The sequence below is a fragment of the Candidatus Synechococcus calcipolaris G9 genome (assembly GCF_029582805.1).
Taxonomy (GTDB): Bacteria; Cyanobacteriota; Cyanobacteriia; order Thermosynechococcales; family Thermosynechococcaceae; genus Synechococcus_F; species Synechococcus_F calcipolaris.
On the sequence record NZ_JAKKUT010000001.1, the window covers coordinates 1 to 113,643 of the forward strand.

Consider the following 113,643-nt stretch of genomic DNA (forward strand, 5'->3'; position numbering starts at 1 on the left):
GGTGAGCCATCGTTAGCATCCCTTAGTTTTTTGTTGTAGAAGTCTTCAAGCTCTCGCTGTCTGGCTTGCCTTTGGCGAGATATATCCTCTAGCTTGCCAACCTCATCAATCAAAACAGGGACGGCAAGGGCCGGCCCTAGCAATTTTCCCAAACCACCTAACCCGCTTGGTGGCTTGGGCAGTTTGGGTAATTTGGGGATTTTAGGGAGTGGGATTTTAGGGGATGTTGGGGCCGGAGTCTGAGGGGTCAGGGGGCCAGGATGGGGCTTAGGGCTGTAGGGTGGCCGGGGGGGCTGGCCTGGGCCATTGCCAAGGTCAACTAGGGGACGGTTAGCGGCCTCTTGGATCTGTCTCTGCCGTAATGCTTCCTTGTAGGCTTCCGCTTCCGGTACTAGATGGGGGGGAATCAATTAACCACACCTAGTTTGATGTGTAGCTAGTTGGTAATGCTGTAGCTGACAATTCGCCCACCCCATTACTCCAAATTTTTCCCTGACCACGCCAACCAGCAACCAAGGGGAGATATAGGACAATGGCAAGCCGCTCTGGGTTGGTTGATTGGTTCTCAAAGAAAACGGATTGTACGTTAGCACTGCGGGCCGCTTGACCTGGAGCTACCACGATAGTAGCTGATGGGTTAACCTCAGCTAGGGCTGAAGCTGCCCATGCTGCCAATTCTTCAAGGGTGTTCACATTGCTAGGAATATTTGCGGTGCTAAAAGCTGTCATTTTCGACAATCCTTAAAGGTTGGATACTGTCAGATTAGACCGCCGTTAAAGCCATGACAATTAACGTATTTTAGATAGAATACGATGGGATAGAAAAACCTAGAACCTTTACAGGAACTAGGTTTAGCGTGTGCAACTAAAAGGAGATTATCTTAGGCATTCGTATTATAAATCAATGAATTACTAATTACTAATGAAAATTCTACGATCTGGACAAGCTGAACCGTTAAACCCTGAAACTTTTTTAAGGCTTTATCAGGAATTGAAACCGCCCCATAATTTTATTTTAGGGGTGACTTGGTACTGTGCTGAACGGGTTGGGGCCGTTTGCCAACTACGGCGGGCCAATGTTTACGATCGCAAGGGGAAACCCCTAGATGCTGTGGTAATTCCCGGGGCCAGTAGAAAGGATCGGTGTACCAGGGAAGTATCAGTTACCCCTAAACTGCGAAAATTATTAATCCAGATTCCTAAATCTGATTCAGAGTGGCTCTTTCCAAGCCAGTTAAACCCTAAGAAACATATTCATCCTGATTGCTATAAGGCCGCGCTCTCTAGGGCCTGCAAACGATTGGGCCTAGTGGGCTACTCTAGCCATTCTGCTAGACGTGGGGCCATCACTCATTTAGCGCGTTCTGGAATATCTGTTAGGGTCATTCAGCAAATATCGGGACATAAATCCTTGGCCAGTGTCCAGCGGTATATTGACTTTGATTCGATAGAAGTTAGGGGAGGCCTAGAGCTTCTATAGGGTCTTGCCTATATATTTGCTCCTGGTCTTGCCATCCTGTTTCCAGAATCCATACCAGTATGGGCCATGGGGGCATCGTTTACAGCCTGATTTTCCGCAGTATACCCCTTTTAGTTGGTAGGTCATGGTGGGGCCTGCCATTGGGTTCTTATCTAACCCGTTTTCCGTGGTTGGGGATGAATCGGTTAGATAAGATGCCTTAGAGCTTTCTAAGGCATCCGCTTTACGTTTAGGTTTTGCGGCTTCCAGGGGTTGAGGAGTATTTAGGGAATCGGCGATCGGTGCCATGGAATTATTTAGGTCTTGCCGATCGCTGGACTGATTGCGATCGCCGCCGGCCTGGTTGCGATCGCTTTGTAAGGCATCTTCAATGGTTAATTGCCGTGGATCATCCCAATGATCAGGACTCATGGCCTAGCACCTGGGCTTGGCTGTCAATCGGTTGGGGGCCAAAGTCATCGGGAAGTTGATCAATGGTTATATCAAGGGCCTTGCATAGGTTTTTAACTTGCCTTGGGGATAATTGCGGCTTTAGTTGGTAGGTCATGGTGGGGCCTGCCATTGGGTTCTTATCTAACCCGTTTTCCGTGGTTGGGGATGAATCGGTTAGATAAGATGCCTTAGAGCTTTCTAAGGCATCCGCTTTACGTTTAGGTTTTGCGGCTTCCAGGGGTTGAGGAGTATTTAGGGAATCGGCGATCGGTGCCATGGAATTATTTAGGTCTTGCCGATCGCTGGACTGATTGCGATCGCCGCCGGCCTGGTTGCGATCGCTTTGAAGGTAAAAGTCAAAAGTTAATTGCCGTGGATCATCCCAATGATCATCCATTTATCTGATGGATCCGCTTGATATTCTCTAGAGCCTCTACCAATTCAGCTAGAGAGCAGTTTAGAAGATGGCAAAGCTTCTGCATTTCAGAAGGGGTAAGCGTAGGCTCTGTTTTTCCGCGTTCCCAATCTGAGATAGTTGCTTGCCTAACTCCCAGTAGCTCTGCAAGTTGTACCTGACTCAATCCAACGTTTTGCCGCAACATTTTTAGAGTTAGTAAATCTTCATTTCCCATTATACGCTTGACCGGATAAGAGAGTTAGGCTAGAGTGCTGATATACGCTTGAGCGTATAGAGCTTTGAAAACAGAACAAGCGATCGCCGGTTGGCAATCGCTCAGGGAGTTTTCATCTTTTTTTCACCCTAACGCGATCGCGGCTAAGAACCGGCGATCGCTAATTCCCCCATGCCTAACTTTATATTTCTGCCCAGAATTCAAACAACGTTCAACCTTGAACACTTAGTAAGGATTGAGTGGATAGATTCTGAGATTCAGATTGTACGTTTAGACTTTGTGGACGGCGATCCCCTGTTTATCGAAATGGCAGAGGCCCTAGAGCTTGAGAAATGGATCGAGGAATACTTTCCAGTGTTTTCGGTCAGGGCCGTAAATCCTCCACAAGATAACCCAGATGATTTTTAATCCGCCTGGAGTCACTGTCTTTTTTTTTCACCGTATCGCGATCGCGGCTAAGAACTGACGATCGCTCTAACTGCCATGAATGATTTTGTAGACATCCCAACTTTTTTTAAGGTGGGAAACCACTGGGTTAACTTACAAGCGATTGACTGTATTACTGAATTTCAGGCCGAAGGCAAAGCAATGATTTTTGTTTTGCAGATCGGGGAGTCACGGATCCAAGTTTCAGGTGCGGGGGCGATCAGACTGCGAGCCATCCTAGCGTTTCTGGATGACATCACAGATCGCGCGATCGTTCGTCTAGCCTGCCCTAATTTTCCTAATGAACAGGAATCAACTAGCTCAGATTGGGATGCCGCCGTTGACACAGCCAGCCAGTACGAAACCCTAAACAAGGCTGATTACTTCACTTTCTAGATCAATCCGCCTGATGAGTTCCCTTGAAGCCAGGGAACGAAATTGCCCCTATCCATTGGGGCGATCGCGGATCGGCTTCCATCACCGACCGCCAGGGTAATCACCTAAAGGCTGATGATTTTGGCATGATATTGGCCCCGTTGCCTTTTCATTATCTCGGTCACGGTCTTAGGCCACCCTGCCCTTGTGGCCTTCAAGTAGATTTGGGAATCTTTGGGACAATCACGGGCCGATGCTTGGGGAACTGATGGAACGTCCCTAGCTAGAGTTAATCCACCATGATCAAAATGATGGGTATCGACATAAGCCGATGCCGCGCTTCAGTTTGCCTTATCAACGAATTGCCAGATGAACCGCTTGATTGGTTCAGGCAGAATAGAGATAAAATCATTGACATTTACCCCAACCGTGAGGGCATAGAACAGTTACTCAATTTAGGGCCTACCCATGTAGCCTTAGAGCCTACGGGTATTCACTACAGCAAGATTTGGGTAAATTATTTATCCCAGATGGGTGCGGAAATCCTATGGGTAGGGCATAGCCAACTATGCAGTACCCGAAAGTCATTTAGGTTATCTGGCAAGAATGATCATGCCGATGCCCTTGCCTTAGCTTGCTATGGGTTGCAGAAGTTGGATAAGCCTAAATGGTTTCTCAATTTTGACCTATACAGCGAAGCGTATAAATTGCGGCAAGTTTGCCTAGAAATTAACCACCTGGAACGGCGATCAGTGCCGATCATGAATCGGATCAGACAACAGTTAAGCCATGAATGGCCCGAAATGGCACAATCCCGATCTAGGGGCCCGCTATGGTTCTGGATTGCTGGGGAACCGGCCAAGAGCAAACGTACAGAAACTATCTACACAAGGGACTTGGCCCATTCTATAGGGATGGGATTAAGTGACTTTACCCGCTTCCAGGCTATGCAATGGGTAGAAATTGAGAAACGGCTTAATCGCCTGGATGCTGAGTTAGTAGAACTGCTAAAAAATCCCGATTACATCCTGTATCGGCAAGCCATGGGGCCGTTTAATTTTAGTCTCAGGATTGAGAGCATTCTACTGGCTCACATCTATCCCTTTGAAAATTTCCTTAATGCCGATGGTTCAGAAATCATTGAATGGGTTAAAGGTAGCAAGGGACAGCGTTCTAAGCGTAATCGTAGCCAGAAGGCCTTTAAGCTGTTCATTGGAATTGGCAAGGTTGAAAAATCCAGCGGTGAATCAACGGAGTGGGTAAAGGGAGGCTCTAAGCTGTGTCGTTCTGCCCTATGGCAATATATCCATACCATGATTGAAATCCGATCACATCGCCCTAAGAATGCCATCGGTGAAGAATTGGGGGCCTTGTGTGATGAGTTGAAATCGTACCGACTGCATGGGCGTGAGATACAGGCTAGGCTTTATTGCAGAACCGCTAACCTACTTTACAAAGCCGTGCTATCAACCTTGAGAAAATAAATTCTATTCCCTTAGATTGAAACCACTAGGGTCTAGTGGTTTTTTTGTGTCTGAACTTGACGGGATCATTTAACGGTATAAGTAGATAATGATACTTGGTCGTTGATCCCAGCGAGGAACCTATGGGATTTGTTGATTTAGCGATCGCTGATTTGGCGGCGGATTATGCTGTACCCGTAGAGCAGGTCTGTCAACTGTGCGATCGCCTAGGAATTTCCTATCGCAGTCCCCAAACTCGCCTAGCCCTAGAGGATGCTAAAGCCATTATCTTAATTTTGGTGGAATCATCCCCATCCAGGACTCAGGATCATGACCCGGTAAACACAAGACCGCAATCTTAACATCCGCATTTTGGGAGAACTATGCTGAAACAATGCTTTTGGCTAGCGGTTACTCTGATCCTGTGTACATGGCAATTGTTCACGGGAACCGCTATGGCCGCCGAATTAACCGCCGATGTCCTCACTGTACCCCTTGATAGCCAAGGAGCAACAGTCACCCTAAGCAAAGATCAATACGACGAAGGCAAACGCTTATTTGTCTATGCCTGTGCCACCTGTCATGTGGGTGGGGTTACCAAAACCAATCCCAGCTTAGACTTGGCAACGGAAACCCTGGCCCTAGCCAATCCACCCCGGGATAATATTTCTGGTTTGGTGGACTATATGAAAGATCCCACTACCTATGATGGTGAAACCTCCATTGCTGAAGTCCATCCCAGTTTACGCAGTGCGGATATTTTCCCGAAAATGCGTAACTTAACGGAAAAAGATTTGGTGGCGATCGCCGGTCATATCCTGGTGGAACCCAAAATCCTGGGCGACAAATGGGGTGGTGGTAAAATTTACTACTAGGTTTAGGTTTCGTAATTTCAGGATACTTTCTCCATGACCCTGGCCCATTGGCGGCGGCCGGTTCACACCGGCCCATTTTTGTTTATCCCATTTTTGTTGGGCTTGGTACTGCTTGTGACAGTTTTGTGGGCAGTCATTCCCAGTTCACCCGCCCAAGCAGAAGGTATTGATGGTTATGTCCTGCGCTACCTCAATGCCGCCGAGCCAGTTTCCTTACCCTTAAATCCTTCGGGCGATCGGCGTGAGTTTAGCCCCGAAGACCTCACGAGGGGAAAACATTTGTTTGAGGAAAACTGTAAGAACTGCCATGTGGGGGGAGCCACCCTGCCCAATCCCTTGATTTCTCTTTCATTGAAAGACTTACAAGGGGCAACGCCTCCCCGGGATACCATTACCAGTCTCGTCGCCTACCAACGCTTACCCATGTCCTACGATGGCACGGAGGAAAGCTATTGGTGTCGGGAAGTCCCAGAGACATGGTTGACCACCGCCCAATTGGAAGACTTGGCCGCATTTATTCTACGAGCAGCCGAGAAAGCACCGGGTTGGGGAATCGAAACCTTCCAAGACAGTGCCCCCCAGTGAGGAAGTTTTGCTACACTTGCCGTTGGTAGTCCCGATTCCTAGACTTCCAGAAACTCACATCCCATTCAACCTTTACCCTGAACTATTGCCGAGGAGAACTCCCTTGAAACGACTATTGACATTTATCTGTTTAGCTGCCCTGACCCTCCTATTTATGGGCAATCAACCCGCCTTTGCCGCTGATATTGCCAGTGGTTCCAAGGTGTTTAGTGCCAACTGTGCCGCTTGCCACATGGGGGGCGGAAATGTGGTTATGGCCAATAAAACCCTCAAGAAAGAATCCCTGGAACAATTTGGCATGAACTCTGAAGATGCGATTATTTACCAAGTTCAACATGGTAAAAATGCCATGCCGGCCTTTGCTGGTCGTCTGACCGATGCCCAAATTGAAGATGTGGCAGCCTACGTTCTCGATCAAGCTGCCAAGGGCTGGGCGGGCTAACCCCATCTGGCCATGGGCCATAAAAATTGACCTAGAAAATTGATCTAGAAAAAGATTGACCCCTCACCGGAGGGGTTTTTTTGCCTGTATCGAAGGATAAACTCGTCCAATGATAAAATCATGGCATTCTAGTGAGGATATCCATGGCTGAGTCTTCCCTTGCCCTGTCACCTCCCTGGTTGGTTCTTGAACCCTTGGTGATCCAGTGGTTGCAGGAGGATATGGGCCGGGGCGATCGCACCACCGCGGCCTTAGATTTAGGCGATCGCCGGGGTCGGGCAACATTAACGGTTAAGCAAGCGGGTGTGGTCGCCGGTTTACCCATTGCCGCCAAAGTTTTTCAGCTATTGGATGCCACAGCCCAGATGGTGGTACATTTTCCCGATGGAACTGACTGTTCAGCGGGGGCGATCGCCGCCGAAATAGAGGCCTCCCTAGAGGCGATTTTGTTGGGGGAACGGGTGGCTCTAAATGTGATCATGGCCCTCAGTGGCATTGCCAGCCTGACCCGCACCTATGCCCAGGAAATTGCTGATTTGGCAACCCAGCTAGTGGATACCCGCAAAACCACCCCTGGATTTCGCCTCCTGGAAAAGTATGCCACGGCCCTAGGGGGTGCCAGAAATCATCGTTTTGGCCTAGATGATGCCGTAATGATTAAGGATAATCACATCCTTGCCGCCGGAAGCCTGACTAGGGCGGTACAGCGGGTTCGCCGTTCCATTCCCTTGACCCACACCGTTGAGGTGGAAACCGAGACCCTCGATCAGGTCAAAGAAGCCCTAGGGGCAGGGGTCAACATTATTATGCTGGATAATATGCCCATTGAGCGGATAAACGCCGCCGTTGAACTAATTCGCCGCCACTCCACCGCCATTAAAATTGAGGCCTCCGGCAATATTACCCTAGAAACCCTGCGAACGGTGGCCCTGACGGGGGTGGACTATATTTCTACCAGTGGTACAATTACCCGCGCTCCATGGCTAGATTGGAGTTTGACCGTTGTCCCCCTTGAAGAGCTAGAGCAAAGCCAATGACCGCACGTGATGCCCATAAAAAAGCCCATAAAAAAGCAAAGGCCCTCAAGCCCCAGAGTCGCCGTCCTGCCAAGGATCTGTGCAGTGAGTGTGGTCTGTGTGACACCTACTATATCCACTATGTGAAAGAGGCCTGTGCCTTTCTAAATCAACAGTTTGATGCCCTAGAAACCCAAACCCATGGGCGATCGCGGCAGGTTGAGAATTGGGATGACTGTTATTTTGGCGTACATAATCAGATGATGGCAGCCCGGAAAATCGACCCCATTGCCGGGGCCCAATGGACGGGAATTGTCAGTGCGATCGCCATTGAAATGCTCGAAAAAGGCTTAGTAGAAGGGGTTGTCTGTGTCCAAAACACCCCGGACGATCGCTTCCAACCCATGCCCGTAATTGCCCGCAGTCGGGAAGAAATTTTAGCCGCCCGCGTCAATAAACCCACCCTATCCCCCAATCTTTCGGTGCTAGAGCAGATTGAACAGTCCGGTCTTCGCCGTCTTTTAGTCATTGGGGTGGGCTGTCAAATTCAGGCATTGCGGGCCGTCGAAGCTAAATTGGGCCTGGAAAAACTCTATGTTCTGGGGACTCCCTGTGTGGACAATGTAACCCGGGCCGGTCTGCAAAAGTTTTTAGATACCACCAGCCGATCGCCGGACACCGTGGTTCACTATGAATTTATGCAGGATTTCCGGGTTCACTTTAAGCACGAAGATGGCTCCGAGGAAACCGTTCCCTTTTTTGGCCTGAAAACCAATCAACTCAAGGACGTGTTTGCCCCCTCCTGCATGAGTTGTTTTGATTATGTCAATGGCCTGGCAGACCTAGTGGTGGGATATATGGGGGCTCCCTTTGGTTGGCAGTGGATTGTGGTTCGCAATGGGCGGGGCCAGGAGATGCTGGATTTGGTTCAGGATCAATTGGAGACCCAGCCTGTCATGGCCCGGGGCGATCGCCACAATGCCGTTCAACAGAGTATCCCTGCCTACGACAAGGGAGTCACCCTACCCATGTGGGCCGCAAAACTCATGGGCATTGTCATTGAAAAGGTGGGGCCCAAGGGGCTAGAGTATGCCCGCTTTTCCATTGATTCCCACTTTACCCGCAACTATCTTTATGTCAAGCGGAACTATCCCCAGAAGCTAGGGGATCACGTGCCCGAATTTGCCCAGAAAATTGTGGATCAGTATCAATTGCCAGACTAGGTGGCGAGAAGAAAACATTGATCATCTGAATACGATTGCCCCCGAACTGTGGGAGGATAGGCCCTGAAGTTCAAATTTTCGAGAAAAGTTTATTTGAGCCTTGTCAATGGGGGCGTTACAATTGTTAACTTTCTTATAGACTGTACATTCTTATATTTTCTCCATAGTATAGACACATGACAATTTCTCGCGACCAAGTTGACCGCATTGTATCCAATCAGCATCAAGACCCCTTTGAAGTTTTAGGGTGCCATACCATTCAAGAAAATGGGCGATCGGTCTGGGTGGTTCGAGCCTATTTACCCAAGGCCGATCGGGCAAGCGTTCTTTGTCCAGAGGAGCGGCAAGAATATCCCATGGAGTCGGTGCATCATCCCCATTTTTTTGAATGCACCATTCCCACCGCTACCCTGAGCAACTATCAATTAAAAATCTATGAGAATGGCCATGAACGGGTCAGTTATGATCCCTATGCCTTTCGTTCCTCTAAACTAACGGACTTTGATATTCATCTATTTGCGGAGGGGAATCACCATCGGATTTATGAAAAATTAGGGGCGCATCTACTCCGGGTAGACGGCATTAAAGGGGTTTATTTTGCCGTGTGGGCCCCCAATGCCCGGAATGTTTCGGTCTTAGGCGATTTTAATAACTGGGATGGCCGCCAGCATCAGATGGCCCGCCGTGGCAATGGAATTTGGGAATTATTTATTCCTGGGCTGGACATCGGTGCATCCTATAAGTATGAAATTAAAAACCATGCGGGTCACATCTACGAAAAGTCTGATCCCTACGGCTTTCAGCAGGAACCTCGGCCCAAAACCGCCTCAATTGTGGCGGATCTCAATGCCTATGCCTGGCAGGATCAGGGCTGGATGGAGCAACGGCGTAGTACGGATCCCTTGACCCAACCCATTGCTGTCTATGAGGTGCATTTAGGTTCCTGGATGCACGCCTCCATGGATGAACCGTCGGTCTTGGCCGATGGAACCACTGAGCCACCCGTTCAGGTTGCGGATCTCAAACCCTGGGCCCGGTTCCTCACCTATCGGGAACTGGCGGCTAAACTAATTCCCTACGTTAAAGAGTTAGGCTATACCCACATTGAACTGTTACCTGTGGCAGAGCATCCCTTTGACGGCTCCTGGGGCTATCAAGTCACGGGTTATTTTGCGCCCACATCTCGCTTTGGCAGTCCTGAAGATTTTATGTACTTTGTGGATCAATGCCATCAAAATGGTATTGGTGTTTTGGTGGATTGGGTTCCTGGGCATTTTCCCAAGGATGGCCATGGGTTAGCCTTTTTTGATGGTACCCATCTCTACGAACATTCCGACCCCCGCAAGGGTGAGCATAAGGAATGGGGCACCCTAGTTTTTAATTACAATCGCCATGAAGTCCGTAATTTTCTAGTTTCCAATGCCCTATTTTGGTTTGATAAGTACCACATTGACGGCATCCGTGTCGATGCGGTGGCATCCATGCTCTACCTGGACTATTGCCGCGAAGAAGGAGAATGGCTGCCCAATGAGTACGGCGGTCGGGAAAACCTGGAAGCAGCAGATTTTCTCCGCCAGGTAAATCAGGTTATTTTTAGTTACTTTCCTGGCATTCTCTCTATTGCCGAGGAATCTACCTCGTGGCCAATGGTCTCCTGGCCCACCTATACCGGTGGCCTGGGCTTTAACCTGAAGTGGAATATGGGGTGGATGCACGATATGCTGGATTATTTCAGCATGGATCCCTGGTTCCGCCAGTTCCATCAAAATAACATCACGTTCAGTATGTGGTATCACCACAGCGAAAACTTCATGCTGGCCCTATCCCATGATGAGGTCGTCCACGGCAAAAGTAATATTATTGGCAAAATGCCCGGCGATCGCTGGCAACAGTTTGCAAATCTCCGTTGCTTGTTTACCTATATGTATACCCACCCCGGCAAAAAGACGATGTTTATGGGGATGGAGTTTGGCCAGTGGAGTGAGTGGAATGTCTGGGGGGATTTAGAATGGCATCTCCTTCAGTACGAACCTCACCAACAAACGAAGCAATTCTTCAGTGACCTTAATACTCTCTATCGCCAAGAACCAACTCTCTACAGCCAAGATTTTGGACAGGATGGGTTTGAGTGGATTGACTGTAGCGATAATCGCCATAGTGTAGTTGCCTTTATTCGCTGGGATAAAGAGTTCAAAGACTTTGCCATTGTTGTTTGCAATTTTACGCCCCAGCCCCATAGCCATTACCGCATTGGCGTGCCAGAACATGGTTTCTATACAGAACTCTTTAATAGTGATGCCCGCGAGTATGGAGGGAGCAATATGGGCAACCTAGGGGGTAAATGGGCCGATGAATGGGCCTATCACCATCGCCGCTATTCCCTAGATCTGTGTTTGCCCCCCCTAGCCACCCTTGTATTCAAGCTGGATCGCCAGAAAACAGTTACCACCCCTAGTCTGACGGATGGTGACTAACAGCTTAGGCTCACGATCGCCCCGGGATCAAGCCACTACTGAGGCGTTTAATCGCATTGCCAGCCACATCTCGGTAGCGCAGTTCACCGCAGAGAACCTGACCCATGCGGCGGGTGGCGGCCGGCCGCTTTACCCCTAAACGATAGCTCACCCCGGGAATCCGGTAAAAGACCCCTGCGAGGCGTTGGGCCCAAACCATGTCCGTGCCCCATTCATTGTTCATTTCAGCGGTGTAGGCTTCTAGGGCATTGATGTCGCCACCAAGGGCCCGGTCAATGGCGATCGCCCCCTGCATCCCACTGTAAATGGCGGGTCGAATTCCTTCGGCGGAAAAGGGATCCACCAGGGATGCCGCTTCTCCTGCTAAGAGAGCGTTTTGGCTATGGAGGGGGTGTTGACCATCCCACAGGCAAAGGGGATGATCGTACTGACGGCATTGCTCCGGTGCTAACTTAAACCGTTGGGCGTAGTCGGCCAGGGTTTTCTCAAAATTGTGGGTATCGCCACCGCGAAAAGTGCCCATACCAATGGAGTAGCCATCGGCCTTGGGAAAATTCCAGATGTAGCCATTTTTGGTCATGCCAAATTCAAAATGAATATGTTGGTCGTGGCCGAGGGGGGGTTGTGCTTCGAGGGCCGCCGCACTGCGACGTTTGGGTTCCCTAAGACCTAACCATTGGGCCATCATGCCCTTGGCTCCATCGGCCCCAATCAAATACTGGGCCTCCAGGGGTTCCTGTGGGGTCTGAACCCGCCAGCGATCGCCCAGCCATTCAATGGCAGTTACACTGGTTTGGTCTTGAAGGGTGGCTCCTTGGGCTTGGGCCTGTTGAACCAGAAAATGATCAAAGACATCCCGGCGCACGAGCCAAATAGGTTCCGGGGTTTCCAGTTCCACCTCTACGGCATCATCAAATTTCCAGGTGTAGCGAAGGGTTCGCAGTTTCAGGGAAATGGCCGGGCTAAAGTCAAAGTCAAACCACGGGGCGATCGCCGGTGAAACACCACCGCCACAGGGCTTATAGCGGGGGAAGACTTCCTTTTCTAGAATTAAGACCGATCGCCCCCGTTTGGCTAAATGATAGGCCGCTGCGCCGCCGGCAGGGCCAGCACCGACAATAATGCAATCATACATAGTTACCCCTCAACACTCCTCACACGAGATCATCAACTATTAAGCCCCCATTTAAGCACAGTTCAAATCGTTTCCCATAATCGGCGGCGTTGCGGCCCCCTCAGGCGATCGTGGGCATCCTGAAGCAGTCGGGGAATTTCTAAGTTACTGGGGCAACGGGGTAAACAATCGCCACATTCGGTACAGGTATGGGCGGGTTGTCCAGGAAACCAATGACCGGCTTGGCCAAACATCCGATAGCGATATTCACCAAACTCTTGCATATCGTAGGCCAGGGTCAGATTCCGCAACCGCAGCACTTCGGGAATATGAATGTCCTCTGGGCAGGGTAAGCAGGCATAGCATTGCTCACAGCGATCGCCCTGGGGTAGGGCCTGAAAGACCCGATCTAAACGATCTAAAATCTCCTTTTCGATCGCCGTTAGGGGGCCATCTTCATCGGCGATTCCTAGGGGGAAATCCACTTCTGCCACCGTCGCCGGGCCAAAACTAAGGGTCGCGATCGCCGGTTGACTCAGGAGCCAACGATAGGCCCAATGGAGCGGTGATAGGGGCTGGCAGAGTTGATCTAGTTTTTCTGGGGGGCGATAGAGTCGGCCGCCTTTATCCGCAGGGGAAATAATAAAAATTCCCAGATCCTTTTCCCTTGCGCGGGCGATCGCTGGGGCATTCCGCTGAAAAAAATAGGTGTAGTGCAAATTAACAAAGCTAAAGAGGGGATTCTCCATGGCCGCCAAAATAACCTCTAGGGGCCCGTGGCTGGAAAAGCCAATGTGGGCCACTTTACCGCTGGCCAGCACCGCCTCTAGGGCCCCCTGTCCCCCCTGGTCTAACCACCCTAAATGTTCGGGTTGATTCAAACCATGGAGGGCCAAACATTCCAAATGATCTCGACCTAACCGCCCTAAGGATTGATCCACCTGCTGCATAATATCCTCACAGGTTCCCTTGGGTAAAACCTTGGTGGTGATATAGAGGGGGTCGGAGACGGGCAGGTTTTTCAGGGACTGGCCTAAATAGGCTTCACTGGGGCCGTAGGCGGGGGCCGTTTCTAGGTGATTTACCCCCAGGGCGATCGCCCGCTGCACCACCCCCTCTGCTTCCATGGCACTGCCTAAGTACCGCATCGTCCCCAGGGAGAAGACGGAGAGATTTAAGTTCGTTCGACCAAAGCGACGGTAGCGCATGGCCCTAGATTCTAGCTCGTGGACGAATCCTCAATGCCCCGCCCCTGTTGGCTAAAGTCCTCCGGTCGAATACTATCCAAAAACTCGCGAAAGGCTTGACGCTCTTCTTCATCCGCATCCCGATCCACCGGAATGGAGGCATCGGCAACCACCGACTCCATCACCCAAATGGGGCAATCACATCGCAGGGCCAGGGCAATGGCATCACTGGGGCGGGCATCCACCTCCTTAACCGTTTCCCCTTGGCGTAACGACAAAATAGCATAGTAAGTATTATCTTGCAGGGAATGAATAACAATTCGTTCTAGGAGGACATCACAGGTTTTTAGAATATTCCCCAGCAGATCATGGGTGAGGGGGCGGGGAACGCGATGATTTTCTAGGGCCATCAAAATGGCACGGGCTTCATTATCGCCAATCCAAATAGGTAGGGCCCGCCGCCCCGTACCATCTTTTAACAAGACGATGGGAGTTTTCCGATTAGAGGCATCGAGGGCGATCCCGGCAACTGTCATTTCAATCATGGCCAGATCTCATAGACGCGCAGAGCGAACATTAGAGAACACTATTCCCTATTATCTACCAAGTTTCACGCCTTAGGGGAAGGGGGCGATCTCATTCACTCTATATCTCTCTAATATCCTTGCCTAGGATAGACAGTCCCCTAGCCATGGCCGTCTCCTAGAGTTGGGGAACGGTAAGGAACGGGGTATATTATTCCTCAGCCCAGGTTTCAAGTTGAGCGTTAGGTAGCCTTAGATAAGGAGGGGGAGCATGGTTCGTCGCAGTCGCCGGGGAATGCAATTCTGGCAAGAGTTTCGAGATTTTGCCCTCAAGGGAAACATCATGGATCTGGCGATCGCCGTGGTGATTGGTGGTGCCTTTGGTCGCATTGTCAATTCCCTGGTGGAAGACTTAGTGATGCCCCTGATTAACCCCCTCATTCCTGGGGGAGACTGGCGTACCCTTGAACTGGGGCCAGGCGTTAAGATTGGCAATTTCCTCGGTAGTGTCTTGGATTTTCTAGTGATTGCCCTCGCCCTCTTTCTGGCCATTCGCTTCATCTTACGCAAGGGCCCTGCCAACCCACCCCCCGCCCCCACCCGAGAATGCCCCTACTGTCTGGAAGTCTTACCCATCCAAGCCAGTCGTTGCCGCGCCTGTACCTCCGAACTACCACCTGTTGAAGTCCCCTAATTTTTCAGCCCTAATTTCTCAGATAGGCCTGGTACAATACGAGTTTTATCCTAGTTTTTGGACTCACCTTGAACCTCATTCCCTTAAATCTCACTCCTCTAACTCACTGGCTGAAATGGGGCCCACTGCGCTGGGTTTGCTTTACCCTTTTGGGTCTAAGCCTCACCCTCCTACCCGGCTGTTTTACTCCCCCGGCCCCCGGCGGCCCGGAAATTGAATTTTGGACAATGCAACTTCAGCCCAAGTTTACGGACTATTTCAATCAACTGATCCAGGAATTTGAAGCTGATCACGAGGGAGTCCGCATTCGTTGGGTGGACGTGCCCTGGACGGCCATGCAAAGTCGAATCCTCACGTCCATCTCCGCAGGAACAGCCCCGGATGTGGTGAACCTCAACCCGGATTTTGCCTCCCAATTGGCGGCCCGCAACGCCTGGCTAGATTTAGATGAAAAAATTCCCCCAGAGGTCAAGGAGCAGTATTTACCCAATATTTGGGCCGCCACCACGGTGGATGGTCAAAGTTTTGGCATTCCCTGGTATCTAACCTCGCGGATTACCATATACAATCAAGAGCTTTTAGACCAAGCAGGTATCCCCCGTCCCCCCCAGACCTTTGCCGAACTCGCGGAGATCGCTCCGGCAGTCAAACAAGCCACGGGCAAATATGCCTTCTTTATTACCATGGTTCCAGAGGACTCCGCTGAATTAATGGAATCCATGGTACAGATGGGCGTGGAACTTGTAGACGATCAGGGGAAGGCAGCCTTTAATACTCCGGCGGGCAAGGCGGCCTTTCAGTATTGGTTAGACCTATATCGCCAGGGGTTGATTCCGCCCCAAGTCCTAACGGAAGGTCATCGCCAAGGCATTGAACTCTATCAATCGGGGCAAAGTGCCGTCCTCATGTCCAGTCCAGAATTTTTGAATACTGTTGCCATCAACTCTCCTGACATTGCCCAAGTGTCTAGCGTATCCACTCAACTCACGGGGGATACGGGCAAGAAAAATGTGGCCGTGATGAATTTGGTGATTCCCCGCAGTACGGATCAACCGGATCTAGCGGTAGAGTTTGCCCTCTTTGTTACAAACAATACCAATCAACTGGCCTTTGCCAAAGCAGCGAATGTTCTCCCCTCGACAATCGCCGCCCTAGGGGATCCCTTTTTCCAGGAGAGTAACGCCGATGCCAGCCCCAGCGATCGGGCCCGAGCCGTCAGTGCCAGTCAAATGACCCAAGCAGAAGTCCTGATCCCACCCGTGGCTGATGTAAAGCAATTACAGCGAACCCTCTATGAAAACCTGCAAGCGGTACTCCTAGAGCGGAAAACCATTGATCAGGCCCTCACGGATGCCGAGGAAACCTGGAACCAGCGACAGGCATCACGCAACGCTAATCAATGATGATCGGCATGGGCACGCTGCATTAAATAGCTACTAATGGAAATAATTAAGACCGCTGCCCCCACCAAGAGTAAATCTTCACTGGACTCGACTTTCACACTCAACATTTGCTTGAAAAAGGTGATGACCAATGCCATCACAATCGCCTTGAGTAATTTATCCTTGAGGCGATCGAGGGATTGGGATTCTAAAAGGGGTTGATTACTATCATCATTGGCAGCAATGTCGATTTTGGAAATGAATAGCTCATAAATACCCAGAGCAAAAATCAATAGAATAATTGCAATGATATAAATATCAATACCTGTAATAATATAACCCAGGGTTTTTGTATAGGTCTCAGGGACATTGGGGTTAACTATTTGGTGGATAATTCCCCGGACAATCTCCTCACTGCCAACGATGATTAATGTCACCACACTAATCAAACTAAAGGCCACTGGGATAATGACTAAAAGGCGAAAATACCAGAGAAAGGATTCAACAAATAACTCTAATCGCGCCACTCGTTTAGCCATATTAATTTAACTTCTCCTGAAGTTGGGCAAAACTGCGCCGGGGGCGTTTCTTCCAGGGAACGGTGAGTAAACCTTCCTGGGAGCGTCCACTGGTTTTCTTCACCCCTTTGACTGATTTCTGGTGGGCAAAAATTCGCAGACCATTTAATTCTGCCAGCAGCGTTGCCCCATTACTAATTAAAACGGCAACGACCGGATGCATACTCAGGAAAATTCCCGCCAAAACAACGCTGACATTGGGAATCACCACCAGGGCAATGTTTTGATTAATGATCTGCATGACCTCTTTACTCAGGGCGATCGCCTGGAGAATACCCTGAAGATCATTTTGCATTAATAAAATATCCGCCGTTTGCCGGGCCACATCACTGCCTTCACTCAGGGAGATGGAAATATCTGCATGGGCTAGGGCCGCTGAATCATTTAACCCCTCGCCGACAAAGGCCACCACCTGCTTCCCTTTATCTCGCAATTGTTGAATAATTTCCGCCTTCTCCTCCGGTAAAACATTGGTATAAATATTACCGAGGCGGAAACCCGCACTGTAGGCTACCGCATTGGCAACCTCATGGTGATCCCCTGTCACCATATAGCAGTCAATTCTTTGTTTTTTCAATGCAGAAATCAACGCCGCGGCCTCTGGTCGCAGAGGATTACTATAGGAAACAATGGCCACTAATTCTTGATTACAGGAAACGTACACCAAGGAGCGATTCCACAGCACCCCCTCATGGGAGCGTAGATCATCTATGTTGGCCTCAATCCCAGCGGCTTGAATAAATTCCAGGGTTCCCACCCGAATCTCCTGATCGGCGATCTTGGCGATCACCCCCCGCCCCGGCTCATAATCCCAATCGGTATAGTCTCCGGGGGACACTCCCTTCTCTTGGGCATAGTCCAGAATTGCAATGCCAAAGGGATGGTTGACGTGCTGCTCTACGGTGGCTAACCAGTATAAAAGTGTTTCCTCCGTCAAATCTTCTTGCAGGATTTGCAGACCAGAAATCGTTCCTCGCACTTCCGTCAGGGTACCGGTTTTATCAAAGACAATGGCATCCAATCGGGAGAGGAGTTCCAAGGCCCGACCATTGCGAATATACACTCCGAGTTGGGGGGCATGACTCAGGGCAGCAAGGATAGCCGTGGGCACGGTAATACCAATCCCCGAACCAAAATCAAGCTGGAGGGGAGCAATGGAGCGATGGGCATCCCGGGTGAGAGCAAAGACGACGGCGGAAACCCCCATGGCGGGCAAAATAGCTTTATTAGAAATCTCTTCGGCATAATTTTCAATGCGGGTATCTAGATGGGGAGCCTGCTTGGCCAAAAATAGGACTTGGGCTACCTTGGTTTGATTCCCCACCCGTTCAGCCCGAATACAAATTTGGCCCTTGGCCACCACCGTCGAGGCAAAAACCTCTCCATCGGGTTCACAGGGGAGCAACTCTCCTTCACCCGTTAGGAATTGCTGATTAATCAAGGCTGTTCCCCAAACAATCCGCCCATCCACAGGAATCGCTGCCCCCGTGGACACAATCACGTAATCCCCCGGTTGCATATCCCGAATGGTAACCTGTTGCTTTTGCCCCTGCCGCTCAATCCAGTAGGTGCGGGTCAGGTCAAAGGGATCAAAGACCTGTTTCTCGCCCACTTGGGCGGTCATATCCCGCATGGATCCTCCCCAGGTATTCATGGTCGAGGCAAGGGCCGGGGCCATAAATTCCCCTTGGAGGGCATGGAGAATCGTCCAGAGGGATTCCAGGTGGGTCACGTTGAGGGGTTCTTTATGCTCAATGCTCTCTAGAGCTTCCCGAAAGGTGGGTAAGGCCGCCCAAAGAACCAGACCAGTAATCACGACGGGGTAAAAGGGAATGGTGGGAGGTAAGAGGGCAATAATTCCCAGGACGGCTACAGGAATGGCCATGCGGCTGAGAAAGTAGTCCGTGTTCCAGGGGGAGTACACCTGTTTGTCAACGGGCAAGCATCGGGGGGGAGGTAGGTCGGGATCATTGGCCCGCTGAGCGATCGCCAGGATTAGATCTAGGTGGTTGGTATCAGGTTCATATTCAACGACCACCGAGGATGCCGCCACATTAATGCGGATCTGCTGAATCGGGTCTTCGCCGACCAATAAATATTGCAACTGACGAAGATAGGTTTCATTGTGACGCAACTGGGGGATCCGCAGGCGAACCCGGCCAGGTAGGGTGTGAACCACTTCACAGGTGATCGCATCGGCGGAGGTTGAACCGAGGGCAGTGGTAGGAGAAATGGAGTTAGGGGTTGCCATGGCGGGGAACGGGGATGGAACAATGATCCTGATGAACAGGACTGGGTTTAGTATGGATCAAATCTTCGACATTTTGCTGAATTGTCACACAAATGCTATCTAAGGGTAAATCATTGGCATCTTGGCCAAAGGGATTTTCGATTTCCAGGCCAATTTCTTCCACCCCAAACAAGGTAAAGGCGATCAGACTCACAACTGGGCCGGTATACCACGCGAGGTCATGCACCATTTGAAAGGGGAGGAGGAGGCAGTAGAGCAGGAGCAGTTGACGCAAATGAATCGCGTAGGCGAGGGGAATGGGGGTTTTGACAATTCGTTCACAGCCACCCAAATAATCCACTAAAAAAACAAGTAGTTCATCCATATAGGTGAGTTGGTAGAGGGGAAGGTGGCCTTTGCGATACTCACTATGGAGATAATTTTCAATCCAGTAGGCAATCCGTAGGGGAGGATTTTGTACCGTCACCAGTTCGTTGTACTGGATAGGGCTGATTAGCGTGGCCAGTTCGTCCAAGGATTCATTACGCAAATGCTGTTTTGTGGCAATGGCGTAGGCTACGACTAAACGGACGGTGTCAATTTTTCGTTGATGATCGCCGTCCTCTTCTTCTTCAATAGCTACCCAGATCAGGCGGGTCAAGCTGCGGGAGGTGTTGATCAGTTGGCCCCAAAGTTTACGGCCTTCCCAGAAATGTTCATAGCCTGTATTGGTGCGGAGAACCAGCAGTAACCCCAAAACGACACTGGGAATAATACTACCCAACACTGGCCAACTTACGCTGACGACATGAAGATGAATCGCACTCACCAAAACCCCAAAAAGCCCACAAAAAATGACTTGGGGCAAAATGGCAGGAATCACTGAGCCTCGATACTGCAGGGCCAGATATAGCCAGCGGGGCCGTTCCAAGAGTCGTTTGGCAACTCCCGATTTGGGGCGACGGCTCTGAAGCTGCTTCAGTTGGGGTGGGGGATCGGGGGTGGGGTGGGGAATCCATGGTGTTAGAGGGGTCGCTCTTGCCGTAAAAGCAATCCTAGACGGACAGCCCCAATTCCAAGGACAGGGGCACCAAACCAGTAGAGTAAGGCTAACCCAAATTGCGATCGCTCTGCCATATTTATTACTTCCAAACTATAGCTGGAAAAAGTAGTATAGGCCCCAAGAAAGCCGGTCATCACCAGCAGTTGAATATCCGGTGAAAATCGCAGGGAAACCACTATCCCCATACAAAAGCAGCCCGTGACATCAATAAAGAGGGTGCCAAAGGGAAAGGTCTGTCCCAACCAATTTTGAAACAGAAGTTCCAGATAGTAGCGAGCTAAGCCACCGGGAATGGCTCCCAGACTAATGGCGATCGCCGACCGTAGGGGCCGATGCCAACGGGACGGAGCAGGTAGCAATGACATGGGTTAATTTAAGGATTTAGCTAGGGATCAAGTTGATCATGGTATTCCCGGGACTGAAGTAAGACCGATTCTACCCCTTCGCTTTGAACTTGGCGAATAAAATTAATTTTTGCATCCTCTAGCCAGGCAATGAGTAAATCTTGAATGGCCTGACCCACATGCTCCTGCTGCATTTCTCGACTAAAGGAATGTCCAAAGTTTTGCACTAATTGATTGACCAAAAGACTGCCCTGGCGTTGGGCCTCCGTATCTAAAAGTGGAGGTAGGGTTTGGCTCTTATCTAGCATCTGGAAAAAGCGGGCGGTAATATCCCTGGCCAATTGATCGCGCCACTGGTGGGGGAGATCTTGAAAACCAGGAATCTCCATTAAGTAACGGTAGGGGGGCGTTTTCAGCATTGTTTGTTCAATACTAAAGGCGACGAGGGATTCGATATCTGGTCGCAGTTGGGGGAGTACCTTATAGGTAGTGATCTGTAAAACCAAGCTGGCTAATTGGGCCAATTCATCCACCTCATCCTCGGAGGCGATCGCCGCAGTCGTCACCAGAGAAGGTTTCCGTCGCCGAGGCAACCATCGAGCCACCTGGCCCCGCCGCACTGCTCCCTGGAGTTGGCTTAAAACCTGCAAAACCACCACTTCGCTCACATCTTCGGCAATGGCCGCCACAAAACTTTCTGAACTCTGCTCCCGGATGCGTTTCAGGCTAATCAGTTGGGCCTGGTCTAAGCGAATGGCCACGGGTACAATTCGTAGCCACACCCAGGTGGGGGCCAACCACCAAAAAGGAAAAAAGAGGACGATGTCGTACCAACGCACAACAATGGCATCCAGCCAGCGACTACTGCGATTTCGGCGTTGTAACCAATAAGTACGGCCCAAAAACTCGATAAAAAATAACAGACTAAAGGGAATATCGAGTACTCCCACCCGGTTAATAAATTGACCGTCCTCACCAATGGCCCGCCAATAGTTGGTTTGGATCAAGGGGGAAATGGTGGACTGAAACCAAGCCAGATTGGTTTGCCAATCCGCTTCATTCATATATTCGGGCCCCCAAAAGGCATTGAAGGACTCACGGGCAGAGGCTTCCCGGCCAGTTGTGCCAAATACTTGGTCCCGCATTAAGTTTTTAATCCGCTCCAGAGTACCGGTCTTTTCTGCCAACAAAAACGGATTGGTGTCAATCATCTCACTGCTGTGATCGCGCAGGTCTTCGAGGAGGGCGGCAGTTGCCTCTGAATTGACCCCCTGCTGTTGAATCGTTGTTTCTAGCTGATCCACGATCTCCAGGTAAGCGGCGGTCTCCCGGTGGGGTTCAATGCCCTTCATGGGGTCGTACAGGGGGGTGATGTCCACGGGTAAGGGAATGACGATAGTGCGCTGGGTTAGGGGTAAGGGAATATGGCCGAGGAGCCAAAAATTGCGAAAGGGCACATAGGTTAAGTCAAAGAGCATCACCAGTAAATTGGCACTGGCTATGATCGCCATTAGTCGCTCATAGCGACGATTAAGAAGTTTATCTAGCATTTCTCTGACTCAAAGAATCACCAGTCCAACCATAGCCGTCCGTTGAGTCCTGCGTCTATACTGGTTGAGGCAAGCCATTTGGACTGTTTCTCTAGCCATTGCCGCGATCGCCGAATTCAAAAGGCTAAAATCGCTAAAATAATGATCCATAAATCGGTGATCATTAATTCGTGATCATTTATTACCCCATCTGTCGGTTGGATTCCTATGCCGTTTGAGATCAATCAGGGACTTGGCAAACATAACTCCCAAAAGGACTTCTACGCTGTCTTAGGCGTTCCCATGAAGGCAAACGCTAATGAAATACGCCGACGATACCTGAAAATCGCCAAAAACCTCCACCCTGATAGCCGCGATGAAGATTCCGGCAAAAAAGTCGCCAGTGACTTGCTCTCAAAATTTGTGAATCCCGCCTATGAAGCCCTCTCCCAGGAAAAGGAGCGGGAGGAATACGACATTATTTTGCGTCTCTTGAAGGAGCAGTTAACTAATCACCGAGTCGCTCCGGAACCAACCAGTGAGGCGGCCAAAGCCCTGCTCACCCATCCTGATATTGAAGCAGGATATCAACAGGCCCTCGCCGAGATTGCCCAGAAACAGTATCAAAATCTGGATGATATTCTCACTCTGACCGCAGAAATCAGTGAACTTAATTTAGTCTATTTACTGCGGCGTGATGGCGGCCAAGTTCCCGCATCTCCGTCCCCACGAGTTTCGCCACCAACCGTTGCTCCTCCCCGCCCTGGAACATCCTCTAGCAGTTCTACCCCAGCGGCAAATAGTGGTTCCCAGGCAAGTGCGCCGCCCACCCCCGAACCGGCCCCAGCAGCAAAAAGCGATAGCTATGTTGATAAGTACTATCGTCGGGCTGAAGAATTTCTCGCTAAAAATAACTATACAGAGGCGATTAAAGAACTTCGGGATGCCCTGAATATCAATGGCAAAAGTAGTCGTTGCCACGCCCTTTTAGGGAAAGTTTATCTCCAGCAGGGAACCCTGACCATGGCTAAGGTGCATTTTAATCAGGCCCTTAAGATTAATCCCCAGGAGGCGATCGCCATTGAGGGGATGGCAACCATGGCCAAGCATGAAAAACGGGCGGCCCAACAAAAAGCAAAATCAAACCCGCCGGAAAAAGCCAAGGGAGGATTTTTTGGTTTATTTGGGAAAAAATAAATAAACGTTATGGTCTATCAACCTGCCACTGGCGCAAGGGATCTGCTGCCCCTAGATGTTGCCCGTCAACGCTGGTTAGAACAACGATTGGAACAGGTTTTCCATCGCTGGGGCTACCAAGAGATTATTACGCCGACCATTGAAAAAATTGAGACTCTGATTGCTGGAGGGGCCCTAGAGTCCGATACCTTGATTCATTTACGCCATGGGGATGGGGAATCCCTAGGGTTGCGGCCGGAACTAACGGCTTCCATTGCCCGGGCTGCGGTGACGCGGATGGCCGGTGTTACCTTCCCCCAAAGACTCTACTACAAGGCGAATGTGTTTCGGCGATCGCCCCTCCAGGGGATGAGTGCCCAACGTTTAACCCAGCAACAGGAATTTTTCCAGACCGGCGCGGAATTAATTGGTGGGGGAGGACTGGCCGCCGATGCGGAAATCCTCCTCATTGTCCAAGACTGTCTCCATAACCTTGGTCTATCTCCCTGTTACTTACTCTTGGGGGATGGGGGCCTCACCCAGATGCTTTTAGGGGAGTTTCCCCCGGAATGGCGGGGATTGATTCGCCAGAACCTTGCCCGTTTAGATCGGGTGGCTCTAGAGAGTTTACCGGCGACGCTGCGGAATCGGGCCTTAGATCTTTTTGATCTGCGGGGGGCGGCCACCGATGTCTGCGATCGCCTGGAAGACTGGCCCCTCTCTACTCCGGCCCAAGAGCGATTACAGCAATTAAAGAGCCTAATCGACTTGATTGGCAGCAGCGATCATCCCTTGCCCCTGACCCTGGATCTGAGTTTGATCCAATCCTTTGACTATTACACCGGTATTGTGTTTGATGTGATGGCGCAAACTGAGACCGAACTAAAAGTTGTGGCCCAAGGTGGGCGATACGATCAGTTATTGGGAACATACCACCCGGAAGGACAATCGACCCCTGGGATTGGTTTTGTCTTTAATCTGGAGGATCTAGAACAGGCTCTTTTGCGGACGGGCCACCTTGCTACGGGTATAGCCCACAGTCAATGGCTAGTGATCCCCACGGCGGAAAATGCCCTTGGTGCAGCCTTTGCCCATGCCCAAACCCTGCGGCTAGAGGGAACTACCCGGGTTGAAGTTGCCCTGGAAATGCTGGCCCCCGAACAATTCCGGGCCTATGCCCGCGATCGCAATATTCCCTACCTGGCATGGGTAGATGCCCAGGGCCGACCCCAGGTTGAAGCCCTAAGCACGGAGATGGTGCGATGCTAACCATTGCCCTACCCAAGGGGGCCCTCCTCAAGGACAGTATTACCTTCTTTGCCCAGGCCGGTTTAGACTTTCGGGAACTGTTAGACCCCTCCCACCGCCAACTGCAAGTCCTGGCAGCCCAAGGAACAGCGCGGGCCCTACTGGTGCGGGCCCAGGATGTCCCTGTCTACGTGCAGTATGGCCAGGCCCAGTTAGGGGTCGTCGGCTTTGATGTTTTAGAAGAGAAGCAGCCCCAGGTGGCCCATTTGGCAGATCTAGGCTTTGGCCACTGTCGTCTATCGGTGGCAGTCAAATCCACCAGTTCCTACGGTTCCGCCCGGGAATTACCGGCCCATTGCCGGGTGGCCTCCAAATTTGTCCATTGCGCCCAGCGATATTTCCAAGACCTTGATTTACCTGTGGATATTGTGCCCCTCTATGGTTCCGTTGAATTGGGGCCCCTAACGGGAATGTCCGAGGCGATCGTGGATTTAGTGTCCACTGGCCGCACCCTTCGGGAAAATGGCTTAGTCGAATTAGAACAAATCTTTACCAGCACCGCCCGGTTGATTGCCCACCCCTTGAGTTACCGTCTCAATTCTGACAATCTGTGCCACTACATAAAGCGTCTGCGTATCGATGGGATTCGCATTGAATCGGAAGCCCCTGCGTAAAAGATCAAACAATTGTCCAGCACAGATGATTGATTTTTTGAGGAATCATGGTAGAGTGATTTCTTAAATAATTGTTAAAAATTTTACGCTCTAGTTCATAAAAATTTCCAGTTCTTTACTGTTTTGTGGGTGTGCGGTGATGAGTGAGGTTGAGAAGCGTCGGTTACAGTTTAATGATCAACAATGGCGGGCGATCGCAAATCCCCGGCAAACGATCGAAGAGGCCCTGGCTAGTCGGAGGCTACCCTCTACAGAAAAACTATCCCTAGGACAAGACTTGCAAACTCAGCAACAACAAGAGATTCGGGATCTCAAAGAGACCGTTCGCCAATTGCAGTCCCAATTATCTGAGCAACAGCAGAATCAACAGAAGAGTCATCAAAAAACCCTGGTGGCAGCCGCCGCAACCCAGTTATCCGCCTCCCACCTTCTGGATTTGCACCCCAGTCTGGCTATTCAACCCTTAGGCATTCGCCCCTGGCAGGCAGACGTACAGAAAGATGTACATAAACAGAAAGATCCTAAATCTTTACCCGATCGCCCCCTCAAAGCTGGTTCAACCCCAGGAACAATGGCGACCCCCTGTGGGTCAAATACCCTGTCCCGCGCCCAGGTCGATTTGCCTCGGTTTGCCCGCCGTTAACTGAGATCCCATCCTACGGAGCTTTTGCCTATGTGTGGCATTGTCGGCTACATTGGCCCCCAGATCGCCAGCCAAGTTCTCCTAGACGGTCTACAAAAGCTGGAATATCGTGGCTATGATTCCGCCGGTATTGCCACCGTTTTTGAAGGGGAACTCCACTGCGTCCGGGCGAAGGGAAAATTACGCAATCTCTACGAAAAAGTTCAGCAAGAGGATGTGCCCGCCCGTTTGGGTATTGGCCATACCCGCTGGGCCACCCACGGCAAACCGGAAGAATATAATGCCCATCCCCACCGAGACAGTAGAGATCGCCTCGCCGTGGTTCAAAATGGCATTATCGAAAACTATCGAGAACTGCGTCAACGCCTAGAAGCCAATGGCCATACCTTCCGATCTGATACGGATACGGAGGTGATTCCCCACCTGATTGCCGAATACCTAACCCATTTAGAGGGTGAGAGGGGCCAGGATAGTAATTCACTCTTGGAGGCGGTGCGCCAAGCCGTAGCCGAATTGCGGGGTGCCTTTGCCATTGCCGTAGTTTCAGCGGACTATCCCGATGAATTAATTGTTGCCCGTCAACAGGCTCCCTTGGTTATTGGTTTTGGCCAGGGAGAATTTTTCTGTGCCTCCGATACCCCAGCCCTGATTCCCTATACCCGGGCCGTCCTATCCCTGGAAAATGGGGAGTTGGCACGATTAACTGCCACCGGCGTAGAAGTCTATAGCTTTAAGGGCGATCGCCTCCGCAAAACCCCCCGCACCCTGAATTGGAACCCAGTCATGGTGGAAAAACAGGGCTTTAAGCACTACATGCTCAAGGAAATTTACGAGCAACCAGGGGTGGTACGGGCCTGTTTAGAATACTACCTGTGGGATCAATGGCATCCTGAATCTAGGGTAAGTCCGGTAAATATAGGTCTTTCCCCTGACTTTTACGCTGACGTAGAGCAGATTCAGATTGTTGCCTGTGGAACCAGTTGGCACGCGGGCTTAGTGGGTAAATACCTGCTCGAACAGTTAGCCCAAATTCCCACCACCGTTCAATATGCCTCAGAATTTCGCTATGCACCGCCGCCGCTCACCAAATACACCCTCACCATTGGTGTGACCCAATCCGGGGAAACCGCCGACACCCTGGCGGCCTTAGAAATGGAACAGGAGCGACGCAGTCAAAAGGGTGGCCCCTACAGGCCTCAACTCTTGGGCATTACCAACCGTCCCGAAAGTAGCCTGGGTCATCTGGTGGAGCAGATAATTAATACCCATGCGGGCATTGAGATTGGTGTTGCGGCCACTAAAACCTTTGTGGGCCAGTTAATGGCCTTCTATCTATTGGCCCTAGATTTGGCCTTTGTTCAACAAAAAATAGATCCGATCCGTATTGGGGAGATTATTGGCCAGCTACGGCAGTTGCCCGCCCAATTGGAACTGATCTTGGAGAGCCAGGAACGCTATATTGAAGCCCTGTCCCATGACTTTGCCGAGACTCAGGATTTTATTTTTCTAGGCCGGGGCATCAATTTTCCCATCGCCCTAGAAGGGGCACTCAAACTCAAGGAAATTAGTTATATCCATGCGGAGGGCTACCCTGCGGGAGAGATGAAACATGGGCCCATTGCCCTCCTAGATGCAAAGGTGCCGGTGGTGACGATCGCCATGCCCGGAACGGTGTTTGAAAAAGTCCTGTCTAATGCCCAGGAAGCCCGGGCCCGGGATGCACGGCTGATTGGAGTGACCCCCATGGAAGAAACGGAAGCCCGTCACACCTTTGATGATCTCCTTCCCGTTCCTGAGGTCGATGAGTTGCTCTCCCCGATTTTGACCGTGATTCCCCTGCAATTATTGGCCTATCATATTGCGGCCCGGCGTGGCTTAGACGTGGATCAACCCCGGAATCTGGCGAAGTCGGTAACGGTGGAATAAACTTACAGAGGATTGTTGTTATGATGCCCCAGTCTAGTCGCGGGCGATCGCGGACACTTTTAATTGGACTAGCGGCGGTGGCGGTCATTTCCGGTGGTACGGCCGCCTGGTTTGTTGCCCAAGGGCCAGACACCCCCAGTGTGATTCAACCCGGTGACAATGGCCCAGCGATCGCCCGAGAGAAGGTTCAGGTGTACTGGCTCATTTCCGATGACACCGAAGACGGTACCGAATTGGTCTTAGCACCCACCACCATTGAACTGAGTTTAACGGGCACCACACCGGATGTGATCCTTCAGGGGGCCGTAGAGCGATTATTGCAGGGACCGGCCAACCAAGATGTTAGTACCACCATCCCAGAAAATACCCGCTTAAATCGGTTTGAGCTTAAAGAAGACGGCATCCACGTGGATCTGTCCCAGGAGTTTACCCTGGGAGGCGGCAGTACCTCCATGCAGGGTCGCCTTGGTCAGGTGATCTACACGGCAACGGCCCTTGACCCCAATGCCCCGGTTTGGATTTCCGTGGCAGGGGAGCCGCTACGAGTTTTAGGGGGAGAAGGCCTAGAAGTCAGCCAACCCATCACCCGTCAAGAATTTCAGGAGGACTTTGCCCTGGGTCAGCTTGTCTCGAAAAAGTGAACAGTGAAATTAAGCGGAAATCGGTAGATGTAGAGAGCGGTAATATGAGCAGGGGAAAGCACTCTCTATAAACGCTTCTGGCGCGAGGTTCCTCCCAAGACGAAGGGTGACTTTGCCTTTACGTGGATGCCTTTGACGAGGAGCAGGCGATCGACATTGTCGAGGTGCAAAAGGAGATCGAAGACTTGGAAAGCCAACTGCTAGAGGTGCGTGGCAAAATGGCGGGCTATCTAAAGCAGTTGGGCGTTGAGGTTGACACAGGAGGAACCCCATGATCGTTCAACTGGCTAACCGCAACTATAGCCCTGAGGAGTATCTGGAACTCGAAGCTCAGGCGGAATTTCGCAGTGAATATCGAGACGGGGAGATTGTGCCAATGGCGGGGGGGACAACTAACCACAATGAGATTGTGACGAATCTGTGCGTGGTGCTGAAGCCGCCGCTACGGACTCAGGGCTATCGGTTATTTACGGAAAATGTGCGGCTGTGGATTGAACGCTATCGGATTTACACCTACCCAGATGTGATGGTGATTTCGGGGGAGCCGTTGTATCACGGCACGGGTACCAGCACGGTGACGAACCCCAGCCTGATTGTGGAGGTAGCGTCGAAATCGACGAAGAATTACGACCAGGGCGACAAGTTTGACTACTACCGCTCTCTACCCAGTTTTCAGGAATATATCTTGGTGGAACAGTATCGCTGGCGGGTGTTGCAGCACTTGCGGCAGGAGGGCGGTCAATGGCTGTTAAGTGACTACGAGGGATCGGGGGATGTGGTGACGCTGGCCTCGCTGGATCTGCCGCTGCCCCTGGGAGATATCTATGCTGGGGTGGACTTTGACCTGCCGGAAGATGAGGTACAGGGGAGTACGGAGGGGCAATCATGACGGCAACGGTAATGATAACTAAGCTATTGCTTGCGATATGTAACAATTAAGAAATAAATTAAGGGATATTTTCAGAGATACTTCTTCAGTCATCGTTAGGTCGGGTCATGTCAGTTTTTGCTATTGTTGCGGCGATCGCCGTGTTGGGAATTTTAATTTTTGTCCATGAGTTAGGGCATTTTTTAGCCGCACGCACCCAAGGTATCCACGTCAATCGCTTTTCCATTGGCTTTGGCCCCGTCCTCTGGAAATATCAGGGCAAGGAAACGGAGTATGCCCTGCGGGGGATTCCCCTGGGGGGCTATGTGGGCTTTCCCGATGATGACCCTGAGAGTGGTATTCCCCGCAATGATCCCAATCTCCTCAGTAATCGCCCCATTCTAGACCGGGCCATTGTCATTAGTGCCGGGGTGATTGCCAATCTTATTTTTGCCTACCTTTTATTACTGCTTCAGTTGGGCATTTTGGGCATTCCCCAGGTCAACTACCATGGCGGCGTACTCATTCCCTCCTTGGCTACCAATAGTAGTACCGTTGCCGCCGATGCCGGACTGCGGGCCGGAGATATTGTTGTCGCCGTCAATGGCGATCGCCTTGGGGCGGAAGCGGGCAGTTTACCCCACCTGATGCACGTCATCCAAGAGAGTCCTAATCAACCCCTCCGTTTAGAGATCCAGCGGCAAGGGCAGGTACAAACGATTCAGTTGACCCCGGAGCTGACCCAGGACGGCCAAGCTCGCATTGGGGTACAACTGGCTCCCAATGCGGATATTTACCGAGAACACACCCTCAATCCCCTACGTTTAGGGGCAGCGGCCTCCACGGAATTTGAGCGGGTGGTACGGCTCACCCTCGGTGGATTCCGGGAACTGATCCAGAATTTTAATCAGGCGGCGAGTCAAGTCTCTGGGCCGGTGGCGATCGTGGCCATGGGGGCGGATATTGCTCGCTCTAACAGTGGACAACTCTTTACCTTTGCGGCATTAATTAGCATTAACCTGGCAATTATTAATATCCTGCCCTTACCGGCCCTTGATGGGGGGCAGTTGCTCTTTCTCTTGATTGAGGGCATTCGCGGCAAACCCTTACCCAATCGTATCCAGGAAGGGGTGATGCAAACCGGCTTGGTACTGCTGCTGGGTTTGGGAATGTTTTTAATTGTTCGGGATACCGTTAATCTAACTGGAACGGTCTGGGTACAGCAGTTGTTTCGCTAAAGTAAACCTATGGCCATTATCCGTAAGCTTTCTGCCAACCAGCAGCGGGCCCTGGAAATTCTTATTCGCCTCAAGCGGCTGTACCCCGATGCCAAATGCTCCCTCACCTACGCCAGTCCGGTGCAATTACTGGTGGCTACGATTCTTTCGGCCCAATGTACCGATGAGCGGGTTAATAAAGTTACGCCGGCCCTCTTTGCCCGTTTTGCCGATGCGGCAGCCTTTGCCGAAGCAGACCTAGGGGAACTGGAAACCCTGATCTACTCCACTGGCTTTTACCGCAACAAGGCCAAGAATATAAAAAATGCCTGTCAGCGAATCGTAGAGGTCTATGGCGGCCAAGTTCCCAAGGTTATGGAGGATCTGTTGAGCTTAGCGGGGGTGGCCCGTAAAACCGCCAATGTCGTTTTAGCCAATGCCTATGGCATCAATATGGGGGTAACGGTGGATACCCATGTCAAACGCCTCAGCCGCCGCCTTGGCCTTACCCAGGAAACCGACCCCGTGAAGATTGAGCAGGATTTGATGCGCCTTGTCGCCCAGCCAGAGTGGGAAAATTGGGCCATTCGCTTGATTTACCATGGCCGGGCAACCTGTATGGCCCGCAATCCCCAGTGCGATCGCTGTGAACTGGCGGATCTGTGTCCCTCCGCTCCCCCCGAATACCAGGCTAGATCTCCCCTCGAAACACAAAGGTTGCCGGCCCCGTCATCCACAGGGTATTAGCCTGCTGATCCCAGGCAATGTCCAAGCATCCCCCCGGTAGCTCTACCGTGGCTTGGGTTGCGCCGCGCCCTTCTAAAACCGCTGCCACCAACGTTGCACAGGCTCCCGTACCACAGGCCAGAGTTGCTCCCGCTCCCCGTTCCCACACCCACATTTTCAGGTAATCGGGGCGCACTACTTCGACAAATTCCGTATTGGTTCGCTGGGGAAAGGCAGGATGGTGTTCAAACTGGGGCCCAAGGTCATGGAGGGGAATGGCGACTCCATCTTCCACAAACGTGACACAGTGGGGATTCCCCATACCCACGCAGGTGACAGGCCACACCTGGCCGGCAACCTCCAGGGACTGGCAAATCACCTTTTGATCGGGGGCGGCGAGGGTGGTGGGAATTTCTGCGGCTAACAGTTGGGGTGGCCCCATATTTACCTTGACTTGACCATCCCCTTGGAGTTCAGGAATCATCAGCCCTGCCAGGGTATCAATGCGGTACTGCGTTTGCCCATCTTTCCTTTCTAAATCCAGAATAAATTTCGCTAGACAACGAATACCATTGCCACACATTTCGGCAACGGATCCATCGCCGTTGTACATCCGCATTTGGTAGTCTGTGTCACTTGTACCTGGCAAAAGAAAAATAACACCATCGGCCCCAATTCCCCGGTGGCGATCGCACCAATGGACGGCCTGCTCAGGGCTAAGGGCAAGTTCTGACTGGTGGCGATTATCAATCAGAATAAAATCGTTACCTAAACCTTGGTATTTAGCGAAAGGGAGGCTCATACAAGCTCATACAATTGGAGTGAGATCATTAGAGGATCAATAATGACTGATGAATTTGAGACTGGCTTACCCAGCGTCCGGCAGATGCAAGCCTTAATTAAAGACAATACTGAGGTAGAAGTCAAGCTGGTCACCAGTGATTTGGTGGTGGGAAAACTCCGCTGGCAAGACACCAATTGCCTGTGTGTTATTGATCACTACGATCAACCCACCATTGTCTGGAAACAGGCAATCGTCTTTGTTAAACCCAAGGCCTAGGGGCTAGGGGTTCCAATATTACCCAGTTCCAAGTTGCAAAACGGACGAAAAAGGTGACAGAGAATGGATCAGAGCCGGATAGATAGCTTACTTGAGGCCTTGCGAGATGGGGATCCCCAGATTCGAGAACGGGCGACTCAAGAGTTATGGCATCATTGGTTTTGTCAAAAGGGAACGATGGGGTTACAGGCCCTAAAACGCTCCCAGGAACTCTTATCCATTGGCGATGTCGATCTGGCGGAAGACCTTCTCTGTCGCTTAATTGAGCAGTTTCCTGATTTTGCCGAGGCCCTCAATCGGCGGGCTGTGCTGTACTACACCCAAGGTAAACTTGAGCAGGCGATCGCTGACTGTGAACGAGTCCTGGAACTGGTTCCCTACCATTTTGGGGCCCTCCATGGTCTGGGTCTGTGCTACCAAGCCCAAGGGGACTATGGCCAGGCGATTCAATTATTCCGGCGGGCCCTTGATATTCAGCCCCATGCCCTGATTAATCAGCGTCTGATCTTAGAATGTACCGCCCAACTCTAGGGGGTTTTTCAATTCTTACTTGTTGAATCCTTAGTTTGACTGTTTCCGGGGCGATCGCCGTGGCCAGGGGCAGGCGTTAGGGGATAATAGTAAAATCATGCTGTTTCGTGACATTGTGCGGCCATGAGCCAAACCTATACCGTCGAAATTAATCATCAGGGTCAAACCCATCAGATCCAAGTCCCCGAAGATCAAGCAATCCTCCAGGCTGCCTATGGTGCCGGTGTTGACCTTCCCAGTTCCTGCAATGCCGGGGTCTGTACCACCTGTGCCGCCCAAATTCTCAGTGGCGACGTGGATCACGGCGATGCCATGGGTTTAAGCCCTAACCTACGGGAAAAGGGTTATGTACTGCTCTGTGTTGCCCATCCCCGTTCAGACCTAAAAATTCTCAGTGAGAAAGAAGAAGAAGTTTATAACCTGCAATTTGGTCAGTTTCAAACCTAGGGAATCGCCCTGATCCATGGTTGACCCCACATCCCACCAACCCGAATTAGAGCCACTGAATCGTACCCAGATTTTAATTGCCATGGGCTTAACCGCCATTCTGTGGTTGATTATTGCCAAGGTCTGGTTGCGAACCCCCTTTGCTGGCGGCCAATTACCCTTGGCTTGGAGTGGCCAAGATTTGGGACTGGGTCTGGTGCTTGGGTTACTCATTACCGGGATGAGTGCGTTACTGTACTGGCTATGGCCAACCTATCGCCATGCCTCGGATTTATACCTGGCACTGGTTCTCCGTCCCTTAATTTGGGGGGATATTTTCTGGTTAGGATTGTTACCTGGCTTGAGTGAGGAACTCCTCTTTCGCGGGGTTCTTTTACCCACGTTGGGCCTCGATTGGTCAGGAATCCTAGGTTCTGCCCTTTGTTTTGGTATTCTCCATTTTAGTGGGCGACAATACTGGCCCTATGCGTTGTGGGCAACGGTTGTGGGTGTGATGTTTGGCTACAGTGCGGTGGTCAGTCATAATTTACTTTTGCCAGTAGTTGCTCATATAGCCACAAATTGGATCGCAGCCATTCTCTGGAAGTGGCGATCGCCCCAGAATAAATCAATAGGGAAGTGATTCATTAAAAGGGAAAAGGATGGGGCATAGTCTCTATCGGCATAGTCCCTATCAAGATAACTATTGCTACCTTTCTTAGGACGATATCTGGAAAATTTCTCTGGTTGACCCGATCAAGGATGAGAAGGGGATAGAATTAACAAATACTGACACTCAAATCTAGTTCCATGGGCTAAGGAATTTCCCTGCCAATGCATCCAGCAGAAATCAAGGTGTTATTGATTGAAGATGATGAAGATGATTATCTGATTACCCAGAATCTTCTCAAACAAATTTCTTTAACCCGTTACCTTGTTGATTGGGTTTCAACCTATGAAGCAGCGGAGCAGATACTAGATGACGATGATCATGACGTATATTTAGTAGATTATCGTCTTGGTAGGGAAATCGGGTTAGAACTTTTTCAATCTCCCCAGCGAAGGGAGCGTCCCTTTATTCTTTTGACGGGCCAAGGGGATCAGGATATTGATCTGGCGGCTATGGAAGCTGGAGCAGCAGATTACCTTGTCAAGGGTCACATTAGTGCGGCGGCCCTTGAGCGATCGATTCGCTATGCCATTGAGCATCACTATACTCTCCAGGCCCTGCGGACATCGCTGCGGAAGCATGATGATCTTGCCGCTGCCATTGATCAAATCTCCACCGGAGTCGTGATTACCGATGCCCTTGCTCCCGATAATCCGATTATTTTTGTGAATCCAGCCTTTCTGCGGATTACGGGGTATGATCCCCCGGAGATATTAGGACGGAATTGTCGATTTTTGCAGGGACAGGACACCAGTTCAGTCACCCTAGAGAAACTACGAAGAGCTATTCAGAATCGGCAACCATTTTTCGGGGTGCTACTCAATTATCGCAAGGATGGCACACCCTTTTGGAATGAGTTAAGCGTGAATCCCGTCTTTGATCAGGATGGGCAACTCGTTCGTTTTGTAGGTCTACAAACGGATATTAGTCATCGGATTCGCACCGAGGAGCAAATTTTACATTCGGCTCTCCACGATAAATTAACAGATTTACCGAACCGGACATTATTTACCGATCGCATCGATCAAGCCCTCATTTATTCCAAGAGTCAAAAAGACTTAAGATGGAGTGTTTTTTTACTAGATATTGATCGGTTCAAAATGATCAATGACAGCTTAGGTCATCGGATTGGGGATGAACTCCTCGTTCAAATTTCCCAACGGTTGCTGGAGTCCCTGGGGGAGGATGATACCTTAGCTCGATTGGGTGGCGATGAATTTGCCATTCTTTTGCATCACCGTGACAGCCCCCTGAATGCCATTTATGTTGCCAATCAAATTCACCAAAGTTTAGAGGAGCCTTTTCATGTTGGGGATCACGATGTTTTTGTGAGTACCAGTATTGGTATTACCCTCAGTCTGACGGATTACGAGAATCCTGAGGATATTCTCCGGGATGCTGATACGGCCATGTATCGGGCTAAGGACCAGGGACGATCTCGGTACGCTATTTTTGATGCCAGTATGCATGATCATATTGTCACCATTCAACAAATTGAAACGGATCTGCGGCGGGCGATCGCCCAGGATGAATTGCGCGTCTACTATCAACCAATCATCTCCATTGCCACGGCCCAATTAGTTGGCTTTGAGGCCCTCATGCGTTGGCAGCACCCCAGTCGGGGCCTGGTTCCCCCGGATCAATTTATTCCTGTGGCCGAAGAAACGGGACTGATCATTCCCATGGGGGAATGGATACTGCGCCAGGCCTGCCAGCAAATGAACGCTTGGATTAATCTGGGTTCGGCGACCCAAAATCTTCAGGTGAATGTGAATCTAGCCAGTCGTCAAGTGTGTCAATCGGGTTTTGTCGCTTTGGTACAAAGCATCCTCAATGAGTATCAGTTAGATCCCAAGCATCTCAAGTTGGAAATTACTGAAAGTACGATTATGGATGACATGAACGTTGCCAGAGATACCCTAGAGGAGTTGCAGGCGTTGGGCATCGCCATTGCCATTGATGATTTTGGTACGGGTTATTCGTCCCTGAGCTACCTCCACCGTTTTCCCATCAATACCCTGAAAATAGATCGCACGTTTATTTCTAAAATTGATACCCATGAGTCGGATTTGAACATGGTCGGGGTGATGGTTCTGCTGGCCCATAACTTGAAGATGAATGTGGTGGCAGAAGGGGTAGAAAACGAGACCCAGGTGCAGATCCTCAATAGGGTGGGCTGCGAATATGGCCAGGGCTATTTCTATTCCCGGCCGATACCAGCGGCGGAGATCGCCCCCCTTCTAGAAACAATGCATTTTCCCATCCAACCGGAAAAACCCCTGCCCTAGGACAATGAACCCTAACCCTTCGTTTACGACTATTGCTAACCCCCTAGCCCATCTTGAAGCGATTGTGCAGCTTCTGCGGGAACCCTTCCTCGTCCTTGATGATTCCTTTCATATAAAAACCTGTAATCCGGCCTTTTGCCATGTTTTGGAAATGCCAGTCACAGCGATTTTAGATCAGGATTTTTTTGGTTTAGATCAGGGGCAGTGGGATCATCCCCCATTACGGGCCCTGTTGATGGAGCTTAAGGAGCACCAGAGGGCCTTTCAGGATTTTGAACTGTGTCAATCCTTTTCCCGTTTGGGCGATCGCACCTTTTTGATAGATGGTCAGTCCTTACCTCAGGAATATCCAGTCGAAACCACGATGCTTTTGGGGATTCGGGATATTAGCGATCGCAAACGGGCCGAACTCAAACTCGAAGAATTTAATCGCCAACTGATTCAAAGCAATCGAGAATTACAGGATTTTGCCTCCGTCGCCTCCCACGATCTCCAAGAACCCCTCCGCAAAATTCAGGCCTTTACGGATCTTTTAGCCACAGAATTGGGAGCCGATCTGAGTGAAACCGGCCGGGGTTATATGGATCGGATTCAAAATGCCGCCAGCCGGATGCAAACCCTGATTAATGATCTCCTCAGCTATGCCCGCGTCACCACCAAGGCTAATCCCTTTGTGCCAATTGATATGGAGCAGATTGTTGCCGAAGTCCTTTCCGACCTTGAGTTCCCAATTCAACAAAGCCAGGCGACGATTCAGGTGGATACCCTCTATGGCTTTGAGGCGGATCCCCTGCAAATCCGGCTGCTTCTGCAAAATCTGATCAGTAATGGTCTAAAATTTCAATCCTGCGATCGCCCGCCCCAGATTAGGATTTCCATGGAATACCTTACTGCCAACGCTAACTTCGCCGATGCTAATGCCACCGACACTGCCGATGGTATCCAACTTCGGGTTCAGGACAACGGCATTGGTTTTAAGGAGAAATATTTAGATCGCATCTTTGGCATTTTTCAGCGACTCCACTCCCGCAATGAATACCCAGGAACGGGCATTGGCCTGGCCATCTGTCGGAAAATTGTCGAACGCCATAATGGTACGATTACGGCCACCAGTGACCTGGGCAGCGGAGCCACATTTATCATCACAATGCCGGTAAAACAACCCGTGATACCCAGCCTTTGACCCCCAGGGAAAACCTAGCTACTATTAGCCATTACGGATATTTTTTATGGATATTTCTAAAACAACCAAAGGAGTCCCGATTACGATTCTCATGGCCGACGATGATGAAGATGATGTCATGTTAGCCCGCAAAGCCCTTGAGACCTGCCGTTTGGCCAATGACTTCCACGCCGTCAGCAATGGCGAAGAATTAATGGACTATCTCTATCGCCGGGGGGACTACGAAAAATTAGCGGATTCCCCTCGCCCCGGTTTAATTCTCCTGGATCTGAATATGCCCCGCAAAGATGGCCGGGAAGCCCTAGGGGAAATTAAGGCTGACCCTACGCTGCGATCGATTCCGGTGATTATTCTCACCACCTCTGCTGCCGAGGAAGATATTTACCGCACCTATAATTTGGGGGCAAATTCCTATATTACGAAGCCAGTGACATTTCCCGGTCTAGTGGAAGTGATGAATGGGTTGGGCCGCTACTGGTTTGAAATTGTGGATCTCCCGGAAGGACTATGATCATCCTAGCGATCGCCCCGATGTCTCTCCTATGGCCAAACCCCCTAGCAAAACCCTGTTGCATCAGGAACCCTGTCCCCACATCGAACTCCATCACCGTAGTGAGATTCTCCGGTTTCAACTCACCAACCCTGAACATCGCCTAGGTCGGGATCCCACCTGGGCGGATCTTTCCATTCCCGATCTACCCCAATGGAGCGTGGTGTCTAGTCGCCATGCCCTCCTTCGCAAAGAATCCCAGGGCTACCGTCTCATTGATGGGGATGGCCAGCGGCGCAGTACCAATGGACTTTTTTATCAAAAAACCTGTGTGGACCTTGATCAGGGATTGATGCTCACAGAACCCATGGAATTAGAGATTGGTCAGGATCCGCAAAACCTCATTCGCCTCCACTACATACCGGCAGATCCCCTACAGCCAGATCCACCACCCCAGCCTGGACAACGCCGCCTAGATTTTAACCAGATGCCCGCCTGGCCAATTATTCTAGGTCGAGATCCGGGCCCTGGATACAATACCTTTGCCCTAGATTCTGCCACAGTGTCCCGTCACCATGCCGACATTGATCGCACGGGGGCCGGCCTTTATATTCTGCGGGATCGGGGTAGCACCAATGGAACCTATGTCAATGACCAAAAAATTAACGGCCCCCATACCCTCAATCAGGGGGACAAAATCAAAATCGGCCCCTTCGTTTTGGTCTACTACAACCACAGCTTAGAGTTAGTGGATCAGGGGGAGCGAATTCGTCTGGATGCTCAAAACCTGCAACGGCGGATTACGATCGCCCAGCAAGAGCGCATGATTCTTACAAATGTATCAATCGTGATTGAACCGAGGCAACTGGTGGCGATCGTCGGCGGAAGTGGGACCGGTAAATCCACACTGATGGGGGCCCTCCTCGGCATTGTGCCCCTCACCTCTGGGCTGGTGCTACTCAATGGCAGTAATCTCCAACAAAACTTTGATACCTATCGGGCAGAAATTGGCTATGTTCCCCAAGAGGATATTATCCATAGCGGTTTAACCGTAGAAGAGGTGCTGCGCTATGCCTGTAAACTGCGCCTGCCCCCCGATACCCAACCCCAGGAAATTCAAGGAGTGATTGGGCGAGTGCTTGAGCAAGTGAAACTCACTGCCGTCAAAGGAAACCTAGTGGCCCAGTTAAGTGGTGGCCAACGCAAACGGGTGAGTATTGCCGTGGAACTGTTGGCCAATCCCAAGCTCTTTTTCCTGGATGAACCCACCTCTGGCCTGGATCCGGGTTTGGATAAGGAACTGATGGGACTGCTGCGGAATTTAGCCAATCAGGGCCGAACCATTGTTCTAGTGACCCATGCCACCAGCAATATTGAAGGGTGCGATCGCCTGGTATTTATGGGGCGGGGCGGTCGGCTGTGCTATTTTGGCCCACCTGCGGAGGCCATGCCCTTTTTTAACCTGCCCGATCGGGATTGGAAGTATTTTGCCGATATTTATTTGACCCTGGAGCAGGGAACAACGGAAGCAGAGCGACAACGGACTGCCTTTGATTGGAGTGAACGTTTTCGAGCTTCTCACCTATACCAAACCTACATTGGTGATCGCCTCTCCATGGGTAATCAAGGGGAAAGCACCGCCACCTTTGCAGCGGTTTCATCGGAAGCTAGGGCCATGCCGCCCCAAGGGAAAGATCGCTCCCTAGGTTTGCGCCCCCATGTTTGGCATCAGCTCCTCACCCTGTGTCAACGGCAATGGCAACTCCTCCGCCGCGATCGCCTCAGTTTGGCGGTGAATCTCCTCAGTGCCCCCCTCGCCATCTTGTTCATTGTCCTGGCCCTGGATAGTCAACCCTTTGCCCCCCAGGAGAATACGGATTTAATGCAGGCTCCCCAGGCCCTGCGGGTGTTATTTGTGTTTACCTGTGCCGGTCTCTGGGTCGGTTTAGCCAGTTCGGCCCAAACCATTATTCGGGAAACCCATATCTATGGGCGGGAGCGGCTGGCCAATTTAAGTGTTTTTGCCTATTTGGGGTCAAAAATTGGCGTAGCTAGTGGGGTGGCGATCGTCCAAAGTCTGATGATTACCTTAGCGGTGATGGTGGGGTTTAGTTTTCCGGCCCCATCCCTGATTCCCTGGCCCCTAGGGGTGATGATCACCACGTTTCTTACCCTGTTAGCCAGTATCAGCCTGGGGTTATTCATTTCCAGTGCCGTCAAGAATGTGGATCAAGCCAGCAAAGTCTTACCCCCCATTCTCCTACCCCAGATTATTTTCTCCGGTGTCCTATTTAAGCTCAGTGGCCCCGTGGCCATCCTCTCCTGGTTGATGATTGGCCGCTGGTCCGTGGGGGCCTACGGCAGCCTGGTGAATGTGAATGCCCTCGTCCCGGAGCAGCCTGACTTTGCCCTCTACGAGCCGCCGCCCCTACCCTTTGACCCCAGCCCCGTTTACGATCCCACCTGGGGTAATCTTTTCCTGAATTGGGGCCTATTACTGATCCATACCCTGGTGTATTTAAGCCTTACCCTGATCCAGCAATGGCGAAAGGAGCAAAAATAAAACAAACCCTATGCCCGCAATGACTTCCATGTATAGCTAATGCTACTTGGTTTAGGACGGGGTGCAGGGGTGGAACCCCTGGCTGGGGGCGAAGCCCCCACACCCCCCTTGTCAGCAATGTCCTAAGGAAACAGGCGACAGCTATATTACCTTCAATACATTATTTTGTGTTACTCCTCTATTTTTTAAGGTTATTTTCGGGATCGGTTTTTATTGCTTCAAGAATCGGGACTGGGATGATAAGAGTTGTTGCTATTTTGGCATAAATGTTCAAAACCCCTGCACGCCTAGGGCGATAGCAGTAGCTTGGTAACTATAGAAACCCTACGAATGCAAGGCTTATGAAAATTGGGGTAGTGAAAGAACGGGAAGTGGGTGAACAGCGTGTTGCCCTCATCCCTGATGTTGTAGCGAAGTTAGTTCAGCAAGGTTATGTGATTCAGGTGGAGTCGGGGGCCGGTGAAATGGCCCACTTCCATGACGATGACTACCAAGCGGCGGGGGCAGAAATCATCAATTCCCTAGAAGATCTCTGGGGGGGGGTAGATGTCCTTCTCAAGGTTGCTCCCCTGCGCGATCGCGAAGTGGAATGGTTACGAACGGGGGGCACGTTAATTAGTTTTCTGAATCCCCTGGGAAATCCCTGGCAGATGCAGCACTTGGCCGATCGCCAGATTACGGCCTTTGCCCTCGAATGTGTTCCCCGCACCAGTCGGGCCCAGAGTATGGATGCCCTTTCCTCCCAGGCAGCGATCGCCGGATACCAAGCCGTACTTCAGGGGGCAGCCGCCCTACCCCGCTTTTTTCCAATGTTGACCACCGCCGCCGGCACGATTCCACCGGCCAAGGTATTTGTGATTGGGGCCGGTGTGGCCGGATTACAGGCCATTGCCACGGCCCGTCGGTTGGGGGCCATTGTCGAAGCCTTTGATATTCGCCCCGCCGTCAAAGAAGAGGTGCAAAGCCTCGGAGCTAAATTTGTGGAAGTGGCCCTCCAAGAGGATACGGTAGCCAGTGGTGGTTATGCCAAGGAAGTTTCGGAGGCAGCTAAACATACCACCCAAGAGGCGATCGCCGCCCATGTCCAAACCGCCGATGTGGTGATTACCACCGCCCAAGTCCCCGGAAAACCTGCCCCTCTCCTTGTTACTGAGCGCATGGTGTCCACGATGAAACCGGGTTCTGTGATTGTGGATCTGGCAGCGGAGCAGGGGGGCAACTGTGCCTGTACCGAACCAGGGCGGGAAATTGTTCACCAAGGTGTCACGGTCATTGGCCCAGTGAATTTACCCTCCTCCTTGGCGATTCATGCCAGTCAAATGTACGCGAAAAATATTTCTACATTTCTGAAGTATTTAACCAAAGAGGGGAGTCTCTACCTGGATTTCGAGGATGACATTACCGCCGCCGCCTGCATTACCCATGGTGGTGAAATTCGCAATGAACGGGTACGCCAAAGCCTCCATGCCCAGGAACCCTCCATCGCAACCGTTGCCTAGATTAAAAACACAGGAAACATCTATGAACGATCCGCTTTTAGTGGGACTAGTGATTCTTGTCCTAGCTAGTTTCGTTGGCTTTGAAGTGATTAATAAAGTGCCGCCAACCCTCCATACCCCCTTGATGTCCGGCTCCAATGCCATTTCTGGAATTGCGGTGATTGGGGCCCTACTCATGGCTGGCAGTGGTGGCCACAGCTTGAGTGTCATCCTCGGCCTTGTGGCCATTGTTTTGGCCACCGTGAATGTGGTGGGGGGCTTCCTCGTCACCGATCGCATGTTGCAAATGTTTAAGCGTTAAGGATTGAGCCTGTCATGGATTGGTTAAGTGATATTCAAGAACTCAGCTATCTGGCTGCCGCAGCCCTATTTATTATTGGTCTGAAAAAACTCGGCTCTCCGGCTACGGCCCGTCAGGGAAATCGTCTCGCTGCCGTGGGGATGCTGGTGGCCATTGTTGTCACCCTTCTGGATCGTCAAATTGTTAGTTTTCCGGCAATTTTGGTGGCGATGATGGTGGGGGGCGTGATCGGGGCGATCGCCGCCTACCGAGTCGAAATGACCTCCATGCCCCAAATGGTGGGCCTCCTCAATGGTTTAGGGGGGGCCGCCTCCGCCTCCGTTGCTGTGGGTGAATTTTTGCGACTGGTAACGACTGGAGAACCCCTCAGTCCCAGTATTTTGCTAACGATTTTGCTGGGAGTTTTAATTGGCGGCATTACCCTAACAGGGAGTTTAGTGGCCTTTGCTAAACTTCAGGGACTCATTCCTGGTTCCCCGGTGCTGTTTCCCCTGCAACAGGTGGTGAATGGTGCCCTCGTGATTGGCTTTCTGGGACTGAGTAGCTACCTTTTTGTTGATGCCAACCAACTGTCATTGTTTTGGGGACTCACGGCGATCGCGGCGGTGCTAGGGATTCTCATGGTGATTCCCATTGGTGGAGCCGATATGCCCGTCGTCGTATCCCTCTTAAACTCCCTATCCGGTTTGGCCGCCAGTGCTGCTGGGTTTGTGGTCGGTAACAGTATGTTGATTATTGCCGGGGCCCTGGTAGGTGCATCGGGACTGATTCTCACTCAGATCATGTGTAAGGCCATGAATCGTTCCCTCCTCAGTGTTCTCTTCAGTGGTTTTGGCAGTGGTCAAACCGGCGGTTCGGGCAGTTCAGGAACAACGGGAAGTGGTTCCAAAGCTGTACGTACCCTCGATAGCGAAGAAGGGGCGATGATGCTCGGCTATGCCAAATCTGTGGTGATTGTCCCTGGTTACGGTATGGCCGTTGCCCAGGCCCAGCACAGTGTTAAGGAATTGGCTGATCAACTGGAGCGTTTGGGCGTAGATGTCAAATATGCGATTCATCCCGTTGCCGGCCGCATGCCGGGCCACATGAATGTTCTCCTCGCTGAAGCCAATGTGCCCTACCCCCAACTCAAGGATATGGACGACATTAATCCCGAATTTGAGCGTGTGGATGTGGCCTTAGTGATTGGGGCCAATGATGTGGTCAACCCAGCAGCCCGCACCAATGCCGGAAGTCCCATCTATGGAATGCCCATCTTAGACGTGGATCGGGCCCACCACACCATTGTGATTAAACGGAGCATGAGTCCGGGGTTTGCTGGCATTGAAAATGATTTGTTCTACAAGGACAAAACCATGATGATGTTTGGTGGAGCTAAGGACGTACTCAATCAGCTAGTCACAGAGGTGAAGCAACTGTAGCGATCGCGGCAGCAGGGCCAAAAAGCTAACATACCCTTAATCTATCCCATCTGAAGATGCTGGCTCTTTCCAGTGTGGGTGGGGTAGATTAAACCTCGCCATATTCCTCAAGAAAGGCGATGAAATCATTTAGGGCTGATCGGGTTTGTTGGCTGGATTGAAGCTGATGCCGTATTTGGAGAATAATCCATCGATTTTGGATTCTAGTTCGGCGAGACGCTCGTTCTCTTTCCTGATTAGCTCGATTTCTTTCTCTATCTGCTCGGTCTCTTTCCTCAGCCTCTTTATATCTTCTTCGACGCTCAGTGTTCCACTCAAGGCCGAGATTAGCCACCAAAGACGCTGTGCCCAAACTGAACGCCAGGAGGCTCCACTGGAGGGTGGCGAGTCGGAACCAGGGCAGGGGGATTGCGGTACTTGTGCCATAAAACCTCAGAAGTGCAGCAACGGCATAGAGGAATGTTGTGAGCGATCGCGGCAGCAGGGCCAAAAAGCTAACCATACCCTTAATCTATCCCATCTGACGATGCTGATGAAGGAATTTACATCTTTTCAGGCAACGAGGAATCAGGCTTTCAACCGAGTTTAACAAAAGAGGGTTAAGGTTCCGGTACATTGAACCTTTCAGGGCTAATGCACGGTCTAATCTATCTCCAAAGTGTTGGCGAGACTGCTGTGGTAAATTACACTATCCCTTAAGACACCCAGGTAGACTACTCTCGCTATGGATATATTTCTAAACCTTATGTGCGAAGAGGATTAACATCATCTATGCGTCGTGCTCATCACTTCATCACTGCCTCCTTAGTCCTGAGTTTAGGGCTAACCCTCCCTGCCCTTGCCCAAGACCCCAATCAACTGGCCAACCTCCTGAAACAGGGGCGGGATCTGGTCACGAATGGAAATTATGACCAAGCTCTCGCGGTTTATCGCCAAGCCATTCAGGTAGATACTCGGAATCCCCGTATCCATTCGGCTATCGGGTTTATCCATGCCCAAAGGGGAGAATACGCCGAGGCGGCCCGCTCCTACCAACAGGCGATTAACTTGGATGGCCAAAACCCTGACTTTTTTTATGCCCTTGGCTATAGTCTGGGAATGATGGGAGAAAATCATGGAGCCGCCGCAGCCTACCGCCAATCTCTCCGTTTGAATTCCCGCAATAGTGAGGCTCACCAAGCTCTAGCCGTGATTTTAGCTCGCATTGGAGATCCCCAAGGGGCCATTCAGGCCTATCGCCACACGATTAGTCTTCAGCCGCGAAATTGGTCTGCTCAAAAAGGATTGGGCCTGCTCCTCCTCCGCCAGGGCAACACCCAAGAGGCTCTCCAAGCCTTACAACAGGCCATCTCGATAGCTCCGGATAGTCCATCGGTACAAATTAACCTAGGCATGGCTCTATTGGCCTCCGGGGATAGCGATCTCGCCTGGGCTGCCATTGATCGGGCGGGTCAACTGGCCCAACGGGATATGGATTTACAAACAAAAATCGCCGAAATTGCCGTAGCCGCCAATGAAACGGATCGAGCCATTCGCGCCTATCGGCAGATCATTGCCTTAAATCCAAATCAAGCCTCTACCTATATGAGTCTGGGCAATTTATATATGGATTTAGAAAATCCCCGGGACGCCACCTTAAACTATCGCCAGGTAACTCGCCTGAGTCCAAATAATCCGGAGGGATTTCACAAGTTGGGTTTGGCCCTAGCGGCCCAGGGGATGCGGCGGGATGCTCGAAATGCTTACCGATCTGCTCTCTCTCTCTATCGTTCCCAGGGCGATCGCCAAGGTGAACAACAGGTTAGACAGGCAATGCGGGAGCGCTAATGACTCTTTATCCCCATTCCCAGGTCATCCCATTTCTAGATCATCGCTCCTAGGTTATATTGTCCAATCCTTCCCCTGGCTTCCATGGAAAATCCCTTGCCTTGGCTGAATATCCGCTTAAGGGTTGCTTTGATTGGCCTAGGGGGTCTGCTAGGGAGCTTAATTTTCTTGCTGTTGTGGAGCGAAGGAGCATTGACCTCCCCCTCAGCCACATGGACAACCCTAGAAAATGCCATTATTACGCTAATTGGAGAATACCCTGACAAGCCAAAAACTGTTCCCGGCCAGGTTTTTCAATTACTGCTATTCATTTTTGGTACGTTTGTTTTTGGGGCAATCGTCGGTAAGTTTTCTTCCTTTTTTGTGACTCAGGCCCTTTCCCAGGAGAGTCGTGTGAAACCCTTTAATGACCATATTATTATTTGCAACTGGAACGAAAAAGCCGTTGCCATTATCCATCAGTTACTCCAGGCGAATCGAAGCCAGCCTAGGGATATTGTCATTATTTCGGCTTCAGAGATTGAGGATCAAACTGACTTGGGCGATCGCCCCAATATTTATTTCGTTCAGGCGGATCCCACCCACCATGCAACCCTGGAGAAACACCGCGCCCTCCAGGCCAAGGCCATTATCTTACTGGCGGATGAAGATACCGATGGCCCGGACGAGAAAAATGCTTTGATTGCCCTAGCGGTCAAACACCTAGAGCAAACACCTGGCCAGGAAAAGGATATTCATGTTATTGCCGAGTTGGTAAAGCTGAATCGCCATCGTCACCTCAAGGAAGCGGGGGTAGATGAGGTCATTTCTGCCCGAGAGTATAGCTCAGGAATTATTGCCCAAAGTGCTTTATTTGTAAATATGTCCGTGGTCTATCAACAATTGCTCACCTACTCCGACGATACCAATGAGTTTTATTTCCTTGAACCGGGGAAGTATCCACCCCAGCTTGTGGGGATGAGCTTTTGCGCCATGAGTGAATGGATCAGTGAGTATAGTGCGGCCCATCCCCGTAATCCAATTTTGTTAATGGGGATTAAACGGCCCAGTGGTGAGATTCTCCTGAATCCAAGAACCTGTGACTTTACGGGCCTAGGGCGAGATGATACCCTTATTGTCATGGCATTTCAGCATATTGATTCCCTTTGAGGGGGTCTTGGCAGAGGCGAATCCGCAACTCTTGATAGAAGTCCTCTTGTTCTAGATCAACCTTGGACTGGGATGAGAGAAACAGCAGTGCCCAAAATACGCCCACTCGATCATTTCTTAACGCTAACAGACGATCGAATGTAAACCATTCTGCCCCCAAGTCTTGGGAGATTAAAAGCTGCTCCACTTCCGTGGCCATTTCCGTGAGGTTTTCGGCGTGGGCCAGTTGGGTAATAGCTTTCAGGGAGGTGGGTTGGCGGGATCCTCGGCGCGATCGCTGGGGACGGAGAGTTTTATGCCGCTCCACCTGGGTTGCCATACTTTTGAGGTGGGCAATCAGTTCATCAAGGGTAACTTGGCGACGTTGCTGGGGTGGAGCCACGGGACGGCGGTGGAGGTGTTTTTCGGGCTGGGCGGGCAGGGGTACGGGGGGTTCTCCCTCCAGCCAATCATCCATCTCTGCCGCAAGATCAAGTTCTTCTGGGTTAGTATCAAGATCAAGCAGGCGATCGGACTTGAGTAGAATCAACATAGCTGCGTATAGAAACGTCTGCCCGGATTCACTAAGGGTTTGCTGGTTGCGGATAGCTAATTCCTGAAGGCAGCGATCAAAGACATCGACGACCTGAATATCCCAGGGATCAATTTCGCCCCGTTCGGCTAAGTCGATCAAAATGGAGATCGCCGTGTCAGCAAAGGAGCCAAGCATAGAATGATTGAGTTAACCTCGGCGAATAGTAATAGTAGCCCTTAGCAAACTAGTAGCCCTTAGGAAAAATAGGAATAAACTGCAAGAGTGATTCACCACCTAAGGCAAAATGTTCTATAAGCTTCCACAATTGTAGTAGGCCCCTCACCGGAGATGCACTGAGTAATGAAATTAAGGCGACGAGAGTTCTTGCAGGCTGCTGGAATACTCTGGCTGGGTAGTTCGCTGGCCCAGTGGCTTGGTAGCGATCGCCGCAGTCTTGATGGCATCCAAGCCCTAGCGGCAACCACCGGTATAAAACGGGCCCTACTGATTGGCATTAATCAATACCAACACAAAGGTTTTCAGCCTCTCCAGGGATGCTTAACGGATTTGGAACTTCAGCGGGAATTACTCAAGTATCGCTTTGGCTTTAATCCTGCGGATATTGAGACCCTGGAAAATCGGGCCGCCACAGCCACCGCCATTGAAACGGCCTTGACGGAGTATCTTTTTCAAGATATTAAGGCGGGGGATACCCTGGTCTTACACTTTAGTGGGTATGGGATGGTGCGCCCTGACCCCAGCCGTTCCGCCCCAGAACCTGCCTTAGCTGCTGTGGATGCGATCGCCCAACCAGAGGGAACCCTTCCCCTAAGCCAGATCCTTTCCCATTGGCAACCCCAATCCGGTAGTAAGCTGATTATTTGGCTGGATAGCGGCTTCAGCCCCCCCCTAACTCCATGGATCACATCACTTGGCGTTATACCCCCCAAAACGATGCGACCCTCCCCCCCCCAATCTCCCCTGAAACCGCCTACCTTACCTGCGGGTGTCACCTTAATTCAGGCGGGGGATATCGCCGCCGAGACGGTTTTAGATGAGGGGGTATCTGCGGGGCTATTGACCCAAACCCTGAGTCAACATCTTTGGGCCACCGATCCTCCGGTTAAAATTGCTGTCAGTTTGGGCCTGGCTGCCGATGATTTACGCCGCGCCACAGGTAGTGAAAGTCATTTACAACTGCAATCGGTCAATGGTAAAAATTATTTTCCGGAAACCAGTCTCCAGGCCAGTGCTGAAGCCGTTATTGTCGATGTGAATCAGGATCATAAAACCCTGCGCCTATGGTTGGGGGGCGTTCCCCTGGGGGTGTTACAGGCGGGAGGACGGGCCCGCATGAGTTTGAGTAGGGATCCTGGGCAGCCGGTCATTGAGTTGCAATCTGCCACGGGCCGTTGGGGCAATGGCCAATATTCCAGTTCCACCTTAGACCTGACACCGGGCCAAGGGTTGCAGGAGGTGTGGCGTTTACTGCCCCGGCAATTATCCCTGGCGATCGCCCTGGATAATCATCTGGAAAAAATTGAACGCATTGATGCCATTAACGCCCTAGCCAGCCTCAGCTATGTCACCGTTCCCTCCGGTACGGATCAGCCAACGGACTTTATTGTGGCCAAAAATGCGACAACTGGGGGCTATGGCCTGCAATGGCCAGTGGGGATCTTTCTCGCCAATAGTTGTAGTCCCGAAGGTGAGGCGGCCAAGGCGGCGGTGCGGCGACTCAGCCAAGATTTTCCCGGTCTTCTAGGGAATAAGATCCTTGGACTAACGGTGAATCCAGATTCATCCCAGGTAGGGATGGGCATCACCCTGGAAAAACTCACTCCCCAAGCTCAAAGCCAAGCCCTTTCTCGCCTATATACCCCTCGATTGCTGGGGCAAACCCCGGAGGATATTAAAACCGATTTAGCCCTAACCCATTACGATGCCCCCCTTACCCTGGCCACGGGAGAGCAAATTCGTTATCGGATTCAAAACTATGGCGATCGCCCCCTCTATCTTTTGCTCTTGGCCTGGGATAGTAGCCGCGGACTGGTGGCCATCCCCTGGGGAACCGATAGCGACACTTCGCCATGGCAAATAATGTTAGCCTCCTCGTTGCGAACCACCGTGACCCCTTGGACAATGCAGCGACCTAGTCAATGGCTCAATACCTATGTCATTGCTAGTCAATCTCCCTTTAGTCAAACCCTTGAGGCCCTGCCCACCCCCACGGATCAACGTCCCCTGGTGATTGCACAAAGCCAAGCCATTGCCGTGGCAACAGCCATTCTCCAGGATTTACACCGCGAGAGTCCTAGCCCCGATCGCTATGCCCTCGATGGCCGCACCTGGGGCACCTTTTGCTTTACATTGCGTGTGGTTTAATCCCCTAGGCAGGCTTGAATCAGTCCCGCGGCACCGCCAGAAATCACCTGAATGGGAACACCCAATTGGGCCTCTAAGGCTTCGAGGGTCATATCATCCAGGAAAACCAGCTGATCATTTTTGAGCATGATCCCAGGCAAGAGAATAGTATCTCCCAAGGGCTTTCCCTGAAGACCTCGGAGAATATCCGCCCCCGTTAGGAGTCCAGTTACCGTCATGGATTGCCCCCAATAGTCACTGTTGAGGGGAAACATCGTCACCTGTAACTGGTCGATCTGATTGAGGCGTTCCACAATGGGTTGAAAGGCCTGCTCAACGGTATTCCCCACCACCCAACTGAAATGGTGCGGGGATGCTCGTCCCTGGGGGAACTGGGCCCCGAGGGCAAAAAACTCATCTAAAAATAAACGGATGCTGCCTACCCCGTTACTGAGTTGGGGATAATCATCGTAGTGGTCGGCGGAAGGTAAGTCCATGCCTGCTATCAGAAACCATTCATCGGCAAGCCAAACAAAGGGGGTCTGCCACTGGCGTTGAAATTGACTCTGGAGCGATCGCACCTGGGTGATGACATCTTTAGCTATTTGGGGTGTGACGGGACTCAGTTCATCCTCCGCTGGACGAAAACGAGTGAGACCGACAGGAACAACGGCAACCGATAGAACCGTAGGGCAATCGGGATTATAGAACTGGGCTAAATCCTGGAGGGTTTGAGTCAGATGGGAGCCATCATTAATGCCAGGACAGACAACGACTTGGGCGTGGAGTTGGAGGCGATGCTCCTGAAACCAAGCTATCTGGTTGAGAATCTCACCCGCACGGGAATTTTTCAGGAGGCGGCAGCGAATTTGTGGTTCGGTGGCATGAACCGATACATAGAGGGGGGAAAGACGTAATTGGGCAATCCGTTGCCATTCCCGATTGGATAGGTTGGTGAGGGTAAGATAACTACCGTAGAGGAAACTGAGGCGGTAATCATCATCCTTGAAGTAAAGGCTTTGCCGCTTACCGGGCGGTTGTTGATCAATAAAACAAAAGGGACAGCGATTATTACACTGGATCAAACCATCAAACAGGGCTGTCGTAAATTCTAAGCCTAGATCGGCATCGTAATCTTTTTCTAGTTCAATGTGGTGGGTCTGGCCCTGGGCATCCATCACTTCCAGTTCTAGGTATTCATCGGCACAGAAAAAACGATAGTCAATTAAATCACGGGGGCGATCGCCATTAATCGCCACAATGGCATCCCCAGGCTCAAAGCCCAGTTCCGCCGCAATGGAATTGGGTTCAACGCGACTCACCACCGCCGGCTGGATCCCAGAATTGACGCTCACTTTTTGGTTTCCCTGAATATTTTGTTCTTTTTTGGCAATTGCTTCACCCTACCCGTGCCTTAAAAGCCTGATCTTTGAAAATCACAATCCTACTGCCCGACCAAAACCATATCTAAATGTTCTATTCCCTCGTCCTCATAGGGATCTCCGACACCCATAAAGCCGAATTCTTCATAAAACTTGGTGAGATATGCCTGGGCTGAAATTCGCATATTTGAACCCGGATATTCTTGCCTGCTCTTCTGAATGCAGGCTGCCACGATCCTTCGTCCAGCACCGGTTCCCCGTGTTTCCTTAGTGACAAGAACACGCCCAAAAGAAGGTTCTGGGTATCTGGTATGGGGAAAATTCAATCGCGCATAGGCGACCAATTGCCCATCATCTCTGCGGCCCAATAGGTGCCACGATTGTTTATCCCACTCATCGGCATCTAAATAGGCGCAGTCCTGCTCTACCACAAACACACTCTGTCGCAGGGCAAGGATTTCGTGCATCTCCGCTCCCGAAATATCACTAATTTTTTTCCAAGACCAATTAATTTCCATTGGCTCATCAGGAGAACTAATAATTTTTAGCGTGCTGCCCGCTGCAACGTATTATTCAAGCCATTGAGTACGGGGGGATTGGGGAGTTCGGGATCATTCTCAAAAATTTGCGTAGGCGTTAAATTGCGTTTCTCATAAAACGTATTACTACTATTCCTATCAAAGTCGATTTTCGCCCCTTCTAGGGCAACCCCAGCAAATAACCCAGCATTGCGGGTATAGGAATACACTTGGGGATTGGGATCCGAAGGATTCACCGCATCGCCACCAACGGGGCCCGCTGCCACAGATACATTCCCCCCTAGCCGAAAGGATTGGTGTAGGCTGCGCATGATCGTGGCTTTATCCATAAATACCAGTACCACATCACTACTTTGGGCGCCAATTTGCAGGCCAAAACTGCCACCGGTCAGGGTAATAAAGGCGGGATGGCTCCAGTCCCCTGCTTCATTGCGTACCATCAAAACTCCAGCTCCGCGTCGGCCCCCAAACAAAAATCCTGCTTGAACCACGTTAGGGATAATGGCGATCCCTTCGGCTTTTTGGACAACTTCCGGGGGAATGCGTTGACTGGGGTTTAGGGTGAATTGCCCCAATACATAGGTTGCTGACTCCACTCGTTGGGTTAAGCGGCGATCGCTAGCTTCCCCTGGATTGGCAGTGGCAACGAGGGCGATCGCGGTGGCGGTCGTTAAACCCAAGATGCGGGATGATGAATGATTGCTGAACATAGGACTCCCCCAAAAAACTCTAAAAGCTACTGTATTCAGACTCCTTAGATGCTGAGACTGTTTCCTCTACCATACCCTGAACCTTCAGGAAGCTTAAGAGAATCGATTATTTTCACCAGAGTAGTCTGTGTAACCGACAGGATATGGGGGGGGATGTGGCACAATGATAGCGTTTGCCTACGGACAGCCCTGCCAAACTCACCACAAGTGATGGGTAAAACAGGCATCCCAAGGCCTTCAAACGCTTAACTGTTTAGGTTGCTGGCATGGAACCGTTGTATCAATACGCCTGGCTAATTCCCGTCCTCCCCCTGTTTGGAGCGGTCGTGGTTGGCTCTGGTTTAATCTCATTTACTGAAACCACCAATAGGCTGCGGCGCGTCAACGCCGTCTTTATCATGGCCCTATTGGCGATCTCCATGGTCTATTCCCTGGCCATTTTCTGGAGCCAAGCCCAAGGCCACGAACCCTACCAGCAGATGATTGGATGGGTGGCGGCGGGTAGCTTTCAACTTTCCATGGGTTTTATGGTGGATCATCTGGCATCCCTGATGCTGGTGGTTGTCACGACGGTGGCCTTTTTGGTAATGCTCTACACCGATGGCTACATGGCCCATGATCCAGGCTATGTCCGGTTTTATGCCTACCTGAGTCTCTTTAGCTCCTCAATGCTGGGCTTGGTACTCAGTCCCAACTTGATACAGGTCTACATCTTCTGGGAACTGGTGGGGATGTGCTCCTACCTATTGGTGGGCTTTTGGTATAACCGCAAGAGTGCCGCTGCCGCTGCCCAAAAAGCCTTTGTGACCAACCGGGTGGGTGATTTTGGCCTGCTGTTGGGCCTACTAGGTCTCTTTTGGGCCACGGGCAGTTTTGATTTTGGCATCATGGGCGATCGCCTCGTAGAACTGGTCAATGGCGGCCTCCTCAATCCGGGGATTGCTAGTTTCATTGCCATTTTGGTCTTTTTGGGCCCCGTCGCTAAATCAGCCCAGTTTCCCCTCCATGTTTGGCTGCCCGATGCCATGGAAGGCCCCACCCCCATCTCGGCCCTGATTCATGCGGCAACAATGGTGGCGGCCGGAGTCTTTTTAATTGCCCGGATGTTCCCGGTGTTTGAACCCCTGCCGGTGGTGATGACGACGATCGCCTGGACGGGAGCCTTTACCGCTTTTCTGGGAGCGACGATCGCCATTACCCAAAACGACATAAAAAAAAGTCTCGCCTACTCCACCATTTCCCAATTAGGCTACATGGTGATGGGCATGGGCGTAGGGGCCTACACCGCCGGACTATTTCACCTGATGACCCACGCCTATTTCAAAGCCATGCTCTTTTTAGGGTCCGGATCCGTCATCCACGGCATGGAAGGGGCCGTCGGCCATAACCCCGAATTAGCCCAGGATATGCGCTATATGGGGGGTCTGCGCCGCTATATGCCCATTACCGGAATCACCTTTTTGATTGGTTGCCTTGCCATTTCCGGGATTCCCCCCTTTGCTGGCTTTTGGTCCAAGGATGAAATTTTAGGCGCCGTGTTTAACGCCAATCCGGCCATGTGGGTTCTCACCTGGCTCACCGCTGGCTTAACGGCCTTTTATATGTTCCGCATGTACTTCATGACCTTTGAGGGAGGCTTTCGCGGAGTCCCCGCAGAGATTGCCGCAGTCCACAGTGATCACGGCCATGGCGAGCATGATGATCATGGCGGTGAAGAGCATCTCCATGAATCCCCTTGGACGATGACCTTACCCCTGGCGGTGTTAGCCCTGCCCTCGATTTTTGTGGGCTTGGTGGGCACACCCTTCAAAAACTACTTTGAGGCCTTTATCCATGCCCCTGGGGAACTCCTGGAAGCGGCCCATGACGTGGACTTTGCCGAGTTTTATATTCTCGGAGGTAGTTCCGTGGGCATCGCTCTGATTGGCATTACCCTAGCGTCTTTCATGTATCTACAAGGAAAAATTGACCCCGGGGCGATCGCGGCAAAAATCAAGCCACTGTATCAGTTTTCCCTTAACAAGTGGTACTTTGATGAGCTTTACGAAGCCGTCTTTATCAAAGGATGCCGCCGCATTGCCCGCCAAGTCCTAGAGGTGGACTACAACGTTGTCGATGGCGTGGTGAATTTAACCGGCTTTGTCACCATGATTACCGGCGAAGGTCTTAAATACTTCCAAACTGGTCGGGCCCAGGCCTATGCCCTAATCGTCTTTTTAGCTGTCCTTGGCTTTGTGATCTTCTCATCCCAGGCCTAAGGAGTCCTGTGACCACTCAATCTCAGATAAATTCCGTTGAATTTCATTAAATTTCATTTGAGTCCTTGCCCGATTCCATAGACCGTCTACCCACATCGATGACGAGGAGTTGCATAAACCGTTATGAACGATTTTCCCTGGCTGACAACCATTATCCTTTTTCCCCTCATTGCTTCGGCGGTGATTCCTTTTTTACCGGATGCCGATGGCAAGGGACGGACGATTCGCTGGTATGCCCTAGTGATTGGCCTGATTGACTTTGTGCTGATCATTTATGCCTTTAGCACCCAGTACGATCTATCGGTTTCGGGCCTGCAACTGCAAGAGAGCTATGATTGGATTCCCCAGATTGGCCTGCGCTGGTCAGTGGGGGCCGATGGTTTGTCCATGCCCTTGATTTTACTGACCGGATTTATCACCACCCTGGCGACCCTAGCGGCCTGGCCCGTCACCCTGAAACCGCGCCTCTTTTATTTTCTGATTCTGGCCATGTATGGCGGTCAGATTGCAGTATTTGCGGTGCAGGATATGCTGGTGTTCTTCCTGGCCTGGGAATTGGAGTTAATTCCGGTGTACCTGCTGTTGGCCATTTGGGGTGGTAAAAAACGCCAATATGCTGCCACCAAGTTCATTCTCTATACCGCCCTTAGCTCCTTGTTTATCCTAGTTGCTGCCCTGGCCATGGCCTTCTATGGAGACACCGTCAGCTTTGATATGCACACCCTGGCTATGAAAGACTATGCCCTGGGCTTTCAACTCTTGGTCTATGCAGGCTTTTTGGTGTCCTACGGGGTCAAATTACCGATCATCCCCCTCCACACATGGTTGCCCGATGCCCACGGCGAAGCTACGGCCCCAGTGCACATGCTATTGGCGGGGATCCTCCTCAAAATGGGCGGTTATGCCCTGATTCGCATGAATGTGGAGATGTTGCCTGGGGCCCATGCCAAGTTTGCGCCAGTATTAGTGGTACTAGGGGTGGTGAATATTGTCTATGCCGCCTTTACCTCCTATGCCCAGCGCAACCTGAAACGGAAAATTGCCTACTCGTCTATTTCCCACATGGGCTTTGTTCTGATTGGTATTGCCTCATTTACCAGTCTGGGAATGAGTGGGGCGGTACTACAAATGGTGTCCCATGGCTTAATTGGGGCGAGTTTATTCTTCTTGGTGGGGGCCACCTACGATCGCACCCACACCCTAATCCTGGAAGAAATGGGCGGCGTGGGTCAACAAATGAAGAAAATCTTTGCCATGTTTACCACCTGTTCCTTGGCATCCCTAGCCTTACCGGGCATGAGTGGCTTTGTAGCAGAGTTGATGGTATTTATTGGCTTTGCCACCAGTGATGCCTATTCCTTGACCTTCCGATTGATCATCGTCATTTTGGCAGCGGTGGGGGTTATCTTGACTCCTATTTATCTGCTTTCAATGCTGCGGGAGATTTTTTATGGCCCAGAAAACAAAGAACTGGTATCCCACGAAAAACTCATTGATGCTGAGCCACGGGAAGTCTTTATCATTGCTTGCTTGCTCGTGCCGATTATTGGCATTGGTCTCTATCCCAAGGTTCTCACCCAGATCTACGATGCCACCACCTATCAACTGGTGACGCGCATCCGGGGAGTGGTTCCCACCTTGGTTAACGTCCAAGAGCGGCCCATTGGTAGTCTCTTTATATCAGCACCGCCAGCCACTACCGCACCAGCCCTGAAATCAAATCCCTTAGACTAAAGGATAGAAAAGGATAGATCTTTAACTAACGGATAGGGCTATGGCAAATGATGCTTCGCGATCGCCATCAGTCGCGGCTCCCAAAACCATTCTTGTGGTGGATGATGACCCCAATCTAGTGTTCTTGGTGCAAGACTATCTAGAACTCAAGGGGTATCGGGTGCTGACGGCGGCCCACGGCCGGGATGCCCTAGTGGTCTTGGGCCAGGAAACTCCAGATATGATTATCTGTGATGTGATGATGCCCCAGATGGATGGCTATAACTTTGTCCGCCATGTTCGGGAAAATCAGCAGATTAGTTGGCTACCCGTCCTATTTCTATCTGCTAAGGGGCAAACTCAAGATCGGGTGATGGGGTTAAATACGGGTGCGGATGTCTACATGGTCAAGCCCTTTGATCCCGATGAATTATTGGCCCAAATTGAAGCCTCATTAAAACAGTCGGAACGATTACGCCAAGGAAATCAACCGGCCCTAGAGCCTGTCACACCGGATTTGCCCCCTGGGGTGGAACTGACACCAACGGAAACAAAAATTCTCCAATACGTGGCAAAGGGGTTATCCAATCGGGAAATTGCCGCCGATCTCCACGTGAGTCAGCGCACCGTCGAAAGTCATGTCAGTAATATGTTGGGAAAAACCGGCCTGCACAATCGCACCGAATTGGCTCGTTGGGCTATGGAACACCGCTTTGCCTAGTAGGGCTTCTTTTATAGGAATGGGAAAGGTAAATAAGATTACGACTGGTCACACCTCGCTTTCCGAGGCAGCTATATCCAAATGCTATTTGCCCTGAAACCCTATGGTGAGGGGTTAAATCCCGATGTATTGCTGATCTACGTACCAGGGCACACTAAAGAAAACATCCGCAAAATACCCTTTTGGAGTTATAACGTTCCGAATACCGCCGCCCTAAACGCCTCCATTCCACCCTCGGTTTTCTCACCCTTGCTCAATTGAGGATCATTATTACCGCTCCTTAAATCCACCTATTCCCGCTTAACTTCACTGTCCACTTTTTCGAGACAAGGTCACTTGGAGTTTGTCCACTTTTTTCAGTCAGGGTCAGAGTGATATTCTTTACCTTCGATTAGCCCGAGAGTTGATAGCGTTATTTCAAAGCGACTAAAAAACGCTAAAAAATCGACAATACTCATATCTACGTTAATCTCTCTGACTTGAAGTGGTTCATCACTAGCTCGAAGCATGTCGGGAACACTTTCGTAACCTTGTAGGTCTGTCACTAAGAACTTAATGATAACTGGATCTTCATGAGATCCGTAATTTTCACTTGCCAACATAGAAATACCAACGACAAGTTCATCAGTGATATAGCCATTGTTTTCTAACCACTGGTTTAGACAGTTTGAATTCACTTTATCTGCTGCTGCGCTACCTCTTAGATCACCATATTGGACAGATGCTTGGAAGATTGCCATTTAATATTCCTTATTTAGTTGTGATTCTCAATATTGATTATATAGCGGTTAGCAGTGGATATTCCTAAGACCTATGCAAAGTAAGCTCTGATTAGAGACTTGTGGTGTGACACTCAAGAAATCTTATATGCCAAATTTTTGCCTGAAACTCCCTGATCCAGTACCAGTCGCCCTGACGATCATAAATTCCCACGCCCATCCTGGACGTTGCCGAGCCGCTTCTTTTATGGTTAGGTGAGCTTGATTAAAAAACTCGTGAAACTCTGCTTCCCGATAGCATTGTTGATAGGCTGGATCCGTCCATTTCAAAACATAGTCATAAATTTGGCAAACAATATAATTCTTACACCAATCTAAAATGATAATTTCTCCACCGGGACACAGCACTCGCCCCATTTCGATTAACGCCTTGATTGGATTCACAAAGTAATGGAAGGCACTGCTCGACACCACCCGATCAAAGGATGCATCGGCAAAGGGTAATTCTTCTGCCCTAGCGATCTGAAATGATACTTGGGGATAGGTGTTACATTTTGTCTGGGCGATCGCGATCATTTGACGAGATAAATCAATGCCAACCATGGACTGTTGGGGGCACTCCTGAAGAATGCGGCGTTCAAATTCACCGGTACCACAGCCAATATCTAAAACCCGATCGCCAGGAGTAATCCGGGCCCAATCCTGAAGAAGCGATAGGGTTTGATCCAGATACCATTGCCAGCGTTGATCATAGTGCTGGGCTAACTGGTCATACTGGTGCTGGATGATCCGATCCACCAAAGAGTTACTCCCTCAAAATAAAATGATGACTCCCGAACTGCTCATTTTTACCCGTTACCCTGAACCGGGCAAAACCAAAACCCGTCTGATTCCTGCCCTGGGAACCCATGGTGCTGCCCAACTTCACCGTCAGATGGGACTCTATACCCTCAGGCAAGCCGAGGAACTAATACTTCAGGAGGATGGGACAATCCAGGTTTGGTTTACGGGCGGTACAACTGCGGCCATGCAAAACTGGCTGGGCGATCGCTGGGCCTATCATAAACAATTTGGCTCAGAACTCGGGGAACGGATCAGCAATGCCCTATCCTCTCATTTTCACAGGAGCGATCGCCCCGCGTTGGTTATGGGAACCGATTGCCCAGGTTTGACGACCGCCCTCCTCTCCCAAGCCTGTAAACATCTGAACCATTACGACCTGGTACTGGGGCCAGCCCTAGATGGGGGCTACTATCTGATTGGGGTCAAACGCTGGATTCCTAATTTATTTATGGGAATTACCTGGGGGAGTGAATCTGTCTTGGAGCAGACCTTAGAGATTGCCCAAGCCCTGCATTTGAACTGGATCTGTTTACCGGTGTTACCGGACATTGATCGACCGGAAGACCTAGGGTTTCTCAAGGACTATGCTCAACTTGCCTGTCACCTGAAACCTAACCTAAGTAAGCCTGTTTAACTCGTTCATCCTGGAGCAAGTCTGGGGCTGGCCCGCTGAGGGTAATTTGACCTGCTTCTAGCACATAACCGCGATCGCCCAATTGCAGGGCTAGGTGGGCATTTTGTTCCACCAATAGCATGGTCATTCCCTGGTTGCGCAGGGTTGTTAAACTATTAAAAATTTCCCGGACAATGGTTGGGGCCAAGCCTAGGCTAGGTTCATCCAATAACAAGAGTTGGGGACGACTCATCAGGGCCCGGGCGATCGCTAACATTTGTTGTTCTCCGCCACTGAGGGTTCCGGCCAGTTGATGGCGGCGATCCCTAAGGCGGGGAAATTGATGCCACTGTTGCTCTAAATCTTCAGCAATAGCCCGGCGATCGCGGCGAGTATAGGCCCCCAATCGTAAATTATCCAGCACTGTTTGCCGTGCCAATACCTGGCGACCCTCTGGACAGTGGGCTAAACCCAAGGCTACTAATTCATGGGGCGATCGCCCATTCACTGTTTTGCCGTTGTAGATGATTTGTCCGCTGGTCAGGGGCAACAGCCGCGAAATCGTTTTCAAAAGGGTGGTTTTTCCAGCCCCATTCGCCCCCACCAAGGTGACACATTCCCCCTGGTTAATATGCAAGTGAATATCAACTAATGCCGGGACTTGGCCATAGTGAACCCTCACCCTTTCTAGTTCCAATAATCGCTGCTGCGGCATCATCAAATGCTTAGACGTAGACGAATAATTAGAGTTAAACCGTCTGCTCCATTGTCGTCGCCGGTAAATTTTTAGGTGTTGCTAAACTGGCAACTTCCTGATCAATGAAAAACAAACCCTGGCCATCAATGCCAATGAGTTGGATCTTATCTAGAATACCCTTAAACAAAAACTCTTCTTGGTGTTGTTCCGCCACATACCACTGCAAAAATTGCAGGGTGGAATAGTCCGGCTCCGTATTCGCCAAATGAACTAAGTCGTTAATTTTTCCAGTAATACATTGCTCATGGGCATAGATCTTTTCAAACATTTCCGTCAAGGAATGAAATTGGGTAGGTGGGGCATCCACTGCTCCCAAAATTGCCAATGCCCCGGTTTCATGGAGATAATTCAGTAGTCGCCGCATATGAACCATCTCTTCATCGGCGTGTTGACTCAGGAACGCCGCACAGCCATCCAAGGCCTTATGGGCACACCAGGAACTCATTTGTAAATAAAGATGGGAGGAGTAAATTTCCAGGTTAATCTGCTCATTTAAGCGATTAATCATGGCATGGGATAGCATAGTGACCGAACCTTTATACAATTAGCTTGCCCCAGTAAACCGTTCTAAGGGGCGCAAAATTATTGAGAATTACTATCAATATTAGGGGGTATAATAATTTACTGACTAGAGTTTATAAAAACTTAAACTGTCAGCCTAATCATCATCCCAATAAATTTTTCTCCAGTAGCACCTCAGCAATTTGAATGGCGTTGAGGGCCGCCCCCTTGCGAATTTGATCTCCACTTAACCACAGTTCTAAACCGCAGGGATGGGAAATATCTTGGCGAATCCGGCCCACCAAAACATCATCCTGGCCACTGGCTTCCATGGGCATGGGAAAGTAATTCCGTTGCCAATCTTCCACGAACCGAACCCCAGGGGCTTGACCGAGCAATGTTCGGGCCTCTTCCACGGGAAAAGGGGTTTGAAATTCAATATTCAGACTCTCAGAATGGGCCCTCAGCACGGGTACGCGCACACAGGTGGCCGAAACGCGCAGATCTGGGGCATGGAATATCTTGCGGGTTTCCTGAACCATTTTCATCTCTTCTTGACAATATCCCTGCTCATTGAGGGGAGAGTTATGGGGAAACAGATTAAAAGCCAGGGGGTAGGGAAAAATATCAGTGGGGGGAGGCCGATCCTGCAAGATGGCGATCGCCTGATCCTTCATCTCCGCCATGGCCCTAGATCCGGCTCCACTGGCAGACTGATAGGTGGCCGCCACAATCCGCTGAATCGGGCGAACTCGGTGGAGGGGCCAAAGGGCAACGGTCATTAAAATTGTGGTGCAATTGGGATTGGCAATAATCCCCTGATGGTGTGCCAAGTCTTCGGGATTAACTTCCGGGACAACCAATGGAACCGCTCCATCCATGCGGTAGGCACTGGAGTTATCGACGGCAACCGCTCCGGCCGCAACAGCGATGGGCAACCACTGGCGCGAGACGGAACCCCCTGCGGAGGCCAAAACTAAATCAAGCCCCTGAAAAGCGTCCTCCGAGACTTCGACGACGGGTAGGGTTTCCCCAGCAAAGGGCAATTGTTGACCCGCCGATCGCGGTGATGCCAGCAATCGTAATTCTTCCAGGGGCAGCGATCGCTCCTCTAGGAGTTGTAAAAGCTCTGTACCAACGGCCCCTGTGGCCCCCAAAATGCCAACCCGTAACCCGGCCATTAGGCAGACTCAGGTTTCGGTAAGGAGGAGGGATGGAGGAGTAATTCGGCGGTAGACCTTTTCTCAACCATGGCCGGGGTGATTCGACAGGAACTTAAATCCTTCCGGGACGGTAACTCATACATCACATCCAGCATAATTTCTTCGACAATGGCTCGTAGGGCCCGGGCACCGGTTTTACGGCGGTAGGCTTCCTGGGCGATCGCCCGTACTGCTTCCGTTTGAAACTCCAGTTGCACATTGTCCATTTTTAGGAGTTTTTGGTATTGCTTCAGCAGCGCATTTTGTGGCTCTGTCAAGATTTCCGAGAGGGCATCTACATCTAGGGGTTCCACCACCGCCAAGACGGGAATCCGACCAATGAACTCAGGAATCATGCCGTACTTAACGAGATCCTGGGGTTCAAGGTGCTGAAGCAGATCCGCTGCCCGCTTTTCCTTGGGTAAGGGTTCACCATCGCGGACAAAGCCCATGGCCTTTTTGCCAATCCGCTGCTCAACGGTTTTCTCCAGACCTAGAAAAGCCCCACCACAGATAAATAAAATATTCGTCGTATCAATCTGAATGCAGTCTTGATAGGGATGCTTGCGACCGCCTTGGGGAGGGACATTGGCAACGGTTCCCTCAAGCATTTTGAGTAAGGCCTGCTGCACCCCTTCCCCGGAGACATCTCGGGTAATGGAGGGATTTTCACTCTTGCGGGCAATTTTATCAATTTCATCAATGTAGATAATCCCCCGCTGGGCCTCTTCCACATCTAAATTAGCGGTTTGCAAGAGGCGTAGCAGAATATTTTCCACATCCTCGCCCACGTAGCCCGCTTCAGTGAGGGTGGTGGCATCGGCCACAGCAAAGGGCACATCCAGCATTTTCGCTAGGGTTTGGGCCAGGAGGGTCTTGCCAGAACCGGTGGGGCCGACGAGGAGAATATTAGACTTCTGTAGCTCAACGGGATCACTGCCGCCATTGCGCTGCTCTTCTAAAAAGCTAAGACGCTTGTAGTGGTTGTAGACGGCCACGGATAGCACTTTTTTAGCCTCGTGTTGGCCCACCACGTGCTCATCGAGGTATTTTTTGATTTCCCGTGGTTTGGGCATCTGGGCTAGGGGCCGGGGGGTTGACCGCGATCGCGACGAGGGCCGGGCAGACTGTTCCCGTCGAGGTGGGGAGCCGCTAGTGACACTGGACAATTCCTCATCCAGAATTTCGTTGCATAGCTCAACACATTCGTCACAGATATAAACGCCGGGGCCAGCGATTAATTTTCGCACCTGTTCTTGAGATTTGCCACAAAAGGAACACTTTAGGTGGGCTTCATATTTCGGCATAACTACCTCGGTGTTAAGCTGCGGTGCTATCCCCGTGGCTGGGGAGACTTTGACGGTTGACAACCTGATCAATTAAGCCGTAGGCTTTGGCTTCATCGGCGGACATAAAGAAATCACGCTCCGTATCCGTTTCAATTCGTTCCATGGGTTGGCCCGTGTGGGACGCTAGGAGTTGATTGAGCTTGCGCTTGTGATAAAGAATTTCCCGGGCCTGAATCTCAATGTCCACGGCCTGTCCTTGGGCACCCCCTAGGGGTTGGTGAATCATAATTCGAGAATGGGGTAGGGCCATCCGCTTGCCAGGGGTACCACCGGAGAGGAGAAAGGCCCCCATGCTGGCAGCCAGGCCAAAGCAAAGGGTACAGACATCGGGACGAACGTGCTTCATCGTATCGTAGATGGCCATCCCGGCCGTGACTGACCCTCCAGGGGAGTTGATATACAGATAAATATCCCGCTCTGGATCCTCTGCATCGAGGAAAAGAAGCTGGGCAACAATGGAGTCGGCAACGGTATCATCAATCCCCCGACCGGAACCGCCGCTGCCCCCAAGGAAAATAATCCGCTCTCGCAACAGCCGCGAATAAATGTCAAAGGCTCGCTCTCCCCGACCCGATTGTTCTACCACCATGGGGACAATATTGGCTTGGCTATTAGCCTGAATCTGGGGATACCCATTGGGGATCACCACAGATGGGCCAGTAAGGGATGAGCTAAGGGGATGAAAGTAACGGGATTCCAGCATAGACACGCTAATGGTAATCAACCTCTTGAAGGGATGCCTCTGTTAGACCGTTGCCGTGACAGAGGAGCTAAGTCCATTATGCCTAACTATTCCCCAGAAGGGCCAGGGTTGGCTTTTTTTGAACTACGTTTTTTCTTGGGTTCGTTGGCGATCGCCGTGACGGATTCCTCTGCGGTGTCCGGGGATGGCTCCTGGAGATCGTCCTCAATGGTGGTCGCAGTCGTGTCAATGACCTCTGTAATGGGGTCTGATCCCTGGGCAATGTCTGGGGATTGACTGGCCTCTGACCCGTCGTTTTCGCTTTCTTCGTCGTCTTCTGGTTCGTCGTTAATTTCTAGATGATTTTTTTCAATTAGCCAGTCCACCACAGCCCGTTTGCGAAGCTCATCTGCCATGATGCCATGAACCCGTTCCCGGCTGGCGGACTTCTTGCCGAGGGCTTTTAGGACGAGTTCCACCTGTTCCTCTACCTCTTTGGGATCCGGTTCGATGGACTCTTGATGGGCGATCTCCTCTAAAAGAAGGTCTTTCTGCACGGCTTCCACCGAGACACCCCGTAAACCCTGCTCCAAGTTTTTCTGCATATCTGTCGATAGGGACTTAGGCATTTTCATGCCCTGCTCCTCTAGCCGATTCAGTAATTGCTGGATACGCCGTTGGGTTTCTTCTTTAATAAGGACTTCGGGAACCTCGAAGTCGATACCTTCCAATAATTTACTGAGGATGGCCGATTCCTTTGCCTGACGATTTTCATCCTCTACGGCTTTCTGGGTTCGTTCCTCCAGAACTTCCCGCAACTCCTCTAGGGTGTCGAACTCACTACAGTCTTGGGCGAAGGCATCATCTAGGGGAGGGAGTTCCCGCTCCTTAATCTCATTGAGGATAATGGTAAATGTAGCCGTACTATTGGCGAACGCTTCTTCCTGATAGTCTTCGGGAAAAGTGACATCCACCTCTATGGTTTCCCCCACGGTCATGCCCACAATGGCCGCCTGAAAATCCGGTAGAAAATTTGTTTCACTTAGGTCGATTTGAACATCCTCCCCCTGGGCATCCTCCAGTACCTCGCCGGTTTCCTTATCCACGGCGGAAAAGTCCACTAAAACAATGTCCTCCCCTTGGGCAGGGCGATCGCCCTCGATGGGAATCAGGGTGGCTCGTTCTTTTTGTTGGTTTAGGAGGATCTGATCCACGTCGGTGGGATCATAGGTTTTGGAGCGGTAACCAATGGTTAATTCGGTGTATTGCTCTGGTGTGATGGCAATTTCGGGTAGGACATCAACGGCAATCTTGACGTGGAACACTTGCCCCGGTTCAAAGGTTTCCATCAGGACATCAAAGTCTGAGGTTAGGGATACATTGCCCAGGAAAGATACTTTCTCTTGGGCGATCGCCGCTTTAATATGAGTTTCGAGTAGCTCTTCGAGGGCTGCATACTTGATGCGTTCGGGGCCAATTTGCTGAATCAAAATTTTGCGGGGGACTTTACCCTTGCGAAATCCTGGAATGGCTGCTTTGCGAAGAAAGTTGTTCAAAACTCGATCGTAGGTGCTTTGGGAAACATTTCCAGGAATTTCAATGTCTAATCCCACTCGACTGGCGGGTAATTTTTCCTGGGTAACTTTTAATACTGATGCCTCGGTCAAAATAATCCCTCTTCGCAAATATATAGATACAGCAGCGGTGGAGCAATGCCTAAACAGCCCTATCCGATCTTACGCGATCCCTAGGGCATTATTTCCATGCCTAAAGGATCCAGCCTAAACCAAAAAGGAGGCCACTGACAAAGTGTAGATTGGCCGCCACAAATTTAGAGGTTTTGATCTGATCCGGTTGATCATGGAATTGTTGCATTTGCCGGATCAATTGCACCCCCCAGGGCAGGGCCACCAAACTGAGGAGCGAAAGGGGTGGAAAGACTTGGAGACCCACACCAATGAGAATGGTGATAAAGACGATGGCGATCGCCCCCTGAACCAAACGGCTACTGGTCTGAGTGCCAAGGCGGGCCACTGGAGACCGTTTACCGGCGGCGAGATCATCTTCAATCTGATGGAAATGGGAGCAAAACAAAATTAATGTGGTGGTGAGGCCCAGAATCGTGCCCACGGGCCAAATGAGGGGAGACCAGGCCTGGGTTTGACTGTAGTAGGCTGCGGCAATGGCGAGGGGACCAAAGGCAAAAAAACACAGGGGTTCCCCCAGTCCCAAATACCCCAGTCGAAAGGGAGGGCCTTGGTAGATATAGCCGAGAAAACAACAGAGGGCGACTAAACTAGGAACCGTGACATCGTGCTGGAGGTAAGCGATCGCCCCGATGCCCACACCCCCTAGGGACAGGCAGAGATAGCTCAACCAAAGGATCAGGGATTTTTTGCCCGTGAGATTGACCACGGAATGGTACTTGTGGCGATCAATACCGGTGTCAGCATCAAAGACATCATTACTTAGGTTTAGCCAGGCTAAAATCAGCACCGCTGCGGCCAAAAATAGGAAAAATCGCCCCAGGTAGAGGTCTCCAGATTCGGCCCAACCTAGGGCACTCCCTAGCCAAATCGGCATAATGGCCACACTATAAATGGGAAGCTTAAGGGCTGCCCACCAGAGCTTTTCCGAGCTTACTGCCACAGAATCAGGCATGACATCAGACATTACAATCTCTGAATTTTTTCCCTAGGGTTTGACGGACAAGGTAAGATCAACCATAGCACCCAGCCGAATTATGCACCCTCACCGATCCTCGACCGCCCTTACCCCACCTATGTCCGGCACAATTTTGAATGGCAAGGCCGTAGCCCAGACCCTAGAGGTTGAACTGGCCCAACAGGTTGCCAGTCTCCGGGCCCAAACCGGAAAATCTCCGGGTCTGGCGGTTATTCGGGTGGGGGACGACCCCGCCAGTGCGGTCTATGTTCGCGCCAAGGAGCAGGCCTGTGGGCGGGTGGGGATTCAATCCTTTGGTTGCCACTTGCCCAAGGATACCAGCGCGGCGGATCTGGTGACTAAAATTGATGCCCTAAACCAAGATGAACAGGTCCATGGCATCCTATTGCAACTGCCCCTGCCCCCTCAGCTAGACGAGCGGGCCCTACTCTACCGCATTGATCCCAACAAAGATGTGGATGGCCTCCACCCGGAAAATTTAGGGCGATTATTGCGGGGTGAACCGGGATTACAAAGTTGTACCCCTAGGGGGGTGATGGAGTTACTAACGGCCTACGATATTCCTTTGGCAGGGCGATCGGCGGTGGTGATTGGTCGCAGTATTTTGGTGGGCAAGCCCCTAGGGTTGATGCTCTTGGCAGCAAATGCCACAGTAACCATTGCCCATTCCCGTAGTCAAAATCTAGGGGCGATCGCCGCCCAAGCGGATGTGTTGATTGCCGCCGTTGGCCGACCCAAATTAATCACCGCTGATATGGTCAAACCCCAAGCCGTGGTCGTGGATGTTGGCATCAATCGCTACCCCCGCCCCGACGGTAAAACCAGCTTAGTGGGCGATGTGGATTTTGAGGCGGTGGCCCCGGTGGCCAGCCATATTACCCCCGTTCCTGGGGGAGTAGGGCCGATGACGGTGGCCATGTTGCTGCACAATACAGTATGGAGCTTCCGTTATCACGAAGGGTTATTGGAGACGGGAAAGTAATTAATGTGTTTCCAGTGCCTAAGTTTAGACACTTGACTGCCACGATGAGGAGAATCCTATGATTTCAGCCCAAAGCCCTCAAGTCCAAGCTAAGCCCGGCCCCGATTTTAATCTGCGGGGTTACTTGGAGGAGCGGCGAACTTTAGTAGAAGCAGCCCTTGAGCAGTCAATCCCTGTGACCTATCCGGAAAAAATCTATGATGCCATGCGCTATTCCCTCATGGCTGGGGGGAAACGACTACGGCCCATTCTTTGCCTAGCCACCTGTGAACTCCTCGGCGGCACGATCGCCATGGCCATGCCCACCGCCTGCGCCTTAGAAATGATTCACACTATGTCCCTCATCCATGATGACTTACCCGCCATGGACAATGATGACTATCGCCGGGGCAAGCTAACCAATCATAAAGTTTACGGCGAAGACATTGCCATCTTAGCGGGGGATGGTCTACTAGCCTATGCCTTTGAGTATGTGGTTGAAAAGACGGAAAACGTGGCCCCAGAGCAATTGTTAAAGGTTGTGGCTCGGTTAGGCCATGCGGTGGCGGCGACGGGGTTAGTGGGGGGACAGGTGGTGGATCTGGAGTGCGAGGGCCTGAGTAATATTGGTGTCGAAACCCTCCACTTTATCCATTCCCATAAAACGGGGGCCCTCTTAGAGGCCTCGGTGCTATCCGGTGGCTTGCTGACGGGGGCTGATAAGGAAACCCTGCAACGGCTATCTCGCTATGCCGCTAACATTGGCTTGGCCTTCCAAATTGTGGATGATATTTTAGATGTCACTTCGACCCGTGATGTCCTCGGCAAAACCGCTGGCAAGGATTTACAGGCCCAGAAGATTACCTATCCAAGTCTTTGGGGCATTGAAAAATCTCGCCAAGAAGCCCAAGGGTTGGTGGATGCGGCGAAGGACGAATTGGCCTGCTATGGCGAACGGGCTATTCCCCTCCAGGCGATCGCCGGTTATATTACGGCCCGTACCCACTAGGGGTTAGGATGGGCAGCAGGGTCTACGGCCACAATAATCATGAATGGTATGGCTGAACTTCTCTCGAATCAAGTCCTATGGGTTGCCCTGGCCGCCAGTGCGATCGCCCAAATTCTCAAGCTCGTGATTGATATCGCCAAACACCGCAAGTTAAATTTTCGGGTGTTGGTGGAAACCGGCGGGATGCCCAGTTCCCACTCCGCCCTTGTTGCGGCCCTAGCCACGGGAGTGGGTCAGACGAAGGGCTGGAATAGTATTGAATTTGCCATTGCCCTGGTTTTTGCCTTTATTGTTATGTACGATGCCGCTGGGGTGCGCCAGGCGGCGGGGAAACAGGCGCGCATCCTTAATCAAATTGTCGAAGAATTTTTCCAAGAAGGTCACGAATTGGCAGAGTCTCGTCTCAAGGAACTCCTTGGCCATACGCCCATTCAGGTCATTGCTGGCTCTGCCCTGGGGGTTGCCATTTCTTGGTTCACCTTTTCGCCGGTATAGAGTTGTTTGCGCCTATGCAGAGTCAACGCTTAATTCTTCAAACCTTTATCCTGCCAACGGTCTATCGATTGCTGCTGATGGGAGCGGTTGCCATGGGTGTGTCGCTGCCCCACCGGGCGATCGCCAGCCTTTCCCCAGCGATCGCCGAGCAGATTCTCGAAAAAGCCGCCAGCCAATTTGGGGCAGACCCCGACCAACTGGACATCCTGGAAGCCGTCCCCCAGATATGGTCCGATGGATGCCTGGGGCTGGGGGGACTCCGCCTAGACTGCGCCGAACGCCTGACCCCCGGTTGGCAAGTCGTTGTCACAAATCCGGCAGCCTTTTACGCGCCCCGCTGGGTTTATCGCACCAATCAGTCCGGCAGCTTAATTCTCTGGGATGCGGCAGGCAGTCAAATGATTGCCACCCTGATTCAACCACCGGCCCGCCTCAGGGATGAAGACTTGCCTCCCCCTCTGCCGGAAAGGGCAATTTTTCGGCTGGTTAGTTACAACCACGAAGGGCAAAATCCCCAGGGAACGATTCTCTATCACGACGGCCAAATTATTCAAACCACCTGGTCAAGTCGGGGGGAACCCATCGAGCGATCGCTACGGCAATTGAGTCCTAGCCAAGTGGAGCAGTTTCAGGAGTTTTTACGGGAGCGGCGTTTTGCCCGTTTCGATGGCTATGATTTTTGGCCCACCGACCTAGATGAAAACCCAGATCAACCAGACAACATTGCATCCTACCGGATGATTTTCCTCTCTAGTCCTGAGGTCACCGTGCGCTTTGCTGATCGGGATGAGCATCGCCTAGCGGCGGATATCTCTACAATCTTGATGACCTGGAATCGCTTGGTTGAGCGGGGACGCTTCCCTTGAATTGATTCCTTAAATGGGCTTAAACATTGATTACAAAATGTAATGTTTTATGTATACTCCATTACATTTGTGACTCAGATCACGGTATGATCAATCTAATCGGGTAGGAATAGCTACCCAACGATTTATGGTAGGTTTTTCATGGTCAGTTATTCCACTCGTCCATCTGACAATCAAAATAAAAACGAGTTTCTGAATCGCTATGCCCCCTGGGTATACAGTCAAAAACAAGCTAGTGAAATGATGGATGAATATACTGCTGGCCGTCGCGATTTTCGCCACATGAATTTGCAGGGGGTAACCCTCACCGACGTGGATTTAGCCGGGGTAGATTTAAGTGGTGCTGACCTGAGTAATGCCACCCTCACCGATGTCAATCTCACCGATGCCAAGTTAATTGAAACAACCTTGAGCAATGCGGAATTAACCAATGTGCAGTTTCGTCAAGCCAACTTGAGTCGGGCAAATCTGCGGGGGGCTACCCTCACCCATAGCTCCTTGGCAACGGCAAACCTGCGGGGGACGGTGTTACCCAATGGCCGGATGGGTCGGTAGTCAGGTCAGTAAATTATAACGCCCCAATCACAACGCCCCTAAGTAGGCTTCAATCACCGCTGGGTTCTGTTGTACGGTAGCGGGATCCCCTACGGTAATAAGTTCACCAAAATCCAACACCGCAATGCGATCGCACAGGCCCATGACCAAGGGAACATGGTGCTCAATTAAAACAATGGTGAGGTCAAATTCCCGTTGCAATCGCCGGATCAGGTTAGAAAGTTCTTTTTTCTCATTGGGATTCATACCCGCAGCAGGTTCATCTAACAGTAAAACCTGGGGTTCAAGGGCAAGGGCCCGGGCCAGTTCTAGGCGGCGTTGATCGCCATAGGCAAGGGTTCCCGCCAAGCTATTGGGGCGATCGCCCAGGCCAACCCAATCCAGGAGACTCTGAATTTTAACCTGGCTATGATATTCGGCCACCCGCACCGGCTTTAACTGCCATAAATTGGCCCAAAAGCCACCGGGAAGATGTAAATGCTGCCCTAAAAGGACATTCTGCCAAACCGTTAAGTCCTGGAAAAGGCGAATATTTTGAAACGTACGGGCCACCCCCACCGCCGCAATCTGGTGGGGAGCTAATCCCGTTAATAGGCGATCGCTGAGATAAATGTTTCCCTGACTAACGGGAATTAGGCCTGTGATCAGATTAAACGCCGTCGTCTTACCGGCTCCATTGGGGCCAATGAGGCCAAAAATTTCTCCCCGTTGCACCTGAAACGAGACTTGATTCACGGCCCGTAACCCCCCAAAATTGCGACAGAGATTTTCGACCCGGAGCAGGGGAGACGGATAGATGTTAGGGGGGTGGGAAGGCAACATTAATTCACGCTAGAGGACGATCGTTTTGAACGATAGCTCATAAGCTTACACTTGATAGATATTGCAGATGAAGATGTGATTAGGACACTTCCAAATGGGAGTCCCTTGGTTCACAGGCTTCTCAGAGGCAAAATGTCCTAACACTCTACTCACTTGCAATAGTTTATACATAAATTGGGCAGACTCGACTTAACTTATCTGAGCAGTAGCCAAGGGGGTACTCGCCATAAAGTGTACAATGTTATAAGACTAAGTTTAGGGTTGGCACTTAGAATTCACTCTTTTAAGATATAAAATTTGTGGCAAGATTAACACCTGTATGTCAGAGGAAAATTTGTGTTTCTTATTAGAAAGTCTAGTAAGCCTGCCCCATGAAACGGAGTGGGTTGAGTTTAAAGTAAATAATGCTGACCCAGAGGATATTGGACAATACTTATCAGCGCTTTCTAATTCTGCTGCCTTACAGGAAAAACAAACTGGTTACATAGTGTGGGGTGTTGAAGATACTACCCATAATATTTTGGGAACTAGTTTCAAGCCAAAATCCGCAAAAGTTGGGTCACAAGAGCTTGAAAATTGGCTTGCAACACAACTGGAGCCACGTATAAACTTTAAAATCTGTCAGTTTCAGTGTAATGGCAACAACATTGTCCTATTTGAAATTCCCCGTGCGACCTATATTCCTGTCAAGTTTAAGTCTATTGAATATGTAAGAGTAGGCAGTTACAAAAAGAAACTTGGAGAACATCCAGAAAAAGAACGGCAACTATGGTCGATCTTTTCCAAGTATCCTTTTGAAAAGGGAATTTCAGTGGAGAACATTAGAGAGCAAGATATACCAGACTATATAGATTATCCAAAGTATTTTGAACTTACAAGCTTAAAGCTTCCTACGGATTTATCCGGCATTCTTCAAAGACTAGAAGCAGAGAAGTTGATCGTGAGTAAGCCTGGTAGTTCTTATGACATTACTAATCTTGGTGCAATTCTATTTGCAAAAAATTTGTCGGTATTTGAACGTTTGTCTCGAAAAGCTGTTCGAGTGATAATGTACCAGGGAAAGAATCGTATTAAAACATTGCGAGAAATGCAAGGGCATATGGGCTATGCTGCTGGTTTTGAAGGTCTAGTTAGCTACATAAACAATTTGCTCCCTCAAAATGAAGTAATAAATGAAGCTCTCCGTGCCGAAACTCGGATGTATCCTGAAATTGCCATCCGAGAGCTAGTCGCAAATGCAATTATTCACCAGAATTTTGATATTGGTGGAACAGGTCCAATAGTTGAAATTTTCTCAGATCGAATTGAAATCACTAATCCAGGTACACCACTAATTGAGCCTATTCGTTTTATAGATCAACCGCCACTGTCTAGAAATGAGACACTAGCAGCTTTCATGCGTCGTATTAATGTTTGCGAAGAACGTGGTAGTGGCATTGATAAGGTAATTCATGCAGTTGAAATGTTTCAACTACCTGCTCCTTCCTTTAAGGTGACAGACAATCATATTCAAGCAATTTTATTTGCACACAAAAAACTATCAGACATGGATAAAGACGACAAAGTTAGAGCTTGTTACCAACATGCCTGTCTAAAATTTGTGTCAAACGAGCAAATGACTAATTCTTCCCTACGGCAAAGGTTCTCAATCGCATCAAATAATGCTTCAATAGCGTCTCGTATTATTTCAGACACAGTCGTGGCGGGTTTTATTAAGCCATACGACCCAAGCAGCGAGTCCAAAAAGCACGCAAAGTATGTACCGTTTTGGGTCTGAGTGAGCTTGACGGTTATTTGACGGTTATTTGATGGGAAGGGGAGTTTTATTAATGCTGCCACTAAAAGTACTGGTATATAAGGGTTTTAGCTCTGCGCTTTATTTGATGGTTATTTGACTCTATCTGCTTAACACTGGGTGGCAGCGGACGGTTGAAAACCGCTTGTGCTGCGTTAGAGGTTATCTGCTGCTGCACTTTAGCCGTTAGACCTGAGAATGCCACATTTTCTGTATGTTGGCTGACAAATCTTTGGGAAGAGGGAGGCACGTTGCAGCATTTGTGGCAATATTGGGAATCATAGCGATCGCAGAGTAATCGACTCAGGGGGGCGGTTATGTGTCTAAGTGTTAAACAACAAGGCAATTCACCCTACGACCCTAATTTCGTGAAAAAGATGGAAGCCGCCCGGCGAGGTATGAAAAAATATCGGAACGCCTTGGTTGAGTTGGCTAAATGATGAAGTCTTGTTGGTTAGACATTTATGATGGAGGAAGAGTAGTACCCTCAGGCTGTGCAAAGTCTAAGCCGTGATACAGGGTGAGGACGTGGTTACACATCGAATGGAGCAATCCCTTAAGCCTCAGGATACCGCTGAACCCCTAGATATTCTCATTCTCTCCAATGGGCCCGGGGAATTGGCAACTTGGGTCTATCCAGTACTACGGGCCTTTGCTCCTGTAACAATCCCCCTGCGAATTTCCCTAGTTCTAGCTCCCTGTCCCCATGCCAGTGGTCAAGAGGCGGCGATCGCCCAGGCCTATGGGGGCATCGATCGGGTGCAAGGGGCAGAGCATTTTTGGCCCTTTTTACTGTGGGGGCAAACCAAAGACCATTGGGATTGGTCAAAACGGGGGGTTGTTCTTTTTTTAGGGGGCGATCAGTTTTTTGCCGTGGTCCTAGCAAAGCGGTTGGGCTATGGCTGTGTGGTCTATGCCGAATGGGAAGCCCGTTGGTTAGCCTGGGTCGATCGGGTCGGTCTGCGGCGTGGGGATGGGCAGCCGATCGCCGATCGCTATCGCCATAAGGTGGAGATCATTGGCGATTTAATGAGTGAGTCCGGTACGCGGGATGGGGATCCCAGGGCAGCAGTTTATGCAAAATTGGGGATTGCTGCAGATCGCCCCCTTGTCGCCCTAATGCCGGGATCAAAGGCCAACAAATTAAAGATTGGGGTTCCCCTGTGTGTGGGGATTGGCGATCGCCTCCATCAAGGGCAGCCCGATGTTTGCTGTATTATTCCCGTCGCTCCCAGCTTAACGTTAGAGCATCTGGCCAGCTATGCCGACCCCGATCAAAACAGTGACTTTAAGTACAGTGGTGGGATCGACGCTACCCTCGTCCAACCGGAGACGGGTCTGCCCTATCTCCTCACCCCCCAGGGGGCGAAAATCTATCTTTGGCAGGACGTTCCCAACTATGATTTACTCTCCTGTGTGCAAATCTGTGTGACCACAGTGGGGGCAAATACCGCCGAATTGGCCTCCCTGGCCATTCCCATGATCGTTCTCTTGCCCGCCCAGCAACTTAGGATTAGCCGTGTCCATTCCTGGGAAGGGTTAGCAGGGATGTTAGTGGATTTACCGGCGATCGGCTATTGGTGGACTCGTTTAGTCTTTTGGTTGGTGGTGTTTCATGGTCTGGGCTGGCGGCGATCGTGGCAGTTTTTAACCAGTTCGGAAACCAACTGGGACTTAGTGAAAGAGGGCCTGGGGTTACGGGCCTGGCCCAATCTATGGGCCGGCAAGGAAATTGTCCCTGAATTGGTGGGGCCCTTAGAACCGGCAGATGTGGCGGATCAAATTAGGGATTACCTTGACCATCCCCATCGCCTTCAGGAGATGCGCCATGCCCTAGAGGAGGTGCGGGGGCAACCGGGAGCCGCCCAGGCCCTTGTTAATATGGTGATGACGGTAGGAGAGATGGCCGCAGAGGATACCTTACCTTGAACATCCTAGGGTTGAGACCTCCTTTGATGGCAACGCCAAACCCAGAACCCCATCTCCTCTGGGGGGGATTTTTAGTCTTACTTTGGCTAGGCCTGCTTCTCTTGGCCTCTGAACTGGTCTATCGATTTTGCCAGGATGGAGCAGAAATTGCCCGTAAAATTGTCCACATTGGGGCTGGCCATGTGATTTTGATTGCCTGGTGGCAGAATATCCCTACGGTATGGGGGGTCGCGGTTTCCTTGGGGGTCAGTCTTCTCACCCTCATTTCCTATCGCTATCCCCTCTTTCCCAGTATCAGTGGCGTTGGCCGCAAAAGTTGGGGTACTTTTTTCTATGCCCTGAGTATGGCGATTTTGATTGCGGTTTATTGGCCGCAGCAGCCCGCGTTTGCCATCCTCGGAATTTTAATTATGACCTGGGCCGATGGGTTCGCAGCCCTGGTGGGTAAACGGTTTGGTCGCCACCCCTACGTTCTCTGGGGGAGCAGAAAAAGCTGGGAAGGCTCTTTAACCATGGCGGGGGTCAGTTGTATAGTGACGCTGTTTGTTCTCTGGCTAACCTTTGGCTGGCATCAACAGCTTTGGATCATTGCCCCTGTGGTGGGTTTAGCCGCCATGGCCTTGGAGACCCTCTCTTGGCGAGGGTTGGATAATCTCACGGTTCCCCTGGGGAGTGCCACCCTTTGTTTTCTCTTAACCCAGGGGCTATTTTGATGGAACTGTTGAATAATCCCTTTTACGAAACAGCATTTTTACTGATTATTTCTGCCACATTGGGGGCGATCGCCCTGAAATTGCGGCAACCCTTAATTATTGCCTTTATTGCCGTGGGACTTTTGGCAGGGCCCTCGGTGTTGGGCTGGTTCAAACCCAGTCCGCAAATTGAACTGCTCTCGGAATTAGGTATTTCCCTGCTGTTATTTGTGGTGGGCTTAAAACTAGACCTGCATCTAATCCGCAGTATGGGGATCGTCTCCCTCACTACCGGCCTCGGCCAGGTCATTTTTACATCCGTGATCGGTTTTTTAATCAGTTTGGGGTTGGGCTATGGCTTCTTAAATGCCCTCTACATTGCCGTTGCCCTCACCTTTTCCAGCACCATTATCATTGTCAAGTTACTCTCGGATAAGCGAGAAATCGACTCCCTCCATGGCCGCATTGCCCTTGGTTTTTTGATTGTCCAGGATTTGGTGGTGGTGCTAGTGATGATTATGCTCTCTAGCCTGCGGGACACTGAGGGTATTTCCATTCCCATGATTGTTATATCCCTAGTCCTGAAGGGAGGGGTACTCTTGGGTGGGGTGGCCCTCTTGATGGCCTATGCCCTGCCGAAACTGCTACACCATCTGGCAAAATCCCAGGAGCTACTCTTACTCTTTGCCATTGCCTGGGCCGTCTCCCTGTCGGCGGCCAGTGAACTATTGGACTTTAGTGCGGAGGTGGGGGCTTTTTTAGCGGGGATTAGTTTAGCCTCGACCACCTACCGGGAAGCGATCGCTGCCCGTTTAGTGAGTATTCGTGATTTTCTACTCCTGTTCTTTTTTGTGAACCTTGGCTCCCATCTCAATTTGAGTGTTTTGGGGGATCAATTCCTACCGGCGATCGTTCTTTCCCTCTTTGTCCTGATTGGCAACCCCCTGATTGTCATGATCATTATGGGCTACCTCGGCTATCGCAAACGTACCGGACTTTTGGCGGGCTTAACGGTGGCTCAAATTAGTGAATTTTCCCTGATTTTAGTGGCTTTGGGCCTCAACTTAGGGCATATTGATGAATCCACCGTGGGGTTAATTACCCTAGTGGGGATTATTACCATTGGCCTGTCCACCTATTTGATTCTCTACTCCCATATCCTCTACGAGTTTCTTGCGCCCTACCTAGGCATCTTTGAACGGAAAATTCCCCACCGAGAAGAAGCGGGGGATACCCCTGAAAGTTCCTTGGATGTGGATGTCGTGGTCTATGGCCTGGGCCGGTATGGGGGCTGGTTGGTGAATCGTCTACGCCATAAGGGTTTAGAGGTCTATGGGGTAGACTTTGACCCGGAAAATGTACGCCGCTGGCGACGACAGGGCCTTTCTGCCCACTACGGCGATGCCGAAGATCCGGAATATCCTAGCCATCTTCCCCTCAATACGGCCAAATGGGTGGTGAGTAGCCTGCCCGGAACGAGGATCAATCTCACCCTCCTTCATTCCCTACGTCATCATGGATACCAGGGAAAAATTGCCGTCACTGTCCACCAAGATCACGAAGATGAAATTTTACGGAACAGGGATGTGGACTTGGTTTTGCGCCCCTTTGTGGATGCAGCGGAGCAGGCGGCCGATGAACTTCTAGAGGATCTCCGGGGACAGCAACTTATATAATGTTTGCCCGATCAAAATTCGGCAATGAGTTCACTGAGGGCCGCTGCATCTGCCCAATAGACTTGATTACAAAACTGACAGGTGGCCTCGGCTTTAGCATCTGTGGCTAAAATATCTTTTAATTCTTCACAGCCCAATATTTTTAGGGCCCCCAGCATCCGCTCCTGGGAACAGCCACAGTGAAAACGTAGCAGTTGGTTTTGGGGCAAAATTTCCATGCCCATATCTGCCAAGAGTTCCCCAAAAATATCCGGTAAGGTTCGTCCCTGCTGAATCAGGGGGGTAAAGCTTTGGAGTGCGGCAACACGCTCCTCTAGGGTACTAATTAGGGTTTCATCTTCTGCTGATTTGGGAAGAATCTGCACCATCAAACCACCGGCCGCTGTCACCCCCGCCTCACCAACAAATACGCCTAAGAGTAGGGCAGAGGCGGTTTGCTCAGAGGTGGCTAAATAATAGGTGACATCCTCGGCAATTTCACCGGAAACCAGTTCCACCGTACTGGAGTAGGGATAGCCATAGCCAATATCACGGATTACATAGAGAAATCCTTGATTCCCCACGGCTCCCCCCACATCCAGCTTGCCTTGGGGTGTTGGCGGTAGCTCAATCTGGGGATTCTGCACATAGCCGCGCACCGTGCCATTACATCCGGCATCCACCATAATGCTGCCCAGGGGGCCATCCCCCTCAATCCGCAAATTCACCCGTGCTTGGGGCTGCTTCATACTGGAGGCTAAGAGCAACCCCGCTGCCATGGAACGCCCTAGGGCCGCCGTACCCACGTAGGATAGTTGATGACGTTGGCGAGCTTCTTCGGTAAGTTGAGTGGTAATCACCCCTACGGCCCGAATGCCATCGGCGGCGGCCGTTGCGCGAATTAATTGATCAGCCATGAATTCCTAAGTCTAAAATTTTGACTTGGCCTCTTCAAAGGCACTGGCTAATTCATTCCAGGCCCCTTCCATTCCCTGCTTCACACTTTCCCAGGCCTCTTCACTGGAGCCTTTTAACTCCTCTAGTTTGGCCTGCATCTCATCCCGCTTGGTGGTGAGTTCGGCAATTTTTTTATCCAATTCGCCTTTGGCTTCAGCCCCAGCACCATCAGCTTTGACCTTCAGTTCATCTAATTTTGCGCCCCATTCCTGGAGCTTGGCTTCCATCTCGCCTTGGGAGGTTGTTCGATCAACCATGGGCATTACCTCGCTATCAATACATCTAAAGTTTAGGGGAGAACCCAGGGTTTTGTCCAAAATATATTACTGTATAGTGATATAGTAAAGTTAGGCGGCAGAAAAATAACGACCTAGCGAAGGACGTGATCTCTATGCTTTTTCGACAGCTTTTTGATCCAGATACCAGCACCTATACCTACCTCATTGCCGATGAAGAAACACAAACAGCGGTGTTAGTGGATACAGTGATTGAGCAGGTTGCCCGAGATTTGACCTTGCTGCAAGAGTTGGGTCTATCCCTACGCTATTGCCTGGAAACCCATGTCCATGCGGATCACATTACTGGTGCAGGACTGCTACGACAACATACGGGGTGTACAACGGTGGTTCCCCAGGGAGCCAATGTGGACTGTGCCAATGAATTTTTACGGGATGCTCAGCGTCTTCCTTTGGGCAAGATAGACATCTTGGCGATCGCCACCCCTGGGCACACCGACAGCCACATGGCCTACTTGGTGAATGACACCCATTTACTGACGGGAGATGCCCTGTTTATTCGCGGCTGTGGTCGCACTGATTTCCAAAGTGGCGATGCCGGAACCCTCTACGATGTGGTGACGCAGCGGTTATTTCAGTTGCCGGAGTCCACGCTAGTTTATCCCGGCCATGATTACCGTGGGCATACCGTCTCAACCATTGGTGAGGAAAAAACATGGAATCCTCGCTTTCGCGATCGCAGCCGGACGGAGTTTATCCAGTACATGGATCAGCTAAATTTACCCAACCCCAAGAAAATCATGGAAGCCGTGCCCGCCAATGAGCAGTGTGGGCAGATGGTAAGCTCTACTGCCTGAATCGAGAAACCCTGAACGCTTAAACCCTGAATCATAAAACTTTGAGGAAATCAACAATGAACCAACTGACATCGGAACAGACCCCACCGGATACCAGTTATCTGATTGATGCGCCAACATTGAAGACTTGGCTAGAGGATAGGGCCGTGGTACTTGTCGATGTGCGGGAGCCGGGGGAGTATGCCAATGAACATATTCCTGGGGCCCAATCCATTCCCCTTGCACGACTCGATCGCAGTGCCCTTAATCTGGAGTCAAATCAACGATTGGTGCTGTATTGCCAGTCGGGTAAACGATCGGCTCAAGGGGCGCAAAAACTAGCCGCGGCAGGCGTAACAGATATCCATGAATTGGGTCAGGGCATTCTCGCCTGGAAAAATGCCGGTTATGGCGTAATCAAGGAAGCGGGGGCCCCGATCAGTCTCTTTCGCCAGGTACAAATTGCGGCGGGTGTGCTGATTACCCTAGGCTTAGTGGTTGGTTTGGCCGTAACCCCTTGGGGATTTGCCCTCACCGGCTTTGTGGGCCTGGGTTTAACCTTTGCGGGGATAACAGGTACCTGTGGGATGGGAATGCTTTTAGCCAAACTCCCCTACAACCGTCGTGCAAATCAACGTTGGAGCTAATCCCTAGGACGTGCCGTGATCATTTATCTGTTTGGCCATCTTCTTGCGGTGGCCATTGGGGTGAGTTTGGGCCTGTTGGGGGGTGGCGGCTCGGTTTTAGCCCTACCGGTGCTGGTTTATGTGATGGGCATTGATCCCAAACCAGCGATCGCCATGACCCTCGTGATTGTCGGTAGTGTCAGTTTTCTGGGCGTGATTCCCCATGCCCGCCAAGGAAATGTCCGTTGGAAAACGGCAGCGGTCTTTGGGGCAGCAACGATGGCGGGGGCCTATGGGGGTGCTCGATTGGCTGGCTTACCCTGGATATCTGGCACTGTGCAAATGCTGATCTTTGGGGTTGCCATGCTCTTGGCCGCAGGATTAATGATTTATCGAACGGCCCGCCCCAAAAGTTTAACTGAACCGGCAAATACCCTAGAAGGAACCCTCTATACCCCACCGATTTGTAAGTATTGTTGGCTTTGGTTACTCACGGAAGGCATTGGGGTGGGGGTATTGACGGGCTTAGTCGGCGTTGGCGGCGGTTTTGCCATTGTGCCGGCCCTCGTATTGCTGGCGAAAATTCCAATGCGGCAGGCGATCGCCACATCTTTGATTATTATTTCTGCCAACTCTGTGGCCGGATTATTGGGCTATGCGACCACCATGGAATTGGATTGGCATTTAACCCTATCCTTTACCTTGGCGGCGGCAATAGGCACATTAGTTGGCATTCACCTAGGGCAGTTTATTCCCACCTACCAATTACAAAAGGGGTTTGGTTATTTCCTACTGGCGATCGCCACCTTTGTATTGATTCAAAATTTGTATTAATTAAAAAAAATTTCATTAAGTAACAATACGTCCAGTAGAGCTTTCCCTAGAGGGCAAGTTGCCTTTCTAGATTTTTTAATTTAATACGGGCAAGGGCTAGGTTTCCTTTCTCCCGATCCAGAACCAGGTAAAAGAACAGCCCCGAAATGGTTTGGGTTAGCTCCATCAGGTGGTACTGGCCTTCAAGGGTAACTAAAATATCTTCAATTTTTTCATCCAGGCCAAGGGAGCTGGCAACCTTCATTTTGGCGCGAATGACTTCTGTATTTCCGGCAACCGCCAACTCAATAGCTTCAGCGGGAAACTTGTCCGTATTGGTGCCTAAAGAGCCAAGACACATCCCTGTTTTCCAATCGCCTATGGCCACTGCCAGGGCACCATCTAACTTAATAGCATCTTCTAGTAAGGTTTGAATGTTACTCATTAATTATTTCGCCTTTTCAAAAATAAATAAAAAGCATCTTCCACCTCTATCCTATCAGGATATTATCAGGCGCACTTATGGGTTTGGTTTTGCCATTCTAGGGAACTACACTTGGTCGCTAGGCTAAGCTAAACCAAGTGCTTCCAACGCTTCAACGCGCCAAGTTGGTTGAGTCAACCCAGCCGCATCACCACAAACAGCGTTAACGGGATGAATCCTTTTGCTGGAAGGCCTCTAGCCAATGGCGTAGCTGCTCCCCGGCCAATTCCCGACCACCAAAACCAAAGGCAATGGCGATCGCCACGGCCAGGGCCCCCATCAAGAGGCCAAAGGCCAGGTTAATAATATTAGGGGCAATCCCAATCTGTTGCAACGACATGGCCGCCACTAAGATAATGATGGAAATGCGTGCCGCCTGGGCGAGAATTAAGGCCTTGCCGCCGCCGGAGTTGCGAATCACATTGAAGGCGAGATTGGCGAGGTAGAGGCCAATGGCAAAGACAACCAGCCCAGCAATGACTTGGCCCAAGATTCTTAACAGTTCCGTTGTAATCTGGGTCAGTTCTGCAAAGCCAAGAACATTGGTGGCAGCGACAACGGCAAAGAGCATGACGACGACCAGAACAACCACACCAATAAATTGGGAGGGGGTATAGGTACTCGTTGAATCTTGAGTTTCCAGGTTTTCTGGGGTATCTGGTGTCACCTCAGCACTGGAGGATGAACCTGCTACGGCAATGGGTAAACCAATCCAACGGAAAATATTATCAAATCCCAGGCCGGTTAAAAAGGTCGTAACGATGGTTTGGATAAATTGACCTACGAAGAAGGCAATGATCAAAATAACGATCGCCGTAAAAATCTGGGGAACGGCGGCCAAAATTTGATTCAGCATATTCACCGCAGGTACGGTAATCGCCTGAATTTCCAGGGCTTCTAGGGCGGCAATGGCCGTGGGAATGAGAATTAGAACATACACCACCATTCCCAAGAGGGCAGAGATGGAATATTGATTTTGGTTGTTTTGGATCGGTAAGCGACGGATGAGGCGATCTGCCCCAGCGGCGGCTAAAAGATTAGTCACTAATCCCTTGACAATGCGGGCAATCACCCAACCCACACCACCAATAAGGATGGCTTTCAGGACTTTGGGCAGGGCGGAGAGTAATTCATCTAAAAGATGCTGCACCGGCTGGAGGGGCCCCTCTAAATTTAAGACCCCTAAAATGGTGGGCAGGAAAAATAGAAAGACAAACCAATAGAGTAAATTGCCCAGAGTGCTACTGAGCTTAAAAGTGGGAGCGTCACCAGAATCGCTACCCTCTGAAGGTTCTGCCCCTAGTTCTGATGATTCGGCTCCCGTTGTGGTTGTTTCTACTAATTTTTGATCCAGGTTTAGGGATTCGCCAAGACGGGTAACAACGGTTTTGACAATGGTGGCCAGAATCCACGCCAGGATGCCTAGGGCCGCAGCAGAACCTAGCCGGGGTAAAAATACTGAAATCTCATCTAAAAATGTATTGAGGGGACGGGATACTTCGGTGAGATTTAGGGCATTGAGGGCGGCAATCACCGCTAACAGCATGATTACCCAAAAGATAATCTTACTGATTAGTGCTTCGATCGCTAGGCTATCGGGCCCCCCCTGTTGACCGGAGACTAACTCCGTTAAGCGATTATCGAGATGGGTGCGATGAAGTAAGCTGTTGACTCCCTTGGCGACGAGGATAGCCACAATCCAACCCAAGAGGAGCAGGGCGATCGCGCCAACCAATTGGACTAAAAGATCACCAAGTCCTCCAGGGATTAACCGATCAATAAAATCAGTTCCCTGGCTAAAATCTGAGGGAGTTCCCATCTGGGCAAAAATGGTCAAAGGTGAGTTGGCACTATCTGAACAACTGATTATATCCATCAGAATCCGTACCGAGTGACTACAGTCAAAGTCTAAACGGTAACTATTTGACTTTCTCCTGAGAGAGGAGATCGTAATATCAATTAACAATTAGCAACTAGTTATTGACTCAAGAATTATGAGTAGTAAAATCAACCTCTGATCACACCGCTGTCATGGTTTGGGATGGGGAAGCAACCACGGATTGGTAGTAGCCCTGTAACTGTTCAGTGGCGGCGGCCCAACTCCACCGTTCCGCTTCTAATCGAGCATTGTGCCGTAGTTTATCCCGTTCAGAAGGCGTGGCAAAGAGTTGTTGACAGGCGGCGATCGCCCCATTTTGATCTTCGGGATCAAATAAATAGCCATTCACGCCATCGGTGACAATATCAGGAATGCCCCCACTGCGGGCTGCCACCACGGGACAACCGGCCGCCATTGCCTCTAACAGCACCAATCCCAAGGTTTCGGTGCGGGATGTAAACACAAAGACATCGGAAGCCGCAAAGGCCGCCGCTAAGGTTTCCCCCGTTAAATAACCGACAAAATGGGTGGGTGTTCCGGCAAAATGCTTTTCTAGTTCTTCGCGGTAGGGCCCTCCGCCCACAAGGGCTAAACGGGCCTGGGGAATGTTTTCAAGAACGGGTTTAATTTGTTCAATCTCCTTTTCCGCCGATAATCGCCCCACGTAGAGGAGTAGGGGAGCCTCAGGATGGCCCCCACTCAAAAAGTTACGCATTTCATCACTGCGGCGATCGGGATGGAATAGCTCCACATCTACCCCCCGCTGCCAGAGCCGTAAATGGTGAATACCATGGGCATCTAGGGCTTCAATCATGGCCGTTGAGGTACAGAGGTTCAGTTGGGCCCGGTTATGCCCCATGCGGAGCAGTTGCCAAAGGAGTCCCTCTAGGAAATCTAGTCCATAGTATTTCAGGTATTTGGGTAAGTGGGTATGGTAGGAAGCAATCAGGGGTAACTGCAACTGCTGGGCATAGTACAGTCCGCCCAAACCTAAAATTGCTGGATTAACGACATGGATCAGATCCGGGGCAAAATCTTCTAGGGCGGCTCGAATGGCTGGCCGGGGCAAGGCAAGCTTGAGTTCAGGATAGAGGGGCAAGGGAAAGCCCGGCACACCTAAAATCTTGGCGCCGTTATAATGCTCAAGCCCACCAGCGGGTGAGACCACCAATACCTGATCCCCATTGGCCTGGAGATGGGTAATGGTTTGACATAGGCGTGTGACAATGCCATCTACTTTTGGCAGAAATGTTTCGGTGAACAGCGCAATCCGCATGATCAAACCTGAATAGAATAGGGGTTTTTCCCATTCTCGAACTAGGGTGGTTCTGACGCAAGCACAGGATAATTGGTTATAGTGCGTAGGTTAATAGGGAAGGCTGTTCGTAGGAGGCCGTCAAGATGACCAAGACTGAACTGTTGGGGGCGATCGCCGGCCTGAATCGCGGTATTTTGGCATCTCCTCGGGATCGAAAAATTGTGGCGGCCCTTGCTAAACAGGTCGAGGCGGCCAACCCAACGCCGGATCCCTTTGGTGCCGTGGATAAACTGGGGGGCGATTGGCGACTACTCTACACCAGTAGTCAGTCCCTACTGGCCCTGGATCGATCGCCGGTGGTCAAACTCGGGAATATTTACCAATGCATTCGTCCCCAGCAGCAGCTAATTTACAATATTGCCGAAGTCTACGGTGTTCCCCTCCTAGAAGGGGTGATCAGTGTATTAGCTCGCTTTGAACCGAGAACTGAACAACGGGCCCAAGTCTATTTTGAACGCTCCATTGTTGGATTTCGGAACTGGCTGAACTATTATTCTCCTTCTCAGTTTATTCCCCAGCTTCAAAGCAGTCGCCCCCTAGCCGCCCTAGACCTGCCCTTAAATAGTAATGATCAACAGGGTTGGCTAGATATTACCTACCTGGATCAGGATCTGCGGATTGCCCGGGGTAATGAAGGGAGTTTATTTATTTTGGCTCGAGTGTAATCTGCCTAACCTGACCCTTGCCATAGATCAGCGGCATGATCAACAGTCCCAACCCTAAACCAGCCACACCACCAAAGGGAAATACTAGCCAATTTGAGTAGGCCCAAACCCCCTGCATTTGCAGCCACCATTCCCCAGGATAAAAGAGCATTAAGCCCACGGCGATCGCCCAACCCCGCCAGCCGTACTGATGCAACCAATACCATTCCTCGCCCCTAGGGGATTGGGATATAAGCCAACGGGTTCCTAACACAGCCATGAGTGTGCCATAGCAGCGCATACAGACCGCCATTAACCAGGGGGGATTCAACATCAATGCCATTTCTGGCTGGGGGCAGACATGGTGGCCCATGGTGTAAATGATTTGGGCAATTTGGGGTAACAGGGGTAAATTTGAACCAGCTAAAAAGGGAGCCGCCAAGGGTCCCAAGATCAAGGCTCCTAAAATAAAATCCGCCCAAAACCGTCGCGATCGCCCCAGCATGATTAAATATCCTTAATTATTATCCCGGTCGATGATTATTATTGTACTGAATCCGTGCCCCGGCCCAGGCTAGTTTTTCCCGCAGGGTTTGATAAAAAGAATAGTGATCTTGGAGTAAGATAAATCGCGCTTGAAAATCCGCCATAGACACCTCCACCCGCTGTCCCGGCCAAATTGAGGTGGCTAAAACCCCATCCATCCATAATTTTGTATGCAGATTACGATCTTCCAGGGGCCAAATACTGACGACGGAGCGGGAAGGTAAAACAATGGGGCGACTGGATAAACTTAGGGGACAAATAGGCGTAACGGCGATCGCCTCCATGCCCGGATGCAAAATGGGGCCATTGGCGGCCACGGTGTAGCAGGTGGAGCCAGTGGGGGTTGCCACTAATAACCCATCTCCTTGGTATTGATCCACCACATCCCCGTCGATTTCCATTTCCAGTACGGATGTAATCATGCGATCGGCGGAAGCGGGTTTAATGCACATTTCATTCAGAGCAACATAGCGATCGCCAATGGGTTGGGAATCGGAGCGGATGCCTTCCCATATCTGGGCCTGGAGCATCATCCGTTGCTGCATGGCGTACTGATCATTGGCCAGGCGATCGCACACCTGGTTTAAGTCGGCAAAGCGATCGAAGGACTCCGTTAAGAAACCCAAGTGTCCCCCCACATTCACCGCCAAAATCGGCACGTGATCCGCCGCCAAATGCCGGGCCGCCGATAAGCAAGTGCCATCCCCCCCCAAGACAATGGCCAGATCAATAGGCTGGCTCACCGAAGCCATAAACACCGGATAGGGATTATCCTGGGGGCCGCTGGGGCCAATCATCACCCGGCATCCCCGCTCTTCCAGGTGCTGTGCCGCCTTTTCTGCCCACGACCTACTGAGTTTATCCCCTGCCTTATAGACAACAATGGCTTGTTTGAGTTGCACCCAAGTTATCCCCCCTCCAAGCCTTTAACATCTTTAACAATCCGCGAGAGTTCTGTTTTTTCGTCTACGGCAATGCGGGTGGGTGTTCCACTGATAATGCCTTCAAAATTACGGAAGGAGTCTTTGATGTCTGCCCCCTGATCCGTAATCACGTACTCACGAATGCCCTTATCATGCCAAGAGCCACGCATCTTAAAGACATTGATGGCCCGAGACATTTCACCGCGAATTTCCACGTATTGTAACAGGAGAATCGTATCAGTAATGGTGGAAATATGGGACTCCGTGATTGAGTTGGAACCCATAAATTGATCCGTGGTATTGGTGAAAAAGCCAGTAATTTCTTCCTGCTTGGCAAACCCCGTCACCCCAATCACAAACTGGCGGAAGGCATTATTACTCACCCCCCGATCCAAGGCGGATAGAGAATCGATCGCCACCCGTGAGGGCTTAAACGTGGCAATTTCCGACTTAATAATTTGCAGGTGATCTTCAAGTCCGGCAGATTCGGGATAGGCACAGACAATCCGCAATAGCCCCTGCTGCTCCAGTTCTTCAAAGTCAATACCCCAGGAGGAGGCATTTCGGGACAGTTGGGCCCGGGATTCTTCATAGGCCAGTAGTAAGGCTCGTTCACCATTCTGACAGGCGGTTTGCAGAAATTTACTTACCAGCAGGGTTTTACCCGTCCCCGTGGCTCCGGTTGCCAAAATAATGGAATCCTTGAAGAAGCCGCCCCCACACATGGTATCTAAGGTTTTCACCCCGGAAGAAACCCGCACATTTGAGGATCGCTGGGTCAGGCGCATGGCACCCAAGGGGAAGATATTAATCCCGTCATTGATGGTAAAGGGATACTCCCCTTTCATATGATTGGTTCCCCGCAGTTTAAGGATTTCTGCGGTGCGTCGTCGCCGCTCTCCTTCCAAGACATTGCGGAGAATCACCACGTTATCAGAGACAAATTCTTCCACCCCAAATCGGGCAACGGGGCCATACTCATGGATGCGCTCCGTGGTCATAATCGTCGTTACACCCAATTGCTTGAGGCGGGCCGCTAAACGAAAAATTTCCCGGCGCACCACGGAGGCAGCGTCGTACTGTTGAAATACCGCTGTCACGGAATCAATGGAGACGCGGGTGGCCTTGTATTTGCGAATGGCATACTGAATCCGTTCAATTAAAGCCGATAGATCAAAATCCCCGGCTACTTCTTGGCCCTCTGGATCTGGAGAGGCATCCAGGATAAAGAGTTTGCCCTGATCAATAAGAATTTGCAGATCCCAGCCAAAGCTAAGGGCGTTTTTAATAATGTCCCGGGGGGCTTCTTCAAAGGTAACGAAAATACCCGGCTCATTAAAAATGGTAATGCCATTATAAATAAACTGCATTGCCAGAAGGGTTTTACCGGTTCCTGATGTCCCACTCACTAAGGTGGTGCGGCCCTGGGGCAATCCTCCCCGGCTAATATCATCAAAGCCCTCAACCATGGTGCGAATTTTCTGCACTTCGGCCCGTTGCAAGTTGGAGCCTCCCTGGCTGTTCTCAATACCAATTGGTGTCATAGCAAGTATTATCCATCTTCTTAGGGAAAATTACGAGGGATGAGTATCTTCGTATTCAGAAATTTCTTCAAACAGTAAATCCAGGCCAATCAGCACTTTTTCGCGATCGGAGAGATCACCAATGATGCGCCGCACGGGTGGGGGCAAAATCTTGGAGAGGGTGGGGGTTGCCAAAATTTTATCTTCCTCGGCAAGTTGGGGATTTTTGAGGACATCAATGACTTTTAGGGCATAGACACCTTTGAATTCTTTCTCCAGGATATTATTTAGGGTTTTCAGGGCACGCACTGAGTTAGGCGTGTTCCCCGCCACATAGAGTTTGAGAACGTAGGTTTTGCGTAACGGGGGCATAGGGTCAGGCCTCGCGGGGAATCGAACGACGATACATTTCGCAGAGGTGGGCAATAATATCGATCAAGGTCAAGCGGTAGTCTAGCAGAATATCTTCATTTCGGCCTTCTAATTTGAGTTGTTTGGCAAAATTATCCATCAGTTCAACGTGGAGTTCGAGAACCTGGGAGACGGAAATATCTGCAAAAAAAGCTTTGCCGACAAATTCATCAATGCGTTGGTTGACATCTGTCTCCGCACTGAAATACTCGAGGATGATGGCGCGGTACATGGATTTTAATTCATCCAAGAGGGTTTGTTTATCCCCCGTAGACATTCGGCGAAAAAAGAAGTCCGTATCCCGTTTGTAGTAAACCCCAAGGTAGCCCAGTCGCTCCTTTAATTTTTCGGAGAGGCGATGTTGATGATCGGCAGTGTGGGTTTCTGCGGGAATGAGGGGTTTAATTCGGGGGGGCAGGGGGCAGGAGCGGCAGAGTTTAATAAAGGCAACGATCGCCGCCTCTAGGTGGGGCATGAGGGGCTGGATCTGGTTAACCTTCAGAACAGTCTCTGCGACGTGGTAGAAGGGGCCATGGGGTAGGGGATCGCCGTTGTCGGGGAAAAGAACGAGGGCTGGGATCAGGGTGGCACTGTAATGGAGATCCCTAATGACCTGCTCTGTGGTGGGGGTCCATTCCAGAATCAGGCAATCAATGGTATGACGTTTTTCCAGCAGATATGTGGTAAAATCCTGGCGATCGCTAAAACAAAGAAACTGATCCGTATCGGTGGGTTTCCCTTGTTTTAGTTCATTTTCAAGATTTTCAGAATAGATTAACCCACAAATAGACAAGGCCGTTAAATTCACTGGATACGGCTCACAGCATAAAAATTCTTATAAGAGATCCTATCATCTTTCGTGAAAGTTCAGGACGATAGCCTGATTCCTAACCTACACTAATGGTAGTGGAGAATTGATAGAGAAATGATAGCTGAGATCATTGGGGAATTGTTAGCTTGACTATGGATGGGATCCGATTGGGAGCCTTTTTGAGAGTGGCCCCCACCTGTACAGGGAGTACATCTCTACAATCTCTCCTATCTGCTTGGCAATTGACCGCTGCAACAGATGTGGTTGTGGTGATTGTAAATGGCGATCGCCACCCGGTGGGAGTGGTACAGGGGTGGCATTTAGCCGTGAGCCTTTCCACTGAGCCGGCCCTAGGGGATATGGGCGTTGAGGATATGATGGGCCCCTGGCGATCGCCCCTGATCTGTCTGAGTATGGATTGCACCATTGATCAATTCCAGGAATGGCTCCTGCGCTTAGGGCAGCCGATGCCCCCCCACATTGCCTTGGTCAATCCTCAGCAAGAATATGTTGGACTGCTGGACTATGGGGCCGTGATCCATCACCTGATGACGGCAGCTCCGATGAAAACACCCACCTTAGAGCTATCCCTATCAGAGCTACTTGAGCATTTACCCCTACCCCTTTGTCTACAAAATCAGCGGGGGGACATCCTGTGGCAAAATTCAGTCTGGCAAGATAATTTAGGCGATGTCGCCTGGCTGGACAGATCTACCCAACCTGGGGAATTGTACTACTCCTGCCAAGATATTTTTGGCCATTTCCATACTAGGGCAGACACCCGAGAAACTAGTCGGCAAACCTCAGTCTGGCGGGTGTGTGGTTTGCCCGTGAGTGCAATGATTCTAGACCCCCTAGCTCCTTTACTGGATTCCCTAGAATTAGAAACCACTGCATCAGAGCTATCGGAGCTAACACATCTGGGGCGATCGCCCATTTCCACCCGTACTGACACCCCAATCTACTGGTTTCTCTATGGCCAAGCAGTTCCCTGGGGTGAAAAAGACATTGATGAGCCATGCCCAGAAGAGGGCCTCCCCAGCCAAATTAAGGAGCTCCAGCAACGCCGTCTCCAGCAGAAGAATTTTCTCCTTGGCCTCGGCCATGAGTTAAAAAATCCCCTCACCTCGCTTTTGGGCCTCACCCAGATGCTATGGCGGGAAAAACCCAGCAATCAAGAAACCTATCTGCAACTGATTGAGCAGAGTAGTTGGCAGTTGAATCGCCTCATCCATGACTGGCTAGATCTAACTCGGGCCGAAGCGGGGGAATTGGAGTTAGTGTGGGAGTCCATTGCCGTGGGGGAACTGTGGCATCGGGCCTTTGACTTGGCGGAGCAACTGTACCAGCGGGAATCCTCTGCCCAATCTTGGTTCCATCGCTGGCAAATCGAACCCCATCCCTCCATTACGGACGTATTTGCGGATAGCCTCCGCCTCCGGCAAGTCCTGGCCCATGTGATTGGTTGGATGTTTCGCTCTGGGGCCTCTCTACAAGCTGCTGGGGGCCGGATTGAATCGTGGCAGGACTGGATTGCCATTCATCTTTGGGAACAGGGCCAGGGCATCCCCCATCAACAGCAACCCTTTTTGTTTCAACAATGTCAACTTGATCGTTCAGAGGTGAGTGTGGGCCTGGTCTTAGCTCGACAATTAGCCCGACTCCATGGGGGCGAACTCTCCTTTATCTCCCGCCCAGGCCAGGGGAGTGAATGGACGGTGTTATTGCCCGCAGTGAGTGACTTAAGCGGTCTGGGTACCTGTTCCTTAGTCCTAATTCTGGGAACCCAGGCGGATTGGCTCTCGTCCATGAGTCATCAACTGAAGGATCAGGGCTACGGCAGCCTGATTGCCCGGCATCCCCTAGAAGCCCTAGAAAAGCTGCGGCAGATGAATCCCCTAGCAATTTTGGTACAGCCATCGGTATTTTTACCCTTGTCCGAGTTGGCGGATCTACTGAGCCATGACCTAACCACCCATCCCAAACCTTTCTTAATCTTTTCGCCGGAACCCCTCTCTTTGCCACTGCCCGGGCTAAGTCGTTGGTTTGAACCGGAGACCTCGGCGGCGGAGATCGCCCAATATCTAAGGCAATTGCAACCGGATGGGAATATTGGCACCCCTGCTAAAGCGATTCCTAGGGATGAGAGCGACAATAACCCGATTCCGCGTACCCTAACCGTACTGCGCCTAGGTTTGATGCAGGATTTACCCTTACAGTTTTGTCGGGTTCTTGAGGCAGAAGACATTGAGCAGGCCCAACTCCTGGCCCAAATTTGGCGGCCGGACGTCATTCTTTGGGATATGCCGACGGCGATCGCCGAAGTGGAACGATTAGCCCAATATGAAAGCTTACTGGCCTTACCCCTAGTGACCTTGGATACGTCCGTGAGTCGGGCCGCCTCCCATGTTTCTGGACTTAAGGTATTTCCCTGTTTAGAACTGTCCCTCTTGCCCCAAGTGTTAACCCTAGCGGGACGATTGACTTAAATATCTAATACCCGAATATCTAATACCTGCACCTCCCTATTGCTGACACTGGGCACAGATTTGCTCAAAGACGTGGGCCGGATCAGGGGCTTGGGTAATGGGGCGGCCAATGACTAAGAAATTAGCTCCCGCGTCTAGGGCGGCCTTAGGGGTCAGCGATCGCCGTTGATCCCCTTGTTCACTGCCAAGGGGCCGGATTCCGGGGCAAATTCTGACAAAATCATCGCCACAGACCTGCTGAATTTGGGCCGCTTCCTGGGGAGAACAGACGACCCCCGCCAAACCACACCCTTGGGCTAACAGAGCCAAATGTAAAATATACTCCGGTAACTCTAGGGGAACTTTCAGATCAAAGGCTAAGTCCCGGGCTGAAAAACTGGTGAGGAGGGTGACACCAATGAGTTGGGGAATGGGTTTCACTCTAGGGGTAGACAGGCTATTTAAGGCGTCCTGGGCCGCCAGTAATCCGGCCCGACCCACACTGGTATGAATGGTGATCATCTCCACGCCATAGGTGGCAATGACCCGACAGGCGGCGGCAACGGTATTGGGAATATCATTGAGTTTTAGATCTAAGAAAATGCGTTTATTCTGGTGATTTAGATATTCTAATATCTCCGTTCCGGCTCCATAAAATAACTCCAGACCAACTTTCCAAAAGGTGACTTGGGGGAGACGCTCCACTAGGGCGATCGCCTCGGCAAGTTGGGGAACGTCTAGGGCAACAATAATCTGGTTAGCAGGATTGATGGAAACCATTAAATTAATTAAATTAACGTGATCAAGGGAAACCTTAGCGATTAATGGGGCGGCTAACTCGATGGAGAAGCCACAGGGCGACAATAATGCCCGTGAGTTGGGCGGCGATCGTATTCACCTTGGACTGCACCACAAAAATTTCCAGCGGTTCAATCAACACATTCGTGGCATACACCGCTGCCCCCTGGGGAATCGACAGCACTTTTAGCAAGAGCATACCCACATTCCACTCCGCCGCCGTTACCGTGAAAATCATCCCGGCCACATTTACAATTAATCCAGCCTTGAGGCTTTTAATCACCTCTTCTTTGCTGGGGCGTTTTTTACTATCCTGGGCAATGCGTCGCCCCAATTGGGGATAGCGATAGCAACAATAGATACTTACGGCGAGAAAGATTAAACCGATACAGGCTAATACCAAACCAAAGCTGGAGCGATTTTCTGTTTGATTTAGATTAAAGCTGCGACTAAAAATAACAATAATAATAATTAGAAGTGAGACAAAACCCAAAACAACTTGCGTCCAGAAACCAATCCAACCAAAGCGACGCAAATCTTGACCCAACCGCTGAAGCTGGGGGGGCGGGGTTGTTTTAGCGGGTAAATTCTCCATAGAATCCTATAATCCCATAACTCCTAATCTCATCTTCCTGCCTAATCTCATCCTTCTGAAAGTACAGTCAGCTTTACTGGTGTCCCGATCTGCCCCGGTATTCATTCTAATATTTTTCCATTTTTTAAGGGGAATCTGGCATACCTGCTCGGGGGCGATCGCAACAGGCCGGAGTCCTTGAGTACAATGGTAGGGTTAAACCAGCGATGGGGCTGTGGGAACGTGAACTATGCTGAATCCCAACCTAGATGACATTCAACTGACAAAAGACGATTATGAGCGTTATTCGCGACACTTGATTTTACCGGAGGTCGGTGTTGAGGGGCAAAAACGACTCAAGGCTGCAAGTGTTCTCTGTATTGGCACGGGCGGTTTAGGATCTCCCCTCTTGCTGTACTTGGCGGCGGCAGGGATTGGCCGTTTGGGCATTGTAGACTTCGATGTAGTGGACAGCTCTAACCTACAACGCCAAGTCATTCACAGTAGCTCTTGGGTCAACAAGCCTAAAATTGAATCCGCCAAGACCCGGATTTTAGAGCTTAACCCCTACTGTCAGGTGGATCTCTACGAAACCCGCTTGAGTTCCGCCAATGCCCTAGACATTATGGAAAGCTACGACATTGTGGTGGATGGCACCGATAACTTTCCCACCCGTTACCTCGTCAACGATGCCTGTGTTTTGCTAAATAAACCCAACGTCTATGGCTCTATTTTCCGGTTTGAGGGGCAGGCCACAGTCTTTAACTACCAGGACGGCCCAAACTACCGCGATCTCTATCCAGAGCCGCCGCCCCCCGGCCTCGTTCCCTCCTGTGCCGAAGGGGGAGTGCTGGGTATCCTGCCAGGGATTATCGGCGTGATTCAAGCCACAGAAACCCTGAAAATTATCCTCGGCCAGGGAACAACCCTGAGTGGCCGTTTGTTGCTCTTTAATGCCCTGGATATGAGTTTCCGGGAACTCAAGCTGCGCCCCAATCCTGAGCGACCCATTATCGAGAAATTAGTAGACTACGAAGAATTTTGCGGTATTCATCAAGCCAAGGCAGAGGAGGCCAAGCAAATGGCGGAGATTCCAGAAATGACGGTGCGGGAACTGAAAACCCTACTGGATAGCCCCGCCAAGGACTACGTTCTCCTGGATGTCCGCAACCCCAATGAATACGAGATTGCCCAGATCCCCGGTTCCGTCCTAGTTCCCCTGCCGGATATTGAAAATGGTGATGGCATTGAAAAAGTGCGTAGCCTCACCAACGGTCATCGCTTGATTGTCCATTGCAAGCTAGGGGGGCGATCGGCCAAGGCCCTAGGTCTGCTCAAGCAGGCGGGGATTGAAGGTACCAATGTCAAGGGCGGCATCCAGGCCTGGAGTCAAGAAGTGGATTCTTCTGTGCCCACGTATTAAGAAACACATTAAGGAGATGTTGCGATACGTGAACTTTCTTGAAGAAGTGATGGCTAAAACGGCCGCGATCGCCCTTGCTTCCTTAGAATAACCACTTAGGCCTTTACCTTTAACAGAGGCCCTGCAGTGCTAGGGAAAACGAAACATGGCAGAAGAACTGATTAAGCCTTTTAATGGTGATCCCTTCGAGGGACATTTGTCCACACCGATTTCTGATTCATCCCTTGTGAATGAATTCATTGGCAACCTTCCCGCTTACCGCAAAGGACTTTCCCCGATTTTACGGGGGTTGGAAATTGGTATGGCCCACGGTTATTTCTTGATTGGCCCCTGGGTAAAACTTGGCCCCCTGCGGGACTCTGATGTTGCCAATTTGGGCGGATTAATCTCGGGAATTACACTAATTTTGTTGGCTACCGCCTGTTTGGCTGCCTACGGCTTAGTATCGTTCCAATCCCCCAGTGACAACACGGATGCCCTTAAATCCGGCGAGGGCTGGAGTCAATTTACCGCTGGCTTTTTTGTCGGTGCAATGGGTAGTGCCTTTGTTGCCTTTTTCTTGCTGGAGAACTTTGCTGTTGTAGACGGCATTATGACTGGGTTCTTTAACTAGGGCAAGGTGATACCTGTTTAATTTATTCCAAGAAGGAGAATACTGGCAATGTTAGCAATGTTAGGATCCTATTCCGCTTCATTTCTGCCCTGGATTTTTATTCCCGTGGTATGTTGGTTAATGCCTGTGGTTGTGATGGGCTTACTGTTTCTCTACATCGAAGGAGATGCAGAGGCCTAGTTGGGTCTGAGTCCCTTGGCTAGATCTTGCGGACAAAGCTTCACATGTAATCATTGGGTTAACATCCCTTAGCTTTAAGAAATACTTCCCTCATTCTCAGTTTAATGGGGGATTTTTTATGGGGCACACTAAGCTCAGAGATGTCCCTAGCCAGGTACGATCGGCTCCTATCCTAGGGGCAATGAATCTATGACATCAAATCTATGACATCAAACGAGGCAAACCCAACAACCGGCCAAGTCATTGTGATCACGGGCCCCAGTGGGGTTGGCAAGGGCACTCTCCTGCGGCAACTCTGTAGCCAGGATGAAAATCTATGTCTTTCTGTCTCGGCCACAACCCGCGCTCCCCGGCCCGGAGAAATTGACGGGCAGCATTATTACTTTGTCACCCTTGAAAAGTTTCGCACCATGATTGCCCAAGGGGAACTTTTAGAATGGGCAGAGTTTGCCCAACATTATTACGGTACGCCCCGCGCCCCCCTAGAGATGCTGATCCACCAAGGCAAAGATGTCATCCTTGAAATTGAATTAGAGGGGGCTCGCCAAGTCCGAACAACGTACCCTGATGCGCGGCAAATCTTTATACTCCCCCCCTCCATGGCGGAACTGGAGCGGCGGATCCGAGATCGGGGGCAAGATAGTGAGGCGGCGATCGCCCGTCGCCTGGCCCGGGCCCAAACAGAAATTGCAGCGGCGGCGGAATTTGATTATCAACTGGTGAATGATGATCTTCACCAAAGTTTACAGGAGTTAGAGTCGATTATTGCTCAATGCAGACATCCTTAAATCAAAATCATAAAAATGATAGTGGCCTGTTTCCTGAGAACGTTTTAGATAAGGGGCATATGGGGGGCATACCTCCACCCCCTCCTAACTAAGTAACGATAGTTATTGCAGATGAAGATGTGATTAGGACACTTCCAAATGGGAGTCCCTTGGTTCACAGGCTTCTCAGAGGCAAAATGTCCTAACACTCTACTCACTTGCAATATATCCCTCTTTTATCACTTCAGGATATCCAAACGTATTTGCGCTGTTTTAGCCCACGAAAAATCAAGCTTTGACCCCAGTTTAAAAGAAGAGGGATATCATTCCTGTTGAGCAGATGAAAACAACTTGTGCAACCAACACGAAATCTTCTGGCAGTCCGCTTCAACAGGGTTGTTAGCTTACGGCAACAATCCGGCTATTTGAACTAGAGATAATTGGCAATTGCCATCCTTTTAGAAGCTTGAATAGCCCAGCGAATAAAATAACAAAAATTTAATTCATTTGAAATGATAACATCCAACATTCCGAGAGTTATAGGTACAATGTATACCCCTTCACTTCTATGAAAGATACTCCCTTTTTGCGTATTGAAATCACCGATTTCCTCAATAGCGGTCTCCTTAAAGGATGGACCAATAAAAAAACTTAACGCCCTCCCCTTGCAGGCTCTCCAGCATGTTTTCTCAATTTCTGGCCTTGCTACTTTGCTAGTCTGGTAATTCTTACATTCCCCTATCAAACATGAAGGGCAATCTCCAATAAGACCCCAAACTTCATAAATGGTCTCATCAACAGTGATTAGATTAATATCTATCTGTCCTAAAGCTGTATCTCTATTTGTGACAGATAAAGAACTAATAAGTGACATTCTATTGAATAGACTCTTTAGTAAATCCTCCAAAAGATCGCCTTGCTCTTTAGTGTTTTTGAAGCTTCCAGCTTTTATTCTTGTTAATATCTCCTTCTCACTCTTATAGCCATCATCACAAATAAAAGTATTGTTGCAAGTTAAAACGTCCCTTTTACGGTTATCATTTTGAATAGACTTATTAATAAAATCTTGAATATCTAATAAAAATTTGTTACAATTCATAACTATCTCGTACTCTTGATTTCGAGAGGCTGAATATAAATTGCAACTTCGAGTTGACTATTAGGATATGTGAATTCACATGATTCACAGTAAGTCGTTGTATTACCTGGATCAACCCGATGAAATTCAGAGCAGAAATACCTTTTAATAACTTCAATCTCCCCAGATGCTTGTAAATCTAAAAATGTTTTGTAAAGCTCGCCTTCTATTACATGGCAATAATCGGCTATATCAGAAATACCTATCAAACCACCTTGATAGCGTTCTTCAATGTACTCACGAACACAATTAGCCGCTCTGGGTTCCATCTTGGATATTGTCAGAAAGTTTAATTAAATACACAATGTATGTTACCACCTCTTCAGGTACATATTCCCTGAAAAATAATCCTCCAGTTTTTGTAATTGAAAATGAATATTTTTTCTGTTCATAGCTAAATGATATGTTACCTTTAACTGGATTTTTAACCAACTCTTTCAGAATCGCCTTAGCTTCAGGATTAGTCTCTTCATCTAAATCCCTCAAATCTTCAAGAGTAGCTTCAAACATTGATGCCTTAATTCCAGGAAAAGGAGAGGCAATACGTTTATAGGCACCATCAAGTGCCCTCTTTAACGAATCGATTTTAACTATTTGTCTAATGGGTTTGACTAAGCTTTTTTTAGCATCCTCAGCCTCACCAATAAAATAGCTCCTTGCCGCTGAGAAGGGATTGTCATTATCCAAAATTGCAGTTGATACAAAATCTCGCACAACCTGATAAGGACCTCGAATTTCTAATATGTCTAGGTCTTTTCTAATTATGATTTCAAATTCTGTGGTTGGATGAAAAGATACAACCTCTAGTCCATTTAGTTCTTCTTTCTTTTCTTGTCTAGAGCCAACTAAAAATATTGCTTGGCTAGGGAAAGAGACTTGTTTAATTTTAGTCTGAGATTCTTTTCCTTTACTTCTTGGTTGATTAACCTCTAAATACTTTTGATTAAGTTCAACAATGGCATGCAGATAAAAGGTATAGTTTTGCCCCATGAAACGATTGTTTTCCCATGATCTGACCCAATCAACTATGCTGCTAGGATCTGCTAAAGATATTAAATAGTCTGCCTCGCGGGCTGTTAAAACAGCATCTCTAAGAAAGTTCTTAAATTTTCCTACAAATTCAAAGTTTTTATTCTTTATCTGATACTCAAAAATGACTCTACTTACAATCTCATCCCGACTTTTGATCTTACTGAAGTCTAAATCTTGCTCCCAAAACTTTACCAATATTTCTTTTGGTAATCGGCTTAATCTTCTAGCCAGCAAATGCTCCTTAAACTCAAGCTTAGATTGATTTTTGAGAGAGGATTTTGAACTTGACGTGCTCATTTAATGCTCTAAACTAAAAGGGTAGATTTTTTAGTGGATTCAGTATTACCAATCTAGCTTGGTAGCTTAGGCATCAGTGTAACTCACCATTGACTTAATGAGCCATATGTATATGGTTCAGAACAAAGCTATTTCTGCAATGCCCCATCATAAGAGCAGCCAGCTAACTATGTTGTCACCTGAAGGTTGAGGAATAAACCGGCAGCGTGAAATGAAAACAACTCCCCTTGCCCAGGGTGGAATCGACCCAAATTTGACCATAATGGGCTTGGATAATTTGCCGACAAAGGGACAAACCAATGCCGTAGCCTTCAATGGCGCGATCGCGATCGAGGCGAACCGTATCCCGGAAAATTTGTTCCTGTTGCTCAGCAGGAATCCCTGGCCCCGTATCACACACGGTAATTTGCAGTTTTTGGGTCATGCGGTGCAGCAAACTCAGATGAATCGAGCCTTTCTCTGGGGTATATTTTGAGGCATTGTCCAAAAGATTGATCAGAACTTGGCGGATGCGATCGCCATCCCCATAGACAAAGGGAGCATCTAGGGGAATATCACTGGTCAATTGCTGTTGTTTTTGGGCAAACCCATCCCGAAGTTGCTCCAGGGTCTCTTGACACAGTTGCTTCATATCTAACTGGCGAGGGCAAATATTTAGGCTAGCACTGGGGCCCCGCGCCGCTAGGAGTAAGTCCGTAATCATGTCTCCCATGGTTTGACTTTGATTGCGGGCATGGGTTAACAATCGCAAAATCATCCCCGGGTCTAGGCGAACACCGGACTCCGCCGACCAATTTGTTTCCAGGGTTTCTAGGGCAATTCCTAGGGCCGTCAGAGGATTACGCAATTCATGGGCAAGCAGGGCAATGATGCGATCTTTGAATAGGAGTTGGGCCTCCAGAACCTCCACTTGGCGGCGTAGCTTGAAAGACTCATCCTGGACACGGACAAGTTCCATGGTGCAGTCCGACTGCGACGCGGCGGTTTTTTGCACATCCGCCTGGAGAATTTCCGCCACTTCCCGTTGCCAGCGGGGCCACCAATAATCTACCTTGTGGATGAGTTTACGGCCGGTCAAGGTCTGTCGGGGTTCGGGGCGAATTTTAATCAAGGCTGGGGTGGCAACCAGCTTATATTCTTCCAAGAGGTAGGGCTGCTCGCCAATGGGAACAATTTTTAGATCAAAATCAAAGTTAGAGTCCAAGGTATACAGATGGGACTGAATTTCGGCGGCTTCTTCTTCATCCCCAGGACGATTGGCCACAAATAAAAGAAAGCCTAGGGGAGGTTGGGGGGTGATCTCCATATCACCAGTGGAACGGGGAAACCCCTATGTAAATGACATGACGATACAATCCCATGAAATATTTTCCTTGCTCCTCAGAAACCCATCAGGCCTCTAATAACGTTAGCCATAAAAATCGTTGATTCTAGGGATGCTCACAGAGCCGCTGATCCCCACTTGAGGAGACGGGCCCATCTCTCTACAGTTATACTGGACGGTGAATGATTAAGTAAATATTAATTTATTCTCGGCGATCGCTCTGATATTGGGAAACAATCGCCTTCAATTTTTGGTTCTGCGGTTTAAGGGTTGCTCGGTTTTCCATTTCATCCTGTTCATCCTGATGGCTATTTATTTTTATCAACTAGATAAACCCTACGGCAGTTTCTCGAATTTTTCCGCCCACGGTTTTTGGTTGCAACGGCACTATTGGCCAACGGCAGAACATTACTACCAAGCGCAGAAGTTTGTTGGTACCTCCCTGGCATCCCTAAGCCAGGTCATTCGCCAGGCCGCCACCCCCACCGATGCGGCCCGCATGGGTCGAGACCCGCGCAATCTATTGCGGCCCGATTGGGAACATATCAAACAAGAGGTGATGTGGACGGCACTACAGGCAAAGTTTTCCGCCCATCCTGATTTGCAAATTCTGTTGCTTTCCACAGGGGATGAATGGATTGTGGAAGATTCGCCAGTGGATGCCTATTGGGGCCGGGGGCCGGATGGCCAGGGAAAAAATTATTTAGGTCGGCTGCTGATGCAGTTACGGCAACATCTGCGTCAAGAGCAGGTTTGTTCCCGTTTGCCCCATGGTTGATCTCCTCGATGCCAAACATTGGCCCTTTGCCCTGGATCTATTACCGGAGGGAGCCTATTTAGTGGGGGGAATAGTGCGGGATGCCCTGCTTCAACGGCCGGCGACGACCTATCTGGATTTAGATTTTGTGGTTCCCAAGGCTGCCCTGGAAACGGCCGCGGCCATGGCTCGAACCTATGGGGCTGGATTGGTTGTCCTGGATCGCGATCGCCACATTGCTCGGGTTGTCTTTGCCGAGGCGACGGTGGATTTTGCCCAAATGGTGGGAGATGATCTGAACACGGATTTACATCAGCGGGATTTTTGTATGAATGCGATCGCCTACGATCCGCGTCAGCAGACCTTCATTGATCCCCTCGGCGGGCAACGGGATATTCATCAGAAAATCATTCGGATGGTTGCTCCCGCCAACCTCAGGGCAGATCCGGTACGGTTATTGCGGGCCTATCGTCAGGGCAGTCAATTGGGGTTTACCCTTGAACCAGAGACCCGAACCACCCTGCAAACCCTGGGACAGTATTTAGGCGAGGTTGCCCCGGAACGGATTCGCGCCGAGTTGAGCTATATCCTCAGCCAGGCCCATAGTGGAGCCTATGTCACCCTCGCCCATGAAGATGGCCTGCTGCCAGTGTGGTTGCCATCGGTAATAGATCAATCGATTCAAACCTATCAGGCCCTAGAACGGGCGATCGCCCAGAAAATCTTCCCAGCCTTAATATCTCCCTTAAATCAGCCCATCCTTACCGATCCCGCCCCCGGCGAACCCCAGCGGCGCACCCTCGCCCTATTGAGTAAACTCGCTTGCCTCGTCAACCCTGATCCAACCATTGCTGGCCAAGAACTAAGCCATTTAACCTACAGTCGCCAAGAAATTAAAGTAGTCCAACGCCTCTGGCAACTGCGCCACACTTGGATGCCACGGTTAGAAGCGGGTTCCCTAGATCGGAGTGAGCAATTTTATCTGTTTAAGCAATCCAACCACCTCTTCCCTGGACTTGTGTTCCTGTTGGTGGCCCAAGGGATGCCTCCATCCTTCCTAGGGGATTTGGTGGAGCCTTGGCTCATTCCCGATCATCCCATTGCCCACCCGCCCGTCCTATTGCAGGGCGCGGATTTACTCCGTCATTTTTCCCTGAAACCTGGGCCAGCCCTGGGCCGCCTTTTAGCCCAAGTGGAGCAGGCTCAAGCAACGGGAGAACTCTCCACCCCCCAAGAAGCCCTGGAATTTGTCCAGACCCAATTGAGCCAAGGCTAGAATAAAATTAAGTTTGCCCCAATGGAGTACCGAAAATGTCCCCAACCCAAACCGTTCCTGTCACCGTACTCACGGGCTATCTTGGGGCCGGTAAAACCACCCTCCTGAATCGCATTTTGACCCACGAGCATGGCAAGAAAGTCGCGGTCATTGTCAATGAGTTTGGCGAAGTGGGGATTGATAATCAATTGGTGATCAACACCGATGAAGAAATTTTCGAAATGAACAATGGTTGTATTTGCTGTACGGTACGGGGGGATCTAATTCGGATTATTAGTAACCTGATGCGGCGGCGACACAAGTTTGATCATTTGGTAATTGAAACCACCGGCCTGGCGGATCCGGCTCCGGTCATCCAAACCTTTTTTATGGATGAGGACGTGCGTGAGGAAACCAGCCTAGATGCGGTGGTGACGGTTGTGGATGCCAAACATATTAGCCAGCACTGGGATGCGGATGAAGCCCAAGAACAGATTGCCTTTGCGGATGTGATTCTGCTCAATAAAACTGATCTGGTGACGGCGGCGGAGTTGGATGACCTCGAAGACAAAATCCGCACCATGAATACCCTAGCCAAGGTCTACCGAACCGAAAACGCGGCGATCGCCATGGATGCAATTTTAGGGGTGGGCGGATTTGATTTAGAGCGGGCCCTAGCCGTTGATCCCGACTTTCTCGGCGAAGATGCCCACGAGCATGATAGTACGGTAGGCTCCATTGCCATTGTGGAACCGGGAAATGTGGATGGGGAGAAACTCAACGCCTGGCTGAGTGAACTCCTACGGAATCAAGGGCCGGATATTTTCCGCATGAAAGGAATTTTGAATATTGCCGGAGCCGTCACCCCCTTTGTTTTTCAGGGGGTTCATATGCTCTTTGATGGTCGTCCCTTGGATCCCACGGCAATGAGCTATGCAGGAAAACCACGACTGAATGAGCTAGTCTTTATCGGCAGAAATTTAGACGATGCCCAACTCAAAGCAGATTTTCGGAATTGCTTGGTTTGAGGCAGATTTAGGGCAGGGTTCAATCCACCTCTTCCCCAAACCAGACCACGGCATACTTCTCGTAGATACCAATGCCTAGGGCCTGCCAAGTTTTGGTTGCCCAGATTCCTTCGTTTAATATCACCGCGCGATGAAGATGGCTCTGCTGCCAAGTGGCGAGTGTGCCCGTTGCCGTTGCTTTGCGGGGTCCTTCGTAGGCGTTTTCATAGCCATTGCCGGGGTATGTCGTTCCCAGGCGTTGGGGGGCATTCCACATACAGGCATAGGTGGCGGGTTGGGAGGCATGGTAGGGACAATCACTCCAACCATGGGTTAAATACCCCACATTGTGAACCAAGTCCAAAATATGGCGATTGGCAACTTGGTTGAGGGCCGGGGAGAGGGGAATGGGTGGCAAACCGTGGCGATCGCGGTATTCATTTATCAGGGTGTAGAGGTTCTGCTCTTCCGGGTCAATCTGATCACCTCTACAGACAGGAGCCGTTAAGATGTCCCTGCCCCGGCAATGGGGGTATAGAGAATTTTCGCCAGTGGCGGGGCTAATGAAATCCACCATGAGAAGAAGGGCTAGGGTACAAACGGCCCGGGAAACCGACTGTACCCAGCGTATGTTCTGGAAAAAGGTTAAAGCCGCCATCGATGCTCAATCGCTCCTGCTATGATCATCCTAGGACGCAGCAAAGGCAGCTAAATCTTTATTTTTGCCTAGCCACGATGATTGCATTGTGAATGATTAAATTGTAAACAATATCTATCTTAAAAGTTGAGTACAGGAATGAGCCAGGGCACACTATTCGATAAAGTTTGGCAGCAGCACACCGTCGCCACATTACCTTCGGGGCAAACCCAACTTTTTATCGGTCTCCATCTCATTCACGAAGTCACCAGTCCCCAGGCCTTTGCCATGATTCGTGAGCGGGGTCTCAAGGTTTTGTATCCCGATCGCACCGTCGCCACCGTTGACCATATTGTGCCGACCATTGATCAATCCCGACCCTTAGCGGATAGCCTGGCGGAAGAAATGCTCCAGGTGCTAGAAAAAAATTGCCAGGAGTACCATATTCGCTTTTTTGGCATCGGTTCGGGCCATCAGGGGATTGTCCATGTGATTGCCCCGGAACAGGGCTTAACCCAACCGGGCATGACCATTGCCTGTGGAGATAGCCACACCTCAACCCATGGTGCCTTTGGGGCGATCGCCTTTGGCATTGGTACCAGTCAAGTACGGGATGTATTGGCAACCCAAACCCTATCCCTATCTAAGCTCAAGGTTCGCAAAATTGAAGTCAATGGCTCCCTCAATGCCGGAGTCTATGCCAAGGATGTGATTTTACACATTATCCGTACCCTGGGCGTGAAAGGGGGCGTGGGCTATGCCTACGAGTATGCTGGGACTACCTTTGATGCCATGACCATGGAAGAGCGGATGACGGTCTGCAATATGTCCATTGAAGGTGGAGCGCGGTGCGGCTATATTAATCCCGACCAAACTACCTTTGCTTATCTCCAGGGACGGCCCTTTGCGCCCCAGGGCCAGGATTGGCAGGAGGCGATCGCTTGGTGGACATCCCTTCGCAGTGATACCGATGCTGTCTACGATGATGTGGTGACATTTAATGCCGCAGATATTCCCCCCACCGTCACCTGGGGAATTACGCCAGGGCAAGGCATTGCAGTCACGGACGTGATTCCTCCCCCAGAAACCCTACCATCCTCAGAACGGGCGATCGCCAGTGAAGCCTATGCCTACATGGATCTAACGCCGGGCCAACCCATTCAAGGCACCAAAATTGACGTCTGCTTTATTGGCAGTTGTACCAACGGTCGCATTAGCGATCTGCGGGAAGCGGCCAAAGTGGCCCAGGGACACCAGGTGAAATCCGGGGTGAAAGCCTTTGTGGTACCGGGTTCCGAACAGGTGAAGGTGCAGGCGGAGGCGGAAGGTCTCGATCAAATCTTCGTGGCCGCAGGTTTTGAATGGCGAGAACCGGGTTGCTCCATGTGTTTGGCAATGAATCCCGATAAACTAGAGGGCCGGCAAATGAGTGCATCCTCCTCAAATCGTAATTTCAAGGGCCGTCAAGGTTCCAGTTCCGGGCGTACTCTGCTTATGAGTCCGGCGATGGTGGCGGCGGCGGCTATTACGGGCCAGGTGACGGATATTCGCAGTTTCCTATAGATTGTTAATTTAGAATAGCCCAAGCTCAGCTTTCTAGAAACCACGTGCTTACAAGGGAAGAATCCAAACGTCAAAAATCTGTCCAGATAGATATGCCAGATCAAGTTGAATTTGGTCTAACAATCCCGTTGCAGACCGACCGAATTAAGCGAGTTGGCGAGTCCAAAAGTTATTAGCGGCGGGTGAACGGGGCGTTAACTCCCATAAAAATGCTTCTGGTGCATACGGAGATGAAGGATGGGGCTACTTTATGATGGCAGGTGCTGCTAGTGCGGCTGAATCAGACGACCAAGAGCGGTATGTGAACCTTGATCCTGCGACTCGGCAGGTGACTCTTCGATATCGAGTACGGTTTAAGACTGACTTGATCTAAGAGTTTTCGCTTGAGAGGCTCTGGGGGCAAGGACTCCATGAAAAAATATGCAGTATAACACTCCTTAAATTTAGCGATATAACTTTGATTAGTAAAGGCTTGTAGCCTTTCTAAGCTAAAGTGCATATCCGCTTGACTCTGTATACCATTCGCTTTCTACTACACCAAAAACCTTGCTTGTTAAGGGGGTTGGATAAAAATGAAGTTTTGTATATGCTCAATCTATAGCCGTCCGAAATTATTTATGAACGGATGTATCTTTGAAATCCTTGTAGGGCAATACTTCTATTCTCAATCGTGTTCATAATCTACGTGTGACGGCTATAGCAATTTTTGACACCTGTATATTCATGTGCTAAAGTGGGCTATGTCTTTATAAATAGAGAATTCTAGCTTTCTATTGCTAAATTAGCTAGGCTGCTTATCGCTCTCTAATCAATAGTTAGCCTGCTCAAAACCTCTTATCCTCTAGATGCGCCAAATCTCTGTAGTTGGGCTATGATCTGCCTAATATAGATATCTAACTGCAATCCGCGCGTATGGCAATTTCGCTAAACCGTTTCATAGAAAAGACTAATTTGCTGACACAAACGGAAATTGACAAAGTTAGATTGTTGGCGTTTTATCACCATGTTCATCAAGAAGATTTTGAATTCTCTGTAGATTTGATCTGTGGTTGGTTTGAGGATCTAGGATTACACAAACCAAATAAGTCTCGATTAAAGCAAAATCTGAGTAAGTCTCGGTGTTTTGTAAAGGGTAAAGAGCAAGAGTCTTTTCGGCTTCATGCTAGTGAATTGAAATCTCTCAAGGAGGAGCACTCATTTATAAGCGAAAAGAGTGAGGAAATTGAAGCCACAGATACAATTTTGCCAGATTCACTTTATGAAAACACTCGAGGATATATAGAGTCTCTGTCAAAACAGATTAATGCCTCGTATGAAAATAATATTTTTGATGGTTGTGCGGTTTTGATGCGAAGGCTACTAGAAATCTGCTTAATTCATTCTTATGAACATCAAGGTATAGATACTGAGATAAGAGATTCTAACGGCAACTATAAAATGCTTTCTGACATAGTTTCAAATGCGATCAATAATCCAAAACTATCGTTGTCTAGAAATACAAAATCCTGCTTAGAAAACTTCCGAGCGATCGGAAATTTTTCTGCTCATAAGATTTATTACAATGCGAGAAGATCAGATATTCAGAAAGTGATATTGGAATATAGGGCAGCTATAGAGGAGCTACTGTACAAAAATGGAATCAAGAAATGAAGAGATGGAAATGAGTAAGCCAGCAAGAGCAAGAATCAACTTCAAAACAGGTGAGGTTGAGTTAGAAGGCTCAGAACAGTTCGTGCAAGATCAACTTGCGAATATAGATGCTATTGTTGAGTACATGGCTCTTCTTTCAACGAACAACTCCGTAGATGACGAAAGTGAAAGTATTCTTGAGCAAGAGGAAATAGCAATCGTCGCAGAGGAGGAGGAGAAAAAACTTTCAAATATTGGAGAACAAGAACTTCAAACTACAGATACTTTTGGGGAATTTTTTCATCAATTTAGGAATGAAGTTAACGATTTAGAAAAAGCTTTAATAACAGCTTACTATGTTCAGAAGCAATCCCCACAAAATGACTTTAAAACTTCTGAGGTTAACAACTTTTTGAAAGAGCATGGAGTAAAATTGTCAAATCCGTCTAATTCTTTGAATAGATTGGCAACCAAAAGGCTTTTATTTCAAACGCGGAAAAATGGAAAGTTGAAATACATGAGAGTTTCTTCTGATGGGGTCAATCATCTTAAGTCATTGCGAAGGTGAAGCATTTCTATGCTTTTTTTGAGGTTTACGCCCCTTGCTTACTAAAAAATGGAGGATTAAAATGATTGTTACTCTAGATCTGCCAGCAGAATTAGAAGATGAACTGTCTCTTGAGGCATCCCAGTTAAAGCTACCTATGACAGAGTATATTTTGCGTGTCCTATCATTTCGCCCGTTTCTTCAAAACCCGCCAACAACAGGTGCAGAACTTGTTACCTACTGGGAAAGTAGCGGAGTCATCAATTCGCGTCCTGATATTACCGATAGTCAAGAATATGCTCGCAGGTTACGCCGTGAAGCTGAAACCCGTGAGTGAATCTAGGTGGCTACATGTATCTACTTGATACCGATATTTTTATTGATATTCAAAGGGGCTTTACACCTGCTTTAAGTTGGTTTGCCTCTCTTCAAGAACTGCCAAGTGTTCCTGGCTTCGTTGTTATGGAGTTGATTCAGGATGCGCAAAATAAGCAACAAGTTCGTAAAGCCTTGCAACTTGTCGCACCATTAACTGTAGTTTGGCCTACTGAGATTGACTGTGCGCGTGCTCTGTCTGATTTCACGGCTTACCATTTGTCACATAAAGTGGGATTAGTTGATTCTTTGATAGCTGCCTGTGCTGTAGGTCAGGGCTTTACCCTTTGCACCTTCAATACTAAGCATTATCGAGTCATTCCAGGACTAAAAATGGAGCAACCGTATAACCGCTAGGCACAGGCTAACAATGCGTTGGTGCGGACGGTGTGAAGGTTGTTGGTAAGAGTTCAAGGTTACCTGTCGCCGCACAACTTCACCGTGATCTAACCCATTTTTTGGCTTGGGACGTACTCAAAGGTTATTTTCTGGTATTTAAGGATGCTCACTCTTGCAGCCCTGGTATGACTGAGGTATAACCAAAGAATAGAACTTTAAGCTAAGACCGTTATGAAAACTGCAATTTCACTTCCAGATGCAGTCTTTGCACAGGCGGAAGCACTTGCTCAGCAGTTAGGGCTGTCGCGCAGTGAGCTTTACACGAAAGCGCTACAGGTATATCTAAAAAGGTACAATCGTGAGCAAATCTTGCTCAAATTGAACCAAGTTTACGCTACAGAGTCCTCTGAACTTGATCCAGTGATGGCTAAGATGCAGTTTATGTCTTTGCCCCACGAGGACTGGTAATGTATCGGGGAGGAATCTGGTGGGCAAACCTACCTGCTCCAGTCGGTTCAGAACCTGGATATCGCCGTCCCGTCTTAGTGATTCAGGATGATACTTTTACCCAGAGCCAGATTAGCACTGTTATCGTCGTCATTATCACTTCAAATATTCAGTTAGCGGAAGCACCAGGCAATGTACTATTACCGCGTGGGGTATCGGGATTGTCGAGAGATTCCGTCGTAAATGTCTCGCAAATTTTTACGATCGATAAGACGTTTTTGGTTGAGCGTATTGGTTCGCTACCAGACTACTTGCAGGAGGAGGTCGATGAGGGTTTACGAACAGTTTTATATCTTTAGCAAAGCCAGCTAACAAGTCGATGGAGCGGTGAATATCAGTTTCTTGTTGCGTTTCAGAATGATTCATCGCTGCTCATTTTAGTTGTTATACGGCTCAATTTTCTGGTAGGTCTTTGCCATCGATCGTGCTGTCAACTGCGTAACTTCACCATTAACCCTCAGTCTCGTCATTACAGCGACCGTAGTGATCTTCAAATCGGACAATATCATCCTCCCCCAGGTACGGCCCTGACTGAATTTCAATCATTTCCAGGGGAATTTTGCCTGGATTAGCAAGGCGATGAACGGCCCCCACCGGAATATAGGTGGACTCATTTTCCGTCAGGAGAAATTTTTCACCATTACAGGTGACTTCAGCGGTACCACTGACCACCACCCAATGCTCGGCGCGGTGGTGATGCTTTTGCAAGGAAAGACTGGCCCCCTGCTTCACCGTAATCCGTTTCACCTGAAAGCGGGAACCCACATCAATGGAATCGTACTTTCCCCAAGGACGATAGATAACCCGATGGCTCAGAGCTTCCTGGCGGGTTCGCTTCAACAATTCTTCCACTAATCGCTTCACATCCTGGGCACAATCTTGGCGGGCCACCAAAAGGGCATCGGCGGTTTCCACTACAATTAGGTCTTCCACCCCCAGCAGTGTCACCAGGCGATCGCTGGCATAGACAAAGCAGTTTTTGCTATTGACGGCTAAGACATCCCCTCGGTAGGCATTGCCTTGGTCATCTTTTTCGGCAACTTGCCACAGGCTAGACCAGGCCCCCACATCACTCCAACCACACTGAACCGGCACTACGGCTGCTTTTTCGGTATGCTCCATTACCGCATAATCAATCGAGTCTGCGGGACAGGTGGCAAAGGCGGTGGCATCCAGGCGAATGAATTCCAGATCATGGTGGGCCTGGGTCAGGGATTTTTCACAAGCCGCCAGGATAGCGGGTTGCCAACGCTGGACTTCGGCTAAAAAGGTACTGGCACGAAAGACAAACATGCCACTATTCCATAGGTAGGAACCAGAGGTCAGGTAGGCTTCCGCTGTGGGGCGATCGGGTTTTTCGACAAACTTATCCACCCGAAAGCTGCCGGAGGTATCAATGGCTGCCCCCTTGGCAATGTACCCATAGCCCGTATTGGGTTCCGTGGGTTGAATTCCAAACGTGACCAGCCAGCCCTGGGTAGCACTTTCGACTGCCGTGGCGATCGCCCCTTGGAAGGCCCGTTGATCCTGAATCAGATGATCCGCCGGTAACACTAACAAAACCGGATCCTGACCCACAATCTGGGTTAAATACAGGGCCGCCACAGTGATCGCTGGAGCCGTATTCCGCCCCATGGGTTCCAATAGGATCGCCTCAGGGGTGATATTAATCTCCTGGAGTTGCTCCGCCACCAAAAAGCGATGGGCTTCATTGGCAATGACGAGGGGATCACCTAATTGGGGAAGTCCTTCTAAACGCTGCCACGTTTGCTGCAAGAGACTATGGCCGCCATCGGTTAGGGCCATAAACTGTTTGGGATGACCTTGGCGGGAGCAGGGCCAGAGGCGACTACCGGAGCCACCGGACAGAAGAATAGGTAGGATATTCATGGAGAAATTATATCCGTGGAACCAGTCAGAATGCATGGAACCCTAGGCAACCAAGGTGACATCCCCTTCGTCTAGGTCGTAGCGGCCGCCGACAATTTTTAGTTTGCCATTGGCCTCTAGATCCGCCAGGATAGGGGATTGCTGCTTCATCTGATCAATTTGATAGCAAACATTACTCACCACTGCCGTTTCAATGAATTGGGCCGATTGATCATGTTTACTTCCGAGGGCAGGTTTAATGGAATTGACAAAGGCATTGATATTCCCTGGTAGGGGTTTATCCTGCACCGCCGCCGTCACCGCCCCACACCGCTCATGACCTAAAACCATCACCAAGCTCGTGCCCAGTAGGGCCGCGGCATACTCAATACTCCCCAAGACCTCCGGGGTGATCACATTACCGGCAACGCGAATATCAAAGAGATCCCCAACTCCGACATCAAAGAGGAGTTCTACGGGAACCCGGGAGTCGGCACAACTTAAGACCGTGGCAAAGGGATGCTGGCCCTGGGCAACATCATGGAGTCGCTTGGCAGACTGGTGGGGATATTTGGGAGTATGGTGCATAAATCGCTCATTTCCGGCCATGAGTCGATTCAAGGCTTCATCGGGAGAGAGTGACCTATCCTCATCCATATCCATATCTGCCGTGTCAGCCCAAGCAGGACGAGTATTCCAGGGCATCGCCGCGATCGCTCCCATCAAACCAGTAAATTTGAGGAAATCGCGCCGGCCCACAGAGCCATATAATCTACCCATGATCCACGTTCTCCTTCATAACTTTTAGTAATTTCTTTAACTATTTTTGTTCATTAACTATTTTGCGCTTTTGAACCTGTGAACTATTTTTAGAGGGTTGTTTCAGCCCCTGAATGGTTGCTCACCCCTGAAAACTTAGAGGGATGAAATACAGCGGACTGAGCGGATCTCCGTTACCTCTGAAATCCAACAGGAGCCACCAAACTTATTGAGAATGGGGCGAATGGCCTCTGCTAAAGCTTTGAGTTTCTCCGGTGGACAAAAGGCAATGACGTAGGCATTATCCAGCATGGTGACTGCCGAGTCGTCAAAGACAGTTCCCTTAATGCCTTTGCTTTCCACGTTATGAATAATCGTATAACTGGATGCACCGGCTTCCTTGAGGGCCTCAACGATTTTGGCAAGCTCCACCGAGTCAGAGACAATTTCAATGCGTTTGACTGGATGCATAGATATTAGCTCCAAAGTAAATTAATACCGTATTGGTATAGGGGAATTCCGACAATAATATTGAAGGGAAAGGTGACGGCAAGGGCTGTGGAAATATACAGGCTAGGGTTGGCTTCTGGAACCGTTAACCGCATGGCCGCAGGTACGGCAATATAGGAGGCACTGGCACAGAGCACAGAAAATAGCAGGGCATCTCCCGCCGGTAAATTAATAAAGCGGGCGATTACAAGCCCAAGGCCGGCATTAAAGATCGGGATAATAATGGAAAAGGCAATCAAAAAGCCCCCGGTTTTTTCTAAATCTTTAATACGTTTAGCTGCCACCAAACCCATATCTAGTAAAAAGAAGGTGAGGACACCGTAAAACATATCCTGGGTAAAGGGAGAGAGAACGTGCCAACCATGTTCCCCACTTAAAAAGCCAATCAGGAGGCTGCCAACCAACAAAAATACTGACCCATTCAAAAAGGCTTCTTGAAGGACTTCACCCCAGGAAAACTCACTATCATCTTCCCGATGGGCAGTGAGATTGACCAAAATTAGGCCAATAATAATCGCTGGGGATTCCATCAGGGCTAAGGCCGCCACCATGTAGCCATCAAAGGCAATGCCTAACTCATCGAGAAAGGAACTGGCGGTAATAAATGTCACCGCACTAATGGATCCATAGGTTGCTGCGATCGCCGCGGCATTATAGGGATCGAGCTTGATGCGCAAAATAAAAAAAGTATAGATGGGAACAAGGACTGCCATCGTAACCGCCGCCAACATCGTGAGTCCCACTTCGGTATTAATCCCACTTTTGGCTAACTCAACACCGCCCTTAAAACCAATGGCAAAAAGAAGATAAAGGGAAAAAAGCTTGGGAATGGGTGGCGGAATTTCTAAATCGGATTTTACAAAGACGGCCGTCATGCCGAGAAAAAAGAATAAAACCGGTGGATTCAGGATATTGGAGAGAATCAAACTAAGATCCATAATGATTCTCCTTTCCCGTTAAATAATGTTTCAAAAAAGATGGTCTCCATATTAAGTTTTGTAATCTAATATTTAGTTACCTAGGATAATCTTAAGGGCATCTCGAAAAATTCGGAAAAGTAGTTTGAATATAAGATCGTGCTGGAGAAGATAGCATGATTTCAAGCGGGCTATGGGATAACAAGGATTTTAGAACTAGGCGATCGCCTTGAGAAACTACCACAGAACATATTTAACCAAGTGATGAGCTATTGAAATACCCAGTGTGCGATCGCAGCAACAGATTATTTATGATTTATGCTCAGAATCAAATTTAGGCATAAAGGGTAAGGATTCCAGAAAAGCTTGGGGTGCATTAGTCATGGTATGGAGCCAAGAGTCTTCGATTTCCGCTTTTTTTTCTGTCAACTCCTGGGCTAAGGCATCCCGACTCGCAGTTAGGGTGGTTAATTTTTCCGTTAAAGCATCATGTTCACTTTGGAGTGTCTGATAGCGACTTTTGAGGGTTTGGTAGTCTGTGTTCGTGCCCTCGACCTGGTGTTGCAGGTTTTGGATCTCGGCCCGTTGAGTCTCAATGGTGGCGATCGCCTCCTTCAAGTGAGTATCTAGGGTCGAAATTTGATCACTCAGGGCATCAATTTCCCCTTGACGAGTTATTCCCCGCAACCAAGACTGGGCTAAAATCAACCCGATCAAAATTACCGTCGCCAGTAGGTAGATATTAAGGAGCAGTTGTCCCTGGGAAGAAAGAGTTGCCACCATCACCAGTTCACTCACTCTATAAAGTCTTCTCCATCATAGTGGATGCTGATTAGGGCCAAGGCCGCGATCGCGGCGGTAACAGCCCGCAAGGTTCGTCGCCCCAAGGAAACCGTCTGCCAACCCGCCCTTTGCGCTTGCTCCACTTCCTGACTTGTCCATCCCCCCTCTGGGCCAATGGCAATATAGATTTTTTTAATGTTTTTAGCGTGAGTATTTCCTTGATCCAGTGCCCGATTTAGAGGAATGGCATCGGTTGCTAGACCGGCCATATATCGCGCTCCCTCGAAGGTCAACATTTCATCAAGGGCGATCGCCGTCGAAATTTTGGGAACCCATAGCCGCTGGGACTGTTCCGCCGCTTCCTGGGCAATCCGTTGCCACCGCTGGTATTTTGAGGCACTCGGCTGTAAGAGACTGCGATCGCTGCGAATAGGAATAATTTCCCTGACGCCTAACTCCGTTGCTTCCTGGATCACGAGATCGAGGCTATTTCCCTTGACAAGAGCCATACAAAGGACAATAGATACCCCTAATTCCGTTGAAATGGGAGCCGCCTCCAGTAATCGACTGGGTTCACCCACCCCCCCTAATTGACTCAGCCATCGTTGACCCTGACCATCCATGGCCAAAAAGCGATCGCCG

117 protein-coding genes and 2 pseudogenes (1 of these 119 only partly in view) are annotated in these 113,643 nt (G+C 50.1%); 68 read left to right on the top strand and 51 right to left on the bottom strand.

Annotation, left to right across the window (positions count from 1 at the left end; genetic code table 11):
- Positions 1 to 410 (bottom strand): annotated as a pseudogene (locus L3556_RS00005) (hypothetical protein); the annotation flags it as partial.
- A gap of 10 nt (positions 411 to 420) precedes the next feature.
- Positions 421 to 729 carry a hypothetical protein gene (locus tag L3556_RS00010; RefSeq protein WP_277865249.1) on the bottom strand — a complete coding sequence of 103 codons (309 nt, stop codon included), beginning with the start codon at positions 727 to 729 and terminating at the stop codon, positions 421 to 423.
- Positions 730 to 922: 193 nt separating this feature from the next.
- On the opposite strand from L3556_RS00010, the gene L3556_RS16240 reads away from it, so the two are divergent.
- Positions 923 to 1,480 carry a tyrosine-type recombinase/integrase gene (locus L3556_RS16240; RefSeq protein WP_422110739.1) on the top strand — a complete coding sequence of 186 codons (558 nt, stop codon included), beginning with the start codon at positions 923 to 925 and terminating at the stop codon, positions 1,478 to 1,480.
- On the opposite strand, the gene L3556_RS00015 is transcribed toward L3556_RS16240, so the two are convergent.
- The 3 genes from L3556_RS00015 to L3556_RS00025 are packed head-to-tail and all read right to left on the bottom strand — an operon-like array spanning position 1,475 to position 2,544.
- On the bottom strand, positions 1,475 to 1,891 hold the full coding sequence (locus L3556_RS00015) for a DUF6788 family protein (protein WP_277865250.1): 417 nt from the start codon (positions 1,889 to 1,891) through the stop codon (positions 1,475 to 1,477). The genes L3556_RS16240 and L3556_RS00015 overlap by 6 nt on opposite strands.
- On the bottom strand, positions 1,881 to 2,309 hold the full coding sequence (locus tag L3556_RS00020; protein ID WP_277865251.1) for a hypothetical protein: 429 nt from the start codon (positions 2,307 to 2,309) through the stop codon (positions 1,881 to 1,883). Before L3556_RS00020 ends, L3556_RS00015 begins: the two co-directional genes overlap by 11 nt.
- On the bottom strand, positions 2,302 to 2,544 hold the full coding sequence (locus L3556_RS00025; protein WP_338405701.1) for a helix-turn-helix transcriptional regulator: 243 nt from the start codon (positions 2,542 to 2,544) through the stop codon (positions 2,302 to 2,304). Before L3556_RS00025 ends, L3556_RS00020 begins: the two co-directional genes overlap by 8 nt.
- Positions 2,545 to 3,027: 483 nt before the next feature.
- Between L3556_RS00025 and L3556_RS00030 the strand changes: the two genes are divergently transcribed.
- The 9 genes from L3556_RS00030 to glgB all read left to right on the top strand — a co-directional run bounded on the left by L3556_RS00030 (position 3,028) and on the right by glgB (position 11,423).
- The gene (locus L3556_RS00030; protein WP_277865252.1) at positions 3,028 to 3,366 is read left to right on the top strand and encodes a hypothetical protein; all 339 of its coding nucleotides are present in this window, start codon (positions 3,028 to 3,030) and stop codon (positions 3,364 to 3,366) included.
- 278 nt (positions 3,367 to 3,644) lie between these two features.
- On the top strand, positions 3,645 to 4,829 hold the full coding sequence (locus L3556_RS00035; RefSeq protein WP_277865253.1) for an IS110 family transposase: 1,185 nt from the start codon (positions 3,645 to 3,647) through the stop codon (positions 4,827 to 4,829).
- 122 nt (positions 4,830 to 4,951) lie between these two features.
- Positions 4,952 to 5,170 (top strand): translation initiation factor IF-2, encoded by a 219-nt coding sequence (locus L3556_RS00040; RefSeq protein ID WP_277865254.1) that lies wholly within the window; start codon positions 4,952 to 4,954, stop codon positions 5,168 to 5,170.
- Between the two features lie 21 nt (positions 5,171 to 5,191).
- On the top strand, positions 5,192 to 5,683 hold the full coding sequence (psbV, locus tag L3556_RS00045; RefSeq protein WP_277865255.1) for a photosystem II cytochrome c-550: 492 nt from the start codon (positions 5,192 to 5,194) through the stop codon (positions 5,681 to 5,683).
- A 33-nt stretch (positions 5,684 to 5,716) separates the two neighbouring features.
- A complete protein-coding gene (gene psbV2 / locus L3556_RS00050; RefSeq protein WP_277865256.1) occupies positions 5,717 to 6,268 on the top strand; it encodes a photosystem II cytochrome PsbV2 in 552 nt (183 codons plus the stop codon).
- A gap of 103 nt (positions 6,269 to 6,371) precedes the next feature.
- Positions 6,372 to 6,710, top strand: a complete 339-nt coding sequence (gene petJ / locus L3556_RS00055) for a cytochrome c6 PetJ (protein ID WP_277865257.1) — start codon at positions 6,372 to 6,374, stop codon at positions 6,708 to 6,710.
- Positions 6,711 to 6,853: 143 nt separating this feature from the next.
- Entirely contained in the window at positions 6,854 to 7,747 is an 894-nt protein-coding gene (nadC, locus tag L3556_RS00060; RefSeq protein WP_277865258.1) for a carboxylating nicotinate-nucleotide diphosphorylase, read from the top strand.
- Positions 7,744 to 8,949 (top strand): Coenzyme F420 hydrogenase/dehydrogenase, beta subunit C-terminal domain, encoded by a 1,206-nt coding sequence (locus L3556_RS00065; RefSeq protein WP_277865259.1) that lies wholly within the window; start codon positions 7,744 to 7,746, stop codon positions 8,947 to 8,949. Before nadC ends, L3556_RS00065 begins: the two co-directional genes overlap by 4 nt.
- Positions 8,950 to 9,125: 176 nt before the next feature.
- Positions 9,126 to 11,423, top strand: coding sequence for a 1,4-alpha-glucan branching enzyme (gene glgB / locus L3556_RS00070; RefSeq protein WP_277865260.1), 2,298 nt, complete (start codon positions 9,126 to 9,128; stop codon positions 11,421 to 11,423).
- Positions 11,424 to 11,433: 10 nt separating this feature from the next.
- Here the strand turns inward: glgB and L3556_RS00075 are convergent, their stop codons facing one another.
- From L3556_RS00075 to L3556_RS00085, 3 genes are all read right to left on the bottom strand, one after another.
- Positions 11,434 to 12,558: a geranylgeranyl reductase family protein gene (locus tag L3556_RS00075; protein ID WP_277865261.1), complete on the bottom strand. Its 1,125-nt coding sequence runs from the start codon at positions 12,556 to 12,558 to the stop codon at positions 11,434 to 11,436.
- A gap of 62 nt (positions 12,559 to 12,620) precedes the next feature.
- On the bottom strand, positions 12,621 to 13,745 hold the full coding sequence (locus L3556_RS00080) for an aldo/keto reductase (protein ID WP_277865262.1): 1,125 nt from the start codon (positions 13,743 to 13,745) through the stop codon (positions 12,621 to 12,623).
- Positions 13,746 to 13,756: 11 nt separating this feature from the next.
- A complete protein-coding gene (locus L3556_RS00085; RefSeq protein ID WP_277865263.1) occupies positions 13,757 to 14,269 on the bottom strand; it encodes a bifunctional nuclease family protein in 513 nt (170 codons plus the stop codon).
- Positions 14,270 to 14,519: 250 nt separating this feature from the next.
- Here L3556_RS00085 and mscL point away from each other — a divergent pair, with 250 nt between their 5' ends.
- Both mscL and L3556_RS00095 read left to right on the top strand, forming a co-directional pair.
- Positions 14,520 to 14,942 (top strand): large conductance mechanosensitive channel protein MscL, encoded by a 423-nt coding sequence (gene mscL / locus L3556_RS00090; protein ID WP_338405702.1) that lies wholly within the window; start codon positions 14,520 to 14,522, stop codon positions 14,940 to 14,942.
- Between the two features lie 68 nt (positions 14,943 to 15,010).
- Positions 15,011 to 16,345, top strand: a complete 1,335-nt coding sequence (locus tag L3556_RS00095) for an ABC transporter substrate-binding protein (protein ID WP_277865264.1) — start codon at positions 15,011 to 15,013, stop codon at positions 16,343 to 16,345.
- On the opposite strand, the gene L3556_RS00100 is transcribed toward L3556_RS00095, so the two are convergent.
- The 5 genes from L3556_RS00100 to L3556_RS00120 all read right to left on the bottom strand — a co-directional run bounded on the left by L3556_RS00100 (position 16,339) and on the right by L3556_RS00120 (position 22,089).
- A complete protein-coding gene (locus L3556_RS00100; protein ID WP_277865265.1) occupies positions 16,339 to 16,863 on the bottom strand; it encodes a YqhA family protein in 525 nt (174 codons plus the stop codon). The genes L3556_RS00095 and L3556_RS00100 overlap by 7 nt on opposite strands.
- A gap of 1 nt (position 16,864) precedes the next feature.
- Positions 16,865 to 19,153, bottom strand: coding sequence for a heavy metal translocating P-type ATPase (locus L3556_RS00105; protein WP_277865266.1), 2,289 nt, complete (start codon positions 19,151 to 19,153; stop codon positions 16,865 to 16,867).
- On the bottom strand, positions 19,140 to 20,063 hold the full coding sequence (locus L3556_RS00110) for a bestrophin family protein (RefSeq protein ID WP_277865267.1): 924 nt from the start codon (positions 20,061 to 20,063) through the stop codon (positions 19,140 to 19,142). Before L3556_RS00110 ends, L3556_RS00105 begins: the two co-directional genes overlap by 14 nt.
- A 92-nt stretch (positions 20,064 to 20,155) precedes the next feature.
- Positions 20,156 to 20,560: a fluoride efflux transporter CrcB gene (gene crcB, locus L3556_RS00115; RefSeq protein ID WP_277865268.1), complete on the bottom strand. Its 405-nt coding sequence runs from the start codon at positions 20,558 to 20,560 to the stop codon at positions 20,156 to 20,158.
- A 20-nt stretch (positions 20,561 to 20,580) separates the two neighbouring features.
- Positions 20,581 to 22,089, bottom strand: coding sequence for a hypothetical protein (locus L3556_RS00120; RefSeq protein WP_277865269.1), 1,509 nt, complete (start codon positions 22,087 to 22,089; stop codon positions 20,581 to 20,583).
- A 207-nt stretch (positions 22,090 to 22,296) separates the two neighbouring features.
- Between L3556_RS00120 and L3556_RS00125 the strand changes: the two genes are divergently transcribed.
- The 10 genes from L3556_RS00125 (at position 22,297) to nth (ending at position 31,208) form a co-directional block, all read left to right on the top strand.
- On the top strand, positions 22,297 to 23,265 hold the full coding sequence (locus L3556_RS00125; protein ID WP_277865270.1) for a J domain-containing protein: 969 nt from the start codon (positions 22,297 to 22,299) through the stop codon (positions 23,263 to 23,265).
- Between the two features lie 9 nt (positions 23,266 to 23,274).
- A complete protein-coding gene (locus tag L3556_RS00130) occupies positions 23,275 to 24,513 on the top strand; it encodes an ATP phosphoribosyltransferase regulatory subunit (RefSeq protein WP_277865271.1) in 1,239 nt (412 codons plus the stop codon).
- Positions 24,507 to 25,166, top strand: coding sequence for an ATP phosphoribosyltransferase (gene hisG / locus L3556_RS00135; protein WP_277865272.1), 660 nt, complete (start codon positions 24,507 to 24,509; stop codon positions 25,164 to 25,166). The genes L3556_RS00130 and hisG overlap by 7 nt, the downstream gene beginning before the upstream one ends.
- 139 nt (positions 25,167 to 25,305) lie before the next feature.
- Positions 25,306 to 25,809 (top strand): hypothetical protein, encoded by a 504-nt coding sequence (locus L3556_RS00140; RefSeq protein WP_277865273.1) that lies wholly within the window; start codon positions 25,306 to 25,308, stop codon positions 25,807 to 25,809.
- Positions 25,810 to 25,839: 30 nt separating this feature from the next.
- Positions 25,840 to 27,735: a glutamine--fructose-6-phosphate transaminase (isomerizing) gene (glmS, locus tag L3556_RS00145; RefSeq protein ID WP_277865274.1), complete on the top strand. Its 1,896-nt coding sequence runs from the start codon at positions 25,840 to 25,842 to the stop codon at positions 27,733 to 27,735.
- A 20-nt stretch (positions 27,736 to 27,755) separates the two neighbouring features.
- Complete coding sequence (locus L3556_RS00150) at positions 27,756 to 28,376, top strand: GerMN domain-containing protein (protein WP_277865275.1); 621 nt, start codon at positions 27,756 to 27,758, stop codon at positions 28,374 to 28,376.
- Between the two features lie 122 nt (positions 28,377 to 28,498).
- A complete protein-coding gene (locus L3556_RS00155; protein WP_277865276.1) occupies positions 28,499 to 28,651 on the top strand; it encodes a hypothetical protein in 153 nt (50 codons plus the stop codon).
- The gene (locus L3556_RS00160) at positions 28,648 to 29,265 is read left to right on the top strand and encodes a Uma2 family endonuclease (RefSeq protein WP_277865277.1); all 618 of its coding nucleotides are present in this window, start codon (positions 28,648 to 28,650) and stop codon (positions 29,263 to 29,265) included. The genes L3556_RS00155 and L3556_RS00160 overlap by 4 nt, the downstream gene beginning before the upstream one ends.
- Positions 29,266 to 29,372: 107 nt before the next feature.
- The gene (gene rseP, locus L3556_RS00165) at positions 29,373 to 30,482 is read left to right on the top strand and encodes an RIP metalloprotease RseP (RefSeq protein WP_277865278.1); all 1,110 of its coding nucleotides are present in this window, start codon (positions 29,373 to 29,375) and stop codon (positions 30,480 to 30,482) included.
- A 9-nt stretch (positions 30,483 to 30,491) separates the two neighbouring features.
- Entirely contained in the window at positions 30,492 to 31,208 is a 717-nt protein-coding gene (gene nth / locus L3556_RS00170; protein ID WP_277865279.1) for an endonuclease III, read from the top strand.
- Here nth and dapF read toward each other — a convergent pair.
- Positions 31,153 to 31,989 carry a diaminopimelate epimerase gene (gene dapF / locus L3556_RS00175; protein ID WP_277865280.1) on the bottom strand — a complete coding sequence of 279 codons (837 nt, stop codon included), beginning with the start codon at positions 31,987 to 31,989 and terminating at the stop codon, positions 31,153 to 31,155. The two genes, nth and dapF, sit on opposite strands and share 56 nt — an antisense overlap.
- 42 nt (positions 31,990 to 32,031) lie before the next feature.
- Here dapF and L3556_RS00180 point away from each other — a divergent pair, with 42 nt between their 5' ends.
- The 11 genes from L3556_RS00180 (at position 32,032) to L3556_RS00230 (ending at position 43,619) form a co-directional block, all read left to right on the top strand.
- Positions 32,032 to 32,247, top strand: coding sequence for an Hfq-related RNA-binding protein (locus L3556_RS00180; RefSeq protein WP_277865281.1), 216 nt, complete (start codon positions 32,032 to 32,034; stop codon positions 32,245 to 32,247).
- 63 nt (positions 32,248 to 32,310) lie between these two features.
- Positions 32,311 to 32,778 carry a tetratricopeptide repeat protein gene (locus tag L3556_RS00185; RefSeq protein ID WP_277865282.1) on the top strand — a complete coding sequence of 156 codons (468 nt, stop codon included), beginning with the start codon at positions 32,311 to 32,313 and terminating at the stop codon, positions 32,776 to 32,778.
- Between the two features lie 123 nt (positions 32,779 to 32,901).
- A complete protein-coding gene (locus tag L3556_RS00190) occupies positions 32,902 to 33,225 on the top strand; it encodes a 2Fe-2S iron-sulfur cluster-binding protein (protein WP_277865283.1) in 324 nt (107 codons plus the stop codon).
- 16 nt (positions 33,226 to 33,241) lie between these two features.
- Complete coding sequence (locus L3556_RS00195) at positions 33,242 to 33,847, top strand: CPBP family intramembrane glutamic endopeptidase (protein ID WP_277865284.1); 606 nt, start codon at positions 33,242 to 33,244, stop codon at positions 33,845 to 33,847.
- Positions 33,848 to 34,038: 191 nt separating this feature from the next.
- Positions 34,039 to 36,162, top strand: a complete 2,124-nt coding sequence (locus tag L3556_RS00200; RefSeq protein ID WP_277865285.1) for a putative bifunctional diguanylate cyclase/phosphodiesterase — start codon at positions 34,039 to 34,041, stop codon at positions 36,160 to 36,162.
- A 4-nt stretch (positions 36,163 to 36,166) separates the two neighbouring features.
- A complete protein-coding gene (locus L3556_RS00205) occupies positions 36,167 to 37,345 on the top strand; it encodes a sensor histidine kinase (RefSeq protein WP_277865286.1) in 1,179 nt (392 codons plus the stop codon).
- A gap of 46 nt (positions 37,346 to 37,391) precedes the next feature.
- A complete protein-coding gene (locus tag L3556_RS00210) occupies positions 37,392 to 37,856 on the top strand; it encodes a response regulator (protein WP_277865287.1) in 465 nt (154 codons plus the stop codon).
- Complete coding sequence (locus L3556_RS00215) at positions 37,804 to 40,398, top strand: ATP-binding cassette domain-containing protein (RefSeq protein ID WP_277865288.1); 2,595 nt, start codon at positions 37,804 to 37,806, stop codon at positions 40,396 to 40,398. The genes L3556_RS00210 and L3556_RS00215 overlap by 53 nt, the downstream gene beginning before the upstream one ends.
- A gap of 341 nt (positions 40,399 to 40,739) precedes the next feature.
- Positions 40,740 to 41,897, top strand: a complete 1,158-nt coding sequence (locus tag L3556_RS00220) for a Re/Si-specific NAD(P)(+) transhydrogenase subunit alpha (RefSeq protein WP_277865289.1) — start codon at positions 40,740 to 40,742, stop codon at positions 41,895 to 41,897.
- A 22-nt stretch (positions 41,898 to 41,919) separates the two neighbouring features.
- Positions 41,920 to 42,198 (top strand): NAD(P) transhydrogenase subunit alpha part 2, encoded by a 279-nt coding sequence (locus L3556_RS00225; RefSeq protein ID WP_277865290.1) that lies wholly within the window; start codon positions 41,920 to 41,922, stop codon positions 42,196 to 42,198.
- 14 nt (positions 42,199 to 42,212) lie between these two features.
- Complete coding sequence (locus L3556_RS00230; RefSeq protein WP_277865291.1) at positions 42,213 to 43,619, top strand: NAD(P)(+) transhydrogenase (Re/Si-specific) subunit beta; 1,407 nt, start codon at positions 42,213 to 42,215, stop codon at positions 43,617 to 43,619.
- An 88-nt stretch (positions 43,620 to 43,707) separates the two neighbouring features.
- Here the strand turns inward: L3556_RS00230 and L3556_RS00235 are convergent, their stop codons facing one another.
- Positions 43,708 to 44,121 (bottom strand): hypothetical protein, encoded by a 414-nt coding sequence (locus L3556_RS00235; RefSeq protein WP_277865292.1) that lies wholly within the window; start codon positions 44,119 to 44,121, stop codon positions 43,708 to 43,710.
- A 269-nt stretch (positions 44,122 to 44,390) separates the two neighbouring features.
- Here L3556_RS00235 and L3556_RS00240 point away from each other — a divergent pair, with 269 nt between their 5' ends.
- Both L3556_RS00240 and L3556_RS00245 read left to right on the top strand, forming a co-directional pair.
- Positions 44,391 to 45,446 (top strand): tetratricopeptide repeat protein, encoded by a 1,056-nt coding sequence (locus L3556_RS00240; RefSeq protein WP_277865293.1) that lies wholly within the window; start codon positions 44,391 to 44,393, stop codon positions 45,444 to 45,446.
- An 84-nt stretch (positions 45,447 to 45,530) separates the two neighbouring features.
- The gene (locus tag L3556_RS00245; protein ID WP_277865294.1) at positions 45,531 to 46,595 is read left to right on the top strand and encodes a potassium channel family protein; all 1,065 of its coding nucleotides are present in this window, start codon (positions 45,531 to 45,533) and stop codon (positions 46,593 to 46,595) included.
- Here the strand turns inward: L3556_RS00245 and L3556_RS00250 are convergent.
- On the bottom strand, positions 46,564 to 47,304 hold the full coding sequence (locus L3556_RS00250) for a segregation/condensation protein A (RefSeq protein WP_277865295.1): 741 nt from the start codon (positions 47,302 to 47,304) through the stop codon (positions 46,564 to 46,566). The genes L3556_RS00245 and L3556_RS00250 overlap by 32 nt on opposite strands.
- Positions 47,305 to 47,469: 165 nt before the next feature.
- On the opposite strand from L3556_RS00250, the gene L3556_RS00255 reads away from it, so the two are divergent.
- Entirely contained in the window at positions 47,470 to 49,494 is a 2,025-nt protein-coding gene (locus L3556_RS00255) for a caspase family protein (protein WP_277865296.1), read from the top strand.
- On the opposite strand, the gene L3556_RS00260 is transcribed toward L3556_RS00255, so the two are convergent.
- The 3 genes from L3556_RS00260 to L3556_RS00270 all read right to left on the bottom strand — a co-directional run bounded on the left by L3556_RS00260 (position 49,491) and on the right by L3556_RS00270 (position 52,104).
- On the bottom strand, positions 49,491 to 50,846 hold the full coding sequence (locus tag L3556_RS00260; protein ID WP_277865766.1) for a TIGR03279 family radical SAM protein: 1,356 nt from the start codon (positions 50,844 to 50,846) through the stop codon (positions 49,491 to 49,493). The genes L3556_RS00255 and L3556_RS00260 overlap by 4 nt on opposite strands.
- 71 nt (positions 50,847 to 50,917) lie before the next feature.
- Entirely contained in the window at positions 50,918 to 51,373 is a 456-nt protein-coding gene (locus tag L3556_RS00265) for a GNAT family N-acetyltransferase (protein WP_277865297.1), read from the bottom strand.
- Between the two features lie 26 nt (positions 51,374 to 51,399).
- Complete coding sequence (locus L3556_RS00270) at positions 51,400 to 52,104, bottom strand: lipid-binding SYLF domain-containing protein (RefSeq protein WP_277865298.1); 705 nt, start codon at positions 52,102 to 52,104, stop codon at positions 51,400 to 51,402.
- Between the two features lie 266 nt (positions 52,105 to 52,370).
- Between L3556_RS00270 and L3556_RS00275 the strand changes: the two genes are divergently transcribed.
- The 3 genes from L3556_RS00275 to L3556_RS00285 all read left to right on the top strand — a co-directional run bounded on the left by L3556_RS00275 (position 52,371) and on the right by L3556_RS00285 (position 56,796).
- Positions 52,371 to 54,362, top strand: coding sequence for an NAD(P)H-quinone oxidoreductase subunit 5 (locus tag L3556_RS00275; RefSeq protein WP_277865299.1), 1,992 nt, complete (start codon positions 52,371 to 52,373; stop codon positions 54,360 to 54,362).
- Between the two features lie 123 nt (positions 54,363 to 54,485).
- Complete coding sequence (gene ndhD1, locus L3556_RS00280) at positions 54,486 to 56,096, top strand: photosynthetic/respiratory NAD(P)H-quinone oxidoreductase subunit D1 (protein WP_277865300.1); 1,611 nt, start codon at positions 54,486 to 54,488, stop codon at positions 56,094 to 56,096.
- 40 nt (positions 56,097 to 56,136) lie between these two features.
- The gene (locus L3556_RS00285) at positions 56,137 to 56,796 is read left to right on the top strand and encodes a response regulator transcription factor (protein WP_277865301.1); all 660 of its coding nucleotides are present in this window, start codon (positions 56,137 to 56,139) and stop codon (positions 56,794 to 56,796) included.
- A 356-nt stretch (positions 56,797 to 57,152) separates the two neighbouring features.
- On the opposite strand, the gene L3556_RS00290 is transcribed toward L3556_RS00285, so the two are convergent.
- Complete coding sequence (locus L3556_RS00290; RefSeq protein ID WP_277865302.1) at positions 57,153 to 57,536, bottom strand: hypothetical protein; 384 nt, start codon at positions 57,534 to 57,536, stop codon at positions 57,153 to 57,155.
- A 123-nt stretch (positions 57,537 to 57,659) separates the two neighbouring features.
- Positions 57,660 to 58,313: a class I SAM-dependent methyltransferase gene (locus tag L3556_RS00295; protein ID WP_277865303.1), complete on the bottom strand. Its 654-nt coding sequence runs from the start codon at positions 58,311 to 58,313 to the stop codon at positions 57,660 to 57,662.
- A gap of 25 nt (positions 58,314 to 58,338) precedes the next feature.
- Here L3556_RS00295 and L3556_RS00300 point away from each other — a divergent pair, with 25 nt between their 5' ends.
- The gene (locus L3556_RS00300) at positions 58,339 to 58,992 is read left to right on the top strand and encodes a TIGR04282 family arsenosugar biosynthesis glycosyltransferase (protein WP_277865304.1); all 654 of its coding nucleotides are present in this window, start codon (positions 58,339 to 58,341) and stop codon (positions 58,990 to 58,992) included.
- A 193-nt stretch (positions 58,993 to 59,185) separates the two neighbouring features.
- Here the strand turns inward: L3556_RS00300 and L3556_RS00305 are convergent.
- From L3556_RS00305 to menA, 7 genes and pseudogenes are all read right to left on the bottom strand, one after another.
- Positions 59,186 to 59,689 (bottom strand): annotated as a pseudogene (locus L3556_RS00305) (ABC transporter ATP-binding protein); the annotation flags it as partial.
- A gap of 31 nt (positions 59,690 to 59,720) precedes the next feature.
- Positions 59,721 to 60,251 carry a non-heme ferritin gene (gene ftnA / locus L3556_RS00310; protein WP_277865305.1) on the bottom strand — a complete coding sequence of 177 codons (531 nt, stop codon included), beginning with the start codon at positions 60,249 to 60,251 and terminating at the stop codon, positions 59,721 to 59,723.
- Positions 60,252 to 60,393: 142 nt separating this feature from the next.
- Entirely contained in the window at positions 60,394 to 61,410 is a 1,017-nt protein-coding gene (locus L3556_RS00315) for an aspartate-semialdehyde dehydrogenase (RefSeq protein WP_277865306.1), read from the bottom strand.
- Positions 61,410 to 62,738 (bottom strand): ATP-dependent protease ATP-binding subunit ClpX, encoded by a 1,329-nt coding sequence (gene clpX / locus L3556_RS00320; protein ID WP_277865307.1) that lies wholly within the window; start codon positions 62,736 to 62,738, stop codon positions 61,410 to 61,412. Before clpX ends, L3556_RS00315 begins: the two co-directional genes overlap by 1 nt.
- Positions 62,739 to 62,751: 13 nt before the next feature.
- Positions 62,752 to 63,483 carry an ATP-dependent Clp endopeptidase proteolytic subunit ClpP gene (clpP, locus tag L3556_RS00325; protein WP_277865308.1) on the bottom strand — a complete coding sequence of 244 codons (732 nt, stop codon included), beginning with the start codon at positions 63,481 to 63,483 and terminating at the stop codon, positions 62,752 to 62,754.
- Between the two features lie 86 nt (positions 63,484 to 63,569).
- Positions 63,570 to 65,129: a trigger factor gene (gene tig / locus L3556_RS00330; RefSeq protein ID WP_277865309.1), complete on the bottom strand. Its 1,560-nt coding sequence runs from the start codon at positions 65,127 to 65,129 to the stop codon at positions 63,570 to 63,572.
- Positions 65,130 to 65,229: 100 nt separating this feature from the next.
- Entirely contained in the window at positions 65,230 to 66,141 is a 912-nt protein-coding gene (gene menA, locus L3556_RS00335) for a 2-carboxy-1,4-naphthoquinone phytyltransferase (protein ID WP_422110744.1), read from the bottom strand.
- A 64-nt stretch (positions 66,142 to 66,205) separates the two neighbouring features.
- Between menA and folD the strand changes: the two genes are divergently transcribed.
- From folD to L3556_RS00360, 5 genes are all read left to right on the top strand, one after another.
- Entirely contained in the window at positions 66,206 to 67,129 is a 924-nt protein-coding gene (gene folD, locus L3556_RS00340; RefSeq protein WP_277865311.1) for a bifunctional methylenetetrahydrofolate dehydrogenase/methenyltetrahydrofolate cyclohydrolase FolD, read from the top strand.
- Positions 67,130 to 67,187: 58 nt separating this feature from the next.
- Entirely contained in the window at positions 67,188 to 68,117 is a 930-nt protein-coding gene (gene crtE / locus L3556_RS00345) for a geranylgeranyl diphosphate synthase CrtE (protein ID WP_277865312.1), read from the top strand.
- 39 nt (positions 68,118 to 68,156) lie between these two features.
- The gene (locus L3556_RS00350) at positions 68,157 to 68,612 is read left to right on the top strand and encodes a divergent PAP2 family protein (RefSeq protein WP_277865313.1); all 456 of its coding nucleotides are present in this window, start codon (positions 68,157 to 68,159) and stop codon (positions 68,610 to 68,612) included.
- Positions 68,588 to 69,478 (top strand): hypothetical protein, encoded by an 891-nt coding sequence (locus L3556_RS00355; protein ID WP_277865314.1) that lies wholly within the window; start codon positions 68,588 to 68,590, stop codon positions 69,476 to 69,478. Before L3556_RS00350 ends, L3556_RS00355 begins: the two co-directional genes overlap by 25 nt.
- A 141-nt stretch (positions 69,479 to 69,619) precedes the next feature.
- Positions 69,620 to 70,033 carry a pentapeptide repeat-containing protein gene (locus L3556_RS00360; protein WP_277865315.1) on the top strand — a complete coding sequence of 138 codons (414 nt, stop codon included), beginning with the start codon at positions 69,620 to 69,622 and terminating at the stop codon, positions 70,031 to 70,033.
- Positions 70,034 to 70,060: 27 nt separating this feature from the next.
- Here the strand turns inward: L3556_RS00360 and L3556_RS00365 are convergent, their stop codons facing one another.
- Complete coding sequence (locus tag L3556_RS00365) at positions 70,061 to 70,855, bottom strand: ABC transporter ATP-binding protein (protein ID WP_277865316.1); 795 nt, start codon at positions 70,853 to 70,855, stop codon at positions 70,061 to 70,063.
- 319 nt (positions 70,856 to 71,174) lie between these two features.
- Between L3556_RS00365 and L3556_RS00370 the strand changes: the two genes are divergently transcribed.
- From L3556_RS00370 to L3556_RS00385, 4 genes are all read left to right on the top strand, one after another.
- Positions 71,175 to 72,632: an ATP-binding protein gene (locus tag L3556_RS00370; RefSeq protein ID WP_277865317.1), complete on the top strand. Its 1,458-nt coding sequence runs from the start codon at positions 71,175 to 71,177 to the stop codon at positions 72,630 to 72,632.
- A 546-nt stretch (positions 72,633 to 73,178) separates the two neighbouring features.
- On the top strand, positions 73,179 to 74,579 hold the full coding sequence (locus tag L3556_RS00375; protein WP_277865318.1) for a glycosyltransferase family protein: 1,401 nt from the start codon (positions 73,179 to 73,181) through the stop codon (positions 74,577 to 74,579).
- A 26-nt stretch (positions 74,580 to 74,605) separates the two neighbouring features.
- Positions 74,606 to 75,292: a diacylglycerol/polyprenol kinase family protein gene (locus tag L3556_RS00380; protein ID WP_277865319.1), complete on the top strand. Its 687-nt coding sequence runs from the start codon at positions 74,606 to 74,608 to the stop codon at positions 75,290 to 75,292.
- Positions 75,262 to 76,947, top strand: a complete 1,686-nt coding sequence (locus L3556_RS00385) for a cation:proton antiporter (RefSeq protein ID WP_277865320.1) — start codon at positions 75,262 to 75,264, stop codon at positions 76,945 to 76,947. The genes L3556_RS00380 and L3556_RS00385 overlap by 31 nt, the downstream gene beginning before the upstream one ends.
- An 11-nt stretch (positions 76,948 to 76,958) precedes the next feature.
- Here L3556_RS00385 and hslO read toward each other — a convergent pair whose 3' ends face one another.
- Positions 76,959 to 77,843 carry an Hsp33 family molecular chaperone HslO gene (gene hslO, locus L3556_RS00390; protein WP_277865321.1) on the bottom strand — a complete coding sequence of 295 codons (885 nt, stop codon included), beginning with the start codon at positions 77,841 to 77,843 and terminating at the stop codon, positions 76,959 to 76,961.
- A 12-nt stretch (positions 77,844 to 77,855) separates the two neighbouring features.
- The gene (locus L3556_RS00395) at positions 77,856 to 78,140 is read right to left on the bottom strand and encodes a sll1863 family stress response protein (RefSeq protein WP_277865322.1); all 285 of its coding nucleotides are present in this window, start codon (positions 78,138 to 78,140) and stop codon (positions 77,856 to 77,858) included.
- Between the two features lie 134 nt (positions 78,141 to 78,274).
- Between L3556_RS00395 and L3556_RS00400 the strand changes: the two genes are divergently transcribed.
- Genes L3556_RS00400 through L3556_RS00410 form a run of 3 tightly spaced genes read left to right on the top strand, consistent with a single transcriptional unit; the run spans position 78,275 to position 80,415 of the window.
- The gene (locus L3556_RS00400; protein ID WP_277865323.1) at positions 78,275 to 78,976 is read left to right on the top strand and encodes an MBL fold metallo-hydrolase; all 702 of its coding nucleotides are present in this window, start codon (positions 78,275 to 78,277) and stop codon (positions 78,974 to 78,976) included.
- 56 nt (positions 78,977 to 79,032) lie between these two features.
- On the top strand, positions 79,033 to 79,602 hold the full coding sequence (locus L3556_RS00405) for a rhodanese-like domain-containing protein (protein ID WP_277865324.1): 570 nt from the start codon (positions 79,033 to 79,035) through the stop codon (positions 79,600 to 79,602).
- Between the two features lie 15 nt (positions 79,603 to 79,617).
- On the top strand, positions 79,618 to 80,415 hold the full coding sequence (locus L3556_RS00410; RefSeq protein WP_277865325.1) for a sulfite exporter TauE/SafE family protein: 798 nt from the start codon (positions 79,618 to 79,620) through the stop codon (positions 80,413 to 80,415).
- A gap of 46 nt (positions 80,416 to 80,461) precedes the next feature.
- On the opposite strand, the gene L3556_RS00415 is transcribed toward L3556_RS00410, so the two are convergent.
- The 3 genes from L3556_RS00415 to L3556_RS00425 all read right to left on the bottom strand — a co-directional run bounded on the left by L3556_RS00415 (position 80,462) and on the right by L3556_RS00425 (position 84,033).
- Positions 80,462 to 80,839, bottom strand: a complete 378-nt coding sequence (locus L3556_RS00415) for a hypothetical protein (RefSeq protein WP_277865326.1) — start codon at positions 80,837 to 80,839, stop codon at positions 80,462 to 80,464.
- A 202-nt stretch (positions 80,840 to 81,041) separates the two neighbouring features.
- Positions 81,042 to 82,754, bottom strand: a complete 1,713-nt coding sequence (locus L3556_RS00420; RefSeq protein WP_277865327.1) for a mechanosensitive ion channel — start codon at positions 82,752 to 82,754, stop codon at positions 81,042 to 81,044.
- Between the two features lie 142 nt (positions 82,755 to 82,896).
- Positions 82,897 to 84,033 carry a glycosyltransferase family 4 protein gene (locus L3556_RS00425; protein ID WP_277865328.1) on the bottom strand — a complete coding sequence of 379 codons (1,137 nt, stop codon included), beginning with the start codon at positions 84,031 to 84,033 and terminating at the stop codon, positions 82,897 to 82,899.
- A gap of 125 nt (positions 84,034 to 84,158) precedes the next feature.
- Between L3556_RS00425 and L3556_RS00430 the strand changes: the two genes are divergently transcribed.
- Positions 84,159 to 84,740, top strand: coding sequence for a PAP/fibrillin family protein (locus L3556_RS00430; RefSeq protein WP_277865329.1), 582 nt, complete (start codon positions 84,159 to 84,161; stop codon positions 84,738 to 84,740).
- Here the strand turns inward: L3556_RS00430 and L3556_RS00435 are convergent.
- Genes L3556_RS00435 through L3556_RS00455 form a run of 5 tightly spaced genes read right to left on the bottom strand, consistent with a single transcriptional unit; the run spans position 84,721 to position 88,930 of the window.
- Entirely contained in the window at positions 84,721 to 85,224 is a 504-nt protein-coding gene (locus L3556_RS00435; RefSeq protein WP_277865330.1) for a DUF2085 domain-containing protein, read from the bottom strand. The genes L3556_RS00430 and L3556_RS00435 overlap by 20 nt on opposite strands.
- A 19-nt stretch (positions 85,225 to 85,243) precedes the next feature.
- Positions 85,244 to 86,167: an NAD(+) kinase gene (locus L3556_RS00440; RefSeq protein WP_277865331.1), complete on the bottom strand. Its 924-nt coding sequence runs from the start codon at positions 86,165 to 86,167 to the stop codon at positions 85,244 to 85,246.
- A gap of 5 nt (positions 86,168 to 86,172) precedes the next feature.
- Entirely contained in the window at positions 86,173 to 87,732 is a 1,560-nt protein-coding gene (kaiC, locus tag L3556_RS00445; protein WP_277865332.1) for a circadian clock protein KaiC, read from the bottom strand.
- A 30-nt stretch (positions 87,733 to 87,762) separates the two neighbouring features.
- Positions 87,763 to 88,083, bottom strand: coding sequence for a circadian clock protein KaiB (kaiB, locus tag L3556_RS00450; RefSeq protein ID WP_277865333.1), 321 nt, complete (start codon positions 88,081 to 88,083; stop codon positions 87,763 to 87,765).
- A 4-nt stretch (positions 88,084 to 88,087) separates the two neighbouring features.
- On the bottom strand, positions 88,088 to 88,930 hold the full coding sequence (locus L3556_RS00455; RefSeq protein WP_277865334.1) for a circadian clock protein KaiA: 843 nt from the start codon (positions 88,928 to 88,930) through the stop codon (positions 88,088 to 88,090).
- Between the two features lie 155 nt (positions 88,931 to 89,085).
- Between L3556_RS00455 and L3556_RS00460 the strand changes: the two genes are divergently transcribed.
- The gene (locus tag L3556_RS00460) at positions 89,086 to 91,422 is read left to right on the top strand and encodes a sensor histidine kinase (protein ID WP_277865335.1); all 2,337 of its coding nucleotides are present in this window, start codon (positions 89,086 to 89,088) and stop codon (positions 91,420 to 91,422) included.
- Between the two features lie 36 nt (positions 91,423 to 91,458).
- Here L3556_RS00460 and pyrF read toward each other — a convergent pair whose 3' ends face one another.
- Positions 91,459 to 92,181, bottom strand: coding sequence for an orotidine-5'-phosphate decarboxylase (gene pyrF, locus L3556_RS00465; RefSeq protein WP_277865336.1), 723 nt, complete (start codon positions 92,179 to 92,181; stop codon positions 91,459 to 91,461).
- 34 nt (positions 92,182 to 92,215) lie between these two features.
- Positions 92,216 to 92,794, bottom strand: coding sequence for a DUF3611 family protein (locus tag L3556_RS00470; RefSeq protein WP_277865337.1), 579 nt, complete (start codon positions 92,792 to 92,794; stop codon positions 92,216 to 92,218).
- Between the two features lie 229 nt (positions 92,795 to 93,023).
- Between L3556_RS00470 and moeB the strand changes: the two genes are divergently transcribed.
- The 4 genes from moeB (at position 93,024) to gmk (ending at position 95,777) form a co-directional block, all read left to right on the top strand.
- Positions 93,024 to 94,196: a molybdopterin-synthase adenylyltransferase MoeB gene (gene moeB, locus L3556_RS00475; protein ID WP_277865338.1), complete on the top strand. Its 1,173-nt coding sequence runs from the start codon at positions 93,024 to 93,026 to the stop codon at positions 94,194 to 94,196.
- Positions 94,197 to 94,341: 145 nt separating this feature from the next.
- Complete coding sequence (locus L3556_RS00480; RefSeq protein WP_277865339.1) at positions 94,342 to 94,809, top strand: photosystem I reaction center protein subunit XI; 468 nt, start codon at positions 94,342 to 94,344, stop codon at positions 94,807 to 94,809.
- Between the two features lie 57 nt (positions 94,810 to 94,866).
- Complete coding sequence (locus tag L3556_RS00485) at positions 94,867 to 94,989, top strand: photosystem I reaction center subunit VIII (protein WP_277865768.1); 123 nt, start codon at positions 94,867 to 94,869, stop codon at positions 94,987 to 94,989.
- Between the two features lie 203 nt (positions 94,990 to 95,192).
- Complete coding sequence (gmk, locus tag L3556_RS00490; protein ID WP_277865340.1) at positions 95,193 to 95,777, top strand: guanylate kinase; 585 nt, start codon at positions 95,193 to 95,195, stop codon at positions 95,775 to 95,777.
- A gap of 409 nt (positions 95,778 to 96,186) precedes the next feature.
- On the opposite strand, the gene L3556_RS00495 is transcribed toward gmk, so the two are convergent.
- From L3556_RS00495 to L3556_RS00505, 3 genes are all read right to left on the bottom strand, one after another.
- Positions 96,187 to 96,855: a hypothetical protein gene (locus tag L3556_RS00495; protein ID WP_277865341.1), complete on the bottom strand. Its 669-nt coding sequence runs from the start codon at positions 96,853 to 96,855 to the stop codon at positions 96,187 to 96,189.
- 288 nt (positions 96,856 to 97,143) lie between these two features.
- Positions 97,144 to 98,223, bottom strand: a complete 1,080-nt coding sequence (locus tag L3556_RS00500; protein WP_277865342.1) for a hypothetical protein — start codon at positions 98,221 to 98,223, stop codon at positions 97,144 to 97,146.
- Between the two features lie 175 nt (positions 98,224 to 98,398).
- Complete coding sequence (locus L3556_RS00505) at positions 98,399 to 99,529, bottom strand: histidine kinase (protein ID WP_277865343.1); 1,131 nt, start codon at positions 99,527 to 99,529, stop codon at positions 98,399 to 98,401.
- Between the two features lie 322 nt (positions 99,530 to 99,851).
- On the opposite strand from L3556_RS00505, the gene L3556_RS00510 reads away from it, so the two are divergent.
- The 3 genes from L3556_RS00510 to L3556_RS00520 are packed head-to-tail and all read left to right on the top strand — an operon-like array spanning position 99,852 to position 102,587.
- Entirely contained in the window at positions 99,852 to 100,325 is a 474-nt protein-coding gene (locus L3556_RS00510) for an NADAR family protein (protein WP_277865344.1), read from the top strand.
- Entirely contained in the window at positions 100,318 to 101,580 is a 1,263-nt protein-coding gene (locus L3556_RS00515; RefSeq protein WP_277865345.1) for a tRNA nucleotidyltransferase/poly(A) polymerase-related protein, read from the top strand. The genes L3556_RS00510 and L3556_RS00515 overlap by 8 nt, the downstream gene beginning before the upstream one ends.
- A gap of 35 nt (positions 101,581 to 101,615) precedes the next feature.
- Complete coding sequence (locus tag L3556_RS00520; RefSeq protein WP_277865346.1) at positions 101,616 to 102,587, top strand: CobW family GTP-binding protein; 972 nt, start codon at positions 101,616 to 101,618, stop codon at positions 102,585 to 102,587.
- Positions 102,588 to 102,606: 19 nt separating this feature from the next.
- Here the strand turns inward: L3556_RS00520 and L3556_RS00525 are convergent, their stop codons facing one another.
- On the bottom strand, positions 102,607 to 103,224 hold the full coding sequence (locus L3556_RS00525; RefSeq protein ID WP_277865347.1) for a CAP domain-containing protein: 618 nt from the start codon (positions 103,222 to 103,224) through the stop codon (positions 102,607 to 102,609).
- Between the two features lie 138 nt (positions 103,225 to 103,362).
- Between L3556_RS00525 and leuC the strand changes: the two genes are divergently transcribed.
- The 7 genes from leuC to L3556_RS16245 all read left to right on the top strand — a co-directional run bounded on the left by leuC (position 103,363) and on the right by L3556_RS16245 (position 108,462).
- On the top strand, positions 103,363 to 104,766 hold the full coding sequence (gene leuC / locus L3556_RS00530; protein ID WP_277865348.1) for a 3-isopropylmalate dehydratase large subunit: 1,404 nt from the start codon (positions 103,363 to 103,365) through the stop codon (positions 104,764 to 104,766).
- A 912-nt stretch (positions 104,767 to 105,678) separates the two neighbouring features.
- The gene (locus L3556_RS00535) at positions 105,679 to 106,416 is read left to right on the top strand and encodes a hypothetical protein (protein WP_277865349.1); all 738 of its coding nucleotides are present in this window, start codon (positions 105,679 to 105,681) and stop codon (positions 106,414 to 106,416) included.
- A gap of 10 nt (positions 106,417 to 106,426) precedes the next feature.
- Positions 106,427 to 106,963, top strand: coding sequence for a hypothetical protein (locus L3556_RS00540; protein ID WP_277865350.1), 537 nt, complete (start codon positions 106,427 to 106,429; stop codon positions 106,961 to 106,963).
- 61 nt (positions 106,964 to 107,024) lie between these two features.
- Positions 107,025 to 107,279, top strand: coding sequence for a hypothetical protein (locus tag L3556_RS00545; RefSeq protein ID WP_277865351.1), 255 nt, complete (start codon positions 107,025 to 107,027; stop codon positions 107,277 to 107,279).
- Between the two features lie 14 nt (positions 107,280 to 107,293).
- Positions 107,294 to 107,674 carry a PIN domain-containing protein gene (locus L3556_RS00550; RefSeq protein WP_277865352.1) on the top strand — a complete coding sequence of 127 codons (381 nt, stop codon included), beginning with the start codon at positions 107,294 to 107,296 and terminating at the stop codon, positions 107,672 to 107,674.
- Positions 107,675 to 107,887: 213 nt separating this feature from the next.
- The gene (locus L3556_RS00555) at positions 107,888 to 108,124 is read left to right on the top strand and encodes a hypothetical protein (RefSeq protein WP_277865353.1); all 237 of its coding nucleotides are present in this window, start codon (positions 107,888 to 107,890) and stop codon (positions 108,122 to 108,124) included.
- Positions 108,124 to 108,462, top strand: a complete 339-nt coding sequence (locus L3556_RS16245) for a type II toxin-antitoxin system PemK/MazF family toxin (RefSeq protein WP_422110740.1) — start codon at positions 108,124 to 108,126, stop codon at positions 108,460 to 108,462. Before L3556_RS00555 ends, L3556_RS16245 begins: the two co-directional genes overlap by 1 nt.
- A 151-nt stretch (positions 108,463 to 108,613) precedes the next feature.
- Here the strand turns inward: L3556_RS16245 and L3556_RS00560 are convergent, their stop codons facing one another.
- From L3556_RS00560 to L3556_RS00585, 6 genes are all read right to left on the bottom strand, one after another.
- Complete coding sequence (locus L3556_RS00560) at positions 108,614 to 110,053, bottom strand: mannose-1-phosphate guanylyltransferase/mannose-6-phosphate isomerase (RefSeq protein WP_277865354.1); 1,440 nt, start codon at positions 110,051 to 110,053, stop codon at positions 108,614 to 108,616.
- A gap of 42 nt (positions 110,054 to 110,095) precedes the next feature.
- Positions 110,096 to 110,812: a carbonic anhydrase gene (locus L3556_RS00565; protein ID WP_277865355.1), complete on the bottom strand. Its 717-nt coding sequence runs from the start codon at positions 110,810 to 110,812 to the stop codon at positions 110,096 to 110,098.
- 135 nt (positions 110,813 to 110,947) lie between these two features.
- Positions 110,948 to 111,262 (bottom strand): P-II family nitrogen regulator, encoded by a 315-nt coding sequence (locus L3556_RS00570; protein WP_277865356.1) that lies wholly within the window; start codon positions 111,260 to 111,262, stop codon positions 110,948 to 110,950.
- A gap of 5 nt (positions 111,263 to 111,267) precedes the next feature.
- Positions 111,268 to 112,239 (bottom strand): sodium-dependent bicarbonate transport family permease, encoded by a 972-nt coding sequence (locus L3556_RS00575; protein WP_277865357.1) that lies wholly within the window; start codon positions 112,237 to 112,239, stop codon positions 111,268 to 111,270.
- A gap of 288 nt (positions 112,240 to 112,527) precedes the next feature.
- Positions 112,528 to 113,016, bottom strand: a complete 489-nt coding sequence (locus L3556_RS00580) for a hypothetical protein (RefSeq protein ID WP_277865358.1) — start codon at positions 113,014 to 113,016, stop codon at positions 112,528 to 112,530.
- A protein-coding gene (locus L3556_RS00585) for a 16S rRNA (uracil(1498)-N(3))-methyltransferase (RefSeq protein ID WP_277865359.1) crosses the window boundary here: on the bottom strand, positions 113,013 to 113,643 show its 3' portion. Its footprint extends 140 nt past the window's final position; the window shows 631 of its 771 coding nt (coding positions 141–771); the start codon falls outside the window, past its right edge — the gene reads right to left on this strand; the stop codon is at positions 113,013 to 113,015. Before L3556_RS00585 ends, L3556_RS00580 begins: the two co-directional genes overlap by 4 nt.

Coding starts and splice junctions, on each gene's coding strand:
- L3556_RS00275 (WP_277865299.1), top strand. CDS start 52,371: ATGGAACCGTTGTATCAATACGCCTGGCTAATTCCCGTCCTCCCCCTG.
- L3556_RS00285 (WP_277865301.1), top strand. CDS start 56,137: ATGGCAAATGATGCTTCGCGATCGCCATCAGTCGCGGCTCCCAAAACC.
- L3556_RS00430 (WP_277865329.1), top strand. CDS start 84,159: ATGACCAAGACTGAACTGTTGGGGGCGATCGCCGGCCTGAATCGCGGT.
- hisG (WP_277865272.1), top strand. CDS start 24,507: ATGCTAACCATTGCCCTACCCAAGGGGGCCCTCCTCAAGGACAGTATT.
- L3556_RS00485 (WP_277865768.1), top strand. CDS start 94,867: ATGTTAGGATCCTATTCCGCTTCATTTCTGCCCTGGATTTTTATTCCC.
- L3556_RS00030 (WP_277865252.1), top strand. CDS start 3,028: ATGAATGATTTTGTAGACATCCCAACTTTTTTTAAGGTGGGAAACCAC.
- L3556_RS00205 (WP_277865286.1), top strand. CDS start 36,167: ATGAACCCTAACCCTTCGTTTACGACTATTGCTAACCCCCTAGCCCAT.
- nth (WP_277865279.1), top strand. CDS start 30,492: ATGGCCATTATCCGTAAGCTTTCTGCCAACCAGCAGCGGGCCCTGGAA.
- L3556_RS00150 (WP_277865275.1), top strand. CDS start 27,756: ATGATGCCCCAGTCTAGTCGCGGGCGATCGCGGACACTTTTAATTGGA.
- L3556_RS16245 (WP_422110740.1), top strand. CDS start 108,124: ATGTATCGGGGAGGAATCTGGTGGGCAAACCTACCTGCTCCAGTCGGT.
- kaiB (WP_277865333.1), bottom strand. CDS start 88,083: ATGCCCCCGTTACGCAAAACCTACGTTCTCAAACTCTATGTGGCGGGG.
- L3556_RS16240 (WP_422110739.1), top strand. CDS start 923: ATGAAAATTCTACGATCTGGACAAGCTGAACCGTTAAACCCTGAAACT.
- L3556_RS00210 (WP_277865287.1), top strand. CDS start 37,392: ATGGATATTTCTAAAACAACCAAAGGAGTCCCGATTACGATTCTCATG.
- L3556_RS00545 (WP_277865351.1), top strand. CDS start 107,025: ATGATTGTTACTCTAGATCTGCCAGCAGAATTAGAAGATGAACTGTCT.
- L3556_RS00075 (WP_277865261.1), bottom strand. CDS start 12,558: ATGTATGATTGCATTATTGTCGGTGCTGGCCCTGCCGGCGGCGCAGCG.
- gmk (WP_277865340.1), top strand. CDS start 95,193: ATGACATCAAACGAGGCAAACCCAACAACCGGCCAAGTCATTGTGATC.
- L3556_RS00505 (WP_277865343.1), bottom strand. CDS start 99,529: ATGGAGATCACCCCCCAACCTCCCCTAGGCTTTCTTTTATTTGTGGCC.
- L3556_RS00015 (WP_277865250.1), bottom strand. CDS start 1,891: ATGAGTCCTGATCATTGGGATGATCCACGGCAATTAACCATTGAAGAT.
- L3556_RS00555 (WP_277865353.1), top strand. CDS start 107,888: ATGAAAACTGCAATTTCACTTCCAGATGCAGTCTTTGCACAGGCGGAA.
- L3556_RS00460 (WP_277865335.1), top strand. CDS start 89,086: ATGGATGGGATCCGATTGGGAGCCTTTTTGAGAGTGGCCCCCACCTGT.
- crcB (WP_277865268.1), bottom strand. CDS start 20,560: ATGTCATTGCTACCTGCTCCGTCCCGTTGGCATCGGCCCCTACGGTCG.
- nadC (WP_277865258.1), top strand. CDS start 6,854: ATGGCTGAGTCTTCCCTTGCCCTGTCACCTCCCTGGTTGGTTCTTGAA.
- L3556_RS00180 (WP_277865281.1), top strand. CDS start 32,032: ATGACTGATGAATTTGAGACTGGCTTACCCAGCGTCCGGCAGATGCAA.
- moeB (WP_277865338.1), top strand. CDS start 93,024: ATGCTGAATCCCAACCTAGATGACATTCAACTGACAAAAGACGATTAT.
- L3556_RS00190 (WP_277865283.1), top strand. CDS start 32,902: ATGAGCCAAACCTATACCGTCGAAATTAATCATCAGGGTCAAACCCAT.
- pyrF (WP_277865336.1), bottom strand. CDS start 92,181: ATGGTTTCCATCAATCCTGCTAACCAGATTATTGTTGCCCTAGACGTT.
- L3556_RS00560 (WP_277865354.1), bottom strand. CDS start 110,053: ATGAATATCCTACCTATTCTTCTGTCCGGTGGCTCCGGTAGTCGCCTC.
- L3556_RS00185 (WP_277865282.1), top strand. CDS start 32,311: ATGGATCAGAGCCGGATAGATAGCTTACTTGAGGCCTTGCGAGATGGG.
- psbV (WP_277865255.1), top strand. CDS start 5,192: ATGCTGAAACAATGCTTTTGGCTAGCGGTTACTCTGATCCTGTGTACA.
- L3556_RS00435 (WP_277865330.1), bottom strand. CDS start 85,224: ATGCTGGGGCGATCGCGACGGTTTTGGGCGGATTTTATTTTAGGAGCC.
- L3556_RS00200 (WP_277865285.1), top strand. CDS start 34,039: ATGCATCCAGCAGAAATCAAGGTGTTATTGATTGAAGATGATGAAGAT.
- L3556_RS00515 (WP_277865345.1), top strand. CDS start 100,318: ATGGTTGATCTCCTCGATGCCAAACATTGGCCCTTTGCCCTGGATCTA.
- L3556_RS00270 (WP_277865298.1), bottom strand. CDS start 52,104: ATGTTCAGCAATCATTCATCATCCCGCATCTTGGGTTTAACGACCGCC.
- kaiC (WP_277865332.1), bottom strand. CDS start 87,732: ATGACACCAATTGGTATTGAGAACAGCCAGGGAGGCTCCAACTTGCAA.
- L3556_RS00100 (WP_277865265.1), bottom strand. CDS start 16,863: ATGGCTAAACGAGTGGCGCGATTAGAGTTATTTGTTGAATCCTTTCTC.
- glgB (WP_277865260.1), top strand. CDS start 9,126: ATGACAATTTCTCGCGACCAAGTTGACCGCATTGTATCCAATCAGCAT.
- L3556_RS00240 (WP_277865293.1), top strand. CDS start 44,391: ATGCGTCGTGCTCATCACTTCATCACTGCCTCCTTAGTCCTGAGTTTA.
- L3556_RS00080 (WP_277865262.1), bottom strand. CDS start 13,745: ATGCGCTACCGTCGCTTTGGTCGAACGAACTTAAATCTCTCCGTCTTC.
- L3556_RS00360 (WP_277865315.1), top strand. CDS start 69,620: ATGGTCAGTTATTCCACTCGTCCATCTGACAATCAAAATAAAAACGAG.
- L3556_RS00400 (WP_277865323.1), top strand. CDS start 78,275: ATGCTTTTTCGACAGCTTTTTGATCCAGATACCAGCACCTATACCTAC.
- crtE (WP_277865312.1), top strand. CDS start 67,188: ATGATTTCAGCCCAAAGCCCTCAAGTCCAAGCTAAGCCCGGCCCCGAT.
- L3556_RS00020 (WP_277865251.1), bottom strand. CDS start 2,309: ATGGATGATCATTGGGATGATCCACGGCAATTAACTTTTGACTTTTAC.
- L3556_RS00300 (WP_277865304.1), top strand. CDS start 58,339: ATGATGACTCCCGAACTGCTCATTTTTACCCGTTACCCTGAACCGGGC.
- L3556_RS00500 (WP_277865342.1), bottom strand. CDS start 98,223: ATGAGCACGTCAAGTTCAAAATCCTCTCTCAAAAATCAATCTAAGCTT.
- L3556_RS00420 (WP_277865327.1), bottom strand. CDS start 82,754: ATGGATATAATCAGTTGTTCAGATAGTGCCAACTCACCTTTGACCATT.
- L3556_RS00085 (WP_277865263.1), bottom strand. CDS start 14,269: ATGATTGAAATGACAGTTGCCGGGATCGCCCTCGATGCCTCTAATCGG.
- L3556_RS00290 (WP_277865302.1), bottom strand. CDS start 57,536: ATGGCAATCTTCCAAGCATCTGTCCAATATGGTGATCTAAGAGGTAGC.
- clpX (WP_277865307.1), bottom strand. CDS start 62,738: ATGCCGAAATATGAAGCCCACCTAAAGTGTTCCTTTTGTGGCAAATCT.
- L3556_RS00570 (WP_277865356.1), bottom strand. CDS start 111,262: ATGCATCCAGTCAAACGCATTGAAATTGTCTCTGACTCGGTGGAGCTT.
- L3556_RS00415 (WP_277865326.1), bottom strand. CDS start 80,839: ATGAGTAACATTCAAACCTTACTAGAAGATGCTATTAAGTTAGATGGT.
- L3556_RS00035 (WP_277865253.1), top strand. CDS start 3,645: ATGATCAAAATGATGGGTATCGACATAAGCCGATGCCGCGCTTCAGTT.
- L3556_RS00365 (WP_277865316.1), bottom strand. CDS start 70,855: ATGTTGCCTTCCCACCCCCCTAACATCTATCCGTCTCCCCTGCTCCGG.
- L3556_RS00255 (WP_277865296.1), top strand. CDS start 47,470: ATGAAATTAAGGCGACGAGAGTTCTTGCAGGCTGCTGGAATACTCTGG.
- L3556_RS00160 (WP_277865277.1), top strand. CDS start 28,648: ATGATCGTTCAACTGGCTAACCGCAACTATAGCCCTGAGGAGTATCTG.
- leuC (WP_277865348.1), top strand. CDS start 103,363: ATGAGCCAGGGCACACTATTCGATAAAGTTTGGCAGCAGCACACCGTC.
- L3556_RS00010 (WP_277865249.1), bottom strand. CDS start 729: ATGACAGCTTTTAGCACCGCAAATATTCCTAGCAATGTGAACACCCTT.
- rseP (WP_277865278.1), top strand. CDS start 29,373: ATGTCAGTTTTTGCTATTGTTGCGGCGATCGCCGTGTTGGGAATTTTA.
- L3556_RS00480 (WP_277865339.1), top strand. CDS start 94,342: ATGGCAGAAGAACTGATTAAGCCTTTTAATGGTGATCCCTTCGAGGGA.
- L3556_RS00425 (WP_277865328.1), bottom strand. CDS start 84,033: ATGCGGATTGCGCTGTTCACCGAAACATTTCTGCCAAAAGTAGATGGC.
- L3556_RS00395 (WP_277865322.1), bottom strand. CDS start 78,140: ATGGTTGATCGAACAACCTCCCAAGGCGAGATGGAAGCCAAGCTCCAG.
- L3556_RS00250 (WP_277865295.1), bottom strand. CDS start 47,304: ATGCTTGGCTCCTTTGCTGACACGGCGATCTCCATTTTGATCGACTTA.
- dapF (WP_277865280.1), bottom strand. CDS start 31,989: ATGAGCCTCCCTTTCGCTAAATACCAAGGTTTAGGTAACGATTTTATT.
- L3556_RS00380 (WP_277865319.1), top strand. CDS start 74,606: ATGGCAACGCCAAACCCAGAACCCCATCTCCTCTGGGGGGGATTTTTA.
- L3556_RS00140 (WP_277865273.1), top strand. CDS start 25,306: ATGAGTGAGGTTGAGAAGCGTCGGTTACAGTTTAATGATCAACAATGG.
- L3556_RS00195 (WP_277865284.1), top strand. CDS start 33,242: ATGGTTGACCCCACATCCCACCAACCCGAATTAGAGCCACTGAATCGT.
- glmS (WP_277865274.1), top strand. CDS start 25,840: ATGTGTGGCATTGTCGGCTACATTGGCCCCCAGATCGCCAGCCAAGTT.
- L3556_RS00575 (WP_277865357.1), bottom strand. CDS start 112,239: ATGGATCTTAGTTTGATTCTCTCCAATATCCTGAATCCACCGGTTTTA.
- L3556_RS00105 (WP_277865266.1), bottom strand. CDS start 19,153: ATGGCAACCCCTAACTCCATTTCTCCTACCACTGCCCTCGGTTCAACC.
- L3556_RS00230 (WP_277865291.1), top strand. CDS start 42,213: ATGGATTGGTTAAGTGATATTCAAGAACTCAGCTATCTGGCTGCCGCA.
- L3556_RS00520 (WP_277865346.1), top strand. CDS start 101,616: ATGTCCCCAACCCAAACCGTTCCTGTCACCGTACTCACGGGCTATCTT.
- L3556_RS00315 (WP_277865306.1), bottom strand. CDS start 61,410: ATGGCCGGGTTACGGGTTGGCATTTTGGGGGCCACAGGGGCCGTTGGT.
- L3556_RS00535 (WP_277865349.1), top strand. CDS start 105,679: ATGGCAATTTCGCTAAACCGTTTCATAGAAAAGACTAATTTGCTGACA.
- L3556_RS00265 (WP_277865297.1), bottom strand. CDS start 51,373: ATGGAAATTAATTGGTCTTGGAAAAAAATTAGTGATATTTCGGGAGCG.
- L3556_RS00220 (WP_277865289.1), top strand. CDS start 40,740: ATGAAAATTGGGGTAGTGAAAGAACGGGAAGTGGGTGAACAGCGTGTT.
- L3556_RS00525 (WP_277865347.1), bottom strand. CDS start 103,224: ATGGCGGCTTTAACCTTTTTCCAGAACATACGCTGGGTACAGTCGGTT.
- L3556_RS00025 (WP_338405701.1), bottom strand. CDS start 2,544: ATGGGAAATGAAGATTTACTAACTCTAAAAATGTTGCGGCAAAACGTT.
- folD (WP_277865311.1), top strand. CDS start 66,206: ATGCACCCTCACCGATCCTCGACCGCCCTTACCCCACCTATGTCCGGC.
- L3556_RS00125 (WP_277865270.1), top strand. CDS start 22,297: ATGCCGTTTGAGATCAATCAGGGACTTGGCAAACATAACTCCCAAAAG.
- L3556_RS00245 (WP_277865294.1), top strand. CDS start 45,531: ATGGAAAATCCCTTGCCTTGGCTGAATATCCGCTTAAGGGTTGCTTTG.
- ndhD1 (WP_277865300.1), top strand. CDS start 54,486: ATGAACGATTTTCCCTGGCTGACAACCATTATCCTTTTTCCCCTCATT.
- L3556_RS00405 (WP_277865324.1), top strand. CDS start 79,033: ATGAACCAACTGACATCGGAACAGACCCCACCGGATACCAGTTATCTG.
- L3556_RS00225 (WP_277865290.1), top strand. CDS start 41,920: ATGAACGATCCGCTTTTAGTGGGACTAGTGATTCTTGTCCTAGCTAGT.
- ftnA (WP_277865305.1), bottom strand. CDS start 60,251: ATGCTATCCCATGCCATGATTAATCGCTTAAATGAGCAGATTAACCTG.
- clpP (WP_277865308.1), bottom strand. CDS start 63,483: ATGCTGGAATCCCGTTACTTTCATCCCCTTAGCTCATCCCTTACTGGC.
- L3556_RS00215 (WP_277865288.1), top strand. CDS start 37,804: ATGGGTTGGGCCGCTACTGGTTTGAAATTGTGGATCTCCCGGAAGGAC.
- L3556_RS00470 (WP_277865337.1), bottom strand. CDS start 92,794: ATGGAGAATTTACCCGCTAAAACAACCCCGCCCCCCCAGCTTCAGCGG.
- L3556_RS00130 (WP_277865271.1), top strand. CDS start 23,275: ATGGTCTATCAACCTGCCACTGGCGCAAGGGATCTGCTGCCCCTAGAT.
- L3556_RS00565 (WP_277865355.1), bottom strand. CDS start 110,812: ATGGGTAGATTATATGGCTCTGTGGGCCGGCGCGATTTCCTCAAATTT.
- L3556_RS00235 (WP_277865292.1), bottom strand. CDS start 44,121: ATGGTTAGCTTTTTGGCCCTGCTGCCGCGATCGCTCACAACATTCCTC.
- L3556_RS00120 (WP_277865269.1), bottom strand. CDS start 22,089: ATGCTAGATAAACTTCTTAATCGTCGCTATGAGCGACTAATGGCGATC.
- L3556_RS00040 (WP_277865254.1), top strand. CDS start 4,952: ATGGGATTTGTTGATTTAGCGATCGCTGATTTGGCGGCGGATTATGCT.
- L3556_RS00495 (WP_277865341.1), bottom strand. CDS start 96,855: ATGAATTGTAACAAATTTTTATTAGATATTCAAGATTTTATTAATAAG.
- L3556_RS00550 (WP_277865352.1), top strand. CDS start 107,294: ATGTATCTACTTGATACCGATATTTTTATTGATATTCAAAGGGGCTTT.
- hslO (WP_277865321.1), bottom strand. CDS start 77,843: ATGGCTGATCAATTAATTCGCGCAACGGCCGCCGCCGATGGCATTCGG.
- psbV2 (WP_277865256.1), top strand. CDS start 5,717: ATGACCCTGGCCCATTGGCGGCGGCCGGTTCACACCGGCCCATTTTTG.
- L3556_RS00540 (WP_277865350.1), top strand. CDS start 106,427: ATGAGTAAGCCAGCAAGAGCAAGAATCAACTTCAAAACAGGTGAGGTT.
- L3556_RS00510 (WP_277865344.1), top strand. CDS start 99,852: ATGGCTATTTATTTTTATCAACTAGATAAACCCTACGGCAGTTTCTCG.
- mscL (WP_338405702.1), top strand. CDS start 14,520: ATGGTTCGTCGCAGTCGCCGGGGAATGCAATTCTGGCAAGAGTTTCGA.
- L3556_RS00065 (WP_277865259.1), top strand. CDS start 7,744: ATGACCGCACGTGATGCCCATAAAAAAGCCCATAAAAAAGCAAAGGCC.
- L3556_RS00350 (WP_277865313.1), top strand. CDS start 68,157: ATGAATGGTATGGCTGAACTTCTCTCGAATCAAGTCCTATGGGTTGCC.
- L3556_RS00370 (WP_277865317.1), top strand. CDS start 71,175: ATGTCAGAGGAAAATTTGTGTTTCTTATTAGAAAGTCTAGTAAGCCTG.